The sequence below is a fragment of the Frondihabitans sp. Leaf304 genome (genome assembly GCF_001423105.1).
In the GTDB taxonomy this organism is placed as follows: Bacteria; Actinomycetota; Actinomycetes; order Actinomycetales; family Microbacteriaceae; genus Frondihabitans.
Window position 1 is genome coordinate 447,502 of sequence record NZ_LMNV01000003.1, and the last position, 115,343, is coordinate 562,844.

The 115,343-nt window shown below is 68.2% G+C and carries 106 protein-coding genes and 1 tRNA gene (1 of these 107 running past the window's edge); 50 read left to right on the top strand and 57 right to left on the bottom strand.

Features of this window, described 5'->3' with window-relative positions:
• Positions 1-406: hypothetical protein (locus ASF54_RS12405; protein ID WP_055963376.1), on the bottom strand; the 406-nt coding region annotated here is incomplete at its 3' end.
• Entirely contained in the window at positions 403-1,758 is a 1,356-nt protein-coding gene (locus ASF54_RS12410; RefSeq protein ID WP_055963379.1) for a molybdopterin-dependent oxidoreductase, read from the bottom strand. The genes ASF54_RS12405 and ASF54_RS12410, both read right to left, overlap by 4 nt.
• 119 nt (positions 1,759-1,877) lie before the next feature.
• Between ASF54_RS12410 and ASF54_RS12415 the strand changes: the two genes are divergently transcribed.
• Positions 1,878-3,335 (top strand): glycosyltransferase 87 family protein, encoded by a 1,458-nt coding sequence (locus ASF54_RS12415; RefSeq protein ID WP_055963382.1) that lies wholly within the window; start codon positions 1,878-1,880, stop codon positions 3,333-3,335.
• Between the two features lie 9 nt (positions 3,336-3,344).
• Positions 3,345-3,743, top strand: a complete 399-nt coding sequence (locus tag ASF54_RS12420) for a TOBE domain-containing protein (RefSeq protein WP_055963385.1) — start codon at positions 3,345-3,347, stop codon at positions 3,741-3,743.
• A gap of 208 nt (positions 3,744-3,951) precedes the next feature.
• Here the strand turns inward: ASF54_RS12420 and ASF54_RS12425 are convergent, their stop codons facing one another.
• Genes ASF54_RS12425 through ASF54_RS12440 form a run of 4 tightly spaced genes read right to left on the bottom strand, consistent with a single transcriptional unit; the run spans position 3,952 to position 7,458 of the window.
• Complete coding sequence (locus ASF54_RS12425) at positions 3,952-4,431, bottom strand: hypothetical protein (RefSeq protein ID WP_055963387.1); 480 nt, start codon at positions 4,429-4,431, stop codon at positions 3,952-3,954.
• A gap of 26 nt (positions 4,432-4,457) precedes the next feature.
• The gene (locus ASF54_RS12430) at positions 4,458-5,711 is read right to left on the bottom strand and encodes an ABC transporter permease (RefSeq protein WP_055963390.1); all 1,254 of its coding nucleotides are present in this window, start codon (positions 5,709-5,711) and stop codon (positions 4,458-4,460) included.
• Positions 5,708-6,400: an ABC transporter ATP-binding protein gene (locus ASF54_RS12435; protein ID WP_055963392.1), complete on the bottom strand. Its 693-nt coding sequence runs from the start codon at positions 6,398-6,400 to the stop codon at positions 5,708-5,710. Before ASF54_RS12435 ends, ASF54_RS12430 begins: the two co-directional genes overlap by 4 nt.
• Positions 6,397-7,458, bottom strand: a complete 1,062-nt coding sequence (locus tag ASF54_RS12440) for a peptidoglycan-binding domain-containing protein (RefSeq protein WP_055963395.1) — start codon at positions 7,456-7,458, stop codon at positions 6,397-6,399. The genes ASF54_RS12435 and ASF54_RS12440 overlap by 4 nt, the downstream gene beginning before the upstream one ends.
• A 210-nt stretch (positions 7,459-7,668) precedes the next feature.
• Between ASF54_RS12440 and ASF54_RS12445 the strand changes: the two genes are divergently transcribed.
• Genes ASF54_RS12445 through ASF54_RS12460 form a run of 4 tightly spaced genes read left to right on the top strand, consistent with a single transcriptional unit; the run spans position 7,669 to position 10,797 of the window.
• Positions 7,669-8,322, top strand: a complete 654-nt coding sequence (locus ASF54_RS12445; protein WP_055963398.1) for a response regulator transcription factor — start codon at positions 7,669-7,671, stop codon at positions 8,320-8,322.
• Positions 8,319-9,428 (top strand): sensor histidine kinase, encoded by a 1,110-nt coding sequence (locus ASF54_RS12450; protein WP_055963401.1) that lies wholly within the window; start codon positions 8,319-8,321, stop codon positions 9,426-9,428. The genes ASF54_RS12445 and ASF54_RS12450 overlap by 4 nt, the downstream gene beginning before the upstream one ends.
• A gap of 9 nt (positions 9,429-9,437) precedes the next feature.
• Positions 9,438-10,526, top strand: coding sequence for a GTP 3',8-cyclase MoaA (gene moaA, locus ASF54_RS12455; protein WP_084816245.1), 1,089 nt, complete (start codon positions 9,438-9,440; stop codon positions 10,524-10,526).
• A gap of 4 nt (positions 10,527-10,530) precedes the next feature.
• Positions 10,531-10,797 carry a MoaD/ThiS family protein gene (locus ASF54_RS12460; RefSeq protein WP_055964063.1) on the top strand — a complete coding sequence of 89 codons (267 nt, stop codon included), beginning with the start codon at positions 10,531-10,533 and terminating at the stop codon, positions 10,795-10,797.
• A gap of 142 nt (positions 10,798-10,939) precedes the next feature.
• Here ASF54_RS12460 and ASF54_RS12465 read toward each other — a convergent pair whose 3' ends face one another.
• The gene (locus ASF54_RS12465) at positions 10,940-12,232 is read right to left on the bottom strand and encodes a ThiF family adenylyltransferase (protein WP_084816246.1); all 1,293 of its coding nucleotides are present in this window, start codon (positions 12,230-12,232) and stop codon (positions 10,940-10,942) included.
• Here ASF54_RS12465 and ASF54_RS12470 point away from each other — a divergent pair.
• A complete protein-coding gene (locus tag ASF54_RS12470; RefSeq protein WP_055963407.1) occupies positions 12,231-13,817 on the top strand; it encodes a glycosyltransferase family 39 protein in 1,587 nt (528 codons plus the stop codon). The two genes, ASF54_RS12465 and ASF54_RS12470, sit on opposite strands and share 2 nt — an antisense overlap.
• 86 nt (positions 13,818-13,903) lie before the next feature.
• Here the strand turns inward: ASF54_RS12470 and ASF54_RS12475 are convergent, their stop codons facing one another.
• The 5 genes from ASF54_RS12475 to ASF54_RS16130 form a co-directional block, all read right to left on the bottom strand.
• Positions 13,904-14,848, bottom strand: a complete 945-nt coding sequence (locus ASF54_RS12475) for a 4-(cytidine 5'-diphospho)-2-C-methyl-D-erythritol kinase (RefSeq protein WP_055963411.1) — start codon at positions 14,846-14,848, stop codon at positions 13,904-13,906.
• Between the two features lie 9 nt (positions 14,849-14,857).
• Positions 14,858-15,916 (bottom strand): LLM class flavin-dependent oxidoreductase, encoded by a 1,059-nt coding sequence (locus tag ASF54_RS12480; RefSeq protein ID WP_055963413.1) that lies wholly within the window; start codon positions 15,914-15,916, stop codon positions 14,858-14,860.
• Positions 15,913-16,881 (bottom strand): ATP-grasp domain-containing protein, encoded by a 969-nt coding sequence (locus ASF54_RS12485; protein WP_055963416.1) that lies wholly within the window; start codon positions 16,879-16,881, stop codon positions 15,913-15,915. Before ASF54_RS12485 ends, ASF54_RS12480 begins: the two co-directional genes overlap by 4 nt.
• Positions 16,882-17,052: 171 nt before the next feature.
• Complete coding sequence (locus ASF54_RS12490; protein ID WP_055963418.1) at positions 17,053-17,451, bottom strand: hypothetical protein; 399 nt, start codon at positions 17,449-17,451, stop codon at positions 17,053-17,055.
• 17 nt (positions 17,452-17,468) lie between these two features.
• Positions 17,469-18,095, bottom strand: a complete 627-nt coding sequence (locus tag ASF54_RS16130; protein WP_084816247.1) for a nucleotidyltransferase family protein — start codon at positions 18,093-18,095, stop codon at positions 17,469-17,471.
• Between the two features lie 191 nt (positions 18,096-18,286).
• Between ASF54_RS16130 and ASF54_RS12500 the strand changes: the two genes are divergently transcribed.
• Positions 18,287-19,618, top strand: coding sequence for an LLM class flavin-dependent oxidoreductase (locus ASF54_RS12500; RefSeq protein ID WP_055963423.1), 1,332 nt, complete (start codon positions 18,287-18,289; stop codon positions 19,616-19,618).
• 183 nt (positions 19,619-19,801) lie between these two features.
• Entirely contained in the window at positions 19,802-22,156 is a 2,355-nt protein-coding gene (locus tag ASF54_RS12505) for a LamG-like jellyroll fold domain-containing protein (protein ID WP_055963426.1), read from the top strand.
• 64 nt (positions 22,157-22,220) lie between these two features.
• On the opposite strand, the gene ASF54_RS12510 is transcribed toward ASF54_RS12505, so the two are convergent.
• The 5 genes from ASF54_RS12510 to rsmI all read right to left on the bottom strand — a co-directional run bounded on the left by ASF54_RS12510 (position 22,221) and on the right by rsmI (position 27,137).
• Complete coding sequence (locus tag ASF54_RS12510; RefSeq protein WP_157510170.1) at positions 22,221-22,775, bottom strand: hypothetical protein; 555 nt, start codon at positions 22,773-22,775, stop codon at positions 22,221-22,223.
• Between the two features lie 68 nt (positions 22,776-22,843).
• Entirely contained in the window at positions 22,844-23,698 is an 855-nt protein-coding gene (rsmA, locus tag ASF54_RS12515; protein ID WP_055963432.1) for a 16S rRNA (adenine(1518)-N(6)/adenine(1519)-N(6))-dimethyltransferase RsmA, read from the bottom strand.
• 1 nt (position 23,699) lies between these two features.
• The gene (locus ASF54_RS12520; protein ID WP_442855786.1) at positions 23,700-24,680 is read right to left on the bottom strand and encodes a TatD family hydrolase; all 981 of its coding nucleotides are present in this window, start codon (positions 24,678-24,680) and stop codon (positions 23,700-23,702) included.
• The gene (gene metG / locus ASF54_RS12525) at positions 24,677-26,254 is read right to left on the bottom strand and encodes a methionine--tRNA ligase (RefSeq protein ID WP_055964069.1); all 1,578 of its coding nucleotides are present in this window, start codon (positions 26,252-26,254) and stop codon (positions 24,677-24,679) included. The genes ASF54_RS12520 and metG overlap by 4 nt, the downstream gene beginning before the upstream one ends.
• A gap of 67 nt (positions 26,255-26,321) precedes the next feature.
• Positions 26,322-27,137 (bottom strand): 16S rRNA (cytidine(1402)-2'-O)-methyltransferase, encoded by an 816-nt coding sequence (gene rsmI / locus ASF54_RS12530; RefSeq protein WP_055963435.1) that lies wholly within the window; start codon positions 27,135-27,137, stop codon positions 26,322-26,324.
• Positions 27,138-27,176: 39 nt separating this feature from the next.
• Between rsmI and ASF54_RS12535 the strand changes: the two genes are divergently transcribed.
• On the top strand, positions 27,177-28,877 hold the full coding sequence (locus ASF54_RS12535; protein ID WP_055963437.1) for a dolichyl-phosphate-mannose--protein mannosyltransferase: 1,701 nt from the start codon (positions 27,177-27,179) through the stop codon (positions 28,875-28,877).
• A 96-nt stretch (positions 28,878-28,973) separates the two neighbouring features.
• Here the strand turns inward: ASF54_RS12535 and ASF54_RS12540 are convergent, their stop codons facing one another.
• The 8 genes from ASF54_RS12540 to ASF54_RS12575 form a co-directional block, all read right to left on the bottom strand.
• Positions 28,974-30,869: a thioredoxin domain-containing protein gene (locus ASF54_RS12540; protein ID WP_055963440.1), complete on the bottom strand. Its 1,896-nt coding sequence runs from the start codon at positions 30,867-30,869 to the stop codon at positions 28,974-28,976.
• 131 nt (positions 30,870-31,000) lie between these two features.
• Positions 31,001-32,149: a bifunctional 2-methylcitrate synthase/citrate synthase gene (locus ASF54_RS12545; protein WP_055963445.1), complete on the bottom strand. Its 1,149-nt coding sequence runs from the start codon at positions 32,147-32,149 to the stop codon at positions 31,001-31,003.
• A gap of 3 nt (positions 32,150-32,152) precedes the next feature.
• Positions 32,153-33,055, bottom strand: coding sequence for a methylisocitrate lyase (gene prpB / locus ASF54_RS12550; protein WP_055963448.1), 903 nt, complete (start codon positions 33,053-33,055; stop codon positions 32,153-32,155).
• Positions 33,055-34,590 carry an MmgE/PrpD family protein gene (locus ASF54_RS12555; RefSeq protein ID WP_055963451.1) on the bottom strand — a complete coding sequence of 512 codons (1,536 nt, stop codon included), beginning with the start codon at positions 34,588-34,590 and terminating at the stop codon, positions 33,055-33,057. Before ASF54_RS12555 ends, prpB begins: the two co-directional genes overlap by 1 nt.
• A complete protein-coding gene (locus ASF54_RS12560) occupies positions 34,587-36,158 on the bottom strand; it encodes a long-chain-fatty-acid--CoA ligase (protein WP_055963454.1) in 1,572 nt (523 codons plus the stop codon). The genes ASF54_RS12555 and ASF54_RS12560 overlap by 4 nt, the downstream gene beginning before the upstream one ends.
• Before the next feature lie 143 nt (positions 36,159-36,301).
• The gene (locus ASF54_RS12565) at positions 36,302-36,961 is read right to left on the bottom strand and encodes a hypothetical protein (RefSeq protein WP_157510171.1); all 660 of its coding nucleotides are present in this window, start codon (positions 36,959-36,961) and stop codon (positions 36,302-36,304) included.
• Between the two features lie 44 nt (positions 36,962-37,005).
• Entirely contained in the window at positions 37,006-37,491 is a 486-nt protein-coding gene (locus ASF54_RS12570) for a hypothetical protein (protein WP_157510172.1), read from the bottom strand.
• Complete coding sequence (locus ASF54_RS12575; RefSeq protein WP_055963463.1) at positions 37,488-37,988, bottom strand: hypothetical protein; 501 nt, start codon at positions 37,986-37,988, stop codon at positions 37,488-37,490. Before ASF54_RS12575 ends, ASF54_RS12570 begins: the two co-directional genes overlap by 4 nt.
• Positions 37,989-38,084: 96 nt before the next feature.
• Between ASF54_RS12575 and hrpA the strand changes: the two genes are divergently transcribed.
• The 10 genes from hrpA (at position 38,085) to ASF54_RS16465 (ending at position 51,760) form a co-directional block, all read left to right on the top strand.
• Positions 38,085-41,903, top strand: coding sequence for an ATP-dependent RNA helicase HrpA (hrpA, locus tag ASF54_RS12580; protein WP_055963466.1), 3,819 nt, complete (start codon positions 38,085-38,087; stop codon positions 41,901-41,903).
• Between the two features lie 132 nt (positions 41,904-42,035).
• Positions 42,036-43,043 (top strand): LacI family DNA-binding transcriptional regulator, encoded by a 1,008-nt coding sequence (locus tag ASF54_RS12585; RefSeq protein ID WP_055963469.1) that lies wholly within the window; start codon positions 42,036-42,038, stop codon positions 43,041-43,043.
• Between the two features lie 202 nt (positions 43,044-43,245).
• Complete coding sequence (locus tag ASF54_RS12590; protein ID WP_055963472.1) at positions 43,246-44,592, top strand: extracellular solute-binding protein; 1,347 nt, start codon at positions 43,246-43,248, stop codon at positions 44,590-44,592.
• Between the two features lie 34 nt (positions 44,593-44,626).
• On the top strand, positions 44,627-45,580 hold the full coding sequence (locus ASF54_RS12595; RefSeq protein WP_055963475.1) for a carbohydrate ABC transporter permease: 954 nt from the start codon (positions 44,627-44,629) through the stop codon (positions 45,578-45,580).
• A 2-nt stretch (positions 45,581-45,582) separates the two neighbouring features.
• Positions 45,583-46,497: a carbohydrate ABC transporter permease gene (locus ASF54_RS12600; protein WP_055963478.1), complete on the top strand. Its 915-nt coding sequence runs from the start codon at positions 45,583-45,585 to the stop codon at positions 46,495-46,497.
• A gap of 101 nt (positions 46,498-46,598) precedes the next feature.
• A complete protein-coding gene (gene arfA / locus ASF54_RS12605; RefSeq protein ID WP_055963481.1) occupies positions 46,599-48,134 on the top strand; it encodes an arabinosylfuranosidase ArfA in 1,536 nt (511 codons plus the stop codon).
• 251 nt (positions 48,135-48,385) lie between these two features.
• Positions 48,386-49,456 (top strand): hypothetical protein, encoded by a 1,071-nt coding sequence (locus ASF54_RS12610; protein ID WP_055963484.1) that lies wholly within the window; start codon positions 48,386-48,388, stop codon positions 49,454-49,456.
• The gene (locus ASF54_RS12615) at positions 49,453-50,706 is read left to right on the top strand and encodes a kynureninase (protein WP_055963487.1); all 1,254 of its coding nucleotides are present in this window, start codon (positions 49,453-49,455) and stop codon (positions 50,704-50,706) included. Before ASF54_RS12610 ends, ASF54_RS12615 begins: the two co-directional genes overlap by 4 nt.
• A gap of 94 nt (positions 50,707-50,800) precedes the next feature.
• The gene (locus ASF54_RS12620; protein ID WP_055963492.1) at positions 50,801-51,565 is read left to right on the top strand and encodes a class I SAM-dependent methyltransferase; all 765 of its coding nucleotides are present in this window, start codon (positions 50,801-50,803) and stop codon (positions 51,563-51,565) included.
• Positions 51,566-51,592: 27 nt separating this feature from the next.
• Positions 51,593-51,760 carry a hypothetical protein gene (locus ASF54_RS16465; RefSeq protein ID WP_157510173.1) on the top strand — a complete coding sequence of 56 codons (168 nt, stop codon included), beginning with the start codon at positions 51,593-51,595 and terminating at the stop codon, positions 51,758-51,760.
• A gap of 27 nt (positions 51,761-51,787) precedes the next feature.
• On the opposite strand, the gene ASF54_RS12625 is transcribed toward ASF54_RS16465, so the two are convergent.
• Complete coding sequence (locus tag ASF54_RS12625) at positions 51,788-52,447, bottom strand: response regulator (protein WP_055963493.1); 660 nt, start codon at positions 52,445-52,447, stop codon at positions 51,788-51,790.
• Complete coding sequence (locus ASF54_RS12630) at positions 52,444-54,162, bottom strand: sensor histidine kinase (RefSeq protein ID WP_235481061.1); 1,719 nt, start codon at positions 54,160-54,162, stop codon at positions 52,444-52,446. Before ASF54_RS12630 ends, ASF54_RS12625 begins: the two co-directional genes overlap by 4 nt.
• 155 nt (positions 54,163-54,317) lie before the next feature.
• Between ASF54_RS12630 and ASF54_RS12635 the strand changes: the two genes are divergently transcribed.
• Positions 54,318-55,820, top strand: a complete 1,503-nt coding sequence (locus ASF54_RS12635; protein WP_055963496.1) for a CitMHS family transporter — start codon at positions 54,318-54,320, stop codon at positions 55,818-55,820.
• A 118-nt stretch (positions 55,821-55,938) separates the two neighbouring features.
• Here the strand turns inward: ASF54_RS12635 and nrdF are convergent, their stop codons facing one another.
• The 4 genes from nrdF to nrdH form a co-directional block, all read right to left on the bottom strand.
• A complete protein-coding gene (gene nrdF / locus ASF54_RS12640; RefSeq protein ID WP_370275181.1) occupies positions 55,939-56,940 on the bottom strand; it encodes a class 1b ribonucleoside-diphosphate reductase subunit beta in 1,002 nt (333 codons plus the stop codon).
• Between the two features lie 118 nt (positions 56,941-57,058).
• The gene (nrdE, locus tag ASF54_RS12645) at positions 57,059-59,164 is read right to left on the bottom strand and encodes a class 1b ribonucleoside-diphosphate reductase subunit alpha (RefSeq protein ID WP_055963499.1); all 2,106 of its coding nucleotides are present in this window, start codon (positions 59,162-59,164) and stop codon (positions 57,059-57,061) included.
• 20 nt (positions 59,165-59,184) lie between these two features.
• Positions 59,185-59,619: a class Ib ribonucleoside-diphosphate reductase assembly flavoprotein NrdI gene (gene nrdI, locus ASF54_RS12650; RefSeq protein ID WP_123943099.1), complete on the bottom strand. Its 435-nt coding sequence runs from the start codon at positions 59,617-59,619 to the stop codon at positions 59,185-59,187.
• A gap of 39 nt (positions 59,620-59,658) precedes the next feature.
• Positions 59,659-59,892 (bottom strand): glutaredoxin-like protein NrdH, encoded by a 234-nt coding sequence (nrdH, locus tag ASF54_RS12655; protein WP_055963503.1) that lies wholly within the window; start codon positions 59,890-59,892, stop codon positions 59,659-59,661.
• Positions 59,893-60,289: 397 nt separating this feature from the next.
• Between nrdH and ASF54_RS12660 the strand changes: the two genes are divergently transcribed.
• The 3 genes from ASF54_RS12660 to ASF54_RS12670 all read left to right on the top strand — a co-directional run bounded on the left by ASF54_RS12660 (position 60,290) and on the right by ASF54_RS12670 (position 63,333).
• Positions 60,290-61,501: an MFS transporter gene (locus tag ASF54_RS12660; protein ID WP_055963506.1), complete on the top strand. Its 1,212-nt coding sequence runs from the start codon at positions 60,290-60,292 to the stop codon at positions 61,499-61,501.
• Positions 61,502-61,663: 162 nt separating this feature from the next.
• Entirely contained in the window at positions 61,664-62,494 is an 831-nt protein-coding gene (locus ASF54_RS12665; protein ID WP_055963509.1) for an aldo/keto reductase, read from the top strand.
• 311 nt (positions 62,495-62,805) lie between these two features.
• Positions 62,806-63,333: a ribonuclease H family protein gene (locus ASF54_RS12670; protein WP_055963512.1), complete on the top strand. Its 528-nt coding sequence runs from the start codon at positions 62,806-62,808 to the stop codon at positions 63,331-63,333.
• Positions 63,334-63,425: 92 nt separating this feature from the next.
• On the opposite strand, the gene ASF54_RS12675 is transcribed toward ASF54_RS12670, so the two are convergent.
• Together ASF54_RS12675 and ASF54_RS12680 are read right to left on the bottom strand one after the other, a co-directional pair.
• Entirely contained in the window at positions 63,426-65,999 is a 2,574-nt protein-coding gene (locus ASF54_RS12675; RefSeq protein WP_084816249.1) for a DEAD/DEAH box helicase, read from the bottom strand.
• A 568-nt stretch (positions 66,000-66,567) separates the two neighbouring features.
• The gene (locus tag ASF54_RS12680; RefSeq protein WP_055963515.1) at positions 66,568-67,062 is read right to left on the bottom strand and encodes a hypothetical protein; all 495 of its coding nucleotides are present in this window, start codon (positions 67,060-67,062) and stop codon (positions 66,568-66,570) included.
• Between the two features lie 157 nt (positions 67,063-67,219).
• Between ASF54_RS12680 and ASF54_RS12685 the strand changes: the two genes are divergently transcribed.
• Complete coding sequence (locus ASF54_RS12685) at positions 67,220-68,110, top strand: NAD-dependent epimerase/dehydratase family protein (RefSeq protein WP_055963518.1); 891 nt, start codon at positions 67,220-67,222, stop codon at positions 68,108-68,110.
• Positions 68,111-68,196: 86 nt separating this feature from the next.
• On the opposite strand, the gene ASF54_RS12690 is transcribed toward ASF54_RS12685, so the two are convergent.
• The 6 genes from ASF54_RS12690 to galU all read right to left on the bottom strand — a co-directional run bounded on the left by ASF54_RS12690 (position 68,197) and on the right by galU (position 73,399).
• Entirely contained in the window at positions 68,197-69,762 is a 1,566-nt protein-coding gene (locus tag ASF54_RS12690; RefSeq protein WP_157510174.1) for a DUF7059 domain-containing protein, read from the bottom strand.
• A 103-nt stretch (positions 69,763-69,865) separates the two neighbouring features.
• On the bottom strand, positions 69,866-70,144 hold the full coding sequence (locus tag ASF54_RS12695) for a hypothetical protein (RefSeq protein ID WP_055963523.1): 279 nt from the start codon (positions 70,142-70,144) through the stop codon (positions 69,866-69,868).
• 107 nt (positions 70,145-70,251) lie between these two features.
• Positions 70,252-70,324 (bottom strand) — tRNA-Ala (locus ASF54_RS12700).
• Between the two features lie 210 nt (positions 70,325-70,534).
• Positions 70,535-71,704 (bottom strand): hypothetical protein, encoded by a 1,170-nt coding sequence (locus ASF54_RS12705; RefSeq protein ID WP_157510175.1) that lies wholly within the window; start codon positions 71,702-71,704, stop codon positions 70,535-70,537.
• Positions 71,705-71,776: 72 nt separating this feature from the next.
• Complete coding sequence (locus ASF54_RS12710) at positions 71,777-72,418, bottom strand: GNAT family N-acetyltransferase (RefSeq protein WP_055963528.1); 642 nt, start codon at positions 72,416-72,418, stop codon at positions 71,777-71,779.
• 81 nt (positions 72,419-72,499) lie between these two features.
• A complete protein-coding gene (gene galU, locus ASF54_RS12715) occupies positions 72,500-73,399 on the bottom strand; it encodes a UTP--glucose-1-phosphate uridylyltransferase GalU (RefSeq protein WP_055963530.1) in 900 nt (299 codons plus the stop codon).
• Positions 73,400-73,485: 86 nt separating this feature from the next.
• Between galU and ASF54_RS12720 the strand changes: the two genes are divergently transcribed.
• The 3 genes from ASF54_RS12720 to mscL all read left to right on the top strand — a co-directional run bounded on the left by ASF54_RS12720 (position 73,486) and on the right by mscL (position 75,054).
• Positions 73,486-74,067 carry a 5-formyltetrahydrofolate cyclo-ligase gene (locus ASF54_RS12720; protein ID WP_055963533.1) on the top strand — a complete coding sequence of 194 codons (582 nt, stop codon included), beginning with the start codon at positions 73,486-73,488 and terminating at the stop codon, positions 74,065-74,067.
• Positions 74,068-74,109: 42 nt separating this feature from the next.
• Positions 74,110-74,478, top strand: a complete 369-nt coding sequence (locus ASF54_RS12725; RefSeq protein WP_055963535.1) for an FmdB family zinc ribbon protein — start codon at positions 74,110-74,112, stop codon at positions 74,476-74,478.
• Positions 74,479-74,547: 69 nt separating this feature from the next.
• Entirely contained in the window at positions 74,548-75,054 is a 507-nt protein-coding gene (gene mscL / locus ASF54_RS12730) for a large conductance mechanosensitive channel protein MscL (protein ID WP_055963538.1), read from the top strand.
• 8 nt (positions 75,055-75,062) lie between these two features.
• Here the strand turns inward: mscL and ASF54_RS12735 are convergent, their stop codons facing one another.
• From ASF54_RS12735 to ASF54_RS12750, 4 genes are all read right to left on the bottom strand, one after another.
• The gene (locus ASF54_RS12735; RefSeq protein ID WP_235481064.1) at positions 75,063-76,274 is read right to left on the bottom strand and encodes an ABC transporter permease; all 1,212 of its coding nucleotides are present in this window, start codon (positions 76,272-76,274) and stop codon (positions 75,063-75,065) included.
• Entirely contained in the window at positions 76,271-76,987 is a 717-nt protein-coding gene (locus ASF54_RS12740) for an ABC transporter ATP-binding protein (protein WP_055963541.1), read from the bottom strand. Before ASF54_RS12740 ends, ASF54_RS12735 begins: the two co-directional genes overlap by 4 nt.
• Positions 76,984-78,039, bottom strand: a complete 1,056-nt coding sequence (locus ASF54_RS12745) for a peptidoglycan-binding protein (protein WP_084816250.1) — start codon at positions 78,037-78,039, stop codon at positions 76,984-76,986. The genes ASF54_RS12740 and ASF54_RS12745 overlap by 4 nt, the downstream gene beginning before the upstream one ends.
• Positions 78,040-78,157: 118 nt before the next feature.
• Positions 78,158-78,643 carry a hypothetical protein gene (locus ASF54_RS12750; RefSeq protein ID WP_055963547.1) on the bottom strand — a complete coding sequence of 162 codons (486 nt, stop codon included), beginning with the start codon at positions 78,641-78,643 and terminating at the stop codon, positions 78,158-78,160.
• A gap of 172 nt (positions 78,644-78,815) precedes the next feature.
• Here ASF54_RS12750 and ASF54_RS12755 point away from each other — a divergent pair, with 172 nt between their 5' ends.
• Both ASF54_RS12755 and ASF54_RS12760 read left to right on the top strand, forming a co-directional pair.
• Positions 78,816-79,490: a response regulator transcription factor gene (locus tag ASF54_RS12755; protein WP_055963550.1), complete on the top strand. Its 675-nt coding sequence runs from the start codon at positions 78,816-78,818 to the stop codon at positions 79,488-79,490.
• Positions 79,487-80,650 carry a sensor histidine kinase gene (locus ASF54_RS12760; protein WP_055963553.1) on the top strand — a complete coding sequence of 388 codons (1,164 nt, stop codon included), beginning with the start codon at positions 79,487-79,489 and terminating at the stop codon, positions 80,648-80,650. The genes ASF54_RS12755 and ASF54_RS12760 overlap by 4 nt, the downstream gene beginning before the upstream one ends.
• Positions 80,651-80,703: 53 nt before the next feature.
• Here ASF54_RS12760 and ASF54_RS12765 read toward each other — a convergent pair whose 3' ends face one another.
• Positions 80,704-80,901 (bottom strand): hypothetical protein, encoded by a 198-nt coding sequence (locus tag ASF54_RS12765; protein ID WP_055963556.1) that lies wholly within the window; start codon positions 80,899-80,901, stop codon positions 80,704-80,706.
• 3 nt (positions 80,902-80,904) lie between these two features.
• A complete protein-coding gene (locus tag ASF54_RS12770) occupies positions 80,905-84,765 on the bottom strand; it encodes an AAA family ATPase (RefSeq protein WP_055963560.1) in 3,861 nt (1,286 codons plus the stop codon).
• Positions 84,766-85,026: 261 nt separating this feature from the next.
• Between ASF54_RS12770 and ASF54_RS12775 the strand changes: the two genes are divergently transcribed.
• The 4 genes from ASF54_RS12775 to ASF54_RS12790 all read left to right on the top strand — a co-directional run bounded on the left by ASF54_RS12775 (position 85,027) and on the right by ASF54_RS12790 (position 87,323).
• Positions 85,027-85,425, top strand: a complete 399-nt coding sequence (locus ASF54_RS12775) for a hypothetical protein (RefSeq protein WP_055963563.1) — start codon at positions 85,027-85,029, stop codon at positions 85,423-85,425.
• A 32-nt stretch (positions 85,426-85,457) separates the two neighbouring features.
• The gene (locus ASF54_RS12780; RefSeq protein ID WP_055963565.1) at positions 85,458-85,655 is read left to right on the top strand and encodes a YegP family protein; all 198 of its coding nucleotides are present in this window, start codon (positions 85,458-85,460) and stop codon (positions 85,653-85,655) included.
• 70 nt (positions 85,656-85,725) lie between these two features.
• Entirely contained in the window at positions 85,726-86,358 is a 633-nt protein-coding gene (locus ASF54_RS12785) for a DUF4166 domain-containing protein (RefSeq protein ID WP_084816251.1), read from the top strand.
• The gene (locus tag ASF54_RS12790; RefSeq protein ID WP_055963567.1) at positions 86,355-87,323 is read left to right on the top strand and encodes an epimerase; all 969 of its coding nucleotides are present in this window, start codon (positions 86,355-86,357) and stop codon (positions 87,321-87,323) included. The genes ASF54_RS12785 and ASF54_RS12790 overlap by 4 nt, the downstream gene beginning before the upstream one ends.
• A 99-nt stretch (positions 87,324-87,422) precedes the next feature.
• Here the strand turns inward: ASF54_RS12790 and glpK are convergent, their stop codons facing one another.
• Both glpK and ASF54_RS12800 read right to left on the bottom strand, forming a co-directional pair.
• Positions 87,423-88,937, bottom strand: coding sequence for a glycerol kinase GlpK (glpK, locus tag ASF54_RS12795; protein WP_055963569.1), 1,515 nt, complete (start codon positions 88,935-88,937; stop codon positions 87,423-87,425).
• Positions 88,938-89,286: 349 nt separating this feature from the next.
• A complete protein-coding gene (locus ASF54_RS12800; RefSeq protein ID WP_055963571.1) occupies positions 89,287-89,766 on the bottom strand; it encodes a hypothetical protein in 480 nt (159 codons plus the stop codon).
• Positions 89,767-89,920: 154 nt separating this feature from the next.
• On the opposite strand from ASF54_RS12800, the gene ASF54_RS12805 reads away from it, so the two are divergent.
• From ASF54_RS12805 to ASF54_RS12875, 15 genes are all read left to right on the top strand, one after another.
• The gene (locus ASF54_RS12805) at positions 89,921-91,021 is read left to right on the top strand and encodes a permease (protein ID WP_235481066.1); all 1,101 of its coding nucleotides are present in this window, start codon (positions 89,921-89,923) and stop codon (positions 91,019-91,021) included.
• Positions 91,014-91,817, top strand: coding sequence for a TIGR03943 family putative permease subunit (locus ASF54_RS12810; protein WP_055963574.1), 804 nt, complete (start codon positions 91,014-91,016; stop codon positions 91,815-91,817). The genes ASF54_RS12805 and ASF54_RS12810 overlap by 8 nt, the downstream gene beginning before the upstream one ends.
• Positions 91,798-93,063, top strand: a complete 1,266-nt coding sequence (locus ASF54_RS12815; RefSeq protein ID WP_055963577.1) for a hypothetical protein — start codon at positions 91,798-91,800, stop codon at positions 93,061-93,063. The genes ASF54_RS12810 and ASF54_RS12815 overlap by 20 nt, the downstream gene beginning before the upstream one ends.
• Positions 93,064-93,503: 440 nt before the next feature.
• Complete coding sequence (locus ASF54_RS12820) at positions 93,504-94,577, top strand: LacI family DNA-binding transcriptional regulator (protein WP_055963580.1); 1,074 nt, start codon at positions 93,504-93,506, stop codon at positions 94,575-94,577.
• A 49-nt stretch (positions 94,578-94,626) separates the two neighbouring features.
• A complete protein-coding gene (locus tag ASF54_RS12825) occupies positions 94,627-95,964 on the top strand; it encodes an ABC transporter substrate-binding protein (protein ID WP_055963582.1) in 1,338 nt (445 codons plus the stop codon).
• A gap of 11 nt (positions 95,965-95,975) precedes the next feature.
• Positions 95,976-96,917: a carbohydrate ABC transporter permease gene (locus tag ASF54_RS12830; protein ID WP_084816252.1), complete on the top strand. Its 942-nt coding sequence runs from the start codon at positions 95,976-95,978 to the stop codon at positions 96,915-96,917.
• On the top strand, positions 96,914-97,837 hold the full coding sequence (locus ASF54_RS12835; RefSeq protein WP_084816253.1) for a carbohydrate ABC transporter permease: 924 nt from the start codon (positions 96,914-96,916) through the stop codon (positions 97,835-97,837). Before ASF54_RS12830 ends, ASF54_RS12835 begins: the two co-directional genes overlap by 4 nt.
• A 63-nt stretch (positions 97,838-97,900) precedes the next feature.
• Positions 97,901-100,015 carry a beta-galactosidase gene (locus ASF54_RS12840; RefSeq protein WP_055963585.1) on the top strand — a complete coding sequence of 705 codons (2,115 nt, stop codon included), beginning with the start codon at positions 97,901-97,903 and terminating at the stop codon, positions 100,013-100,015.
• Between the two features lie 126 nt (positions 100,016-100,141).
• Complete coding sequence (locus ASF54_RS12845) at positions 100,142-100,591, top strand: MarR family winged helix-turn-helix transcriptional regulator (protein ID WP_055963588.1); 450 nt, start codon at positions 100,142-100,144, stop codon at positions 100,589-100,591.
• 5 nt (positions 100,592-100,596) lie between these two features.
• Complete coding sequence (locus ASF54_RS12850) at positions 100,597-101,889, top strand: MFS transporter (RefSeq protein ID WP_084816254.1); 1,293 nt, start codon at positions 100,597-100,599, stop codon at positions 101,887-101,889.
• Positions 101,890-102,164: 275 nt separating this feature from the next.
• Complete coding sequence (locus ASF54_RS12855; protein ID WP_370544314.1) at positions 102,165-102,815, top strand: ABC transporter permease; 651 nt, start codon at positions 102,165-102,167, stop codon at positions 102,813-102,815.
• The gene (locus ASF54_RS12860) at positions 102,802-104,112 is read left to right on the top strand and encodes an ATP-binding cassette domain-containing protein (protein ID WP_055963591.1); all 1,311 of its coding nucleotides are present in this window, start codon (positions 102,802-102,804) and stop codon (positions 104,110-104,112) included. Before ASF54_RS12855 ends, ASF54_RS12860 begins: the two co-directional genes overlap by 14 nt.
• Entirely contained in the window at positions 104,109-104,870 is a 762-nt protein-coding gene (locus ASF54_RS12865; RefSeq protein ID WP_055963594.1) for an ABC transporter permease, read from the top strand. The genes ASF54_RS12860 and ASF54_RS12865 overlap by 4 nt, the downstream gene beginning before the upstream one ends.
• Positions 104,867-105,985, top strand: coding sequence for a glycine betaine ABC transporter substrate-binding protein (locus ASF54_RS12870; protein WP_084816255.1), 1,119 nt, complete (start codon positions 104,867-104,869; stop codon positions 105,983-105,985). Before ASF54_RS12865 ends, ASF54_RS12870 begins: the two co-directional genes overlap by 4 nt.
• Before the next feature lie 184 nt (positions 105,986-106,169).
• Complete coding sequence (locus ASF54_RS12875) at positions 106,170-107,042, top strand: PhzF family phenazine biosynthesis protein (RefSeq protein WP_055963596.1); 873 nt, start codon at positions 106,170-106,172, stop codon at positions 107,040-107,042.
• 226 nt (positions 107,043-107,268) lie between these two features.
• On the opposite strand, the gene ASF54_RS16680 is transcribed toward ASF54_RS12875, so the two are convergent.
• Genes ASF54_RS16680 through ASF54_RS12900 form a run of 5 tightly spaced genes read right to left on the bottom strand, consistent with a single transcriptional unit; the run spans position 107,269 to position 110,520 of the window.
• Positions 107,269-107,811 (bottom strand): T6SS immunity protein Tdi1 domain-containing protein, encoded by a 543-nt coding sequence (locus ASF54_RS16680; RefSeq protein ID WP_055963599.1) that lies wholly within the window; start codon positions 107,809-107,811, stop codon positions 107,269-107,271.
• Between the two features lie 13 nt (positions 107,812-107,824).
• Positions 107,825-108,292 carry a hypothetical protein gene (locus tag ASF54_RS16685; RefSeq protein WP_055963602.1) on the bottom strand — a complete coding sequence of 156 codons (468 nt, stop codon included), beginning with the start codon at positions 108,290-108,292 and terminating at the stop codon, positions 107,825-107,827.
• Position 108,293: 1 nt separating this feature from the next.
• The gene (locus ASF54_RS12890) at positions 108,294-109,874 is read right to left on the bottom strand and encodes a WXG100-like domain-containing protein (protein ID WP_442855788.1); all 1,581 of its coding nucleotides are present in this window, start codon (positions 109,872-109,874) and stop codon (positions 108,294-108,296) included.
• Positions 109,875-109,876: 2 nt separating this feature from the next.
• Positions 109,877-110,164, bottom strand: coding sequence for a WXG100 family type VII secretion target (locus ASF54_RS12895; RefSeq protein WP_055963608.1), 288 nt, complete (start codon positions 110,162-110,164; stop codon positions 109,877-109,879).
• Complete coding sequence (locus ASF54_RS12900; RefSeq protein ID WP_055963612.1) at positions 110,161-110,520, bottom strand: WXG100 family type VII secretion target; 360 nt, start codon at positions 110,518-110,520, stop codon at positions 110,161-110,163. Before ASF54_RS12900 ends, ASF54_RS12895 begins: the two co-directional genes overlap by 4 nt.
• Positions 110,521-110,743: 223 nt before the next feature.
• Between ASF54_RS12900 and ASF54_RS12905 the strand changes: the two genes are divergently transcribed.
• A complete protein-coding gene (locus ASF54_RS12905; RefSeq protein WP_055963615.1) occupies positions 110,744-111,331 on the top strand; it encodes a hypothetical protein in 588 nt (195 codons plus the stop codon).
• Between the two features lie 98 nt (positions 111,332-111,429).
• Here ASF54_RS12905 and ASF54_RS12910 read toward each other — a convergent pair whose 3' ends face one another.
• The 5 genes from ASF54_RS12910 to ASF54_RS12930 all read right to left on the bottom strand — a co-directional run.
• Complete coding sequence (locus tag ASF54_RS12910) at positions 111,430-112,218, bottom strand: COG4705 family protein (protein WP_055963618.1); 789 nt, start codon at positions 112,216-112,218, stop codon at positions 111,430-111,432.
• Positions 112,219-112,290: 72 nt separating this feature from the next.
• Complete coding sequence (locus tag ASF54_RS12915; RefSeq protein ID WP_055963623.1) at positions 112,291-113,307, bottom strand: sensor histidine kinase; 1,017 nt, start codon at positions 113,305-113,307, stop codon at positions 112,291-112,293.
• Positions 113,304-113,975, bottom strand: a complete 672-nt coding sequence (locus ASF54_RS12920; protein WP_055963626.1) for a response regulator transcription factor — start codon at positions 113,973-113,975, stop codon at positions 113,304-113,306. Before ASF54_RS12920 ends, ASF54_RS12915 begins: the two co-directional genes overlap by 4 nt.
• Positions 113,976-113,984: 9 nt before the next feature.
• Positions 113,985-114,608, bottom strand: coding sequence for a DedA family protein (locus ASF54_RS12925; RefSeq protein WP_055963628.1), 624 nt, complete (start codon positions 114,606-114,608; stop codon positions 113,985-113,987).
• Positions 114,605-115,343, bottom strand: the 3' portion of a protein-coding gene (locus tag ASF54_RS12930; protein ID WP_123943206.1) for a phosphatase PAP2 family protein. The gene runs 59 nt beyond the window's last position; only the last 739 of its 798 coding nucleotides appear in the window; the start codon falls outside the window, past its right edge; the stop codon is at positions 114,605-114,607. The genes ASF54_RS12925 and ASF54_RS12930 overlap by 4 nt, the downstream gene beginning before the upstream one ends.

Genomic DNA, 115,343 nt, shown 5'->3' on the forward strand with positions numbered 1-115,343 from the left:
CCCGCAGGTAGACCACGATGGCGAGCGCAGCCAGCACGGCGATAACCGCCCACAGGATCGCCAGCCGGTCGGCATAGTCGAACGGCAGCACCGTGACGTTCTTCGGGCCCTTGGCCTTGCGGATGATCTCCGGCACGACGACGAGGGTGAAGATCGAGCCGACGACGATGGCGCCCTGGATGATGCCGATGACGGCGGGCCGGACCCTGCGACCGCGTTTGCGCATCGCGAGGCTGATGGCGACGACAGCCGGCGAGATGATGCCGTCGTGGATGATCACGGCGCCGATCAGCCAGGTCACCAGACCCCAGATGTTTTTGGGCTTGACGGTATCGACCATGACGTAGGCGCCGAACAGGATCGCCGCCGCACCGAGGCCGAGAAGGATTCCGCGAGCGATCTTCACGACAGCACCTCCAGTCGGCTCAACCATTTGGTTTGAAGCACACCGGGGCGGCCGGGAGCGATCATGCGCGCCGGATACCCGTGCTCGATGTCGAGCCGGGCGCCGTTGAGGTGGAGGGCGACCAGAGTGTTCTCGTCGCGCACGTATTCGGCTCCCATGAGGGTCACCCGGTAGCCGCCCTTCTTCTCGAGGCTCGTGACCCGCAGGCTGTCGGAGTCGCTCGCGCCGACCAGCGCGACGATGTCGCGCAGTCGCGGGCCCCTCCAGTCGGCCATCTGACTCCACCCCTCGACGCAGGCGATCGGCAGCGCGGCGTCGTGCTGGGGCAGCGCCTGGAGGTCGGCGAGCGAGAACGTACGAGACGAGGATCCGCGAACCACCGTGAGCTCCCACCCCGGGTCGGTGGCGGTCTCGAGCACCTGGGCGGCCGCCGCGGTGCGGTTGATCGGCAGATCGTTCGGGCCGAGGCCGTTCTTGCGCGGCGCGAAGGCGTTGATCGGTGAGAGCGGGGTGGCCGACTGGCCCGCGGTCAGAGCGACGAGGCCGGCCGTGGTGATGCCGACGGCGCCGAAGAAGGCACGGCGAGAGGTCTTCGGGTCGATGGTGGGAGTGCGGTCGATCCACTCGAAGACGCGGCCGATGAGACCGGACGGGGCGCGAGCGGCGACGACCTCGCGGGTGACGTCTTTGGGCAGGACGATCCGCGGATCCTTGAGGTCGTCGGGGTCGACGCCCATCGTCGCGAGCTTCTCGCGCGCCACCCGCTGGGTCGTGGGCGGGACCTCGTCGACTCCGACGCTCTCGTCGACGATGAAGCGGCCCTCAGCGTCGTAGCTGTCGCGCCCCCGCCAGTAGCGAGCGATGATCGGCAGTTTGACGCCGATGTGCACCGCCAGCGAACCGATGATCACGTACGAGAGCGCGTAGTGAACCTGTTTGAAGGGGAACGGCCACGGGTAGTACTGGAAGGTGTTCAGCAGGCCGGTGAAGATCTGGACGAGCGACGCCGCGACGAAGAGCGCGATCGAGGCGCGCTCGAGGATCTGCACGGGAGACGAGATCGGCGGGTACTTGAACAGCTGCGGGAACACCGCGTAGAGCTTGCCGAACAGCAGCGGGAAGCAGGCGATGCCGGCGGTGATGTGGATGCCCTGAGTCCAGCGGTAGAGCGACACGGGCCTCGTCGGGAACGACATCCAGGCCGCGGGCTCTTGGAGGAAGTGGCTGTAGAGGCCGGTGCCGAGGCAGATGACGAAGGCCAGACCGAGGAGCCGGCCCATCACCACTGCCGTCCGCGCGTTGCGGTTCGGCGAGGTCATCGACCGTCGGAGCCCGTAGAGCAGTTCTCGCATACTGAATCTCACCATGATCGGGAGGAGCGGCGGCCCGTTTCAAGCGGATCGGCTCGAGATGTCACAGTCGCGTAAGGGGTTCGGACCGGAACGCCCTTCGGTTCGGGCAGAGTAGAAGCGTGCGCACCTTTCTCGCCCTGCTCGGCTCGGCCGTCGTCGCCGCGACCATCGCCTGGGGCGTCGTGACGCTCGGCTTCTACAAGCCGGGAGTGGGGCATTCGTTTCAGATCTGGACCATCGTCTGCTGGTTGCTGTTCGTCGGCGCGGTCGTGCTTCTGCGACGGGTTCCCGCGCGCTCCGCCACGGTCGTCGTGCTCATCGGATCGGCACTCATCGGCGGCGCCGCCATCGCGGGGCCGCCGAACACGAGCACCGACTCGGCCCGATACGCGTGGGATGGCATCGTGCAGAACGCCGGCGTCTCGCCCTACGCCCATGCGCCCAACTCGGCTGCGACGGCCCGGCTGAAGCCGGAATGGCTGTTCCCGACGCCGACGACCGCGTCCGACGGCACCCAGCAGTGCACTGGCACCCGCATCATGACCACGCACGAGAAGGGGTCAGGAGACCTCCTGTGCACGGCGATCAACCGACCCCGGGTCTTCACCATCTACCCGGCGGCGGCGGAGCTCTACTTCGCCGCCGTGCGCGCGGTCGTGCCGGTCGAGGCCGAGTATTGGCCACTGCAGGTATCGGGGCTGCTCATCAGCCTGGCGATCACCGCGGGGCTCCTCGTGCTGCTGCGACGCCGCGGCCTCGATCCGCGCTGGGCCGCGCTCTGGGGGTGGTGCCCGCTCGTCGCCTCCGAAGCCGTCACGAACTCGCACGTCGACCTGCTCGCCGCGGGGTTCGGTCTGCTCGCGACAGCCCTGGTGGCGACCGAGAGCGTCTCCCGGCTCCGGCGATGGGGTGGCGGGGCGGCGCTCGGAGCGGCCATCGCCGTCAAGCTGATCCCCGTCGTCGCGGCTCCGGCCCTTCTCCGCCGCAAACCCCTGCCGGTGATCGCCGGTTCGATCGCGGCGTTCGTGCTCCTGTACGTGCCCTACATCATCTCGACCGGGCCGAAGGTGCTCGGCTATCTGCCGGGCTACCTGCAGGAGGAGGGGGTCAACGACGGCTCGCGGTTCGCACTCGTCTATCTCCTTGTGCACGGCACGGCGACGACCGTTCTGGCGCTCCTCATCCTTGCGGCGGTCGCCGTCATCGTGTGGCGGACCTCCGACGTCGACACCGTCTGGCTCGGGCAGCTGGTGATGATCGGGGCGTTCCTCTTCGTGCTGAGCCCCCGCTACCCCTGGTACGCCCTGCTGCTGATCCCGTTCGTCGCCATGACCGGACGCATCGAGTGGCTAGCGCTGGCGCTGGCCATCTCGATCCGGCAGTTCTGGCCCTACAACTACGTGCGCGCCTCGACCCTCGGCGTCGCCCTCGTGCTCATCATCGTGGTCAGCATCCGGCGATCCGGGCCGGGCTGGCGGGGCAGGATCCGCGACCGCGCCGCGAGTGAATGGCGCCTCCTGGCGCGCCGCCCGCCGCTCGCCGCGATCGGCCGCACGCCCGGAGAGAACACCCCGTAGGCTCCGCTCATGCCCCAGCTCAGAATCAGCGAAGCGTCTCGCTACCTCGGCGTCTCGGACGACACCCTGCGGCGATGGATCGACAACGGCACGCTCGAGGCATCGAAGAACGAGTCGGGCCGCACCGTGGTCGACGGCCTCGCCCTGGCCCAGTTGGCGAAGAAGAACGCCCTTCTACCGGACGATCCGTCGGGCGTCGGCCGGTCGGCGCGCAACCGGTTCATGGGGCTCGTCACCGACATCAAGCTCGACACGGTCATGGCCCAGGTCGAGCTGCAGTGCGGGCCGTTCCGCGTGGTCTCGCTGATGAGCTCCGAGGCGGTTCGCGAGCTGGGTCTCGAACTCGGTTCGGTCGCGATCGCCGTGGTCAAGGCCACCACCGTGCTCGTCGAGACGCCGTCGCGCTGACACTCTCGAAAGAAATTCTCACCAAAGCCCAAACCGATGCGGCGAGGACTGCGAACCCCCCTGCAGCGCCGTCCCTACAACGGCGCTCGCTCTCTGCCAGGCGAGAGACCCGCAGCCTGGCATCAGCACACCGGATCGGTGAAACGCCCGGGGTCCCGCAGCGAACAACTCGCGTTGCGGTCTCCCGGGCGTTTGTTCTGCCGGGGGCCTAGAGGCCGCCCCAGTCGCTGAGGTGTTTCTTCTTGCACGCGGGGTCGGCCGCCTTGAAGGCCGGCGTCTCTTGGTCGATCCCCTCCCACGAGATGGTCCCCTGTGCCGCCTGGCTCTCGTCGAACCCGGTGATGCCGGCCTCCGCCATGCAGGCGATGTAGCCCTGCGTCTGCTTGGTCCAGGTGTCTTTCTGCGCGGTGCTGGCGCCCTTGGGCCCGCCGCAGCCGGCGGAGGCCCTCTGGAAGGCGTCTTCGTCGATGCCCTCGGGAATCCGGAGCCCGCCACTCGCCAACTCGGCGTCGGAGGGGTCTTCGATCGAGATACCGGCATCACGCATACAGGAGCCCCATTTGGCCGCGGCTCCGTCGGCGGACGGTGTCGGAGAGTCGGACGCCGGCGACGAGCAGCCGACGAGGCTCGCGACGAGGGCGGCTCCAAGAGCGAGCGCGATGACTTTCGGGCGGATGGTCGATGACATGGGATTGCCTTTCGTAGTGGGGTGGGTCAGGCCGCGGCGAGAGCCGAGGTCGGGGGAACGGAGGCGGCTCGGCTCGCGGGGTAGATTCCCGACAGCCCGCCGATGACCACGGTCGAGCCGAGACCGCCGGCGACGGCCCAGACGGGAACGGTCGGCGGCCAGCCCTGGGCGACGGCGAAGATCACGGTCACAACCGCGCCGAGCACGACGCCGCAGGCCCCACCGAGGAGGGCCAGGAGGAGCGACTCGATCAAGAACTGGTCGCGGATGTTTCGTCGGCGGGCTCCGAGGGCACGACGCACCCCGATCTCGGCACGCCGCTCGAGCACCGTGATGACCATGGTGTTCGCCACGCCGATGCCGCCGACGAGCAGTGCGACGAGTCCGAGGCCGAGGAGCAGCCCTGTGAACGAGGCCTCGGATGCCCGCTGCGCCTCGAGAGCGTCGGAGGGACGCGACACCGTGGCTCCGGCCTCGACCGCGGGGTTGGCGGCTCTCGGAAGGAGCGTGCGGACGCCGTCGAGCCGCTCGGGGTCGGCGCGGGCGGAGATCTGCGTGGGAGCCCCGTCGAACCCGAGGCGCGAGGTCGCCGCCGCGACCGGGACGAAGGCCGAGGAGTCGAGATCCGGCGCCAGGGTCAGCGGCTCGAGGATTCCGACGACGCTCCACCAGCTGCCCCCGATCCAGACGCGTTCCGCTCCGGTCACGCGGTCGATGCCGAGCGCCGTGGCAGCGCCGTGACCGAGGACGACCTCGGAGGGCGACCCGAAGGATCCTGCCGTCGCCGCTTCGCTCGGCCCCGGCTCTCGCAGCCAGCCCCCGGAGACGAACCTCGCCCGGAGCACGCCCGGGAGGTCGCCGAAGGCGGCACGGACGTCGAGCCCCTTCGTTTGGAGCGTCGGGATCTTGTCGGTGCGATAGACGTGGGCGCCGACGACGAGACCCGTTCCCGCACTCTCGAGGACGCCGGGCACCCGTCCGACCTGGCCGACCGCCGTTGCGGGCAGCGGGATCGTGTCGCCCGTCAGCGATTTGCCGGGCGAGACCGCGAGCACGTTCGTTCCGAGGCGGTCGAGGACTCCCGTGAGCTGCGCCCGGCTCGACGAGCCCAGGCCGACGACGGCCACCATCGCTGCGATGCCGATCGCGATGCCGAGTGCTGACAGGAGGACGCGAGTGGGGCGGGTGCGCAGACCGAACAGTCCCAACCGGAGGAGGTCGCCGAAGCGGACGCCGGTGCGTGGGCCGGTTGCGATCCGGTTGACTTTTGCCGCGGTCATCGCGGGAGTCCGGTGGGCTCGAGCGGAGCGGGCGAGAGGTGCCCGTCGAGCATGCGAACACTCCGCGGGAGCGCTCCGGCGAGGTCGCGATCATGCGTGATCACGACCACGGTCGTCCCGTCGGCATTGAGCTCGCGGAGGACGGCGAGTACGTTCGCGCCCGACGCGCTGTCGAGGGCGCCGGTCGGTTCGTCGGCCAGAAGCACGCTCGGATTGCGGACGATCGCTCGGGCGATCGCCACCCGCTGTTTCTCGCCGCCCGAGAGCATCGGCGGCCGGTGCGTGAGACGGTGCGAGAGGCCCACGCGCTCGAGGGCTTCTGCAGCGCGGCGCCGCCGCTCGGCGCGCTCGACGCCGCTGTAGAGAAGGCCGTCTGCGACGTTCTCCACCGCCGTCGCTCCGGCGGCGAGGTGGAAGTGCTGGAAGACGAAGCCGATATGGAGGGCGCGGAGCTCGGCGAGCCCATCGTCGGAGAGGTGGTCGACGCTGTGCCCGGCCACCGAGAGGCTGCCGGAGGTGGGGCGGTCGAGCGTGCCCATGATGTTGAGCATCGTCGACTTGCCGGAGCCGCTCGGGCCGACGATCGCGAGCATCTCCCCTGCGGTGACCGTGAGATCGATCGAGTGGAGCACCCGGGTGTCGCCGTACGACTTCGAGATCTGTCGGAGGTCGAGGACGGGGCCGTTCACGCGGGCACCACGACCTTCATTCCCTTGACGATCCCCTTTCCGCTGACCTCGACCCGGCCCTGCGCGAACAGGCCGACTTTCACCCGAAGGTGGGTGCGTCCGGAAGAAGACCGGGTCTCGACCTCGTAGCCGCCTTTCGGGTCGACGACCAGGGCCGCGACGGGCACCGACAGGACGTCCTTCTTTGCCGCGCCCGGTACGAGCACGTCGACGGCCTGCTCGCCCGTTTCGGCGTTCTCGAGAGCCGAGCCCACCTTCATCGTGACGTCGACGGTCGAGTCGGTCGACGACCCTCCCGTTGAGGGTTCCGGCTCGGAACGCGAACTCTGCGCCGAGACCTTGGCCGCGACCTTCGTGCCGTCGGGCAGACCCACCTCGACACGACGGCCGATCGCGAAGGCGGATGCCTGCCGCGCGGTGACCGTGCTGGTGACGACGCGCGTGGTCAACGTGTACTCGAGGATGGGGCCGGAGGCGCTCGACCCCGCGGGCGCGGTGACGCCGGCGATCTTCACGTCGCCCGGCACGAAGGCGATCTGGTCGGCCCCGATCACGCCGGTCGCGGCGTAGCCGTGTGCCCGCTGCCAAGCGCTGACAGCCCGTGCCGTCTCGCGTGTGAACTCGTTCGAGGCGGGAACGGCGGTGTCTCCGAGCGCACGGAGGCTGGCGTTCAGCTGCTGCACGTCGCCGCCCGTCATGCCCCACGACATGGCCCGGTAGACGGGTAGGCGCCCATGGAGAGCGACGACGGGGCGCTCATCGACCGTGTAGAGGGTCTCGCCGAGCTTCACGACCGAGCCGAAGGCGGCGACCGACGTGATGGTGCCGGAGGCCGCGGCGACCAGCGTCTCGGCCGCCCCGTAGCCGAGCGTTCCGGGATACAGCGTGCTGTCGACGAGGTCGCCCCGCAGCACCGGCGCGGTAGCGGTCGCAACGCTCGACCCCGCCGAACCCGCTGACGCCGGAGACTCGGTCGCCATCGCGACGACCCCGATGCAGGAGCCCCCGACGACGAGGGCGGTCGCGGCTGCCGTGATGACGAGTGTGCGCCGCCGCATCACAGCACCCGCCCTTCGAGTCGGGGAGCGGACGAGGGGGTGGTCGTGAGCATGCACGGGCCTTTCGTGTCGGGGCCGCGTCGGTCGACGCGTCGAGACCAGAAGACCAGGGCGCCTGTTTCGTCAGCGTCTCCCGACCGGAGAGGTCTGCGAAACACGCAGCGTCGTAGTGTGCTGAGAGACGTGCGTCCGCCGGAGAGAGAGGAACCCATGCGACTGCTCATCGTCGAAGACGAGGTCACTCTGGCCGATCTGGTGGCTCGGGGGCTCCGGGCCGAGAACGTCGCCGTCGACGTGGCCTATCGCGGCGACGAGGCCGACGAGCTGCTGACCGTGAACGACTACGACGTGGTCGTGCTCGACCGCGACCTCCCCGGGCTGCACGGCGATCAGGTGGCGCGACGGATCTCGGAACGGGGCGACAGCACCAGGATCCTGATGCTCACCGCTTCAGGAACCCTCGCCGACAGGGTGGCCGGTCTCGACCTCGGGGCCGACGACTATCTGGCCAAGCCGTTCGAGTTTCCCGAACTCGTCGCCCGGGTGCGGGCGCTGGCACGACGGTCTGCACCGGCGTTGCCCACGATGCTGACCTCGGGAGACATCGCGCTCGACCCCGCCCGGCACCGGGCGACGCGCGCGGGTCGGCCCCTCGACCTGACGCCGAAAGAGCTGATGCTGCTGCAGGTGCTCCTCGAGGCGCAGGGAGCCGTCGTCAGCGCCGAGGTGCTCTTGGAGAAGTGCTGGGATCACAACGTCGATCCCTTCACCGGGGCAGTCCGGGTCGCCCTGAGCAAGCTCCGCGGCAAGCTGGGCGAACCCGTGGTGATCACCACCGTCCAGGGGCGGGGGTACTGCCTGTGAGGCGGAGGTCGTCGCCGGCCCGACTCGGGTTGCGGGGCCGAACAGCCCTCGTCTTCGCGGTGGCGTTCCTCGTTCTCTCGGGTGGCGTCCTGGCCGGGATCAACGTGTTGACCGCCCTCGGTGTCAGCGCCCGATCGGGCGCCTCGATCACCGCCGATGTCTCCGGCACCGCGACCGGAGCTGGCATGGGCGTGGCCACAGTGGGCGTCGATGAGATCGCGCGCCAGCAGCTCCTGCTCTGGTCGCTCATCGGGCTCCTGGCCGCCACCGTGCTCGCAGCCGCCGTCGGCTGGGTCGTCGCCGGCCGCATGCTGCGTCCGGTGCGGATGGTCACCGGGGCCGCGGGCCGCATCTCGGCCGAAGACCTGCACGAGCGCCTCGACCACGCGGGCCCCGACGACGAGCTGAAACGACTCGCCGACACGTTCGACGCCCTCCTCGCCCGACTCGAGGTCGCGTTCGACAGCCAGCGACGCTTCATCGCGAACGCGTCGCACGAGCTCCGCACGCCCCTCGCGATCCAGCGGACGGCCATTCAGGTGGGTCTCGCCGACCCCGCGCCCGAGAACGTCGCCGCGACCGCAGAACAGCTGCTGGCTGCCAACCGTCGAACGGAGCGACTACTCTCCGGGCTCCTCGCCCTAGCCACCGGTCAGCGCGGTCTCGAGCGGACCGACGCGGTCGATCTCGACGCGGTCGTCACCGACCAGGTGGAGGTCCGTCGAGCCCGGGCTGCGCAGGAGCACACCGAGCTGCGGGTGCGAGTCGACCCCTCGGTGGTCTCGGGAGACGCGGTGCTTCTCGGGCAGCTCATGGGCAACCTGCTCGACAACGCCCTCGAATACAGCACGAAGCCCGGAGTCGTCGAGGTCGACCTCGACCCCCGCCGCCTCCGCATCGGCAACACGGGCGCCGTGATCGACCCGGATGCCATTTCGAGGCTGTTCGAGCCGTTCGTCCGCCTCGACGGCGACCGGCACAGTGCCGATGCACACGCGGGCCTCGGGTTGTCGATCGTCCGGTCCATCGCCCACGCGCACGGATTCACGGTGAAGGCGCAGGCACCGGCCACGGGTGGCCTCGTCGTAGAGCTCGCACTGACATAGGGTCGAGGAATGAGCATTTCGCTGGGCATGCCCACCCTGCCGGGTCAGCAGGATCCTGCGCGCCCGGGTGCCGTCTCCCGCCCCGCGGGCGTGCCGGGCCTCCTCGATCGTTTTAACCGGGTCGCGACCGACCTGCGGGTGTCGTTGACCGACCGCTGCAACCTCCGCTGCACCTACTGCATGCCGGCCGAAGGCCTGCCCTGGCTCGATCGCGAGCAGGCCCTCTCCGCCGACGAGATCGTGCGGCTCGTGGGGATCGCCGTTCGCGACCTCGGAGTGCGCCAGGTGCGCTTCACCGGGGGCGAGCCGCTGCTGCGCGCCGACCTGATCGACATCGTCAGCCGCTGCGCTGCACTGGAGCCTCGACCCGAGATCTCGCTCACGACGAATGCAATCGGCCTCGCCTCCCGAGCTCAGGGCCTCGCCGACGCCGGGCTCGACCGGATCAACGTCTCGCTCGACTCCCTCCACGCCGAGACGTTCGCCGCACTGACCCGGCGCCCCTTCCTGCGGCAGGTGATCGCCGGAGTCGACGCGGCCGCCGCAGCCGGGCTCGGGCCCATCAAGATCAACGCCGTTCTGCTGCCGGGCGTCAACGACCACGAGGCTCCCGGGCTGCTGCGCTGGGCTCTCGAGCGCGGCCACGAACTCCGGTTCATCGAGCAGATGCCCCTCGACGCCGACCACACCTGGAGTCGCGACAGCATGGTCACCGCAGCCGACATGCGTCGGCTGGTGGACGCCGAGTTCACCCTCACCGTGGCCAGGGAGCCGCGCGACGGGGCGCCCGCCGAACGCTTCATCGCGACGGCGCGCGACGGCTCCGGGCTCACCGGAACCGTCGGCATCATCGCCAGCGTGACCGAGGCGTTCTGCGAAGACTGCCGTCGCACCCGGCTCACCGCCGAGGGCAGCGTGATGAGCTGCCTGTTCTCACACGAGGAGACCGACCTGCGAGCCTCCCTTCGCACCGGTGGCTCGGACGACGACATCGCCGACCTCTGGCGAGGCGCGATGTGGGCCAAGCCGAAGGGCCACGGCATCGACGACCCCTCGTTCGTGCAGTCCGACCGTTCGATGAGCGCGATCGGTGGGTGACGCGATGTCGACCACCGTCACCCTCCGCTTTTTCGCCGCCGCTCGGGCTGCCACCGGCCTCGACGAGCTTGCCTGCGTGTCGGCGGGCGAGCCGACCATCGGCGAGCTCGTCGACGGTGTGCTTCCGGCCAAGGGCAAGGATCCCGGCGAGCTCGCCCGAGTGCTCGGCCGGTGCGCCTTTCTCGTCGATGGCGTCTCGACGCAGGATCGGTCGCGGGTTGTGCCGGCCGGTGCGGTCGTGGATGTCATGCCGCCCTTTGCCGGAGGCTGAAGGCTGGCACGGTGGGCCCTCCTGCGAATTTGAAGGAAAAACGCGGCGGGCCGAGCGTAGACATCACGATCGGCGGGGGTCGACGCGAGGTTTCTCCTTCAAATTCGGAGCGGAGCCGGGCGGCGAGACGGGGCGGAGCAGCCTACGAGTGCAGGTTCGGCCGGAAGCCGTCGGGGTCGATGTCGCCGAGCGGCAGCGGCACCCGTCCGGTCGCACCAGCACCAGCACCAGCACCAGCGGCGAGCGCGCCCGGCCGCAGATTCCAACCGAGCATGCCTCGGGTGAGCACCGTGACGTCGTACCCCTCCGCCACCAGCAGCTCGGCGGCCTGACGCGACCGCGGCTCGCGAGCGCAGTAGACGACGACGGGCACGGCCGGGTCGAGCGGCGGGTGGTCGGCGCTGGTCGACCCGAATCCTGCAGCGAGGATCGACCCGGGGATCGCCTCGACGTCGTGCTCCTGCCGTTCGCGCACATCGACGAGCGCGAAGTCAGCGCTACCGTCGGCGCGAGCGGCGAGGCGCTCCTCGAGGGCGTCGGCGGTCAGGGCCGGAACGGTGACAGGCGGGCGGGCGGCGGCTACCGGGCGGTGCGCCGGATCCTGCCGTCGTTCTTCGGCCCGTTCGGGCGATCGCCGCAGTCGCGATTCGCGCCAGCCGCCGCCGAGCGCGTCGATCGTGACGACCCGGCCCAGCAGAGACTCGCCGGCGCCGGTCAGCAGCTTGATCGCCTCGGTGGCCATGACCGAGCCGACGAGGCCGCACAGGGGTCCGAGCACGCCGACATCGGCGCACGATTCGTCCCAGCCGTCGGCGGGGGCCTGCGGGTGGAGGTCGCGGTAGTCGACGGCGAGCCCGTCGGGAGCGGCATCCCAGAAGACGCTGACCTGGCCGTCGAAGCGGGCGACGCTGCCCCAGACGACGGCGAGCCCTCGGGCGGCCGCCGCGTCGGCGACCAGGTAACAGGTGTCGAACGAATCGCTTCCGTCGACGACGAGGTCGTAGTCGTCGAGGATCCGAACGGTCGCCTCATCGAGACGGAACGCGTGAACGCGCACGGTCACCTCGGCATTGGCCTGCCGCACCCAGTCGGCGGCTGCGCGTGCCTTCGGCAGCCCCACCTGATCGGCGCGGTAGAGCACCTGCCTCTGCAGGTTGGAGAGATCCACAGCATCGTCGTCGACGATTCCCAGGGTGCCGATGCCGCTCTGCGCGAGATACTGGATGATCGGGCTTCCGAGCCCACCCGCTCCAATGACGAGCACTCTCGCGTTATGCAACCGAGACTGACCGCTCAGGCCTATCTCAGGCAACCGGATAGAGCGTTGGTAGCGTGCGAGGTCGGGTGCTTTCGCGCCCTCTTCGCTGTGTCGGGGGAAAGCACCCCCGCTCGAGCCTTTTTGTCCGTCACCCACCAGAGGAGGAAGCGCCACCATGACCAACCTCCTCTCGTCGTCGACTGCTGCGATTCCTACTGTACGGCCCTCTCAGACGGGCCCGATCGGTCTGCTTCGGCGCCTACGGGCACACCCGGGCGGCGACCCCGCGATCGCTGGTCTCTTCGGCTTTCTCGTCAGCGTGGCGTTTTCGTGGGTGCCCTCGGTCTGGTTCGACGAGTCGGCCACCGTCGTCTCGGCGACCCGCTCGTGGAAGCAGCTCTTCGCCGAGGTGCAGAACGTCGATGCCGTCCACGCGACGTATTACGCGCTCATGCACGGCTGGTTCGACCTCGTCGGCTACACGCCCTTCACCCTGCGGCTGCCGAGCGCTCTCGCGGTGGGAGTGGCCGCCGGTCTTCTCGTCGTCCTCGCCCGAGAGCTCACCACGCGGCGAACTGCCCTCGTCGCCGGCCTTCTCTTCGTGGTACTGCCACGGGTCACGTTCATGGCCACGGAAGGGCGTTCGTACGCCACGGCGACGGCCCTTGTGGTCGCCCTCACGCTCGTGTTCGTGCACGCCTCGAAGCAGACCCTGAAGAATCCTTCCCGCTTCGTTCGGTGGTGGCTCCTCTACGGAGTCGTGGCCTTGGCCTCCGGCGCGGTCTTCCTCTACACGGTGCTCATCGTCGTGGCCCACGGCGTCACCCTCGCGCTCTGGAGCCTGCGCGGGCGCCGCGCCCGCCGGGCTCAGGCCTGGCGTTCGCCCATCGGCGGCTGGTTGGTCTCCTCGGCGATCGTGGGCGCCTGCCTGGTACCGCTGGCCCTCCTGTCGAGCAGCCAGTCGAAACAGATCAGCTGGATCTCGAAGCCCGACTTCTCCACGCTCGTCAGCATCTTCACCTGGCCGTGGTTCATGCAGAACCTCCCGATGGCGGTGTTCGGCTGGGCGCTCGTCGCGGTCGGCATCATCGCGGTCGTGCGGCGGCGATCGCGTTATGACGCTCCCAACGTCGTGCAGATCGCGGTGCCGTGGATCCTCGTCCCCGTCGTCGGCCTGATCGTCGCCTCGACCGTTCTCAGCCCGCTCTATTCGCCGCGGTACGTCGCCTTTGCGGCCCCCGCTGTCGCGCTGCTGATGGCGGCGGGCCTGACGTCGCTGAAGTTCCGAGCTGTGATCGGCGCGGGCCTCATCGCCGTGATCGCCCTCACGGCCCCGAGCTATGTCGAGCAGCGTCAGACCGAGGCCAAAGACAGCTCGTCGTGGTCGGAGGTGGCCGCCCTCATCGCGAAGGAGCGCGCCCTCGAGCCGAGCGGAGCCACCGACGCGATCATCTACGGTCCCATCCGTCGGCACCCGGCTGCATCGGCGCGCAACATCGCCTACTCGTACCCCGACGCATTCGAGGGCATGACCGACGTGACGCTCAAGACGCCCGCCGCCGAGACCGGGTCGCTGTGGGAGACCCGCTACCCGCTCTCGGAGACGATCGACCGCGTCGACGGGCACCGGTACGTCTATCTCGTCACGAGCAACAGGCAAGACCTCCGCCCGAGCGTGACCTCGGCCCTCAAGGCCGAAGGGTACGACGTCGATCAGGAGTGGAGCCTGACCTGGGTGAACGTCGTCCGGTACGAGCGCTAATACCTCTCTGGCAGAACGAAGTCGGCACCGCGGATTCGGCACCGGGTAGTCGGCGCAGGTCGCTCTCGATCAGCCCGAATGGGGCGTCAGTCGGCGATGAGGCGGGCGCCGTGAACGGGCCCAGTTGCCCGCACGACTTCGAGCTTGGCCGCGCCGAGGGCGAGTTGCAGTTCGAGCGCCGCATCGAGATCGGGGGCGAGGAACGCGACGGTCGGGCCGGATCCTGACACCATGCCCGCGAGGGCGCCGTTCTGCTCGCCCAGCTCGAGAACCGCGGCGAGCCCCGGCTCGAGGTGCAGCGCGGGGGCCTGCAGGTCGTTGTACATCACGTCGGCGAGGCGGGCGGGATCGCCTGCGCGAAGAGCCTGCAAGACCGCGGAGTCGACGCGGGGTGAGCGCACGACGGGGCTGATGTCGGCCTGGTGCCGCAGCCGGTGCTGGTCGAGTTCGCTGTAGACGGCGGGGGTCGACAGGCCGAAGTCGGCCAGGGCGAGCACCCACTGGAAGGTGCCCTGGGCCAGCGCCGGGCTCAACTCGTCGCCGCGGCCGGTGCCGATGGCTGTGCCGCCCATGAGGGCGAACGGCACGTCGGCGCCGAGCTGGGCCCCGAGTCGCTGCAGTTCGTCGCGTGACAGACCCGTGTTCCAGAGGGTGTCGCAGGCGAGGAGGGTCGCCGCCGCGTCGGCCGAGCCACCGCCCATTCCACCGGCGACGGGCACGTTCTTGTCGATCGTGAGTTCGACTCCCCCGCGGTAGCCGGCCGCCTTCGCGAGAAGTTTCGCGGCACGGATGGCCAGGTTGGTGTCGTTGACGGGCACGCCGGAGAGATCGATGCCCGCGGTGGTCGAGGTGAAGCGCACCGTGAACTCGTCGGAGTCTCGGGCCCGGACGTCTTCGTAGAGCGAGACAGCCTGGTAGGCGGTGGCCAGCTCGTGGTAGCCGTCGTCTTGCAGGTCTCCGACGGCCAGGAAGACGTTGATCTTGCCCGGGGCGCGGGTGTGCACCACGGTCGAGGGCGCCACAGACGTCATACGACCAACCTACCTGGGTGCGACGGCCTCTCGTACCGACGTCGATTCGGCCCGTACGAGGGGAATGACGTCACGGGCGAACCGCTCCATCTCTTCGACCTGCGGCGAGAACTGGAGCAGCAGGGTGTCGACGCCCACCGCTTCGAACTCGAGGATCCGGTCGGCCACCTGCCGCGGGGTGCCGACGAATCCGGGCCGGAGCCCCCGGTTCGACACCGAATAGTCGCGAAGGTCGGGCTGGTGCTCGAGATGCGACTGCTTGATGAAGTCCTGGTACGACTCGTAGGCGGCCCCCGAGCTCACGTCGGTGATGCGGGCGAGCTCCTGCTCGGCCTCGGCCTCGGTGTCGCGCACGATCGCGTAGGCGGCCATTCCGAACGCCTCGAACGGCGTGGCACCCGCTGCCTCGCGCTTGACTCGCATGTCGTCGATCTTGACCCGGAGCTCGTCGACGGTACCGCCGTGCGTCAGATAGGCGTCGGCGAACCCGACGATCGCAGCTTTGCCGGCCGGGCTCTCGCCGCCGGCGTAGATGCGCGGCTGCACCCGCGGCTTCGGCTCGAGGTGGGAGCGGGTGAGGTCGTAGTAGTCGCCGTGGAAGTCGTACGGCGTCTCGTTCCACAGCCCCTTGAGGATGCTGACGAACTCGCTGGTGCGCGCGTACCGGTCGTCGTGCTCCGAGAAGATGCCGCCGTACTGCCGCGACTCCTCCTCCCACCAGGCGCTGACCACGTTGAGAGTGAAGCGACCGCCCGAGACCTCGTCGATCGTCGCGGCCTGCTTGGCCGTGACTGCGGGCAGGTGGTAGCCGGGGCGAACCGCCGCCATCAACTCGAGCTTGTCGGTCACTGCAGCGATCGCGGCTGTGAGCGACCACGCCTCGAGTGAGGGCGCCGCGACGCCCTTGATGTCGTTGAGGTTGAGCTCGGGGATCAGCGTCAGGTCGAAGCCGACGCGCTCGGCCGTCTGCACCACCTTCTTCACGTAGTCGAAGGTGACGGGCATCTGCTCGTCGTCGATGTTGCGGAGCCATCCGCCGAAAATCGGTGTCCAGAAGCCGAACCTCATGCGAGGGCCTCGACCTTCGACGACTCCGGGTACCGTGCTTCGAGCAGGCCCCCGAGGAACTTCGCGATCTCGCGCGGCCCCGACTTCGGAGCCGCGGCCTCGACGTCGGGGTTGTAGTTCGTGTTGGTGTTGACGTCGTAGACGACCGTGCGGCCGTCGGTCGTCTCGATGAACTCGATGCCGGCGATCTCGATCTCGTTAGCCGCCAAGAACTCGGGAAGCCGCTTGATCAGAGGGTGCTCCGCGATCGGGTCGCCGTTCGCCGTCCGCTCGCGCAGGGCGAAGAGCGGGGCCTGGCCGGGAAGCGCGCACGCGTCGGCCGGGCAGAATTCGAAGGATCCGCCCGACGTATCGACGCGCACCGCATACACGAATTCTCCGCCGACGAACTCGGCCCGCGTCACGAATGACTCGGCGCCGACGAGCAGTTCCTGGATGAGCGTGATGCCATCCGGCGACGATTCGAAGTCCGGGCCATCGACCCAGGCCCGGAACTCATCGATCGAATCCCAGCGGCGGACGCCGAGGCCCTTGCCGCCCTGGTTGTGCTTCGAGATGAACGGAGCGCCGAACGCCTCCGCGGTCGCGACCAGATCAGTCGTGCCGAACACGGCCTTCGTGCGGGGCACGTCGAAGCCGAGCGCCTGCAGAGCAACGTGCTGCTGCACCTTGCTGACCTCGAGGTCGATGACCGTGCGGCCACCGACAGTGCGGCGACCCGCGGCCTCGAGCCACGACAGGGTCGCGCGCGTGAACTCCTTCGAGAACTCGTTGCCGCGCGTGTGGGCACTCGCCGACATGCGCGACCAGTAGACGCCCTCGGCGGGTTCGGCCGTGAGGTCGATGGCGCCGTCGGTGAGCAGGAGCTCCTCGACGGGAACGCCTTCGGCCTCGAATGCGGCGCGGAGCGGGGGGAACCACTCGGGGTTCTCGTGGATCACGTAGACGGTGGGCTGATCGGTCACCGCCTCAGCCTAGGCACTCGCCTGGGTGTGCGCGGAAGTGTTGCGCCCCGCTACGCGTCCGCAGCTCATGGGCCGCTCACCAGGGCAAGGCGACGCGGATCGGCCGAACTGACGTGCCGCGGCGCGTCACATTGGCCGATTCGCGTCGCTTCTTGCCCGAAAGGCACCGCGTCAGGCGGCATCGAGCTCAGCGCGCATTCCCTCCACGAGTCGCGACGCAGCGATGAGAAGCTCTCGAGCCTTCACCTCGCCGAGGACGTCTGCGCTGTAGTGCGAATTGGTCTTGGCGGCGAGGAGCCGCCGCAGATGGGCGGCGTGGCCACGACAGCGCGGATGAGCCGAAGCCAGCAGCCGAACGGCTTCGCCGTGATCATCGGACGACGACCTCGCAGCGAGAAAGTAACCGCAGAGGGCATCGGCGGCAGCAATGCCAGCGAGAACGGCCAGCGACCCGACGATGTTGCTCGTCGGGCTGATCTCGGCATCGGCGCCGAGTTCATCGACCAGTCGAGCGGCCGCCAGAAATGCGCCGGCGTGCCCCGCTCGAGCTGCTACGTCGGTACGGGACATCTCGCTTACCCGGGACATCAGGCGACCGAGTCGTGCCGTCGGAGTAGCGCGGGCAGCGGCCCAGCAAGCAGAACCGCTTCGAGTTGCCAGGATCGGAGCAGAGGATCGCCGTGCTCAGCCATGCGCTCAAGATCGGCCCGCTCGACATCGACGATCTGCAGCTTATTTCCGAACAAGGGCTCGAGTCGGTCATGAAGCTCGTCGATCGCAGCCCACCGCGCTTCGGTCACGAGGTCAGAGGGAAAGATAAGAAGGACGTCGATATCGCTGGCAACGTCGGAGTCACCCCGAGCTACAGACCCGAACAGGAGAGCCGAGGTCGCGGGCCCACATTTCTCCCCCACCACGTCGACGATGATGCCGTCCAGTCGCGCCCTGGGGGAAGCGACGAGGGCCTCTAACGCCGGCCAGAGGACATGACGGCGATTCGCCTCGTAGTCAATGGTTGCCGATGTCGGGGTGGCGGTGACGACTCCCGTCTGTACGAGTCGACGAAGAGCCCGTTGCGCCCCGGCGTGTGATGTGATGCCGGCAAGGCGCTCAAGATACCGACCGGAAGCCCGACCCTGCAGGCGACCCAAAGCGGCCAAAAGCGCGGATTCGTGCGCTCCAAGGAGGTCGGCACCGGGTGTGGAGAGATCCATGATGCGAGTATAGACATATTGGCTCAAAAATGATCCACATGGACCGAATCTGAGCTACCGTCGAAGATCGGGCCCAAGGCGCCCTGTGCAGTTCGGTGAGGCGACGCGAATCGGCCAATGTGACGCGCCGCGGCACGTCACATTGGCCGATCTGCGTCGCACGGCAGCAGCGACACAGGCACACTGGAGCAATGGCACGGATGCAGCACTTCGGATGGTTCTTCGGCCGAGGCTTCGGCCCGCAGGGGTGGCTCCGGCCCGACTGGCACTGGAACCTCCGCTGGGATCGCCCCGACCTCTACCAGCAGTCGGCGCGCGAACTGGAGCGCGCCGGCCTCGACCTGCTGATCATCGAAGACAGCCTCTCCCCCGGCCCCCGCGAGCAGCTCGACCTGCGCGTGCGCGGCGCGCTCGGCGCTCCAAAGCTCGACCCGCTCCAGCTCACGCCGTACCTCTTCGCCGCGACCGAGCACCTCGGCGTCGCCCCGACGATCAACGCCGGCGTCTTCCCGCCCTACCTCGCCGCGCGCCAGTTCGCGACTCTGCAGCACCTCAGCGACTACCGCGTCGGCCTCAACGTGGTGACCGACGTCAAGGGCAGCCGCCACTTCGGAATCCCCGAGCTGGCGCACGATCAGTCCTACGACCGCGCCGAGGAGTGGATGCACGTGGTCCGCCAGCTCTGGCACAGCTGGGCTGACGGGGCGATCGTCGAAGACACCGACACCTGGCGCTACGCCGACGGCTCGAAGCTCGACGCGTTCGAGCACCGCGGCGAGTACTTCTCGCTCGACGGCCCGCTCAACGCTCCCCCGTTTGACCCGGCGGCCGGCGGCGGAGACGGCGACCCGGTCATCGTCTCCCCGGGCGGCTCGGGCCGCGGCCTGGAGTTCGCCGGGCGCAACAGCGACGTGCAGCTCGCACTCGCGAAGCTCGACGTCGAGACCGTCCGGGCATACCGGCAGAAGATCCACCGAGCGGCCGAGGCCGAGGGGCGGAAGGCGACCGACATTCGGATCCTTTTCGTTCTGACCCCCGAGATCGTCGCGAGCGAGGAGGAGGTCGACCGGATCGTGGCCGCCTCGGCCCACCCGAGCGACGCCGATCTGCACGAGGTCATCGAACGGCAGTCGATCATCACCGAGACCGACCTCACCGGGCTCGACCTCGACAGGCCGCTCGACCCGGCCGTCTTCGGTCAGCACGTGTCGACGGGCAGCATCGGCGGACTCGTGGGCGGCGCCGACCCGGCCACTCCCTTGCGCGAGCTCTTCGTGGCGAAATACCGCAAGGGCCGGATCAGCGACGGATCCGGGTTCGTCGGCACGGCCCCGCAGGTCGCCGACTTCATCGAACGGCTCGGCGACGACGCCGACAACGACGGCTTCATCTTCAACGGCGACCTGCACCCGGTCACGGTGCACCGCGTGCTCGACCGGCTCGTGCCCGAGCTGCGGAAGCGCAGGATCCTGCGCTCCTCGTTCGGTACCTCCGGTCTGCGCGGCAACCTCACCGATTTCTGACCGGCCCCGAAACTGACCATCGCGTTTCTCGACAATTCGAAGTAATCTCGGGAGTGTCGTTGCTACGGCCCGACACGGCTACCCGAGCCACCTCCGCGTCAACCGCTACCCGACCGGTTCGCCCTCCCCCAGGCGAACTGGTGCCAAGACGCTGATCCAGTACCACGCACTGAAAGCACCCCTTTGTTCCTGTCCCGAAACAGGAGACTCGCCGCCGCATCGGCAACCGTTCTCGCGCTCGTCGCGGGAAGCCTGGTCGCCGCCGATGCCGCGCTCGCGGACTCCGCACCCACCGCCCCGACCAACCCGAAGACTCCGGCCACCGTCTCGGCGGTGTCTCTTCCGACGCCTCAGATCAACGGCGTCGTCTGGACCCAGACCGTCGTCGGCAACACCGTCTTCGTCGGCGGCAAGTTCTCGACCGCGCGACCCGACGGCGCTCTGCCCGGCCGGTCGACGGTCAAGCGCTCGTCGATCCTGGCGTATGACATCCGGACGGGCGCTCTGATCGCGAAGTTCGCGCCCGTGCTGAACGGCCAGGTCAAGACGATCGTGCCGTCCGCCGACAAGAAGCGTCTCTACATCGGCGGTGACTTCACGACGGTCAACGGCACGACGAGGAACCGGATCGCCGCGATCTCCCCCGCTTCGGGCAACGTCGTGTCGTCATTCCGCGCTTCCGCGAACAAGCAGGTCAGTGCCATCGGCGTCTACGGGTCGACGGTCTATGCCGGCGGAGCCTTCACGACGATGGACGGCCGGTCTCGAGTGAAGGTCGCCGCCGTATCGTCGAGCACGGGCGCTCTCACCTCGTGGGCCCCCACGCTCAAGGGTGGCGACGTGACGTCGATCGCAATCGCGCCGCGCGGAACACGGGTCGTGCTCGGCGGAGCCTTCACGTCGGTGAACGGCTCGTCGATCTACGGCTATGGCCTCGCCTCGCTCGTCCGCACCACCGGTAAGACCACGCGCTGGGCGGTCGACCGCGTCGTGCGCAACGCCGGGGCGAACTCGGCCATCACGAGCCTGACGGCCACGTCGACCGGTGTCATCGGCACCGCGTTCCGCTTCGGCACCAGTGGAAACTTCGAGGGGGCGTTCCGAGCCGACTGGTCGACCGGGGCCGTCCGATGGCTCGAGACCTGCCGGGGAGACGTGTACTCCGCAGCCGTCTCGGGCTCGGTCGTGTACACCGCCGGACACGCGCACAACTGCGACTCCGTGGGCGGATTCCGCGAGACCAAGCCGGTGACCCACCGCCGCGCTCTCGCGTTCACGCTCGCAGCGACCCAGAAGCTCAATGACCGAGGATCCGGGCCGAACGCCGCTTTCACCGGCCGCCCTTCGCCGAGCCTGCTCAACTGGTACCCCGAGCTCACCCCTGGGACCTTCACCGGCAAGCAGCAGGCGGCCTGGAGCGTGGCCGCGACGTCGAAGTACGTGCTGTACGGCGGAGAGTTCACGGCCGTCAACGGACGCCCCCAGCAGGGTCTCGCGCGGTTCGCCGCACCGGCCACCGCAGCTCAGTCGACCGGCCCCGTGTCGAACGGCGCCGGGTTCTTGCCCACCGTCACGTCGACGGTTCCGGGAATGGCCACGGTGAGCTGGAAGTCGAACGCCGACCCCGACAACTCGACGCTGACCTACCAGCTCTACCGCGACAGCCTCAATGACGCTCCCCTTTACCAGGTCAAAGCGGACTCGAGCGTCTGGTACCGACCGCGGTTGTCGTTCACCGACACGGGACTCACCCCCGGTGCCACCTATTCGTACCGAATCCGGGCCATCGACCCGTACGGCAACGCCGCCCTCGGCGACCGCGTCTCGGTGACCATTGCCTCCTCTGCGCCACCGGCGTACGCCGCGTCGGTCCTCGCCGACAAACCCACGTCGTTCTGGCGGTTCGGGCAGGCGAGTGGAAGCACCGTCCGCGACGAGACGGGACTCGCTCCGCTGACCGTCTTCGGAAAGCCCGTCCCCCGGGCCGCGGGCTCCAGTGCCGACCGCACCACCGCGACCCAGTTCACCGGTGCGACGTCGACGTACGCCGGCACCGCGGAGCCGTCGACCACGACAGCGGGAGCGCAGACCATCGAAGCGTGGGTCAAGGTACCCAAGGGCAAGGGCGGCACCGTGGTCGTCTTCGGAGACTCGATCGGCCGGACCTCGGGAGCGACCGACCGGATGCTCTACGTGAGCTCGAAGGGCCTTCCGGGCTTCGACCTTCGATCGTCGACCACCGGCGACCTGCTCGGCAAGAGAAGCATCGCCGACGGCAAGTGGCACCAGTTGGCGCTGACTGCCACGACGAAGTCGGCACAGCTGTTCGTCGACGGCAAGGTCGTCGCCTCGAGGACGGCGGCCATCTCGCTTCCGTCGCGCTGGGGCTACTGGCGAGTTGCCGGCGATCGATCGACGATCGCGAAGCCGTACCTCACCGGCACCGTCGACGACGTGTCGCTCTACCCGCGCGCGCTGTCGAGCAGCCGCATCGCGGCGCACTTCACGGCGTCGAAGAAGGCACCGGCCTCGAAGTAACAAGGATCGGCCATATCGACCCGGTTCGCCGCGTCGGTATGGCCGATTCGCGTCGGTTCGCCTCTCAGGCGGGAGGCCGAGCGGCGACGCGCTCGATGGCATGCTCGAGGCGACGACGAAGCTCGGGCACGCGTTCGGGCAGCCGGATCCTTGATTCTTCGATCGTGACCGCGCACCGCCCCTCGCGAGACGTACCCACGCGAGCCTCGAGCCGGTCGCCGCTCTCGAGCAGCCACACGGCGACGCAGCGCTCGGGTTGGCGATGCACCTCAGCTGGCGCGGCACCGCCGATCGTCGCGGCCTCGGCGATCGCGCCGTCGAGGAGGTCGGTCTGGGCACCCCGGATGCTGCGGCTCGCCGCCACCGCGAAGGTCCCGTCGGGCTGCTGACCCGGTAGCGCGATGCCGTGCGCCTGCTGATACCGGACGGCCACTGACTCGGCACCCCAGTCAGGCGCCTCGTACACCTCGACGAGCAGGTCGACGATCTGCGCGTGCGAGAGACGCGTGGCGTCTTCGGCGTCGAGGATCTCGAACCACTCGGCCACGCCTCGTCCTGACCGCGCGGCGAGCTTGGCATCCGTGGGGCCGGCCGCCGCTCGTCGCGTCGCCGGGCTCATGGCTGCACTCGACCCGCTCGGTGCGCTCCCCACACCCTCGGGCTGTCGCCTCCGCTTCGGAGACACGACTACTCGGCCCGGTCGGCCAACCGCACTCGGGCGATGGCCAGGAAGTCGTCGACCGTGAGCTCTTCGCCGCGACCCGTCGCCGCCAGGCCCGCGCGCTCGATCGCGTCGGATGCCTCCGCCGACGACCCGAACACGACCGACAGCGACTGCCGGAGCATCTTGCGACGCTGCTGGAACGCAGCGTCGACGAGCTCGAACGTGGCGGCACGCTCCGCCTCGGTGCCCTTCGGTTCGCGCTGGTCGTAGGCGACCAGAATGCTGTCGACGTTCGGCACCGGCCAGAAGACCTGGCGGCTGACCTGACCCGCCGTCGACCAGATGCCGTACCAGGCCGCCTTGATGCTCGGCGAGCCGTAGACCTTCGACCCGGGCGAGGCCGCGAGACGGAGCCCCACCTCGGCCTGGACCATGACGAGCCCTCGCGTCAGCGACGGGAAGTGCTCGAGGAAGTGCAAGAGCACCGGAACGGAGATGTTGTAGGGCAGGTTGGCGACGAGGTGCGTCGGCTCGGACGGCAGCTCGGTGACCTTCATCGCGTCGGCCACGACCACGGTCAGGTCGGCGTCGGGCTGCAGCAGACGCACGGTCTCGGGCAGCTGTTCGGCCAGCCGCTTATCGATCTCGACCGCGGTGACCGAGGCGCCGGCTTCGAGCAGACCGAGAGTCAAGGATCCGAGACCCGGCCCGATCTCGACCACACGAGTCTCGCGTGCGACCTTGGCAGCCCCCACGATCCGCCGCACGGTGTTGCCGTCGTGGACGAAGTTCTGGCCGAGCTTCTTCGTCGGCTGGATACCGAGGAGGTCGGCGAGGTCGCGGATCTCGGCGGGCCCGAGAAGCGTGCTGGATGCCACGTCAGGCCTCGATCCGGATGGGGTCGGACTCCCACGTGCCGTAGACCAGCTCGGTCGTCGACGTGATCTGCGCGGCGAGCATGCCGACGTCGGTGCCGAGGGTCTCGGCCATCGAACGCAGGGTGTGCGGGATCAGGTACGGCGAGTTCGGTCGGCCGCGGAACGGGCTCGGCGTGAGGAAGGGCGCGTCGGTCTCGACCATGATCAGACTGCGCGGGGCCTGGATGAGAGCGTCGCGGAGGGCCTGCGCGTTCTTGAACGTGACGGTGCCGGCGAACGACATGTACCAGCCGTTCTCGGCGCAGACGGTGGCCAACTCGGGGCCGCCCGAGAAGCAGTGGAAGACCGTGCGCTCGGGGGCGCCGACGCGCTTGAGCGTTGCGACGACGTCGTCGTGGGCATCGCGGTCGTGGATCTGCAGGGCGAGATTGTGCTTCTTGGCGATCTCGATGTGCGCCTCGAACGACTCGAGCTGCGCGGCGCGGGCGGCGTCGCGAGTCTCGTCGTCGGGAAGCCGGAACCAGTCGAGGCCGGTCTCGCCGACGGCACGCACGCGGGGCCTGGCGGCAAGCTCGTCGATCACGGCCAGCGCCTCGTGGAGTTCTCCGGCGGCGGCGAGCTTCGGCGCCTCGTTGGGGTGCAGAGCGACCGCCGCCAGCACGCGCGGTTCACGGCTCGCGATCTCGGCCGACCAGCGCGATGTGGCCACGTCGTTGCCGACCTGCACCACACCGCGGATGCCGACGCTCGACGCCCGGTCGAGGTGCTCGCGGTAGTCGAGGCCCTCTTCGCCGTCTTCAATCTCGAGGTGGGTGTGGTTGTCGTAGACCGGAACCGTGAGGGGCTGCGGCAGTGGCGGGTAGCTCAGATCGCGCTTCTGGCCGCCCGATTCGTCGCTGCGCTTGCGGATGTGGGTCGCGCCGGCGTTTTGGTCGTGAGACGGGGGCATCGTCGCTCCGTCGCCGGATTCTGCGTCAGTCACGCTGTGGCCGGCTCCGGCTGCTCGATGCGCGGGAACAGCGTCGACGGAAGCGGCTGAACGTTCGGTGCCGACGACCACTCGGGAGCGCGGTCGACGTTCTGGCTCGTCAGCTCACCCTGGCCGATCGACGCCCACAGCTTGCGCGTGGCATCCGGGATGAAGGGGCTGAGCAGCACGGTCAGCGTGCCGAGACCCCGAAGCGCCGTGTTCAGCACCGTCGCGAGACGATCGCGCTTGGCTTCGTCTTTCGCGAGAGCCCAGGGCTCTTGCTCGGTGATGTAGCCGTTGAGGGCATCGACGAGCTCCCAGATGGAACCGAGGGCCTCGTGGATCGCGAACCGCTCGATCGCCGCGTCCGCGGCGGCGGTCACGCGCACCTCGGTCTCGCGGATGGCGAGGTCGGCCGCGTCGAGGTCGCCGGCGACGGGCACGGTGCCGTCGAAGTAGCGGGTGATCATGGCGATGATGCGAGACGCGAGGTTGCCGAATCCGTTGGCGAGCTCGGCCTGGTAGCGCGCCGAGATGTCTTCCCACGAGAAGTTGCCGTCGTTGCCGAACGTGATGGCGCGCATGAAGTAGTAGCGGAACGCGTCGACGCCGAAGGTCTCCGTGATCTGTTGCGGCGCGATACCCGTCAGCTTCGACTTCGACATCTTCTCGCCACCGACGAGCAGCCAGCCGTGGCCGAAGACATGCTTCGGCACGGGCAGACCAGCGGCCATCAGCATGGCGGGCCAGATGACGGCGTGGAAACGCGCGATGTCTTTGCCGACGATGTGCGTGGCGGGCCAGCGGCGGTCGAACTCGGCCTGCTGATCGGGCACGCCGTAGCCGACGGCGGTGACGTAGTTGAGTAGGGCGTCGAACCAGACGTAGACGACGTGCTTGTCGTCCCACGGCACCTTGATGCCCCAGTCGAACGAGGCCCGCGAGATCGAGAGGTCGCGCAGACCCTGCTTGACGAACTGGACGATCTCGTTGCGGACGCTCTCGGGCTGAATGAAGTCGGCCTGCGACTCGTACAGATCGAGCAGCGGCTTCTCGAAGTCGCTCATGCGGAAGAAGTAGTTGCTCTCCTTCAGCAGCTCGACGGGCTTCGAGTGGATGGCGCAGACCTGCTGGCCCTCGAACGGACCGGTGCCGTCGACCAGGTCGGACGCCTGCTTGTACTCCTCGCAGCCGACGCAGTAGAAGCCCTCGAACTCGCCCTGGTAGATGAAGCCGTCGTCGTAGAGCTTCTGCAGGAAGGTCTGCACACCGGTCTCGTGCCGCTGGTCGGTGGTTCGGATGAAGTCGTCGTTGGCGATGTTGACCGTCTCGAGGAGCGGGATCCAGGCCTCTTCTACGAGCTTGTCGGCCCACTCTTTGGGCGAGACGTCGTGGCTCGTCGCCGTGCGCAGAATCTTCTGGCCGTGCTCGTCGGTGCCGGTGAGCAGCCAGGCGTCGTCACCGCGCTGGCGGTGCCACCGAGCGAGCACGTCGGTCGCGACCTCGGTGTAGGCGTGCCCGATGTGGGGCACGTCGTTGACGTAGAAGATGGGCGTGGTGATGAAGAAGGCGTCGCCGGCGGGCATGTCGTCCATCCTAAAGCCGCGCGGCGGTGCGTTTCGGCGTGTGGGAGGGGTTGGCGGGTGTTCACACCTAACGAGCGGCGAGCGCCCCCTGGTACAGGTCGCGCTTCGAGAGACCCGTCGCGGCCGACACCTCGGCGGCGGCCTCCTTCAGGCGGTCACCGGCAGCAACGGCCGCGAGCACGAGAGCGACGCCGGCCGAGAGGTCGACGTGACGGGCCGCGGATCCTTCGATCACGATGCAGATCTCACCCCGAACCCCCTCGGCAGCCCAGGCGACGAGCTCGGCCGCGGTGCCCCGCTTGACCTCTTCGTGCAGCTTCGTCAGCTCGCGGCAGACGACCACGCGCCGCGACTCGCCGAGCGCTGACGCCACGTCGACGAGCGAGTCGGCCAGGCGGTGCGGAGACTCGAAGAAGACCATCGTGCGGCGCTCGCCCTCAAGTTCGCCGAGCACCCGCAGACGATCGCCCTGCTTGCGCGGCAGAAACCCCTCGAAGGTGAAGCGGTCGGTCGGCAGCCCTGAGACGGCGAGCGCCGTCAGCACGGCCGACGGGCCGGGAAGAGAGGTGACGGTCACTCCCGCGGCGGCGGCCGCTTCGACGAGCGGGAACCCAGGATCCGAGATGGCCGGCATCCCGGCATCGGTCAAGACGAGCACGTCGGCATTCCGCGCCAGCTCTACGACCTCGGAGGCTTTCTCGCGCTCGTTGTGCTCGTGCAGCGCGATGAGCCGCGGACGGTTCTCGACGCCGAGGGCGCGCATCAGGTGGATGGCCGTGCGGGTGTCTTCCGCCGCGATCACCTCGGTGTTCGAGAGGGCCTCGATCAGGCGCCGGGAGGCGTCGCCGAGGTTGCCGATAGGAGTTGCCGCGAGAACGATCACCCGCCCATTCTCCTTCGTCGGGCCATCTACGATGGCCGAATGACATTTCGGCCGAGCGGCGACTTCGACCAGCTGGTCGGAAGCGCGCCCGTCGAAGGCCCCGGCGGCGAATCCTCCCACGGTGACGAGCCCGACCGGGTCGAGCGACCGCGGAAGCCGGTCGCGCATCGCTGGGGGCTCACGCCGATCGACGCCTGGTGGGGTCGCGTACTCTCTACCCCCGCCCGCCAGCGCGCCTGGCGCTGGGGCGGCCCGGCACTCGTCACCCTGATCGCCGCGCTGCTGCGCCTCTGGCACCTCGGCCACCCGAACACCCTGGTGTTCGACGAGACCTATTACGTCAAAGACGCCTGGACTCTGCACAACCTCGGCTACGAGGGCACCTGGCCGGGCGACGTCGACGCGAAGTTCGCGGCCGGTCAGACAGATCTCTTCACGAGTTCCGCCGAATTCATCGCCCACCCGCCCCTCGGCAAGTGGCTGATCTCGCTCGGCATGGCCGTGATGGGGCCGGCGAATCCGGCCGGGTGGCGGTTGAGCACGGCGGTGGCCGGGATCCTTGCTGTCCTTCTTGTCACGCTGATCACGCGGTACCTGCTCAAGTCCGACGTGCTCGGAGTGCTGGCGGGGTTCTTCTTCGCCATCGACGGTCAGGCGATCGTGATGTCGCGGGTGTCGCTGCTCGACAACTTCGTGATGCTCTTCGCGTTGCTCGCATTCGGGGCGGTTCTGCTCGATCGCGCGCACAGCAAACGACGTCTGGATACTTGGGTTCGACGGAGGAATGCGCGCGGGCGCGACCTTGCCTGGGGGCCGACGCTGTGGAACAGGCCGTGGCTGATCGCGGCCGGAATTATGCTCGGTGCCGCCTCGGGCGTGAAGTGGAACGGCATCTACTTTCTCGCCATCTTCGCGCTCTACACGGTGGCCGTCGACATGATGGCGAGGCGTCGTGTCGGAGTCGAGCTGTGGGGCACGGGAACGCTCATCACGCAGGGTCCGGCGACGTTCCTGCTGATGGTGCCCGCGGCGGCAGTCACCTACATCGCCACCTGGACGGGCTGGTTCGTCACCCGGGGCGGCTGGAACCGCACCTGGCTCGAAGACGGCAACGGGGCCACGCCCTGGAAGGGCCTGCTCGCCTGGGTGCCCGACGTCGCGCAGAACTTCTGGCACTACCAGGCGAGCATCTACGCGTTCAACGTCGGGCTGTCGACGGCGCACCCCTACCAGGCGAACCCGCTGCTCTGGCTGCTGATGCAGAGACCGACGAGCATGTTCTACCTTGGCCTGTCAGAGGGTCAGAACGGCTGCACGGTCGACCGCTGCGGCCAGGCCATCAGCGGCATCGCGAACCCGCTGATCTGGTACGCCGCCGTGCTCGCCTGCCTCTACCTCTGCTACCGGCTGGCGCGCTACCGCGAGTGGCAGTCGGGGGCCATCTTGATCGGCGTCGCCGCCGGCTACCTGCCCTGGATGATGTACCTCAACCGGACGGTCTTCCAGTTCTACACGATCGCGTTCGAGCCCTATCTCGTGATGGGGCTGGTGGCCGCTCTCGGCATCATCCTCGGCAAGCGCACCGACGATCCGCTCCGCCGCCTGAGCGGGATCCGCGTCGTGGGGGTGATCGTGATCGTGGCAGTCGTGCTGACGATCTTCTACTACCCGATGTGGACGGCGACCCAAGCGCCGTGGACCTTCATCAACCTGCACTACTGGGTGCCGAGCTGGAAGTAGCCCGCTGGCCCCTGGTCCGCGTGCAAATTTGAAGGAAAAACACGCCGCGGCGACCGGAAACATGCCGATCCGGGGCCTCCAGCGCGAGTTTCTCCTTCAAATTCGGGCAACGGCGGCGAGCTGCTCCTCGAACTCGGGCACCGAGCCGACCGGCAGCCGACACACGAAGTCGCGGCAGACGTAGGCCGTCGCGGCAGCTCCAGCACCGGCGCCGAGCACCCGTCCCTCGAACAGCTCGAACCCGGCGGCCGACCACTCTGCCACCTGAGCTTCTGGCACGACGGCCACGACGGCGCCGGGCCGTCGCACTCGTCGGGCGGAGTCGGCGAGCGGGCCGTCGGATCCTTCGCTCCCGTCGGTCACGACGACGACCTGAACCGCAGGATCCGACAGCGCGACACCGACCGACAGGATCGCCCCGAAGGCGGTCGGGTTGTCGAGCGCCAGGTCGTGCACCGAGCGGACGGCGCGCGCGGCGGCCTCCCGGTAGCGGGCGTCGGCCGTGAGCTGTGACAGGGTCAGGGCCGCCGAGGCCATGGCCGACAGGCCCGACGGGTAGGCGCCCTCCGATGGGTCGCTCGCGAGCTGGAGCCCCTGCGCGGCGAGTACCGGGTCGCCGCCGCCGGGAGCCGCGAACACGCGGGCATCGCCGGATGCTGGGAGGCACTGCTCGACGAGGTCGCGCGCAGCCGTGGCATACAACACCTCGCCGGTCGCGGTTGCGAGCCGCAACAGCCCGTCGGCGAGCATGCCGAAGTCTTCGAGGGTCGCGACCGCGTCGGAGGCACCCCGCTCGGACGTCGCCCGCAGCAAGACGCCGTCGGTCGACACCGAAGACCCGAGGATCCGATCCGCCGCCGCTCGTGCCGCCACGATCCAGTCGGCTCTCCCCTGCCGCACCCCGGCCTCTGCCAGCGCGCCGATTGCGAGGCCGTTCCACCCCGTCAGTACCTTCTCGTCGACCTTCGGCGGTGTCGCCGCGGCCCGCCCGTCGGCGTCAAGCGCGTAGTAGCCGCCCTCGCCGAGGTCGCTCTCGCTGTCTTGGGCCGACCCGAAACCACCGCCAGGCCGCTGCAGCGTCGTCAGCAGGAACTCGGCGATGCCCGCGGCCACGTCGAACGATCCGACGCGGGAGTAGGCGTCGAGCAGCACGGCATTGTCGTAGAGCATGCGCTCGTAGTGCGGCTCGTGCCAGTCGCGCCGGACGGAGTAGCGGAAGAAGCCGCCCTCCACCGAGTCGCGGAGAGGCGACGCGGCCATGGCGTCGAGGGTGCGTCCGACCAGCGCTCGCGCGGCCGGTGCGGCCGGCGACGAACTCGTCGCCACGTCGACGAGCAGGCGCTGCACCGGCGCGATCGGGAACTTGGGGGCGCGACCGAAGCCACCGAACTCGTCGTCTTCGAACGACGCGAGCCGAGTGACGATCGCCTGGATCTCGTCTGCCGTGACGTCGGATCCTGCGTTGTCGCCCGTGCCTGCGCCTGTGGTCGTCGACGCTGCGGCGAGCGCGGCGGCGATCTCACCGGCGTTCTGCTCCACCTCGTCGCGGCGGTCGGTCCAGGCCTCGGTGACGGCATCGAGCACCTGACGGAACGACGGCGTGCCCTGCACCGGAACCGGTGGATAGTAGGTGCCCGCGAAGAACGCGCGGCCCTCGGGCGTGACGAAGACGGTCAGCGGCCAGCCGAGGTTGCCGGTGAAGGCGCCCGCCGCCGCGAGATAGCTGGCGTCGACATCGGGGTGTTCCTCGCGGTCGACCTTGATGGCGACGAAGCGCTCGTTGAGGTGCGCGGCCAACTCGGGGTCGGAGAAGCTCTCGCGGGCCATGACGTGGCACCAGTGGCAGGTCGAATAGCCGATCGACACCATCACGGGAAGCCCGCGGCGGGCGGCCTCCTCGAACGGGGCGGCTCCCCACGTGTGCCACGCGACGGGGTTGTCGGCGTGGCTGCGGAGGTACGGGCTGATGGCGTCGCGGAGCTCGTTGGGCACGGGGCCACGCTACGCCGCCGGCCTGGCACCGGCTTTGGCCTTACCTCGGCCGAGGGGTTGCGACACCACCTTTCGGCCTCACCACCGCCGATGGGCGGCGCCCTGCCCGAAACCCGGCGCCGCGCCCTGCCTCACGACAAGGGAACGTCGCGATACCCCTCCCCCACATACTCACTCAGCGGCCGGATGAGCGCGTTCGCGCCGCGTTGCTCGACGACGTGTGCCGTCCAGCCGGCGACCCGCGCCGCGACGAACAGCGGCGTGAACACCTCGGCGTCGAACCCGAGCAGGTGGTAGGCGACGCCCGACGGGTAGTCGACATTCGGCTTGAGGCCCTTCCGGTCGAGCACGCCCTGCTGAAGGGTGTCGTAGAGGTCGCGCAGCCGCTCGTTCTCCTGCCCGGGGCGCTCGTCGAGGAGCCGCCCGAGAGCGACCTCCATCGTCGGCACGCGACTGTCGCCGTTCTTGTAGACGCGGTGCCCGAAACCCATCAGGGTGCGCTTCTCGGCGAGGGCCGCATCGAGCCAGGCGTCGACCCGTTCGGGGTCGTGGATCTCTTCGAGCAGAGCCAGTGCCGCCTCGTTCGCACCGCCGTGGAGCGGGCCCCGAAGCGCGCCGATCGCGCCGACGAGGGCCGAGTGCAGGTCGGAGAGAGTCGAGGCGATCACGCGAGCCGTGAACGTCGACGCGTTGAACGAGTGCTCCGCGTAGAGGGTCATCGACACGTCGAACGCCTCGACGTCGCGCTTGTCGGGCTCTTCGCCGAAGACGAGCCAGAGGAAGTTCGCCGAATACCCGAGGTCGTCGCGGGAGTCCAAAGGATCCTGCCCTCGTCGTCGACGCTGGTCGTACGCGATCAAGGCCGGGATCTGCGCGAAGACACGAAGGGCACGTTCGTAGGTCTCGTCGGGCGACGGCTTCGCCGGTTCAGGATCCAGGGTGCCGAGTGCGCTCACGGCCGTCCGCAAGACATCCATCGGGTGCGTGGACTTCGGCAGCGAATCGATCAGCGAGCGGAGGGTCGGGTCGAGCGCCCGGGCACCGCGCTCGGCAGAGCGGAACGCCTCCTTCTCGGAAGCGGTCGGAAGCTCACCGCGCCAGAGCAGCCACACGACGTCTTCGAACGGCACGGCGCCGGCGAGCTGCTGTACCGGATACCCGCGATAGAGGAGGGAGTTCGAGGCGGCGTCGACTTTGGAGACGCGGGTCTCGTCGACGACGACGCCGTTCAGGCCCTTGTGAATTTCAGGTGCGGTGTCGGTCGCTGCGGATGTCGTCATCGGTCACTCCTTCGTAAGGTCGAACGTGTAGATCGAGTCGTCGAACTGCGAGTAGCCCTCGTAGTCGATCAGGTCGTACAGGTCTCGGCGGTGCTGCATCCGGTCCAGGAGCGCCGCCTGCGTGCCGGCGGCGGCGATCTCGTCGAGACCGCGCTCGGCCTCGCCCATGGCCAGGCGCAGCAGCGTGACCGGGTAGATCACGATCTTCACCCCGGCGCTCGCGAGCTCGTCGGCCGTGTGCAGCTCGCCCTTGCCGAACTCGGTCATGTTGGCGAGGATCGGCACGTCGAGAGCATCGGCCATCGCCTCGAACTCGCGGAGCCCCTCGAGCGCTTCGGGGAACACCGCGTCGGCGCCCGCGTCGACGAGGGCCTTCGCCCGATCCACGGCCGCCGCGAGACCGTCGACGGCGCGCACATCGGTTCGGGCCATCACCAGGAAGTTCGGGTCGCGACGACCGTCGACCGCGGCGCGGATCCGCTTGACCGCCGTCTCGGCGTCGACGACGCTTTTTCCGTCGAGATGCCCGCAGCGCTTCGGATTCACCTGATCTTCGATGTGCAGGCCGGCCAGCCCGGCGTCTTCGAGCGTCTGGACTGTGCGCGCGACGTTCATCGGCTCGCCGAAGCCGGTGTCGGCGTCGACGATCGACGGCAGGTCGGTCATGCGGGCGATCTGCCCGGCCCGGGTGGCGACCTCGGTCAGGGTCGTCAGGCCGATGTCGGGCAGGCCGAGGTCGGCACTGATCACGGCACCCGAGATGTAGACGCCCTCGAAGCCCTTGCGTTCGATCAGCCGTGCGCTCAGCGGGTTGAAGGCACCCGGCAGCCGCACCAGACCCGGGCCGTCGAGTGCCCGCCGCAGGGCGACGCGTTTGTCGGCAGCCGAAACCGAGGAGTACAGCACTACAGCAGCCCCTCGCGCACGGTGAGCCCCTCGAAGTACGCCGAATCGGGCATCACGGTCAGCCCGCCGAGCTCGTCGGCGGTCAGCTCAGGAAGACGCTCGGCGAGGTCGATGAAGGCGTCGATCGACGACGAATCGAGGATCCCACTGGCCAGGGTCCGGAACTTCGTCACGTAGTCCGCTCGCTGGAACGGCCGTGCTCCCAGGGGATGCGCATCGGCCACCGCGATCTCGTCCACGAGAGTGCCTCCGTCGGTGAACGTGACCTCGATGCGTCCGCCGAATGCCTGCTCGGCCGGGTCGAGCGAGTGGTAGCGGCGAGTCCAGTCAGGGTCTTCGACCGTCGTGATGGACCGCCAGAGAGCGACCGTGTCGGCGCGGGCGGCCCGCTCCGGGGCGTAGGAGCGCTCGTGGTGCCATTCGCCGTCCTGCAGCGCCACGGCGACGATGTAGGGGATGGAGTGGTCGAGGGTCTCGCGGCTAGCGGTGGGGTCGTACTTCTGCGGGTCGTTCGCACCGGAACCGATGACGCGGTGGGTGTGGTGGCTCGTGTGCAGCACGATGCTCGCCACGCGCGCGGGATCGCGGAGCTCCGGGTGCTCGCGGCCGAGTCGGCGGGCCAGGTCGATCCAGGCCTGCGCCTGATACTCGGCCGAGTGCTCTTTCGTGAAGGTGTCGAGGATGGCGCGCTTCTGCTCGCCCGCGGCCGGCAACGGCACCGAGTAACCCGCCTCGACGCCGTCGAGGAGGGTCGCGATCACGCCGTCTTCGCCCTCGTAGATCGGTGACGGGCTCGTCTGGCCGCGCATCGCGCGGTCGATCGCCTCGATCGCCTGCTTCCCGGCGAAGGCCGGCGCATAGGCCTTCCAGGTAGAGATGAGGCCCTTGCGCGACTGCCGCGTCGCGGTGGTCGTATGGAGGGCCTGGCCGATCGCCTGGTAGATCGTCTCGGCGTCGAGGCCGAGGAGCGTGCCGAGGCCCGCTGCAGCGCTCGGGCCGAGGTGCGCGACGTGGTCGATCGTGTGGCGGTGCAGGCTGATCGCCCGAGCGAGGTCGACCTGGATCTCGTACGCGGTCGCGATGCCACGCACCACGTCGGATCCTGAACGGCCCGCGTGCTGCGCGACAGCCAGCAGCGGCGGGATGTTGTCGCCGGGGTGGGAGTATTCGGCGCTGAGGAAGGTGTCGTGGAAGTCGAGCTCGCGGACGGCGACGCCGTTGGCCCAGGCGGCCCATTCCGGGGCGAAGCGGAGAGTCGGGTCGGTGCCGAATACGGTCGCTCCCCGGCGCCTGGGGCCTGTCGCGGGGCTGATCGGATGTGCCTCGGCCTGGGCGCGCGCCGCAACCACCGACGCGCGACGGAGCGACGCGGTCGCCACCGCCGCGTTATCGATGACGCGGTTGATGATCATCTCGGTGACGTCGTCGGCGACGGGCACCGGGTCGACGGCCAGCTCGGCGAGCTGCCACCCGAGCTCCTGCTCTTTCGGGAACCCCTCGTCGCTTCGGTGGACGCGGACCTCGACGTCTCTCACGCGTGAGCCGGGGCGAATCGCTGGACGAGCTCGCGCTTGAGCACCTTGCCGCTCGGACCGAGGGGCAGGGCGTCGAGCACGTGCACGACGCGAGGGTACTTGTAGGCCGCGATCTCTTCGGCGACGAAGGCAATGAGGTCGTCCGGGCTCGTCGTGCTTTCGGGCGCTAGGACGACGGCCGCCTCGATCTCTTGACCGTGGGTCTCGTGGGGCACACCGAACACGGCGGCCATGCGCACGTCGGGGTGGCTGGCGAGGACTTCTTCTACCTGCCGGGGATACACGTTGTAACCGTTGCGGATGATCATGTCTTTCGTTCGGTCGACGATGGTGAAGTAGCCGTCGTCGTCTTTGGTGGCGAGGTCGCCCGTGCGGAACCAGCCGTCGACGATCGCCTTCTCGGTGTCGTCAGGGCGGTTGAGGTAGCCGTTCATGATGTTGTGGCCGCGCACGACGATCTCGCCGATCGAGCCGTTCGGCATGAGCACGATGCTGTCGGAGACGCTGGGGTCGGCGACCTCGACGTCGACTCCCCAGATGGCCGTGCCGATCGTTCCGGGACGCGGCGTGCGGCCGACGTGGTTGAAGGTCGCGACGGGCGACGTCTCGGTGAGGCCGTAGCCCTCGTGGATCTCGGCCCCGAAGGTTTCGCGGAACCGGTCGATGATCGCGACGGGAAGCGCGGCACCCCCGGAGATCGCGTATTTGAGACTCGGCCGCGACTCGGTGCGGGTCGCCGCGTCGAGCAGAGCCATGTACATCGTGGGGACGCCCATAAAGATGTCGCAGTGCTGCTCGACCATCACCCGGAGGGCCGTGTCGCCGTCGAACTTCGGCACCATCACCATGGTGGCGCCCGCCCGGAAGGCGACGTTCATGGTGCAGGTCTGGCCGAACGTGTGGAACAGCGGAAGCGCACCGAGAAGGCGATCGCCGGCCTCGATCTTGAACGTGGAGAGAAGCAAGGCGTTGGTCTGCTCGAGCAGGCTGAAGTGCGACCCCTCGGCGCCCTTGGGCTGCCCCGTGGTGCCGCTCGTGTACAGGATCGTCGCGGTGTCGAACGGGTCGCGGGGCACGTAGGTGTCGATGGGTTCGGCCGCCTCGGCGAGCGCCTCGAGGCGATCGAAGCCGGTGACGAGATCGGGCGGTGCCAGCACGGTGACCACGTCGACGCCGGCCAGACCGGCGCCGGGCGCCCCTTCGCCGAGGAGTGGTGCGGCGCAGACCAACATGGCCGATCCGCTGTCGTGGAGGACGTATTCGATCTCGTGCTGCTTGAGCAGAGCATGGATCGGAACGGCCACGGCCCCGAGCGAGAGAATCGCGTAGTAGACGCGGGGGAAGTCGGTCACGTTCGGCACGAGCATGGCGACGCGGCTGCCCTCGGTGACGCCCTTGGCACGGAGAGCGCCGGCGTAGGCGCGGGTCTCGGCCCACAGCTCGGAGTAGGTCGTCTCGGTCGGACCGACGACGACGGCGACCGCATCGGCGTGACGGTCGGCCGACTCTTTGAGGATGGAAGCGACCGACGCGGTGGCACGAGAGGGGGAGGTGCGGGAACTACTCATTGGAGCTCCAATTTCGTCTTCGTTGACGACTCGGGTTCGAGCGGTGATCACAGCATACGGATCGCTCCTGATCGTCGCGAGCGCCTCATTCGAAATCCCAGATCGCCTCCTGCCAGTCGCTCCATTCCAATCGACAGCACTGCTCAGGGGGTCGAGTCGACGTAGCGACGGTGGGCCCGCGCCACAGCAGACACAGCGGCGTCGACCCGAGGCTGAAGCCACGGCCAGGCGAACCAGACGCCCACGGCACAGGTCAGGAGCGCGAAGAGCCGCGAGACCCAGAACAGACCGTCGGCCGCGATCTGCACGTCTCTCGGGGCGAGAGCGGCGAGGACGAGGTACGGAAGCACGGAGGAGACGACCGCCACGAGAGTGAGCGCGACCAGGCCGTTGCGAGCGCGGGCAGACGCGTCGGGAGCGCGACCAACCAGGATTGCACCAGCGACGAGAAGAACCAGGGCCGCAAGCTCGACCACCAGGAAGGCCCATGAAAACACCTGAACGGCCGGCGACTCGAACCTCTCGGAGGGCACGCTGCCGAAGCTCGATGCGATGCCTGTCGCGAGCGAGAGCGAAGCCGCTCCCACCAGTAGCAGCCGCACCGCCCTGCCCGAGCCCAAGGCACCCGCCCTCCCGGGGAGCCCCAGGGCGAGCACCGCAAGCCCCACCGACCACGCCAGCGCCCCGAGAAGGAAGGCACCTGAGACTCGGCCTGCCCCCAACGAAGCGACGCCTGCCAGGAACACCGCCCCGCCGCCGACGAGGGCCACGACCGGATCCGCTTTCAGCTCCACTGCCTCCATGCGCGCCAGCCTGGCATGAATATCGCGTATCGGCGACCCCCGGCCTACCCCGCCCTCTTCCGCAACCGCAGGAGCGCGAAGGGCTCCCCCAGCATCTGACTCTGCATCAGGTCGTCTAGACGACGGCCGTCTTCCGACCGGATGAACCGCCTCGCGCTCTTCTTGCGCACCGGGTCGGCACTCCGGGCATCCCATGCGCTGTCGAGAGCGCGCTCCAGCAGGTCGGCCTGGGCATGGTCGCCCGCCAGGCGCAGCCCGACCAGATGCCGACGAGCGGCGGCGAGTTCGTCTCGGAAGCGAGCCTCGTCGAGACCTCGGTAGCCGCCCGAGCGTTCGCGCGTGACGAAGTCGTTGCGCACGAGATTCTCGAGCACCTCCCGTGCGTGCGAGGTCGGGATGCCGAGCCGGCCGGCCGTCCGCTGCGTGAGGTCTTTCTCGCTGGTCACGCCGGTGAGGAGCAGGTCGAGCAGGTGCAAGACGGCGGGGCTGAGCAGGAGGATCAGGGCCCGTCGGTCGGGCGACATCATCACGCGCGCGCCCCCTCGGCTACTCCGACCGCCGAGACGTGCCCGAGACTCCGGGCCTCGAGCCTCGCGGCGTGCCGACGACCCGCCGCCGACGCGCGAAACTGCGCCGCGCTGAGCCGTTTCGCCGGATCGGCGCTGCGGGTGTTCCAGGCGGCGTCCAAGGCCACGAGGATGTCGTCGACCTGGCGCCCCTCCCCCTTCGATCGCAGCCATTCCAGCTGATCCATCGCCTTCTCGAAATGCGCGGCGAAGTCGTCGAGCCCGAGATCGGCGATCTCGGTGAGACCGGCCCGCCCGATGTACCCGACGCCGATCAGCCCGTCGAGCACCGCGGCGGCGTGCTCGACCGTGACGCCGATGCGCTCGGCGGCACGAGCGGCTATCTCGGCCTCGGAGGTGAGGCCCTCGTGCACGAGGTCGAGACAGTAGACGCAGACGGGATCGGTGAAGACGATGAGGGCTTGAACGCCCTCCGAGCTGAAGTCGAACGAAGAAGTCATGCGACGAGGATGGCAACCCGGGCGACTCCCCCGCTGGCCCCGGCCACCACCCTGTGGATAACTCCTCGCCGACCCGCGCGGTAAGCTGGAGGGCTCATGATTCCTGCCATCACCTTCCCCCCGGAGCTGCCGATCTCGCAGCGACGCGACGACATCGCGGCTGCCATTCGCGACAATCAGGTCGTCATCGTGGCGGGTGCGACAGGCTCGGGCAAGACCACGCAGCTGCCCAAGATCTGCCTCGACCTCGGTCGCGAGATGATCGGCCACACTCAGCCGCGCCGTATCGCCGCCCGCACGGTCGCGGAGCGCATCGCCGACGAGCTCGGCAGCGAGATGGGCGACCTCGTCGGCTACCAGGTCCGGTTCACCGACCATGTCAGCGACGCGACCCGCATCAAGCTGATGACCGACGGGATCCTTCTCAACGAGATCCACTTCGACCGTGACCTCACCAAATACGACACGATCATCATCGACGAGGCGCACGAGCGCAGCCTCACGATCGACTTCCTGATCGGCTATCTCAAGCAGCTCCTGCCCCGCCGCCCCGATCTCAAGCTGATCATCACGAGCGCGACGATCGACCCGGAGTCGTTCTCGAAGCACTTCGACGGCGCCCCCATCATCGAGGTCTCGGGCCGCACCTATCCGGTCGAGGTGCGCTACCGCCCGTTGGTCGCCGATGAGGTCAGTGCTGACGGCGAAACCGAAGGATCCAGCACCGACCCCGATGACCTCGACGCCCGGGGCGACCGACCGGCCCGAGCCGACGACCGCGACTACCTTCAGGGCATCAACGACGGCCTCGACGAGCTGGCCCGCGAGAGCTCCGGCGACGTGCTCGTCTTCCTCTCGGGCGAGAACGAGATCCGCGACGCCGAGGAGTCGATCCGCGGCCGCAACCTGCCCTTCACCGAGGTGCTTCCCCTCTACGGCCGGCTGAGCGCGGCCGACCAGCACCGCGTCTTCGAGACGAGTCGCACACCGGGAACACGTCGGCGCATCGTCCTCGCCACCAACGTCGCCGAGACGAGCCTCACCGTGCCCGGCATCCGCTACGTCATCGACGCCGGCACCGCGCGCATCAGCCGGTACTCGACCCGGGCAAAGGTGCAGCGCCTGCCCATCGAGGCGATCTCGCAGGCGAGCGCCAACCAGCGATCCGGCCGCTCCGGCCGCACGAGCGACGGCATCGCGATCCGTCTTTACTCCGAGCAGGATTTCGAGAAGCGACCGGAGTTCACCGAGCCCGAGATCCTGCGCACCAACCTGGCTGCGGTCATCCTCCAGATGATCTCGCTCGGCCTCGGCGCGATCGAGAAGTTCCCCTTCTTGCAGCCGCCCGACTCGCGCGGCATCAAAGACGGCGTCGACCTGCTGCGCGAACTGCGCGCCGTCGAGTCGCGGGGTGCGACCGACGAGCCGCGGATCACCCGGCTCGGCCACCAGATCACGCGCCTGCCGATCGACCCCCGTCTCGCGCGCATGGTGCTCGAGTCGAAGCAGCACGGCACCACCCGCGAGGTCATGGCCATCGTCGCAGGGCTCAGCATCCAAGATCCGCGCGAGCGTCCGCTCGAACGCCGCGCCCAGGCCGACCAGCAGCACGCTCGGTTCACCGATCCGTCGGGTGACTTTCTCAGCCTGCTCAACCTTTGGAACTACCTCGAGGAGCAACAGAAAGATCTCGGCTCAAGTGCGTTCCGCCGCCTGTGCAAGGCCGAATACCTCAACTACCTCCGCATCCGCGAGTGGCAAGACGTCTACCGGCAGCTCGTGCGCGCTTCGAAGAACCTCGGGCTCCACGTCGGCGAGCCGAGCGCCAACCCCGACGGCGTGCACAAGTCGCTCCTGGCTGGGCTCCTCAGCCAGATCGGCCTGAAAGACCTGCAGAAGAAGGACTACGTCGGTGCGCGCCAGTCGCGCTTCGTCATCTTCCCCGGATCGGCTCTCGCAAAGAAGCAGCCGAACGCGATCATGGCCGCCGAGCTCGTCGAGACCTCACGCCTGTTCGCCCGCGTGGCCGGCTCGATCGATCCCGCGTGGGCCGCCCCGATCGCGGGCGACCTGGTCAAGCGGAGCCACTCCGAACCGCACTGGGAGAAGAAGCAGGGCGCGGTCGTCGCCTTCGAGCGGGTCACGCTCTACGGGGTGCCGATCATCCCGCGCCAGCGTGTCCAGTTCAGCCGCATCGACCCCGTCTACGCCCGTGAGCTCTTCATCCGGCACGCCCTCGTCGAGGGCGACTGGGAGTCGCACCAGAACTTCCAAGACGCCAACGACCGCCTGATCGACGAGCTGACCGAGCTGGAGGAGCGCACCCGCCGCCGCGACATCCTGGTCGACGGCGACGCCGCGTTCGAGTTCTACCACCGCCGCATCCCCGCCGATGTCGTCTCGACCCGCTCGTTCGAGGGCTGGTGGCGTAAGGCCCGTGCCGAGACCCCCGACCTCCTGACCATGCGCGCCGACGACCTCCTCGGCGACGACGAGCCCGAGGTCGACGAAAAGGCCTACCCGACCACGTGGCGGCAGGGCGACCAGGCCCTGACCCTCCGCTATCGCTTCGAGCCGGGCTCGCACGACGACGGCGTGACCGTGCTCGTGCCGCTACCCCTGCTGGCATCGCTCAAACCGGTCGGCTTCGACTGGCAGGTGCCGGCGTTCCGCGACGAGCTCGTGACCGCGCTCATCAAGTCGCTGCCGAAGCAGCTGCGCAAGAGCGTGGTTCCTGCAGGCGACTGGGCTGCGAAGATCACCGCAGAATTGCCTGACGAACCGCAGGATCCTTCGGTCCCGTTCACAGCCACCGTCGCGGGCGTCATCAAGCGGCTCACCTACGCACCCGTAGCTGAGACCGACTTCGATGTGTCGCGCGTGCCCGCTCACCTGCGCATGACGTTCGCGGTGGTCGACGAGAAGGGGCGAGTCGTCGGGATCGACAAAGAGCTCGGCGCGCTGCAGCGCTCCCTCGCCGCCGACACGCGCCGCAGTGTGGCCCGGGCGACCGAGACCGCTCCCGCCTCTCGGGTGACGATCCAGCGCGACGGCATCACGAAGTGGGACTTCGACGACCTGCCCGCCTTCGTCGACACCAAGCACGGCGACACGACGATCCGCGCCTACCCGGCGCTCGTCGACGATGGCGCGTCGGTGTCGATCCAGCTCATGGCGACGGCGGCCGACCAGGCTCTCGCCACCCCGCGCGGAGTCCGGCGTCTGCTCATGCTCGGCACCCCGTCTCCTATTGCCTACGTGCAGCAGCACCTGACGAGCGCCGAGAAGCTCATCCTCGCGACGAGCCCGTACCAGAACACCGCCGCGCTTTTCGCGGACTGCCTCACGGCGGTCGTCGACGACGTACTGTACCGGGTGAAGCCCGACGGCATCGTCTTCACGAAGAAGGAGTTCGAGACCGTGCGCGACCGGGTGTCGGGAGCCGTGATGGATCAGATGTTCCAGACCGTGTCGCTCGTCGCCCGCACGCTGACGGCCGCTCGCGACGCCGACAAGGCGCTGAAGCAGGCCACGAACATGGCCCTGCTGCCGGCGCTGACCGACGCGCGCGAGCAGCGGTCGCGCCTGCTCTACCCCGGCTTCGTGTCGGCCACCGGTATCGCGCAGCTGCAGCGGGTGCCGGTCTACCTCGTCGGCATCCAGCGCCGCGTGACGAAACTGCTCGAGAACCCCGCACGCGACCGCGCCTGGATGGTCGAGGTGCAGCAGGCGCAGCAGCGGTACGTGGATGCGGGTGGGGCGTTCCCGCCCGCGGCCTCTGCTCCGGCGCCGCTCGTGCGGGCGCGCTGGATGATCGAGGAGTTCCGGCTGTCGCTCTTCGCGCAAGACCTTCGGCCGGCCGAGTCGGTGTCGTTGCAGCGGATCCAGAAGGTGCTCGCGACGGCTTCGGCCTGACCCCGCGCTGCCGAATTCGAAGGAGATCCGGCCCCGGCGAGACCGATTCATGCCGATCGGCGGGGTGCCAGCCCGGGTTTCTCCTTCGAATTCGGAACGCGCCGGCCCGCGCCGCCCCGCTAGCCTGGCCGAATGCGCGCAACCGTTCGAGACGTGGCGACCCGGGCCGGGGTAAGCCCGAAGACCGTCTCCAACGTGGTCAACGGCGTCGTGTTCGTCCGGCCCGAGACGCGCGAGCGGGTTGAGGCCGCCGTCAAAGAGCTCCAGTACGTGCCGAACCTCAGCGCCCGCGGCCTCCGCAACGGGCGCACCGGCGCGATCGCACTCGCGTTCCCCGACCTCGGCACCATGTACACCGCCGAGATGCTGCACTGGTTCGTCGAGGTAGCCCACGAGTTGGGCTGGGCCGTGCAGCTCGAAGAGACCGGTCGGCGCCCCGAGCGCGAGCGCGAGCTGCTGTCGCGGGGCCGGGAGCACCTCGTCGACGGCCTCGTGCTCAACCCGGTCACCCTGGAGGCCAGCGCCATCGTGGGTGCCGACTCGCTCCCGCCGGTGGTGGTGATCGGCGAGGTCGAACAGACCCTCGTCGACCAGGTGTCGGTCGACTCGATCTCCGCCGCGCGTGACATGACCGCGTACCTGCTGAGCCTGGGGCACCGCCGCATCGCTGCGGTGGGAGCCGTGGGGCCGGCGTTCAACAGCGCCTCTAATCGACAGCGAACCGAGGGATACCGGCAGGCGATCGCAGCAGCCGGGCTTCCGACGGATCCTTCGCTCGAGCTCTCGGGCGAGTGGTCGCCCGAGTCGGGCCGTCACATGGTGCTCGAGGCGCTCGACCGCGGGCTCGACGTCGACGCCTTCTTCTGCTTCACCGACTCGATGGCCCTCGGGGCGCTGTCGGCACTGGCCTCCCGTGGCATCAGCGTGCCGGGCGACGTCTCGGTGGCGGGCTTTGACGACATCGCCGACTCGCGGTTCTCGACGCCGCCGCTGACCACCGTCACCTTCGACAAGCGGGCCTTCGCCGATCAGACGCTAAGCCTGCTCGCCGCTCGGGTGTCCGACCGGACCCTGGCGCCGCGATACGTCGCGATCCCGCACGACATCGTGTCGCGGGCGTCGACCCGCACGCGGCACTGAAACCGCCCGCCGGCCGTTCTCAGGCTGCATGAGAACCGCCCGCGGGCCGTTCTCATGCAGCCCGCGAGCGACGATTCGCGCAGGGCACTTGACGCAGGGTTACAACGATGTAATAGTCGTCACCAGCGCAGCGCGGCGCAGTCGACACTCCCCCCGACGGCGGCACCGCAGACTCACGTTGCCCACCGACAAGGAGGTCGAAATGGCACCCCGTCCATCGTCCACGTTCACCCGGCGCAGTCTGCTCACCGCGGGTCTCGCAACGGCCGGAGCGGTGGCCCTCGCCGGCTGCTCCAGCACCCCGCTCGGCGCGGGCCTCTTCGGCTCGCCACTCAACCCCGAGCAGCTCATCTTCTGGAACCTGTTCGGCGGCGGAGACGGCAGCCGCATGCAGACCATGGAGGCCGGCTACCGCAAGGCCAACGGCGGCACCAAGTCGCTGCAGGCCACGGTCTTCGCCTGGGGCAACCCGTACTACTCGAAACTGACCCTCGCCACGGTCGGCAACAAGCCGCCGGATGTCGCGGTCGCCCACCTCACCCGCGCGAAGCCGCTCTACGACGGCGACATCCTCGAGCCCATCACCGACGCCGACCTCGCCTCCGTCGGGCTCTCGGCCGACTCGTTCAACGCCAAGTCGTGGGACGCCCAGAAGACCGACGGCAAGAACATCGCGATCCCCCTCGACACCCACCCGCTGGTGATGTTCTACAACAGCGACGTGATGAAGAAGGCGGGCCTCCTCGACAGCGACGGCAAGCTGAAAGACCTCACCGGGCTCGACACCTTCGAGGCAGCTCTCGCGGCCATCAGCAAGGTGACCGGTGGCACGGCGATCACGGTCGCCAACGTCAGCGAGACCGCGACGCCGTGGCGCGTGTTCCAGACGCTGTACTGGCAGATCACCGGGGCCACCCCCTTCCTCTCCGACAACGGCTCCAAGATCACGGTCAACGACGACGCCTACGCGAAGGTCATGGAGCGGATCGCTTCCTGGGTCAAGAAGGGGTGGCTCAACAAGGGCCTCGACTACGCCGGTGCCCAGACTGCGATGTTCACGGGCAAGTCCGGTTTCTTCCTCCAGGGAGAGTGGGAGATCACCACGGCCCAGTCGATCAAGGGCCTGAAGTTCGGCATGGTTCCCGTGCCGACCCTGTTCGACAAGCCGGCCGCGCAGGCCGACTCGCACACGTTCGTGCTCCCCCGCAAAGACCGCACCCCGGCGCAGCGCAAGCAGGCGATGGTCTTCATCAAGTCGATGCTCGACCAGAGCCAGACCTGGGCGATGGGCGGTCACGTTCCGGCCTACCTGCCGACCCTCGACAGTTCGGCGTACAAGACCCTCGAACCCCAGGCCGACTACTCGAAGGCGGCCGAAGACGCGGTCTACGACGACCCCGCCTGGTACGGAGGATCCGGCTCGACGTTCGAAGTGACAGTCGGTGCTCAGCTAGCTCTCGTCCAGCAGCTCTCGAGCTCGCCGCAGGCCGCGCTGTCGGCCATCAAGGGCCAGCTCAAGGTCTACACCAACACCCCCAGCCCGCTGTGATTCCCCGCACCCCGACCCCAGGAGGTACAACGTCGTGACCGCCGCTCCCGCTCTCACCCGCCGCGCAGCGGCCGCCCCAGAAGCCCGACCGAAGAGGCACTCCGTGCTCTCGCGCGGCGACGGCCGCGGCGCGTGGCTGTTCCTCGCCCCGTTCGGTCTCTTCTACCTGGCGTTCCTGCTCGGGCCGACCGTCTGGATGTTCGTCACCAGCTTCTTCAACACGTCGACGGTCCGCACCGGGCTCGGGTCGTTCGCGGGTCTCGCGAACTACGCCGAGATGCTCGGTCGCGCGGATTTCTGGAGCTCGATGTGGCACACGCTGCAGTTCACGCTCTACACGACGCCGCCGCTGGTGGTCCTGGCGTTCTTCCTGGCCATTCTCACCAACCGGGTGCGCCGCGGGCAGTGGTTCTTCCGCCTCGCGTTCTTCCTCCCGTACATCCTTCCGTCGGCGACCATCTCGCTCATCTGGGTGTTCATCTTCACGCCGGGGTCGGGCCTCTGGGCGAGCGCGCAGAGCATCTTCGGCATCACTCCGGGAGCCGGCGTGCTGGCCAGCCCGAACACGGCCATGATCGGCATCGCGATCGCCACGATCTGGTGGACGCTCGGCTTCAACTTCGTGCTGTACCTGGCCGGTCTGCAAGAGATTCCGCGCGAGCTGTACGAAGCCGCCGCGGTCGACGGAGCGACGACCTGGGAACAGATCCGCTACATCACGCTCCCGCTGCTCAGCCGCACCACGACGCTCGTACTGCTGCTGCAGATCGTCGCCAGCCTCAAGATCTTCGACCAGGTCTACCTGATGACATCCGGCGGTCCCGGTATCTCGACGTCGGTCGCCCTGACGCTCGTCACGGGCACGGGCTTCACCGATAACCGTCTCGGAGCTGCCTCGGCCGCGTCGGTCCTCCTCCTCATCGTCATCATCGCGATCGCCATCATCCGACAGCTCGTCGACCGCGCGGCAGTTCGAAAGGCGGCCTGATCATGGCTCTCACCACAGCTCCCGAACGCCGCACCAAATCGCCGCTGTCTGCGGCAGCCCCGGCGGCCCGCCCCACCGGCGCCCGCATGGGCACGAGCGGTCGCACGTTCAGCATCGTGTCGGCCATCGTGCTGACCGTCTTCGCGATCGTCTGGTTGATTCCGAGCGTCTTCGCACTGAAGACGTCGCTCTCCGATAACGGCGTCGCTGCTCTCGGCGCAACCGACATCCTGAAGACCTGGAACCCGACGCTCCACTCGTACGCCGCGCTGTTCCAGGCCGGCGACATCTGGAACTGGTACCTCGCGAGCGGAGTCACGAGCGTGGTGACCGCGGCCCTGACCGTGCTCTTCGCGTCGATGGCCGCGTTCGCTCTGTCGCGATTGAAATTCCGCGGCCAGAACGTCGTCTTCCTGCTGATCATCCTGGGCATCATGATCCCCAGCCAGGTGCTCATCGTGCCGATCTTCCAGGAGCTCGGCGCCGTCAACCTGCTCAACACCTACTGGTCGGTCATCTTCCCGCAGGTGCCGGCCGTCATCGCGGTGTTCATCTTCAAGCAGTTCTTCGATGGCATCCCGAAGGAGCTGGAGGAGGCGGCCCGCATCGACGGCGCCGGCCTCTGGAAGGTCTACTGGTCGGTCATCATGCCGCTGTCGCGCCCCGTGATCGCGGCCGTGATCATCCTCACCTTCGTCGGCGTCTGGAACAACCTGCTCCTGCCGCTGTTCGTCCTCTCCAACCCGAACCTGATGACCATCCCGGTCGGTCTCGCCACCGTGCAGGGCAGTTTCGGTCAGCGCTACGCCGACATCCAGGCCGGCGCTCTCCTCGCGGCTCTGCCGCTGGTCATCCTCTACCTGGCGTTCCAGCGTCAGATCGTCGAGGGGATCACGGGGTCCGGCCTCAAGGGCTGACCCCGAGTTCGATACGCGACGGGCACAGGATCCGCAGCACCGGGATCCTGCGCTCTCGTTTCTTCTGCACCACACCACCCACCACCCACGTAAGGATCCCTATGCCCTCCGCGCGCATTGTCATCGACCGCGACTTCACGATCGGACCGGTGCCCCGCCGCCTGTTCGGCTCGTTCGTCGAGCACATGGGACGCTGCGTCTACACCGGCATCTACGAGCCGGGTCACCCCGAGGCCGACGAGCGCGGCTTCCGCCAGGACGTGCTGAAGCTGGTCAAGGAGCTCGGCCCCACGGTCGTCCGCTATCCCGGCGGCAACTTCGTCTCGGGTTACAACTGGGAAGACGGCGTCGGCCCGGTCGAGGAGCGCCCGCGCCGCCTCGACGGCGCGTGGCACACCGTCGAGACCAACGCCTTCGGCCTGCACGAGTTCGTCGAGTGGTCGAAAGACGCCGACGTCGAGGTGATGGAGGCGATCAACCTCGGCACGCGCGGCGTCGACGCGGCCCGTGAGATCGTCGAGTACGCGAACCACCCCGGTGGCACCGCGCTCTCCGACAGGCGCATCGCGAACGGTTCGAAGGATCCCTTCGACATCAAGCTCTGGTGTCTCGGCAATGAGCTCGACGGCCCCTGGCAGATCGGCCACAAAACCGCCGAGGAGTACGGCCGCCTCGCGCAGGAGGCCGGTAAGGCCATGCGCTTCGTCGACCCGTCGATCGAGCTCGTCGCGGTCGGCTCGTCGAACTCGGGCATGCCGACGTTCGGTTCGTGGGAGCACACGGTGCTGTCGCACGCCTACGACGAGGTCGACTACATGTCGATGCACGCGTACTACCAGGAGCACGACGGCGACGCCTCGTCGTTCCTGGCGTCGGCCGTCGACATGGACTACTTCATCGAGTCGGTCGTCGCGACGTGCGATGCGGTCCGGGCGAAGCGCAAGGCCAAGAAGTACATCAACCTCTCTTTCGACGAGTGGAACGTCTGGTACCAGACCGGGCTCGAGACCGACGACCAGCCCGGCGCCGTGTCACAGTCGTGGCGTGAGCACCCCCGCCTCATCGAAGACACCTACAACGTGACCGACGCCGTCGTAGTGGGCACGCTGCTCAACTCGCTGCTGAGGCACGGCGACCGCGTGTCGATCGCGAACCAGGCGCAGCTCGTCAACGTGATCGCCCCGATCCGCTCCGAAGAGAACGGTCCGGCCTGGAAGCAGACCATCTTCTGGCCGTTCGCCCGCATGGCGGCTCTGGCGCGCGGCGAGATCCTCCGCACCGCGACCACGAGCGACAAGGTGTCGTCGAAGCAGTTCGGCGACGCCGACCAGGTCGACGTGAGTGCGACCTTCGACGAGCAGAACGGACGCGTCGCGCTGTTCCTGGCCAACCGCGGACTCGACGAGGCGGCCGACGTGACCGTCGCGCTGAACGGGTTCGTCGGCGGACGGGTGCTTCGCGCCGAGCTGCTCGAGATCCCGTCGGGTGGCACGCGCCTGACCGCCAACACGCTGGACGCTCAAGACGCGGTCGGCCTCGTGCCGCTCGACGGAGTCGTCGTTGACGGCTCGACCGCGACGCTGCGCCTGCCGGCTCTCTCGTGGGCGGTCGTCGAGATCGAGGTGTCGAAGGGCTAGAAGCGCAGGTGCATGACGTGCAGGCCGACGGCTGCGGATCAGCATGCGCCGAGCGTAGTGCCCGGGTTCGGCCAGTGCCGCGCTGCTCACCGGCCGCCGGTACGCCTGAGTGGCCATCGAGTGCCGCCTAATGCCGTCTGCGGCCTGGCCTCCCCGGCATTTGGCGTCACTCCGGGCGCCGACAGCGACGCCGATCGGCGGACGAGCGGCCTGTCGCGGACGATGTCGGCGGAGCACGGCAGGATGGAGTCATGCTCCTCACCTGCGACGACGCCTGGTTCGGCGGCTGGCGCGGGCCCAGCGCGCTGACCATCGAGGCCGGGCGGCTGCGATACGCCGGGCCGGCCCACGCGCTCGCCAGCGACCCGGGCAGCGACTCCGACAGCGACCCCAGGAGAACAGAACCCGACGGCCACCTCCGGGGCGTCGTGCTCGCCCCCTTCACCGACTCGCACGTGCACCTCGGTCTAATCGATGCCGGCGCTCTGGTCGCCGGTGGCATCGGCCGCGTGGTCGATCTGGGGTGGGATCCCGCACAGGCAAAGAGCTGGCCGAACCTCGGCGCCGACCCCGAGAGCGGCTGGCCCGAGGTGTCGATGGCGGGCCCGCTGCTCGGAGCACCTGGCGGCTACCCCAGCCGGTCGGCGTGGGCTCCGGCAGCGGCGGCCGTCGCCGTCGCAACCAGCGACGACGCGAAGCACGCGATCGACGACGTGAGAGCCGTCGGCGCGAGCATCGTCAAGATCACCCTCAACTCCGACGCCGGCCCCGTCTGGAGCGACGAGACTCTCGACGCCGTCGTCGGTGTCGCCCACGACGCCGGCCTCCCGGTCGTCGCCCACGCGCAGGGCCTCGGCCAGACCCGCCGCGCGGCCCGAGCCCGCGTCGACGCCCTGGCCCACACGCCGTTCTCGGAGCGCCTCGACGACGACCTCCTCAACGACCTCGCCCGCTCGATGACCTGGATCTCGACGCTCGCGATCCACGCCCGCCCCTCCGGCGCCAACGGCCAGGGCGGCGACGCCTACGACATCGCCGTCGACAACCTCGCCCGCTTCCACGCCCGCGGCGGCTCCGTGCTCTACGGCACCGACCTCGGCAATGGCGAGCTACCGCTGGGCCTCAACGGCATCGAGCTCGCGGGGCTGAGCGCCGCCGGGCTGACGCCCGACGCCGTGCTGGGTTCGCTGACACCCGGCAGCGGTGAGCCCGGCTACGACACGCGCCTCGTGACGTGGATGCCCGATCGACCCGCGACGATCGCCGATCTGGCGACCAGTCGGATCCTGACTTTGCCCGCCCTCGTGAGAGAAGCCGAATGACGCACCCGACCATCGCCCCCGAAAGCAGCCGCTCCGATGAGAGCCACCTGGACGCCGCACCGCTCGACGCAGCCGACCCGCTCGCGCACTTCGCCGAGCGCTTCGTGCCAGCCGAGGGCGTCGTCGCCTACCTCGACGGAAATTCGCTCGGCCGGCCACTCAAGGCCACCGGCGAACGCATCGCGTCGTTCCTCGCCCACGACTGGGGCACCCGCCTGATCCGCTCCTGGGACGACCAGTGGATGGACGCACCGACGTCGCTCGGTGACCGTCTCGGATCCTTGGTGCTCGGCGCAGCCGCCGGTCAGACCGTGATCGGCGACTCGACGACCGTGCTGCTCTACAAGCTACTTCGCGCCGCTCTCGACCACGGGCAGGAGTCGGGCCGCGACGAGATCGTCATCGACGACGACCAGTTTCCGACCGACCGGTTCGTCGTCGAGGGCATCGCGCGCGAGCGGGGCGGCTCGATCCGCTGGGTGAGCGTCGACCCGACTCTCGGCGTGACTCCCGAGCTGGTGGCCGAAGCGGTCTCCGAGCGCACGGCCGTCGTGCTCGTCAACCACGTGTCGTACCGGTCGGGCTACCTGGCCGATCTCACCGAGATCACTCGAATCGCGCACGACGCCGGGGCACTCGTCGTCTGGGATCTCTGCCACTCGGCGGGAGTCGTGCCGATGTCGCTCGACGACTCGGGCGTCGACCTCGCCGTCGGCTGCAGCTACAAGTTCTTGAACGGTGGCCCCGGCGCTCCCGCGTTCGCCTACGTGCGCCGAGAGCTGCAGGAGGTGCTCGAGCAGCCGATCCAGGGCTGGATGGGCGCCGCCGACGTCTTCGCGATGGCCGCGTCGTACGAGCCCGCGCCGAGCGTCCGCCGCTTCATCAGCGGCACTCCCCCGATCGTCGGCATGCTCCCGCTCCGCGACATGCTCGATCAGATCGAGGAGGCCGGAATCGAGGCGATCCGCACCAAGTCGCTCGCTCTCACCGACTACGCCTTCGCTCTGGTCGACGAGTGGCTCGTGCCGCTCGGGGTCCGTGTGGCGACCCCCAGAGACACCAGGATCCGAGGCAGCCACGTTACGGTCACACATCCGGCGTTCCGCGAGATTCTGCCGTCGCTCTGGCAGGCCGGGGTGATCCCCGACTTCCGCAATCCCGACGCCCTTCGCCTCGGTCTCTCGCCGCTCTCCACCACCTTCGCCGAGGTGCGCGCTGGCGTCGCTGCGATCCGCTCCGCCCTCGCGTAGGTCGCCCGTGAGACCTCAAATTCGACCGTCGAGCGGCGACAGGATCGGTTGTTTCTGAGGTCTCACGACCAGGCTCGAGTGGCACAGTGGAGGCATGAACTCCGGCGACGCCTTCGAACCCGACCAGCGACATGCAGCCAACGCCACCTCCTTCGGCTCGGCCGCCGACGTCTACGAGCGAGGGCGCCCGTCGTACCCGGCCGAGGCCGTCGAGTGGCTCCTACCCGAGGGCGCCCAGCACGTCGTCGACCTCGGGGCCGGCACCGGCAAGCTCACCCGGCTGCTGGTCCAGCGGGTGCCGCGTGTCACCGCGGTCGAGCCGTCCGAGAAGATGCGCGAGACGCTCATCCGTGCCGTGCCCGGGGCGCAGGCGCTTCCGGGATCGGCCGAGCGCATGCCGGTCGACGGTGAGAGCGCCGATGCAATCTTCGCCGCCCAGGCCTGGCACTGGGTCGATCCCGAGCGCGCCGTCCCCGAGGCAGCGCGTGTGCTGAAGCCCGGCGGAGTCCTCGCCCTGCTGTGGAACATCCGCGACACGAGCACCCCGTGGTCCAGAGCGCTCGACGAGATCATCGACGCGGCGTCCGAGAGCGAACTCGAATCAGAGGAGCCGCGCGTGGGCCCGCCCTTCCTCCCCGTCGAGCGGCGCGACTTCGCCTGGGTCAACCCGATGACGCACGACGAGGTCGTCGCCATGGTGGCCTCGCGCAGCTACGTCATCACGTTGCCCGAGGCCGAGCGGGAGGCGCAGCTCGCCCGGGTGCGCGAGCTGCTCGAGACGCACCCCGACACCGCAGGCCGCGCGACGGTCGACCTGCCGTACGTGACGCGCTGCTCGCGGGCCGTGCTCCCCGCCTGACCGCTTCAAGCCCAGTAAGGTCGCTCCGTGCCCGCTCGCCGAACTCTCGCCATCATCGGCATCGTCGTCGTGCTGGCCCTGTTCGTGAGCATCGGCATCGGGGCGATCCTCGTGGCCGGTCGCGAGTTCTCGAAGACCGACCCCCAGCGCACCATCTCCCCCTCCCCCACTCCGACGTCGACGATGGCACCCTGAGACCAGCGGCACCCTGAAGCCGGCCGGTCAGACGCCCGAGTAGCGGTGCTCGGGCCGCCCGGTGGTGCCGTAGTGCAGCCGCATCCGGGCCAGCCCCTCGGCCGACAGGGTGGCGAGGTAGCGCTGTGCCGTCGCTCGGCTCACCCCGACGCGCTCCGCGACCTCCGCCGCCGACAGCTCGACGCCCGGGGAGAGCACGTCGAGCACACTCCGCTCGGTCGCCGCGCGCGACGGTGAGCCCGCTTTCGAATCGCCGGAGTGCAGGATCCTCAGGCCCCGCTCGACCGCCTCTTGATCGAGGGTTCCGCGGTCGTCGAGCACGTTGCGGAACCGCAGGTACGCGCGGAGCCGCTCGGCCAGCAGGTCGGCCGAGAAGGGTTTGATCAGGTAGGCGAGAGCTCCGCGGCGAAGGGCCGACCGGACGGTCGCGGGATCGGAGGCGGCGCTCACCACGAACACGTCGGTGTCGAGGGTGCGGAGCAGGTCGAGCCCGGAGCCGTCGGGCAGGTAGACATCGAGCAGCACGAGGTCGACCGCCGATTCCGCGACGACGCGCCTCGCCTCGGCCGCCGTACCCACGGGGGCGAGTGCCCGGAATCCGGCCAGCTCGTCGACCTGCCGACGATGCAGGTCGGCCACGTAGAAGTCGTCGTCGACAACGAGGACGACGAGATCGGGGTCGTTCACGAGAGACCTCCCGGGGTCATGACGGCGACGAGGCGGGCGCAGAAGATCGCGCCGTGATCGTCGCCACCGGCGGATGCGAGCCACACGTCGCCGCCGCTGCGACGAGCCAGCTCGCGCGATAGGGGCAGACCGAAGCCGAGGCCGTGCGCCGGATCCTTCGCCCCCGGTTGCGGAGGCGTGTCGGTAGGGCCCGGCCGCCGCTCGAACGGATCCGCGGAGGCAGCACTCGGCCTGAAACCGCGGCCGGAGTCCATCACCGAGAGGTGCAGATCGGAGCCGTCGTCGAGCACTTCGATCTCGACCCACGCCGGGCTGACGTCGCCCGCCACCGCCGCGGCGACCGCGTTGTCGATGAGATTGCCGAGCACGGTCGTGACGTCGCCCGGCTCGGCGACGACGCCTGCGACGAGCGTCTCGGCACCGAGCTGCAGCAGCACGCCGCGCTCGGCTGCCTCGACGCCCTTCGCCCCGAGGAATGCCTGCAGATATGGCTCGGTCAACCGGTCGGCGTGCTTCACGGGATAGCGGAGCGGCCCTCGCTCGAGGACGTCGGCGAGGTAGCCGCGCGCCTGCTCGACCTGACCGATCTCGAGCAGCCCCGACACCGCGTGCAGGCGGTTGGCGAACTCGTGCCGCTGAGCCCGCAAAGCCGTCGTCATCGCGCCGACCGCGTCGAGCCGGCGCGAGAGCGCCTCGACGTCGGTCCGGTCGCGGACGACGGCCACGACCCCGAGGTCATGGCCGTCGCGCGCAACGCGGCGCACATCGACGAGCAGCACGTGGGCGCCGACCACGAGCGTGCTATCGCCCTCGGACGACGGCGAGCCCAGGATCCGACGGAACTCACCCGGAAGCGAGGCCTCCTCGATCGGTCGACCCGTCGGATCCTGAATTCCGAGTAGCGCGGCCGCCCTCTCGTTGCAGACCGTGACCACGCCCGTCGGTGACACCGCAAACACCCCCTCCCCGAACCCGCCGAGCACCGCCTGCTGGTTCTGCACGAGTGACACCAGGTCTTCGGGCTGGAGGCCGAGCGTGAGGCGAACTAGGCGTCGGCGGATAAGAATCGACGCGACGATGCCGATCAGAAGCGCGAGCAGGCCTACTCCGAAGACAGGAATCGCGTCGCGCATCAGCGAGTCGTACACGCGGGCTCGGGCGAAGCCGACGCTGACCTCGCCGACGGGCTTCGAGTCTGCTCCCGCGCCGGACGCGTAGATCGGTACCTTCGCGCGGGCCGACTCGCCCAGGGTGCCACGATCCCACGACACGGTCTCTTCGCCGCGGAGGGCCGCTGCCGCACTCGTGCTGACGAGCTCGCCGATCCGGTCGACGTCGGGGTGGGCGAGACGGATTCCGTTGTCGTCGGTGACGACGACGAACAGCGCGCCCGTGCGGCGGGCCGTGTCGAGAGCGCCCGCCTGGACGGGGCCGTCGGCCAACGCCGCGCGATCGAGGTCGGTGCCGTCGACGCTCAGTCGAGCGACCTCGCTTCGCAGGTCGGTATCGCTGGCGACGCTCTGTGCAATTGCCAGCGCTGTCGATTCGGCACCGGTCTCGAGGCGGTGCACTGCGATGCGGAAGAAGACGGCGCTGGTGAGACCGACCACGACGATCACGACGACGAGCTGGAGCACCAGCAGCTGCGTCGCAAAGCGCGCACCGCGGCGGGCGGGTCGTGCCGTCTCCGGCCTCGTCGTGTCAGCGTCGATCACGCGACCCAGCCTAGGCACTCTCGCCCCACCCTCGTGAGCAGAATGCGCAGAATGCGGCCAACGCGCTGTACTCGACCAATGCGCAAAAGCACGACGCAGCCACGCGACCCCCCTAGCGTGCTGGGAGCACACCACCGGACAAAGGAGTCCTCGCAATGCTCGTCCTCCTCGGCTACGGCATGGTCATCGCCTTCATGGTGCTGATCATGACCAAGCGCCTCTCGCCCATGCTCGCCCTCATCATCGTGCCGACGATCTTCGGCCTCTTCACCGGGGCCGGTCTCGGGCTCGGCGACATGATCCTCGAGGCCATCGGCACGCTCGCGCCGACGGCGGCCCTGCTCATGTTTGCCATCATGTTCTTCGGGCTCATGATCGACGTCGGGCTCTTCGACCCGCTCGTGCGCTTCATCCTGCGGGTCACCGGCAACGACCCCGCCAAGATCGTGCTCGGCACGGCCCTGCTCGCCGGCGCCGTGTCGCTCGACGGCGACGGATCGACGACCTTCATCGTCGTGACGGCCGCGATGCTGCCGATCTACCTGCGCCTCGGCATGAGCCCCGTCGTGCTCACCTGCGTCGCCGGTCTCACCAACGGCACACTCAACATCGTCCCGTGGGGCGGCCCGACGGCACGCGCCGCAGCGGCACTCAAGGTCGACGCGGCTGACATCTTCGTGCCGCTCGTACCGTCGCTCGTCGTGGGCCTGATCCTCGCGTTCGGCTTCGCCTGGATCCTCGGCCTCCGCGAACGCAAGCGCCTCGGGCTGGTCGAGCTCGGTGAATCGAAGGTGCTCTCCGCCGGTCGCGCAGCCGGCCGTGTCGGGAAGTCGCGCGCTCTCGCCCTGGCCGGGGGCGACGGATCCTCGATGTTCACGAGCTCGACAGTTGCCCTCGGGCTCCGCGGCGGAGTGGCCGATGGGCGTCGCGCGGGGGCCGACGGCACCGACGAGGTGGGCGACGGCGAAGGATCCGGCCCACGGGGTGAGGCTTCAGGAACCCTGGCCGACACGATGCTCGATCCCGACCGCCCCACGCTCCGCCCGAAGCTGATCTGGTTCAACCTCGCGCTCACAGTCGCCGTGATGGTCGTGCTCGTGCTCGACGTCGTGCCGCTCGCCTACGTCTTCATGGTCGCGACCGCCATCGCCCTTTTGGTCAACTTTCCGCAGGTGAAGAGCCAGTCGGCCGAGATCGTGGCCCATGCGCCGAGCATCGTCGGCGTCGTGTCGATGGTCTTCGCCGCGGGCGTGCTCATCGGGGTGCTCGACGGCACCGGCATGGTCGATGCGATGGCCGACTGGCTGGTGCGGGTGATCCCCGACTCGATGGGCCCGTATCTCGCCGTGATCACCGGCGTTTTGAGCCTGCCGCTGACCTTTTTCATGAGCAACGACGCCTTCTACTTCGGTATCTTGCCCGTGCTGTCGCAGAGTGCTGCCGCGTTCGGCATCACCCCGGTCGAGATGGCCCGCGCGTCGGTGGTCGGGCAGCCGGTGCACCTGCAGAGCCCGCTCGTGCCGGCCATTCTGCTGCTGGTGTCACTCGCGAACGTCAACCTCGGCGACCACCACCGGAAGGTGCTGTGGCGTGCGGCCGTCGTGGCGTTGGCGATGCTCGCGGTCGGCGTCATCGTGGGGTGCATTCCGTTCGGCTGAGCTTGCTCGGGGTCAGGGTTCCGACGCACTGCGCTACCCGACGCCAAACGGCCAAAACCACCTGCCGCGGCAGGTGGTTTTGGCCGTTTCGAGACTTCTAGCGAAGAGAGCCGACTTGTTAGAAGTCCCAGTCCTCGTCTTCGGTGGTCTCGGCCTTGCCGATCACGTACGACGAGCCGGAGCCCGAGAAGAAGTCGTGGTTCTCGTCGGCGTTCGGCGAAAGGGCCGACAGGATTGCCGGGTTCACGTCGGTGACGTCTTTCGGGAACATCGGCTCGTAGCCCAGGTTCATCAGCGCCTTGTTGGCGTTGTAGTGCAGGAACTTCTTGACGTCTTCGGTCAGCCCGACCGAGTCGTAGAGGTCTTGGGTGTACTGCACCTCGTTGTCGTAGAGCTCGAAGAGGAGATTGAACGTGTAGTCCTTGATCTCTTGCTTGCGCTCGTCGGAGGCGCCTTCGAGCCCCTTCTGGAACTTGTAGCCGATGTAGTACCCGTGCACGGCCTCGTCGCGGATGATGAGGCGGATCATGTCGGCGGTGTTGGTCAGCTTGGCGCGCGACGACCAGTACATGGGCAGGTAGAAGCCCGAGTAGAAGAGGAACGACTCGAGCAGTGTCGAGGCGACCTTCCGCTTCAGGGGGTCGTCGCCGGTGTAGTAGTCGAGAACGATCTGGGCCTTCTTCTGAAGGTTGACGTTCTCCTCCGACCAGCGGAACGCGTCGTCGATTTCGGGGGTCGACGCGAGGGTCGAGAAGATCGACGAGTAGCTCTTGGCGTGAACCGACTCCATGAACGCGATGTTCGTGTAGACCGACTCTTCGTGCGGCGTGATCGCGTCAGGGATCAGGCTGATCGCGCCAACGGTGCCCTGAATCGTGTCGAGCAGGGTCAGCCCGGTGAACACCCGCATGGTGAGCTGCTGCTCTTCGGGGGTCAGCGTGTTCCACGACTGCACGTCGTTCGACAGCGGGATCTTCTCGGGCAGCCAGAAGTTGTTGACCAGCCGGTTCCAGACCTCGACGTCTTTGTCGTCGTGGATGCGGTTCCAGTTGATCGCGCTCACGGCACGCACGAGCGGGATGCTCTTGCCGATGGCGTGGGCCGGGTCTGTAACAGTCATTTCAGGATCCTGTAGTCGTTATGCGATCAAAACGGGGGAAGACAACCGCGGGTGCGCCACACTCGGCGCCGCACCCGCGGCCGTCAGAGCACACCGAGCTTGTCAGCGTGCCGGGGCTTTACAGCATGCAGCTGACGCAGCCGTCGACCTCGGTGCCCTCGAGTGCGAGCTGGCGAAGACGGATGTAGTAGATCGTCTTGATGCCCTTGCGCCATGCGTAGATCTGCGCCTTGTTGATGTCGCGAGTGGTCGCGGTGTCTTTGAAGAACAGCGTGAGCGAGAGACCCTGGTCGACGTGCTGCGTTGCCGCGGCGTACGTGTCGATGATCTTCTCCGGCCCGATCTCGTACGCGTCGGTGTAGTAGTCGAGGTTGTCGTTGGTCATGAAGGGCGCGGGGTAGTAGACGCGGCCCAGCTTGCCCTCCTTGCGAATCTCGATCTTCGAGGCGATCGGGTGGATCGACGAGGTCGAGTGGTTGATGTACGAGATCGACCCGGTCGGCGGCACAGCCTGGAGGTTCTGGTTGTAGATGCCGTGCTCCATGACGCTCTGCTTGAGTGCGCGCCAGTCGTCTTGCGTCGGGATCGTCACGTCGGCGTCGGCGAACAGCGCGGCGGCGCGGGCCGTTGAGGGCACCCACTCCTGCTCGGTGTACTTGTCGAAGAAGGATCCGTCGGCGTACTTCGAATCTTCGAAGCCCCCGAAGGTGACTTTGCGCTCGATGGCAATCCGGTTGGATGCGCGGAGGGCGTGGAACAGCACCGTGTAGAAGTAGATGTTCGTGAAGTCGATCGCCTCTTCGCTGCCGTAGTGCACGCGCTCGCGTGCCAGGTAGCCGTGGAGGTTCATCTGGCCGAGGCCGATGGCGTGCGACGAGTCGTTGCCGACCTCGATCGAGCGGACGGAAGCGATGTGGCTCATGTCGCTGACCGCGCTGAGGCCGCGGATCGCGGTCTCGACGGTGCGGCCGAAGTTGTCGCTGTCCATCGACAGGGCGATGTTCATCGACCCGAGGTTGCACGAGATGTCTTTGCCGATCTCGTTGTACGAGAGGTCTTCGTTGAAGGTGGTCGGCGTGTTGACCTGGAGGATCTCAGAGCACAGGTTCGACATGTTGATCCGGCCCTTGATCGGGTTGGCCTTGTTCACCGTGTCTTCGAACACGATGTAGGGGTAGCCCGACTCGAACTGGATCTCGGCGATGGTCTGGAAGAACTCGCGAGCGTTGATCTTGGTCTTCTTGATGCGGCTGTCGTCGACCATCTCGCGGTACTTGTCAGAGATGGAGATGTCGCCGAAGGGAACCCCGTAGACGCGCTCGACGTCGTACGGCGAGAAGAGGTACATGTCTTCGTCTTTTTTGGCGAGCTCGAAGGTGATGTCGGGCACGACCACGCCGAGGGACAGCGTCTTGATGCGGATCTTCTCGTCGGCGTTCTCGCGCTTGGTGTCGAGGAACCGCAGAATGTCGGGGTGGTGAGCGCTCAGGTAGACGGCGCCAGCGCCCTGGCGGGCTCCGAGCTGGTTGGCGTAGCTGAAGCTGTCTTCGAGGAGCTTCATGACGGGGATGATGCCCGACGACTGGTTTTCGATCTGCTTGATCGGGGCGCCGGCCTCACGGATGTTGGACAGCGACAGGGCCACGCCGCCACCGCGCTTGGAGAGCTGCAGCGACGAGTTGATGCCGCGCGAGATCGACTCCATGTTGTCTTCGATGCGCAACAGGAAGCAGCTGACGAGCTCGCCGCGCTGCGCCTTGGCCGTGTTGAGGAACGTCGGCGTCGCGGGCTGGAAGCGCCCGGCGATGATCTCTTCGACGAGGTCGACGGCGAGCTTCTCGTCACCCTGGGCGAGGCCGAGAGCCGTCATCACCACGCGGTCTTCGAAGCGCTCGAGGTAGCGCTTTCCGTCGAACGTCTTGAGCGTGTACGAGGTGTAGTACTTGAAGGCGCCGAGGAAGGTCTGGAAGCGGAACTTCTTGGAGTAGGCGAGCTCGTTGAGCTTCTCGATGAAGTCGAACGAGTACAGGTCGATCGTGGCCTGCTCGTAGTACTGGTTCTCGACCAGGTAATCGAGGCGCTCCTTCAGGTTGTGGAAGAAGACGGTGTTCTGGTTCACGTGCTGCAGGAAGTACTGCTTCGCTGCCTCGCGGTCTTTGTCGAACTGGATTTCACCGTTCGGGCCGTAGAGGTTGAGCATGGCGTTGAGCGAGTGGTAATCCATCCCGCTGTTCGGCCCGGCGATTACCTCGAGGTCGTCGACTGCTGTGTCCAAAATCGATCCAATCCTTCTTGCACTGCTTGTACGTCGTCTGGCGTGCCGAAGACCTCGACACGGTAGAGCAGGGGCACTTGGCACTTGGCGGCGATGATGTCGCCGGCGAGGCAGTACCCCTCTCCGAAGTTGGTGTTCCCGGCCGCGATGACTCCGCGGATTAGGTTTCGGTTGCCCTCGTCGTTGAGGAACCGGATGACCTGCTTGGGAACGGCACCTCGCCCTTCGCCGCCACCGTAGGTGGGGAGGACGAGGACGTAGGGGTCGCGCGCCTGAAGCGGCTCTTCACTGGGGAAGAGCGGAATGCGCTCAGCGGGGAGCCCGAGCTTCTCAACGAATCGGGCGGTATTGCCCGAGACGCTCGAGAAGTAGATGAGGTGAGTCGATGTCGTCGCGAGTTGCACGGCCGGACTCCTCTCGATCGGTGGGGAAAGAAACGCGCTTTACGCGATCGCGGCGGCGAGGCCGGCGATCTTGTCGGGGCGGAATCCGCTCCAGTGGTCTTCGTCGGTGACGACGACGGGCGCCTGGAGGTAGCCGAGGGCCTTGACGGTCTCGAGGGCCTTCTCGTCGACGGAGACATCGAAGATCTCGTACTCGATGCCCTTGTTGTCGAGGGCGCGGTAGGTAGCCGTGCACTGGACGCAGGACGGCTTGGTGTAGACGGTGATCGCCATGGTTCTCCCCTAGAAAAGAAGTGCGGTGGGTGGTGCCGAGTGGTGTTTGCTCGTGTGCTTCGATACTACATCTAGGGGCCGACATCGGGAGGCACAACTAGATGATGTGTTACACCGCTGTAATTACCCGAGGACGATTATCCACAGGGGTTCTCCACAGAAGCCCCGGCTTATCCCCGGAAAATCGGCGTTGTCCACACCTTCCTCCCCACCACCGACACTCGGATCTGTGGATAACCATTTGCGCTTGGGCGCCGTCCCCAGTTCGGGGCACGGCGTGTCGCGACCTGCGACGCAAGGCCGGCAGTGGAACGCGACCAGCGTCGGATCCTCGGCCGTTCTGGGGCGGGGAGGAGCGTGGCGGAATGTCGACGCGGATCCGTAGACTTGTCCCCTTGTGGGCGCCTATTCGAATCTTCTGAAGACGCCGGGAGTCGCACGGATCATCGCCGCACAGCTGACTGCCCGGTTCCCGTTCGGCATGCTGTCGCTGGCGTTCCTGTTGCACGTCGAGCACCAGACCGATTCCTACGGCGCGGCGGGCGTGGTCCTCGCCGCGACGAGCGTCGGCCAGGCCATCTCAGGCCCTCTCACCAGTCGCTGGATGGGCATCTGGCGCATGCGACCCGTGTTGCTGCTGACGCTCGTGGTCTGCCTGACGAGCCTCCTGGTATTCGCACTCGCTCCGCTGACTCTTCCCCTCTATATGGTCGTCGGCTTCTTCGCCGGGCTGAGCGTGCCGCCGATCCAGCCCGCCGTCCGCACCATCTACCCCAAGATGGTCAACTCGACGCAGCTCACTCCCCTCTTCTCGCTCGACGCCTCCGCCCAAGAGATCATCTGGGTCGCGGGCCCCGTCGTCACCACGTTCGTCGGCACGCAGATCGGCACCGTCTACGCGATTCTCGTGGCCGCGGCGTTCCTCATCGGGGGTGGAGCCTGGTTCATCGCTTCTCCCGAGGTGGGCCGCGTGCGCATTCCGCAGAGCAAGCGTGCCTTCGGCAAGGTGCTGCTACGCCCGACCGTGCTCCTCTCGACGATGACCGGCTTCCTCCTGATCGGCACGTGCGCCGCGGTCGAAGCCGGAGTCATCTCGGCGTTCGGCGACGGCAGCCCCAACTCCGGCTTCGTGCTCGCCATCTTCGCGATCGGGTCACTCGTCGGCGGTCTCCTCCTCGGCCACCTCGCCGTCGGGCCGTGGTCGCTGCCGATCCGGATGCTGATCGTGTTCGTCGGCATCATTCTGACGATCGTGATGCCGACGTCGTTCGTCTGGCTGTGCGTCACCCTCCTGATTGCCGGTGTCGGAATCGCGCCCGCTCTCGCCGTGATGTTCGCGATCATCTCGTCGAGCGTGCGTTTCAGCGACACCGCCGAGGCCTACGGCTGGTCGGGCACCGGGCAACTGATCGGCGCTGCGATCGGCTCGGCCATCGCCGGCGCCCTCATCGACTCGAAGGGGACGGTCGGCGGACTCTACGTCGCCGCCGCGTTCGCACTCGTCGGGGTGCTCGTGCCCGTCGTCTTCAAGCGCTGGCTGCCCGATCTGCGCGGCACCGATGCGAGCCCGCTGGCCGACACCGAGCCGGTGCCGATCCAGACGAGCTGACGCGGTCAGTAAACAGGCCCGCCTTCGAATTTGAAGGAGATCTGTGGTGGCGACCCCGACGGATCCTTGATTCTTCGTCGCACGGCAGGCGTTTCTCCTTCGAATTCGAGCCCGCCGTCGAACCCTGGCGGTGCGGCAACCCTGCGCGGCGATAATCGAGTCATGACTCTCGACGCGGTCCCCAGGATCCGGCTCAACGACGGCAACACCATCCCGCAGCTCGGCCTCGGGGTCTACAAGGTCGACGACGACGAGGCGGAGCGCAGCGTCGAGGCAGCCCTCCAAGCCGGCTACCGCCACATCGACACCGCCGAGTACTACGCCAATGAGGCGGGCGTCGGCCGTGCCCTCGCCTCATCCGGCATCGCGCGCGACGACGTCTACGTGACGACCAAGGTGTGGAACGACCAGCAGGGCTTCGACTCGACCCTCTCGTCGTTCGACCGCAGCATGACGAAGCTCGGCCTCGACGTCCTCGACCTCTACCTGATCCACTGGCCGGCACCCCGCCAAGACCTCTACGTCGACACCTATCGCGCTCTCGAGCGCCTCCGTGAGGAGGGGCGGGTCCGGTCGATCGGCGTCTCGAACTTCCAGGTGCACCACCTCGAGCGCCTGCTCGGCGAGACCGGCGTCGTGCCCGTGATCAACCAGATCGAAGTGCAGCCGTGGCTGCAGCAGCGCGAACTCCGCGACTTCGGCGACACCCGCCACATCGTCACCGAGGCGTGGTCGCCGCTGGCGCGGGGCAGGATCCTCGACGAACCCGTCCTCACCACGCTGGCGAGCGCCCACGGAGTGTCGGTCGCCCAGCTCGTGATCCGCTGGCACCTGCAGTCGGGGCTCGTCGTGATCCCGAAGTCGGTGACGCCCTCGCGGATCGCCGAGAACATCGACGTGTTCGGCTTCGAGCTCTCGGCCGACGAGATGGCGTCGATCGCCGCGCTCGATGCCGGCGAGCGCGTGGGGTCGCACCCGGACGAGGTCGGCTAGTTCCGCAACGCGCCGGCCCGTTAGCCCGCCGACCCCCGTTGCAAATTTGAAGGAGATTTGGGCACGCGACCCCGCCGGATCCTGATGTTTTCGTTCCCGGCCGCGCGTTTCTCCTTCAAATTTGCAGGAGCACGCTGGGCCCAGGCACCGAGCGCAGGATCCGACGGCGCAGCTCCCAGCGTCAGCCCCGGTACCGTTGCAGGGCACGCGCACAGCACACCGAAAGCAGCAGTGATGCCCGACGACCGAGGCTTGCCCGAGGTCCGGCACGCGGACGCTCTCGGAGAAGAAAAAGAGCACAAGGAGCACCCATGACGATCACCGCCGCAGCAGACGGTTCCGCCCTCGGCAACCCCGGGCCCGCCGGCTGGGCCTGGTACGTCGACGACTCGCGATGGGCGGCGGGCGGCTGGCCGCGCAACACGAACAACGTGGGTGAGCTGACGGCTGTGCTCGAGCTGCTCCGTGCGACCGCCGACGAAGACGACGACCTGCACATCCTCTGCGACAGTCAGTACACGATCAAGGCGTGCACCGAGTGGCTGCCGGGCTGGAAGCGCAAGGGCTGGCGCAAGGCCGACGGGAAGCCGGTGATGAACGTCGAGATCATCAAGGAGCTCGACGAGGCCCTCCAGGGTCGCCGCGTGAAGTTCGAGTGGGTCAAGGGGCACATCGGGCACCCGATGAACGAGGCGGCCGACATCCGGGCACGCACGGCGGCAGAGGCATTCCAACGCCGGAGCGAGGTGCCGCACGGCCCCGGGTGGCCGGGCCGGCCCGTGACGACGGTGTCGGATGCGGCTTCCGCGGATCCTGAGGCCCCGGCCACGCTCTTCTAAGACGTCGCCCGACGTCTCGCGGGCTCCCCGCGCTGCCGCGGCAGGTCGCCTAGTCCGCCCTACGTCGTGCGGACACGCGCCCCGGCCGCGAACTACCCGCCGACCGGACCCACAGCGGTCACCCGCACGACCGCCTCGCCCTGCTCGTTCGATTCGGCGAGGTCGACGGTCGCCGAGATGCCCCAGTCGTGGTCGCCCGCGGGATCCTCGAAGATCTGTCGCACCAGCCACTGGGTGGCGCCCTCCTCGACGACGAGCATCGCCGCGCTGCGGGCACTCGGCCCGGTGCCGATCGCGTCGTACTCGTCGTAGTACCGGTCGAGCGCGGAGCCCCAGGCGTCGACGTCGAATCCGGCCGCGGCATCGAGTGCGCCGAGAGCCTCCGCGTCATCGAGAGCCGCGAGCTGCACCCGGCGGAACATCTCGTTGCGGACCAGCACGGTGAAGGCCCGATGGTTCGCGGTGAGAGTGCGGAGGGTCGGCGGCACGATCGCCTCGTGCGACGTGACCTCGGTCGGGTTGACCATCTCTTCCCACTCGTCGAGCAGAGACGAGTCGACCTGCCGCACCAGCTCACCGAGCCACTCGATGAGGTCGAGCAGTTCGTCGGTCTTGGCCTCGTCGGGAATCGTCTGCCGCATGGCGCGGTAGGCGTCGGAGAGGTAGCGCAGCACGAGGCCCTCCGAGCGCGCGAGCCCGTAGAAGTTGACGTAGTCGCCGAACGTCATCGCCCGCTCGTAGAGGTCGCGGACGACCGCCTTCGGTGACAGCTCGAAGTCGCCGATCCACGGCTGAGACCCCTTGTAGGTCTCGAACAGCGCACCCAGCAACTCGTCGAGCGGCTTCGGCCAGGTGATCTCTTCGAGGCGCTCCATGCGCTCCTCGTATTCGATGCCCTCCCGTTTCATCTCGGCCACCGCCTCGCCGCGCGCCTTGAACTGCTGCTGCGAGAGGATCGGCCGCGGGTCGTCGAGGGTCGACTCGACCACCGACACCATGTCGAGCGCGTAGGTCGGCGACTCCGGATCGAGCACCTCGAACGTCGCGAGCGCGAACGGCGAGAGGGGCTGGTTGAGCGCGAAGTTCGGCTGCAGGTCGACGGTGAGCTGAATGGTCGGACGGGGCGAAGGATCCGCGGCACTCGCGACCCCGGGCACCTGCTCGACCACGCCGGACTCTCGCAATGCCCGGTAGATCGCGATCGCCTGCCGGGCGAGGGCGTATTTCTGCGCCTTCGTCGAGTGGTTCTCGAACACCAGCGACCGGACGTTGCCGAACACGTCGCCGCCGCGGGCGATCACGTTGAGCAGCATCGCGTGGGTGATCTGCATGCTCGACGTGAGCGCTTCGGGTTCGGCCTCGACGAGTTTGAAGAACGAAGGCTCGCCCCACGAGACGAACCCCTCGGGGGCCTTCTTGCGCACGATCTTGCGCTTCTTCTTGAGGTCGTCACCGGCCCGTTTGATCTGGGCGAGGTTCTCGATCTCGTGCTCGGGCGCCTGAAGGGTGACCGTGCCTGCGGTGTCGTAGCCCGCCCTCCCCGCCCGGCCGGCGACCTGGTGGAACTCACGAGCGCTCAGCTGCCGCATGCGCGTGCCGTCGAACTTCGTCAGCGCAGTGAGCAGCACCGTGCGGATCGGCACGTTGATGCCGACGCCGAGGGTGTCGGTGCCGCAGATGACGCGCAGCAGACCGCGCTGAGCCAGTTGCTCGACGAGGCGGCGGTACTTCGGCAGCATGCCGGCGTGGTGAACGCCGATGCCCGCGCGCACCAGCCGATTGAGGGTCTTGCCAAAGCCGGTCGAGAAGCGGAATCCGGCGATCAGCTCGGCGATCTCGTCGCGCTGCTCTCGCGTCGCGATCTTGATGCTCGACAGAGCCTGCGCTCGCTCGAGCGCGGCCGCCTGCGAGAAGTGCACCACGTAGATCGGAGCCTCGCCGGTGCTGAGGAGCTCCTCGACCGTCTCGTGCACGGGAGTCGTCGCATAGAAGTAGTGGAGCGGAACGGGACGCTCGACGCCGGTGACGAGGGCGACGGGCTTGCCGGTGCGACGCGCAATGTCGTCGCTGATCGTCTCGACATTGCCGAGCGTCGCGCTCATCAGGAGGAACTGCACGTCGGGCAGAAGCAGCAACGGCACCTGCCAGGCCCAGCCGCGCGAGGGGTCGGCGTAGAAGTGGAACTCGTCCATGACGACCTGCCCCACCTCGGCAGCCGGGCCGTGACGCAGGGCGAGGTTCGCCAGGATCTCGGCGGTGCAGCAGATGATCGGAGCATCGGAGTTGACCGACGAGTCACCGGTGACCATGCCGACGTTCTCGGGGCCGAACAACTCGACCAGCTGGAAGAACTTCTCGCTGACGAGAGCCTTGATCGGGGCCGTGTAGTAGCTGCGTTTGCCTGTCGCAAGCGCCGTGAAGTGGGCACCGGCAGCCACCAGCGACTTGCCGGTGCCGGTCGGTGTCGAGAGGATCACGCTGGCACCCGACACGAGCTCGATCATCGCCTCGTCTTGGGCGGGGTAGAGCGCCCTGCCCGACTCCTCGGCCCAGCCGGCGAAGTCGGTGTAGACCGTGTCGGCGTCGTAGCTGCCGTCGCCGTGCGTGTCGTTCGGCCCGTAGTACTCGGACAGGAGGGCTTTGAGGGGGTACTCGACAGTCGGCATGGTGTCTACGATCCTGCCGTACTCCCCTGCACGGTGCCGGATCGCGTGGGCCGGGCTTGTGGAGTGGGCGGGTGTTCCCCGCAAGTGGGCGGGTGTTCCCCGCGAGTGGGCGGGTGTTCCCCGCAAGTGGGCGGGTGTTGTTGAGGGTCGGCGGGTGCTGCAGCACCCGCCGACGCCTAAGAACACCCGCCCACTCGCGCGAGCCCGCCGCGGCGCAGCCGCCAGTAAATACGAGAATGCGCCCCCGTCAACGAGCCGCGAGGCTCGGACTGGGGGCGCATCGACACGTCCCTGGCGGGCGACCGAGCGGAATCGGATCAGGTGACTGCCGCGCGATCGAACCAGTTGATGGACGTGCTGCCTCGGTAACCAGCCGAAAGCTTTCCTAAGCTATATGCCAACGCATACGACCAACGGGTGATCATCGGGTGATAGATCGGGCGGGTGTGGGTACTTATGCCTACACGGGGCACAGAATTCAGCGTTTCGGGGCACAAGGTGGCTGGACGATCCGACAACCAAAGGATCCGGGGCGTGCCCACCCCCTCCAGGCGCCGAGTGGCCCGTCTCAGCTGGCGAGGATCGCCGCCCGAGCGGCCGCGTGCTCCGACTCGGTGATGATGCCGCGCGCCCGGAGGCCGTCGACCTCGCGAAGGCGCTCCTCGAGCGTCAACGTCGACGGCGGTGTCGGAGCATCCGCCGAGGCAGTTGCTCCGGAGGCGTCATCTGCGGAGGCAGCACCCGACCCGACCTTCTGCGCCTGCAGCGTGTCCAGGGCCGCCGCGCGGATGTCGTTGTCAAGCGTCAGCGGGTTCTTGCCCTGCTGGGCGAGCTTGACAGCCCGATAGATGGCAAGGCCGATTCCGATCACGATGATGATCACGATGATTGTGAAGAGCGCCGAGAACGCCTGTCCCGGCCCCGACTGCATCAACGGGTCGCTGCTGCCGCCAAACGGATCGGAGCCATCGACGAACGGATCGTCGGCCGAGCCGTCGCCGGTCGTCAGAGCCGGATCGAAGGCCGAGGCGAAGACCATCGCGTGCGTGAAGAGTTCCCCCATGCGCTGATTGAAGCGCGCGGAGCCCCGGCGGCGCAAGTCGCGCGCCGCGTGTCAGACCCCCACAACGGGCCGCCGGATCCTGGGCTCCCCCGTCTGCGATGCTGTAGAACGAAAAGATGCGGTTCTTGCCGCCCACCCCCACTCAGAAGGATCGACGATGTCGTCAGCCCCTACCCCCGTCCGCGTCGCTGTCACCGGCGGTTCCGGCAAGCTCGGCCGTGCGGTCGTGCGCGATCTCGCCGAGCACGGCTACGAGGTGGTGCTGCTCGATCGCGTGCCGTCGCCCGACCCCGTGCAGGGCGTCTCGTTTACCCGCGTCGACCTCTCCGACTACGGGCAGGTGCTCGAGGCGCTCACGCACATCGACGACCGCTACGACCACATCGACGCCGTCGTGCACCTCGGGGCCATCCCGGCGCCGGGGCTGGTGCCGAACGCGGCCCTCTTCACGAACAACGTCACGTCGAGCTACAACGTGTTCGCGGCCGCTCGCGCCGCCAAGATCCGCAACGTCGTCTGGGCCTCGAGCGAGACGCTCCTGGGTCTCCCGTTCGCCATCGACCCGCCGTACATCCCCGTCGACGAGAACTACCCGGTGCGCCCCGAGTCGTCGTACTCGCTGGGCAAGGCCGTCGACGAGGAGATGGCGCGGCACTTCACCCGCTGGGATCGCCAGCTCAAGCTCATCGGCCTGCGCTTCTCGAACGTGATGGACGACGCCGACTACGAGGCCTTCCCGTTCGACGACGACCCGGAGTCGCGCTCGTTCAACCTGTGGTCGTACATCGACCACCGCGACGGCGCTCTCGCGGTGCGTCTGGCGCTCGAGTCGGATCTCGTCGGATTCGAGGCGTTCATCATCGCCGCGTCCGACACGGTCATGAACACGCCGACGGCCGTTCTGGCCGATCAGTTCCTGCCCGACGTCGAGCGTCGTTCGGCCGTCGAGGGCACGATGCCGCTGCTCTCGAGCGACAAGGCCCGCGACCTGCTCGGCTTCGTGCCCGAGTACTCCTGGCGCGGCTGGGGCGATCGCTCCGGCAAGTAGCGCGAGTGCGTGACTGTCCCCGATCTGCTGATGTCAGGGATCTGCCATCAGCAGATCGTGGACGATCACCCGGTTGTGTGAACGGGTCAGTGATCAGCGGGTGAGAAACTCAGGATCCCGCCCACCACGAGGTCACGCACCTGCGGCAGCAGCTCGGCCCGCAGGTCGGCCTCCGGCGCCTCGAGCAGCTGCGCGAGAGCGCCCACGATCGCCCCGACGCTGAGCTCGCCGTCGCTGGCCCCGACGAGCGCCGTCAGGGCCGTGCCCGCGTCGACGGTCCGCCCGAAGCCTCCGCCCTGCCGCAGCGTGATCACCGTCGGGTCGTCGTTGCCCGGCCAGTAGTGCCGCTCCTCCGTGACGTCGCCGGCGACCTGCAATGTCGTCTGCGCGAGGTCGGCGTCCGACAGGGTGCGCAGCCGGTCCAGGGTGTCGAGCGTCGCACCGAGATGGGCGCCGAGCCCCACGTCGGAGCGGCCGAGGGAGCCTCGGAGACTCTCGATCCGTGTCTCGGGCCGCGCCGTGGGATCCTTCGGTCTTCTCAGCGTGACGTACCCGAAGCCGACCTCGACGACCCCGCGCGCATCGAAGTCATCGAGCCATGCCCCGTAGAGCCGCTCGAATTCGGGGCTGCCGGGTCTCGTGCCGCCATCGCGGATCCAGGTCTCGGCATACGACGCAGGATCCTGCGCCTCGCGCTCTACTACCCAGACGTCCACCGCAACACGACCGCGCTCGGCCCAGTCCCCCACGCTGAACGGACCCCGCTTGTCGCTCGTCGCAGCCCCCGTCTCCCAGTTGCCGAGCAGCTGGGCGATGCCGCCCGGCGCGAGGTGCTCCCCCGCCTGCTCGACCACCGTGGCGACGAGCGCATCGCCGACCATGCCACCGTCGCGATACTCGTAGGCGGGAACCCCGTCGACCCGCGGCGTGATGACGAACGGCGGGTTCGAGACGATGTGGTCGAACGTCTCGCCGGCGACCGGCTCGAACAGGCTGCCGAGACGGAACTCGATGCCGTCGATCAGGTTGAGCTCGGCGTTGAAGCGGGCGAAGTCGAGGGCGCGCTCCGAGATGTCGGTCGCCACGACGTGACGCGCGTGACGGGCGGCGTGCATCGCCTGGATACCGCAGCCGGTGCCGAGGTCGAGTGCCCGATCGACCGGTCGGGCGATCATGAGGCCGCTCAGAGTGGCGGAAGCGCCGCCGATGCCCAAGACATGGTCTTCGCGAAGTGCACCCTGCAGGGCGAGCTCACCGAGGTCGGAGGCGATCCACCAGTGTGCTTCGCCGGAGGCATCCGTGAACGAGTAGGGGCGCAGGTCGACCAGGGCGCTGACCATGCCGCTGTCGTCGCGTGCCACGAGCTCGAGTTCGATCGCGCCGTCGAGTCCGAGCGTCGGCAACGCGGCAGCAACGGCGTCGGCGGGCTGCGGGTAGCCGAGCACGAACAAGAGCGCCAGGGTGTCAGACGCGCGTTCTGCAGGCGTCTCCGGGATCCTCGACGCCAGCGCCCGTCGCGCCGCGATCCGCTCGCCCCGGAACAACGCAGCACCTCCCTGCGCGCCCCAGGCCCCGGCACCACTCAGATGCGACACGGTGAAGAGGGAGGTGGAGAGGTCGGAGCGGAGGCGGGAGATCAGGTCGGAGCGCACCGGTCCATCCTGCCGCACTCCCTTCGTCGGTCGGCGCGGGCTCTCCTAGTCGCGTATCGCAGGCTTAGTCGCGCTTTTTCGCGACTAACCCTGCGATTCGCGACTAAGTGCGAGCCAGTCGGCCCGGCAGGAACGGCAGCAGCGGCGCCCGGTAGCGGATCGTCTTGGTGCCCTGCTCGACCGTGAGCTCAGCGACCCCGAATCGCCACAGCCGATTGAAGAGGAACACGCCGATCGTGTCGCCCGGCTCGACCTGCCAGGTGCCGACGCCCCACTGCGCCGGCTGGCCGCGCCCGTCGATCACGACGGTCGGCTTCGGATACCACCCGATCGGCGGCTTGGCGAGGGCGAGTTCGATGCGAAGCGTCTGCGATTCGGGCACGCGTTCAGCCTAGGTGTCGATGGCTCCCGCCCCGCCTGTAGCGCCAACGAAGCGACCAGACCAGCACATGCAAATGGCCCTCCCGTAAGGAAGAGCCATTTGCAGGGTGGAGCTAAGGAGATTCGAACTCCTGACCTTCTCATTGCGAACGAGACGCGCTACCAACTGCGCCATAGCCCCAAACTGCTCCTCAACGATATCACCCCGTCGGCGGCGCTACCGACACAGTCAGCAGGCGCGATCCAGTCCGGCAGTGACTCGACCGAGGCGGGCCGGCCTATCGTCAGCGAAGGCGCCCACGACACCGGAATCCGATTAAGACACCGCCGAAGGGCGGCGTCGCTACCGAAACGCGGTGCCGCGACCGGAAAGCGGTGTCGGCGCGAAAGGTCAGACCGCGCGACGACGCTGCAGAACGTCGTCGAGGCTGAGCTGCTCGATCTCGCCCTCGTCGTAGAAGCCCATGCGCGCGAAACGGCTCGTGGCAGCGGGTGCTTCGGCAGCAGGCGCGACAGCAGGCTCAGGATCCGCGGCAACGGCCGCAACAACCGGCGCATCCCGGGCCGATCCGTCCGAGCCAGCCGACCCCACGGACCCAGCCGACCGCGCCGACCGCTGCGCCTGCAGCGCCGCTTCCGCCCGCGCCACCTCGCGCAGAGCTTCGCGCTGGGCGTCCTGGCTCGCGGCCTCCTGCTCCTGGCGCAGGGCTTGCTCCTGACGCAGCGCCTCCGCCGAGGCGGCCGCGGCCTCCTGCAGAGCGGCGGCGTCGGCCGCGTTCGTCGCACTGCCCGCGACCGCGGCCGAGCGAGCCAGCGCGCGCGCCGAGCCCCGTCGCAGATACAGGGGACGGGGCATGGCGACGGGAGTCCACTGTCGTGACGCGGTCTCGGAACGCGACCCCGCAGGATCCTGCGCTTCGGCCACGACCCCGTCCGCCGCCTGCGACGGGGCGAAGTCGTGGAACGCCTGCGCCACGGGAGTCGCCGAAGCGGTCACCGCGGGCGCGACTCGGGCTCGGCGTGCACGGGCGCGCGACACCGCCGACAACTGCCCGAGCATGACGACCGAGCCCGCTCCGGCGATGGTGCCGGCGACGAGGAGGAGCCACGCCGACGGAAGGCCGACGATGCCGGCCACGAAGGCGATGAGAGAGGCGACCAGCACGAGCGTCGACACGAGGCGGGTGCGACGGAGACGACGCGCGGCAAGAGCCGGTTCGGCGTCGGCGGCGCGGAGAACAGGAGCGGTCGCGGCGAGCTCTCGGGTGACCGCACGCTGGCGGGCTGCCTCCTGGGCGCGGCGGATGGCCTCGCGCTTCGACTCCTCGGAGCGAAGGATCTTCTGCGCCGTCGCGACCGACTTGGCGTTGGCTTCCACGCGGACCTCCCCGGGCAGCTCGGCGGTCTGCGCGAGAATGCGCAACGTCTGCTGCAGGCGCACCGCGTTGCGCTCGGTGGCGAGGTACTGCTGACGTTTCGCCCATGACGGGATCAGGTAGACCAGCCAGAGCACTGCGACCAGCCCGAGGACAATGCCTCCACCCCACGACCCGATTCCCATGCTGGCAAGGGTAGGAGGGCGGTGCGCGCCAACGCGGCTGATCGCGGGGTGTGTCGAGCCGCCACTGCCGAACTAGTAGCTGCGAGCGGCCTCGTCGAGAGCGTCGGGGGGCACGGATCCTTGGCCCGGAGGAATCCGGCCCTCGTGCCAGCGGCGCAGGACCCCCTCGGAAACCTCTTCGGCGACCAACCCGAAGCAGAAGTGGTCGCGCCACTCGCCGTTGATGTGGATGTAGCGGCGACGCAGGCCCTCGTAGCGGAAACCGAGCTTCTCGACCACGCGGAGGCTGGGGCCGTTCTCGGGTCGGATGCAGATCTCCATCCGGTGCAGGCCGAGGCGCTGGAAGCAGTAGTCGGTGGCCAGCGCGACGGCCGTGGGCGTGGCGTTGTGGCCGGCGGCCGACTGGGTGACCCAGTAGCCGATCGTCGCGGAGGCGAGCGAGCCGTAGGTGATCCCCGACACGTTGAGCTGACCGACGAAGCGCCCGTCGAGCTCGATGGCGAACGGCAGACCGAGGCCCGCGCGCGCATTGGTCTGCAACGAACGGATGCTCGACCGCACGTCGATCGTCGTGAAGCCGTGCGGGTTCGTGGCCTCCCACTGCCTGAGCCAGGAGCGGTTCTCCGCCAGCGCCCTGTCGAGGTCGCGTGCGTCCCGCAACCGCAGGGGTCGGATTCCGATGCGCCCCGACACCAGCGTGGGGATGGTCGTCACTTGGTTGCCAATGGTTCTCGGGAGGTGCGGCCCCTGTCAGGGCCGCACCCACGTGGTGTCCGGGTTGTCGTCAGGCCCGGGTCAGGCCTTTTCGAGGCCTGCCGTGAAATCGATCAGCCACGATTTGAGGTCGTCGCCGAGGTCGTCACGGTCGCTCGCAAGCTGCACGATGGCCTTGATGTAGTCGAGTTTGTCACCGGTGTCGTATCGGCGCCCGCGGAACACGACGCCGTAGACGCCGCCGGTCCACTCTTCGGCGGCAGCCATCTTCTCGAGAGCATCGGTGAGCTGGATCTCGCCGCCCTTGCCGGGCGCCTGCTTCTCGAGCACGTCGAAGACCTCGGGGCGCAGCACGTAGCGCCCGATGATCGCGAGGTTGGAGGGGGCTTCGCCCTGCGGGGGCTTCTCGACGAGACCGGTGATCTTCACGACGTCGTCTTCGTCGGTCTTCTCGACCGTGGCGACACCGTAGAGGTGGGTCATCGACTCGGGCACCTCGAGGAGGGCAACGACGCTGGCGTTCTTCTGACCCTGGACCTCGATCATGCGGCTGAGCAGCGGGTCGCGCGCATCGATGATGTCGTCACCGAGCAGGACGGCGAACGGTTCGCGGCCCACGTGCATGGAGGCGCGAAGGACGGCGTGACCGAGGCCGAGCGGGTCGCCCTGGCGCACGTAGTGCATGTCGGCGAGGTCGGTCGACTGGTTGACCTTCGCGAGTTTCTCGTGGTCGCCCTTCTTGCGAAGCGTCTCTTCGAGCTCTGACACGTGGTCGAAGTGGTTCTCGAGCGCGTTCTTGTTACGACCGGTGATCATGAGCACATCGGTGAGGCCGGCCGAGACGGCCTCCTCGACGACGTACTGGATCGCCGGCTTGTCGACGACGGGGAGCATCTCCTTTGGCATGGCTTTGGTTGCGGGAAGAAAGCGTGTGCCCAACCCTGCTGCTGGAATGACGGCTTTAGAAATCGTGAAACCCATGCCGCTCAGCGTATCTATTTCCTGCGTTACGGAGCGGTTAAGTTTGGTCTCCGGTCGTCTTCGACCGGGCGGTTACGATTGCGGGCATGACCGATCTGGTGTCCGATGCCAAACGAGCCCTCCGAAAAGAACTGCGCTCCCGGCGCCGCATGATGACCGACACGGAGGCCGACTCGTCGACCGAGGCGCTGACCGAGCACCTCATCGGCCTCGCCACCGAACTCGGGATCACCTCGATGTCGGCGTATCTCTCGGCCTCGTTCGAGCCCAACACGCGCCCATTCCTCAACTGGGCCCACGACCGCGGCATCCGGGTGCTCTACCCGATCACCCGCGAAGACGGGCTGCTCGACTGGGCGGTCTCGACCGACTTCGAATCCGAGACCGAGGGTCTCTTCGGCCTGCCCGAGCCGATCGGCGAGGTGCTGAGCCCGATGGCGATCAACGACGTCGACCTGATCATCGTTCCGGCGGCGCAGATCGACCACACCGGCATGCGCATGGGCTGGGGCAAGGGCTACTTCGACAAGACGCTCGGATCGATGGAGAAGCGCCCGCCGGTTTATGCTGTGGTGTTCGACTCCGAGTACGTCGAGTCTGTGCCGAGCGAGAGGCACGACCAGCCCGTCGACGGCGTCGTCACCCCTTCCGGCATCGTCCGGTTCTGATTCCGCTCCACCCTTCTCTTTCCCCCGAGGCTCCGAGGTCCTGTGCCCACCTACAGCTACCGCTGCACCGAGTGCGGCAACGCGTTCGACATCCAGCAGTCTTTCTCTGACGACTCGCTCACGGTGTGCCCCGTCTGCTCGGGCAAGCTCCGCAAGATCTTCTCGGCCGTCGGCGTGACCTTCAACGGGTCGGGCTTCTACCGCACCGACTCGCGCGCCAAGCCGTCCGAGGGATCGGGGTCGGGTTCGCCCAAGACGCCGAGCAAGAGCGCAGGATCCGACGGATCCTCGTCCGGCACGGCGTCCGGCACCGCGGCAGCGCCGTCCAAGCCCGCCTCCTCCGGTTCGGGCTCCGGGTCGGGCTCCTCGAGCTCGGGCTCCTCCGGTGGCGGTTCGTCGCCCTCGAAGTAACGCCGATACGCTCGGTCTGGTTGAGTCGACGGAGATTCACGTCTTTTCCGTCTACCTCGAGGAGCACCCGTGAAGGGCTTCAAAGAATTCATCCTGCGCGGCAACGTCATCGATCTGGCCGTCGCGGTCGTGATCGGTGCCGCGTTCACGGCGATCGTCACCTCGCTCGTGACCAACATCTTCAACCCGCTCATCGGGGCTCTCTTCAACGCGTCGATGCTCGACGAGGCACTGAAGGTCGATATTCCCACCGTGGGCGGCGGCAAGCCCGCAACGCTTCTCTTCGGTGCAGTAATCGGCTCCGCAATCAACTTCATCATCATCGCCGCGGTCGTGTACTTCTGCCTCGTACTTCCCGTCAACTCCCTGCTCAAGCGCTCGTTCGCCAAGCAGAAGGCGGACGAGGGCAAGCCGCAGGAGGTGCCGCCGACCGACGTCGAGATCCTCAGCGAGATCCGCGACCTGCTACGCGCGCAGAACACCTCACTCGGCGACACGCACGGGTCGCACGCGGCCCCCGTCGCTCCCCCGACGGCCACCGGCACCACGGGCGTCCCCGGGATGCCCTCGGCCTAAGCGGCCGTTCAGCTCTGCAGCGCCTCGGTGGGTGGGATTCGCGCGGCGCGCATGGCGGGATACAGCCCGGCAAGGGCTCCGATCACGAGCGTCGCGCCCAGACCGCCGGCCAACACCACTGGCGGAATTGAAATCGGCCAGCCGTTGCCCACGGCGAAGGCGGCCGTGACAGCCGCCCCGATCACGGTGCCCGCCACGCCGCCGAGAAGCGACAGGAAGAGTGCCTCGGCGAGGAACTGCCGCCGGATGTGTGGTCGTGCCGCCCCGAGCGAACGGCGGAGGCCGATCTCGCGGCGGCGTTCCAGCACCGAGATGACCATCGTGTTGGCGACGCCGATGCCGCCGACCAAGAGCGCCACCGACCCGAGGCCGACCAGCAGGCCGGTGAAGGCCTGATCGGAGGCCTGTTTCGCCGCCAACGCGTCGGAGGGACGACCCACGGTGACGTCGGAGGGAGACTGGGGCGCGACCGTGCCAGGAATCAACTGCCGCACGCTGTCGATGCGCTCCTCGTCGGCCCGGATGTAGACCGAGGTCGGATGCACCCGCTCTCCTGCGTTCGCCGATGTGCCCTGCCGTTCTCCGAGAAGCACCGAGGTGTCGATCTCGGGGGCGAGCTCGCCGCACTCGAGGATTCCCCCGACGGTGTAGACGTCGTCGCCGAGCAGGATTTGCTCGCCCGGCCTGGCCACTCCGAGCTTCTCGGCCGACTTCGCGCCGAGCACCACCACCGGATACCGGCTGGTGCCATCGGTGAGCCACGAGCCGGCAGCGATGTGCCCGCCGATCACCCGGAGCAGATCGGACGATGCCGTCATGACGCCGAGCCCGTTCGTGTCGGTCTTCAGCGTGGCTGCGCTCCGGTAGGCGTGGAGGTCGACGAGGAGACCGGTCGTGCCGACGGATTCGACGCCGTCGACGCGTTGCACGAGTCCGCCGACGCCGAACGGCAGGGGCTGCTCCTCGCCGAAGACGGAGGTTCCGGGCGCGACGGTCATCAGGTTGGTGCCCAGGCGGTCGAGGGTGGCGCTCAGCTGTGCCTGACTCGACGACGAGATGCCGACGACCGCGATCATGGCCGCGATGCCGATGGCGATGCCGAGAGCGGAGAGGATCGCGCGGGTGGGCCGGGCGATGAGGCCGGAGAAGCCGAGGCGGTAGACATCGGACGCGAGGAGGCGCGAGTGCATCGGCGTCTCGCGGACGGCCGAGACGCTCACGGTGTCGCTCCGGCGGTGACGACGACCCGCTCGGAGGTCGACGAGCTGTCGGCGGTGAGTCGACCGTCGCGGATCATGATCCGGCGGGGCAGCTTTTCGGCGAGCGCATTGTCGTGAGTGATGACGATGATCGAGGTGCCTTCGCCGTGCAGTTCGTGCAGGAGATCGACGATGCCGGCCCCCGACTTCGAATCGAGGTTGCCGGTGGGTTCGTCGGCCAGCAGCAGCGGAGGACGGTGGACCACGGCACGGGCGATGGCCACGCGCTGGCGTTCGCCTCCCGACATCTGGTTCGGTCGATGGCCGAGGCGGTGACCGAGGCCGACCTGGTGGAGCGCCTCGACCGCTCGGATCCTGCGCTCTCGAAGCGGGACGCCCGAGTACAGGAGCCCGTTCGCCACGTTGTCGGTCGACGTCACGCCCTCGCTGAGGTGAAACTGCTGGAACACGAAGCCGATCCGGTGGGCGCGGAGGCCCGCGAGCTGCGCGTCGGTCTGCGCGGCCACGTCGATACCGTCGATGAGCACCGTGCCGGCCGTCGGGCGGTCGAGGGTGCCCAGCACGTTCAGGAGGGTCGACTTGCCGGAGCCGGACGGGCCGACGACCGCGAGCATCTCGCCGCGCTCGACCGTGAGAGAGACGTCGTCGAGGGCTCGGGTGGGTGGTTTGCCGTACTCGCGGCTGACTCCGCGGAGCTCGATGACCGCGCTCATGCCGGCACCACGACCTTGTCGCCGGCTTTCAGCGCGCCGCCCGTGACTTCGACCCGATCGCCGGCGAACAGGCCGACGGTGACGGGAACCGACTTGGTGGCTCCGGCGGTGCCGATGACCTCGACGACGAATCCTCCGTCACTCGCGGCGCCGAGGGCCGTCACCGGAACGGACAGCACGTCTTTGCGGGTCTCCGAGACGAAATCGACCGTGACGTCGACTCGGTCGAGATCGCCGATCTTCGACGAATCCAAGGATCCGATGGTCACGGGGGTGGTCGTCGCGCCTTCCTCGTCGGTGACGGGGTCTCCGAGGGCTTCGACCTTGCCGGCCACCCGTGGCCCCGTCGGCAATACAACGGCGACCTTGCCGCCGATTCGCAGAAGCGGCGACCCCACGGGCAGATCGACGGTGACGACCTTCGTCGTGCCTTGGGTGTCGTACACCGGGGCGCCCGGGCTCACGGTGTTGCCGACGGACAGCTTGCGATCGGAGACGACCTGGTCACCCAGCCCGAACCAGATGCGCCCCTGCTCGATGGTGCCCGTGACCTTCTGCCCGGTGTCTTTCTGCCACTTCTCGATGGCGACACGGGTGTGCCAGTCAAAATGGCGGGTGGCCACCTCGTCGAGATAGCCCCAGGCGAAGAGGTTCTCTTCGAGCTGCTGGACGTCAGGGCCGTCGTCCATTCCCTGCTCGAAGGGGCGCCACTGCGGCAAGACACCGCTGCAGTAGACGACGGGTGTGTTGTCGACGCGGTAGAGGACATCGCGGGGCTTGATGACGTCGCCCACGCTCGGAATGCTCGTCAGGGTTCCCTCGGGCCCGCCCGGCACGGTCGCTCCCGGCGTTCCGTGGAGCTTGCCCTGCTTGGTGCTCGTTCCGCTGAGGTCACCGCGCTCGACGGTGGCGGAGTCTGTCATGATCGAGCGGCTGAGAGCGTCGGCGTCGGCGGGGTGGTCGACGCCCTGGGCGAGGAGGACTCCTCCTGTGCCGAGGACGGCGGCTCCGGCGATGCACGCCGTCACCACCAGGTTTCGTCGGCGGTTCATATCTGTGGTCCTGTCTGTTTGTGGCCGCGGGTCTGAGAAATCGCGAGACCGGCGTCGGTGTCTGTTCTTTCGACAAGGACCCGCCGGCGGTCAGCGCAGCGCGCTTCGTCGGTCGGTGTCAGCCTGCGGAGTTGAAGCCCTCCGGCGGTGGCGCGATGTCGCACTTCGTGAGAGTCGAGGCAGGGACGCCAGAGAGGTCGACCGCACCGGTCGTGGGAACATCGACGCCCTCCTTCCGGAGGCAGTCGTCTTGCGCCTCGCGGTCGCGCTTCGCCTGCTCGTCTTTCTCGGCGACGGGCCTTTTGCCGAGCTTCTTCTCGACGGTCTTCGTGCAGGTCGTGGAGTCCGCCATCAGCGAGTCCGCGGTCTCGCCCTCGCCCAGGCTGAAATTCTGCGTTCCGTCGGCCTTCGGATCGGCGTACTCGTGCCCGGCGTCGCGCATACACCGGGCGAATTCGAGCTGCCAGTCTTGGAACGTGGCGGTCTCCTTCTCGCCGGAAGCACCTCCCGACGAATCGGAATCGGCGCTCGAGCAGGCGGAGAGCCCGAGGAGAAGAGGGGCTGCGACGAGCACGAGGGCCAGAGGCGCGAGAGGGGTTCTCATGGTGACGACTTTCTGATCGAGACGGCGAAGCTGCTGCGGCGCCGGTCGCGGTAAGCGACGAGACCTAGTTCATCGAATCGATCGCTTCGAGACCGTCAAGAAAATTGTTTATTTCATTTTGACATGTCGGAATCTAGGCTGAGAGCGACCCGACCCAGACAGGGAGTAATCAGTGCGCGTGCTCATCGCCGAAGACGAGATCTATCTCGCCGAAGCCATCCAGACCGTTCTCGCGCGAGAAGGAATGGCCGTCGATGTCGTCCACGACGGCGATCAGGCTCTAGAGCGCCTCGCCGTCAACGACTACGACGCCGTCGTGCTCGACCGCGACCTACCCGGCACTCACGGCGACGACGTCTGCCGCGCCATCGTGGCGGCTGAATCCGGTTCGGCCGTTCTCATGCTCACCGCGTCCGGCCACCTCGACGAGAAGGTGGCGGGCTTCGAGCTGGGCGCCGACGATTACCTCACCAAGCCCTTCGCGTTCCCGGAGCTCATCGCTCGTCTCCGGTCGCTGGCTCGGCGCCCGCGAGAGGCGCGCCCGCCGGTCTTCGAAGCGTCGGGGGTCAAGCTCGATCCCTTTCGGCGGGAGGTCTACCGTGACGGCCGCTACGTCAAGATGACCCGCAAAGAATTTGCAGTCCTGGAGGTGCTGATGGCCGCCTCGGGAGGTGTCGTCAGCGCCGAGAGGCTGCTCGAAAAGGCCTGGGACGAAAACGCCGATCCGTTCACGAACTCCGTGCGGGTGACCATCTCCACTCTCCGGAGACGACTCGGCGAGCCGTGGGTGATCGAGACGATTTCGGGTTCCGGCTACCGCTTCACGAACACGTCGAGGGCTCTATGAGAACCGGCTCTCGGCTCCTCCGCCTCCTGGCGCCGAATGCCAGTGCTCGGCTCCGGCTCACGATCGCCTTCACGCTCTTGGTGACGACCGTGGGCGCCGCAATCGTCATCTCGATCTATCTCGTCATGACCTACGTGCCCACCTACCGCATCCGCAGCGCTGAGAGCGACGTCCCGGCGAGCGAGGAGCCGTTCGCCCGCACGGGGTTGGGCGAGGGCACGACGACCCGCACATCCACCGACTCGGTCACTTTCTTGAGCGTCTCCACCGAGACCGACATCCTCCGCACCCTGCTCACCACGTCGCTGATCGTCTTCGCGGCCGTACTCCTTATCGGGGTCTTCTGCAGCTGGATCGTCGCGGGCCGTGTGCTGCGACCGGTCGAGCAGATCACCGAAGCCGCCAGGCGGGCCTCCTCCGGCAGTCTCGACCACCGCATCGAACTCACCGGCCCGAACGATGAGTTCCGCCGCCTGGCCGAGACCTTCGACGACATGCTCGAACGACTCGACCGCTCGTTCGAGGCGCAGAAGCGGTTTGCCGCCAATGCCTCCCACGAGCTCCGCACTCCGCTCGCCACGACGCAGGCGATCCTTGATGTGGCCCTCCTCGACCCCTCGGAAGTCGAGGTCGAGAGCTTCTGTACCAAACTGCGAGAGACCAACTCCCGCAACATCGCCATGGTCGAGGCGCTGCTCGCATTGTCGGACGCCCGGGCAGGAACGACTGCAGGCGAGCGGGTCGAGCTCGACGACGTCGCGCGCGAGGTGATCGACACGGCCCGCGCCGATGCCGAAGCCAGGGGAATCGATGTGCACTCGGCCGTCCTCGGATCCTCGGTCACCTGCGATCCCGCCCTGATCCGCATGCTTGTAGGCAATCTCATCGCAAACGCGATCCGCTACAACGTGACCGGCGGCGACATCTGGATCACCGTCTCGGGCGGCCGAATCCGCGTCGAGAACACGGGGGTGCCGGTCGCCGACGACGACCTCGCCCGACTCAGCGAGCCGTTCTTCCGCTCCGCGGGCCGGATCGCAGGATCCCACGGGCTCGGCTTGGCACTCGTCGACGCGATCGCGACGGGGCACGGCGCGCACCTCGACGTCTCGGCGCGCGACACGGGCGGCCTCGTCGTCGAGGTCGAATTTCCTCGCTGACGCCGATCAGCGCGCTTGAGAATTAGGGCGGCCGGGCCAGCAGGCCGGAGGCGCTACCAGTGCGGAGGCTTGTCGGCCTTGAGTCGCGAGTCGTTGTCGCCCGAATCGCGGCGCCGGTCGACGGGGGCCGGGTTCGGGTCGGATCCGGGAGCGGGGTCGGTGGTCACACGGCGGCCGGAGCGACGCTGACCGCGCACCGGAGAGGTGGCCCGCGGGGGTGCCGCGGGATCCTGAAGGTCGTCTTCGGCCATGACTCAGGCGTGGTTGACGTGCGAGCGGGCCCCCACGACCGGTGCCTGCTGGATGGGTACCGGCTGCGTGTGGGTCGCGCCGATCCCGAGCACGTCGGCGATGCGAGTCGCGACGGCGTCGGGGTCGGTGAAGAGCTGGAAGGCGTGCACGCGCACGTAGTGCCAGCCGAGACGGCGAAGGATCTCGGGGCGCTCACGCAAGGACTCACGGAGGCTCGAGGTGACGAGCGTCGAGTCGGTCTCGATGGTGACGCAGACGCCGTCGTTCGCGCAGACAAGGCCGAGCTTGCCGCGGTGTCCGAGCGCCACGGGAATGCCCTTGGCCTCGAGGCGCCGAGCGAGGTCGACCAGCATCGGATCGGAATCATCGGGAACGTGCTCGGCCGTCGTGCGGACCTGCACCTCGCTCAGGATCTCGGAGAGCGCGACGGTGCCGTGCCCCATGCGGTCGGCGTCGATGTGCGACGGCTGGAAGCAGGTGACGATCACCATCGAGCGGCGGGCCCGGGTCATGGCCACGGCGAGGAGTCGCTCTCCGCCCGGCTGCCCGAGCGAACCGAAGTCGCTGAGTACGCGGCCGTGCGGTGTGCGGCCGTAGCCGATCGAGAAGATCACGTGATCGCGGCTCTGGGCGACGCTCTGCTCGAGGGTCGCGACGACGAAGGGCTCGCGGCGGTCGCCGATCACGAACTCGGTCAGGTCTTTGTGTCCGCTCACGGCGGTCAGAACGGCCTGCTGCACCCGGATGGCGTGCTTCGCGCTGGCGGTGATGACCATCAGCGACTCGGTGGGGCGCGAGCGGGCGTGCTCCAGGACGAGCGCGACGACCCGGTCGACCTCGGCGTCGACGCTTTCGACGGCACCGGACTCGGGGTCGGGCACAGCGGTGCCGCCCGACACGTAGTCGAGGGCGATGCTGCCGTGACCGAGGAAGCTCCCGGCCCACGGAAGCGACTCGATTCGACCTCCGTAGAAGCGACGGTTGACGAGCTCGGCGAGGTCTTCGCCGCCGGCGCGATAGCTGCGGGTCAGCGACAGCGTCGGCAGCAGGGTCGAGAGACGAGCGAGAGCCGACTCTTCGTGCAGCTGCTCGAGGCGCGACTCGGCGGTCGCGACGGCGTCGAAGTCGTCACCGGATTCAGGATCCGTCGGCCCGCGTTTCACGACTCGGGCCGGCGCCTCGTCGACGTACGGCGCGATCGCGATCGAGAAGTCGGACGGCGTCTCGGTCACGGGGTCACCGAAGGCCACGGTCTGCTTGCCGCGACGAATCGCGCCTACGTTCTCGGCAAGCGTGGTGGCCCCGGCGTCGACGAGGATCACCGTGTCGAAGGGCACGGTGTCGGCGATGCGGTGCACCTCGTAGGGCGAGGCGATCCAGACCGGTGCGACGGAGCGCGAGAGGTGCGGGGCGGCGTCTTGCAGCATGCGGCTGGAGACGTTCGGGTGCTGCAGCAGGCGCTTGAGCTGCGCGGCCTCTTCGGGCCAGTCGACGAGACCAAGCTTCCAGTTCTCGGCGAGCTGCCATCCGAGCGACTGGGCGCTTCCGGCGGCGTGCGCCTCGTCGACGAGACGGAAGTCTGCTTCGAGCCGGTCGAGCATGCCGGTGTTGGCGCCGAGCAGTGCCCGATCGGCCTCGAGGAGCGACTCGAGAGCGGAGCGCCACCAGGCGAGCTCGAGCTCGGCGGCGACCTGCGCTTCGGGCACGTGCCGGTTGGCGAGGTCGGTGATGAGCGGCGAGAGCTCGAGGTCGCGCAGGGTCGTCATGAGCTCGGTGCGCTCCTGCAGGTTGCCGAGCACGTCGCTGTCGGCGGCCAGCACCTCGAGCTTCTGCTGCAGCTCGTCGATGCCGATGGCTTCGAGGAGATCTTCGCCGGTGAGCCCGAGCGGCTTGTCGAGCTGCGCCAGGTCATCGGCGACGTGGCGATAGAGCGAGATGGTGTCGGTGACGCCGGTCGGCACCTCGGGCGGGGTGCCGGCAGCGACGTAGCGCTGCCAGAGGATGCGCTGCTGCTGCACGCGCTCGAGCGCCTCGTGGAGATCGGCTACGTGCATGCCCGGGCGCACATACTCGCGGGCGAGCTTCTTCAGACGGCGGCGATCTCCGCCGGACATCTGCCCATCGCGACGCCCCGAGGTCGCTTCGACGAGCTCGGCGACGCTGCGCTCGAAGACGACGGGGAGGAACTTGTCGAGGGTGTCGCGGACATCGGCGAGCAGGCGCAGGTAGATGCCGAGCTCGTGGATGCTGACGAAGGGACGCATGCGCGTCGCGCCCACGACCTCGTTCGCCCGCTCGAGCAGGTGCGGCACGTCGCGATGGAAGAGGTTCTTGGCCAGCTGGTGGGCCTGGCCGGCGGTGGGCCCGGATCCTGCACCGTCGTCGAACCGCGCGCCGTACCAGGGCGAGTCGCCCGGCCCGTAGAGGAACTCGCCGAGGTTGGCCGCGTTGACCATGGTCTCGGCGACCCGACCGCGGCCCTCGACCATGGACTCGACGCTCTTGCGGCTCAATCGGGCGGTGGTCGCCGGGGAGGCCGGGAGCAGCGCGAGACGCGCGAGTTCGGTCAGGCAGTCGAGAACCGAGACGCCGAGCACCGGGTCTTTGCGGCTAAGCGCACCGCGGTAGTCGACGAGCACCCGGCGCAGGCGCACGAGAGCGTCGTCGACCTCGGCCATGCCGGGCTGCTTGGCCTTCTCGTTCCGGCCGATGGCTCGGATCACATCGCGGCGCAGCGTGGTCGGAGAGACGGCGACACCGTTCAGACCGATCTCGGTGAGGCGCGACGAGATCGCCCCGAGCGTGGCTCGGCGGGCGCTGACGACGAGCACGCGCTTGTTCTGCGCCACCAGGGTGCCGATGGTGTTGACGATCGTCTGCGTGCCGCCGGTGCCGGGGAGCGTCTTGACCACGACCGAGTTGCCGGCGGTGATCTGCGCGACGACGTTCTCTTGCTCGGTGTCGGCGTCCAGGAGGAGCGTATCTGTTTCGGGGCTGCGCTCGTCCTGCGGCGTCGGCGAGACGGGGCGGTATGCCGAACGGATCTGCTGCTGAGCGCTGGGGTTGCCCGCCAGAGCGTCGAGAACGAGGTGCGAGAGGTCGCCGGCGTCTTCGACCATGGCGTCGGAGACCGCGGCGAAGGTCGAGACGACGAGTCGCGGCTGCACGGTGAAGCCGTCGAGGTGAGCGGTCAGTCCGCGCAGGCGGTCGATGACCGGGTTCGGGGTGAAGGATCCCTCGCGGTCGGCGAGCGCGACGAAGGCCGGCGCGTCGAGCGTGATGCCGAACTGGTCGTGCAGCGCATCGGCCAGCGCCGGGTTGAGGAACGGGGCACCCAGCAGCTTGACCTCGAAGTCGCGCCCGTGGCGGCGGATCGCCAGGGGGCGGAGCAGCAGGGGTGCACGGAAGGTCTCGCCGGCGTATGCCCACTGCGCGATGCCGATGGCGAGGTGAACGGCATCGATGCCGCGGACGGTAGCCAGCTCGAGTCCCTTGGCGGCGATCTCGCCCGCGGCGATCCGGGCCGTGCGGAGGGCGAGGTCGTCGCGAATCAGGCTGGAGAGGAGAGTCGTCTTGCCCGTGATGAACTGCGCGAGGCCACCGGGATGGGTCGTGCTCAGCTCGATGCGTGTGCGGGGCGCGTCACGGAAATGCAGAAGGGTGGATTCCCCACCGACCGCATCGAGGCGGGCCCGCCAGCCCTCCCACACCGGGTCGGCGACGTTCCCGACCGCGAGGGAGGGATCGCCGAGACTCAGGGTGTGCGGTTGAGTCTGGTTCGACCCCGGGGTCGAGTCGGAGAGGGGCGGCAGACCGGAGTCGATTCCGTCGCCGTCGCCGTCAGTACTGTCGAGACGCCACACATATCGACCTTAAGCGGTGCGACCCGGGAATGTGGGGAGGACGAGCTGTTTTTCGTCAGACGAGACTCCTTCGACGACGGCTTCTGCGAGGCGACGTAATAACTCGTCGATGCTGCGCACACAGAGTCGAGCATCTTTCGCATATTGCAAAAGCCTGTTACCGCAATGAAGATGCCGTTACATATCGATGTATGCCATGATATGCGCATATAGCCGGAGGGCCTCCGGCACATATCCGTCAGCACACGTCGAGAGTCAGTCATGCCATTCGAACAGAAGTACTCCCCCGACACGCGTGAGGCCTCGCTGGCCCGCGTGCTCGAGCGCCGCGAAGCCGAGCCGGGCAATCGCGCCATCATCCGCGAGACGGCCGACGAGTTCCAGGTCGGCGAGCAGTCGCTCCGCGGCTGGATCCGTGCACACGAGAAGGCGAACGCCCCCGACGAGCTCGCCTCCGAAGCACCCGAGGTCGTCGAGACCGCCGCGGCTCCGGTCGCAGCGGCCCCCGAGGCGCCGGCCGAGCCGTCGGTCCGGCGGGGTCGCCCGAGTGCCGCCGCGTCGGCAGACGCGCGAGTGGCCGAGCTCGAGACCGAGGTCGCCAAACTGCGCCGTGACCGTGAGACCCTCAAGAGCGCCCTCGCCGTCCTGCTCTCGGACTAGTCTTCATCCACCGTCATCGACAAGGGGTACTCATGCCTGGCAAGTTCGTCCTCACCAAGACCGAAGACGGAGCCTTCCGCTTCGCCCTCGTCTCCACCACCGGGCAAGTGATCGCCACGAGCGAGAACTACAGCACCAAAGGCGCAGCGCAGAACGGCATCGATTCCGTTCGCGATCACGCGACTGACGCGGTCGTCGACGACCAGACCGGGCGCGACCTCCTGCTCTAGCCACGACGTCACCCCTCGACATCGAGGGATTCTCGAACATCGCTGCCATGCCGACCGCTAGCGTCGAGCTATGGCCTCGCCGTACGAGTGCATCCTGGGGGACGAACTCGACAATCTGCACCCGCGTCTGCGGGCGTACTTCGGCGCGATCCCCGAGGGGTCGGTCGGCCGGGGGCAGGGCACGTTCGACGTGGTGGGCACCCCGCGCCGGTGGCTGTGGCCGGCGCTGCGGATCCTGAGTTTTCAGGGCATCGCCTTTCCGGTCTGGGCCGCCGACGTTCCCTTCGACGTCGAGAACCGCCCCGTGGTCGACGCAGCCGGACACACGGCAGTCGCCGCCGTACGGACCTTCCACTTCGGCGCACGCCACGGCGGTACGCGCACCATGGTCGATGCCATCACGGCTGAGCCCGCGGGCCTCGTCGATCACCTCGGCCCATCACGTCTGCTGGGCGCGGAGCTCTCGGCGACCGTGCGGGACGGGTCGTTGCGCCTGGATTCCCGCGGTCTCACCATTCGGGTCGGACGCCGCCGGATGGCACCCCCCCGTGCTCTCGCCCCGCGCGTCGCCCTCACCGAGCGCTTCGACGACGACGTCGACCGCCAGCACGTCACGGTGATCCTCTCGCTGCCACTCGTCGGCCGGGTCTACGAATACTCCGGCCACTTCGACTACGCCATCACTCTGGAAGAGGCACCATGACCGACCGCATCGTCATCGCCGGGGCTTCGGGCTTCATCGGCGACCACCTCGCCCACGTGTTCCGCGCCGAAGGCTCCGACGTGAAGCTGATCGGGCGCACCGGCCCCGATGCGCGCTGGGGAGAGACGACCAGGATCCGGCAACTCGTCGATGGAGCCGACCTCGTCATCAATATGGCCGGCAAGAGTGTCAACTGCCGCTACGACGAGGCGAATCGGCGGGAGATCCTCCGGTCGCGCATCGAGACGACACGCGAGCTGGGCGAGGCGATCGCTGCGAGCGACAACCCGCCGCCCCTCTGGCTCAACTCATCGACGGCGACCATCTACCGCCACGCCGAAGACCACCCGCAGACCGAGTCGACCGGCGAGATCGGCCGGGGCTTCTCGGTGTCGATCGCCACGACCTGGGAGGACGAGTTCTTCGCGCGCGACCTACCCGGCACCCGCCGTGTCGCCCTGCGCATGGCGATCGTGCTCGGCGACGGCAGCGCGCTCGTGCCCCTTATCAACCTCGCCCGCGCCGGCCTCGGCGGCCCTCAGCTCGACGGGCCGTGGCCGTCGACGGCAGCTCGACGCGAGGCCGGCACGTATCACGCGTTCGGTGCGGCGGGAGGGCGGCAGAAGTTCAGCTGGATCCACATCGACGACGTCGTCGGCAGCATCCGGTTTCTGCGCGAGCACGACGAGATCGAGGGCGTCGTCAACCTCGCCTCCCCGAACCCCAGCGACAACCGCACGATGATGCGCGATCTGCGCCATGCGCTCGGCGTCCCGTTCGGCCTGCCCGCGTTCCGGTGGATGCTCGAGCTCGGTACGGCGGCGATCCGCACCGAGGTCGAGCTCGTGCTCAAGAGCCGCTGGGTCGTGCCCGAGCGGCTGACCGCGGCCGGCTACGAGTTCGAGCACCCGTACCTCGACGAGACGCTCAAGTCGATCGTGGCGGAGCGGGCTGCGCGCGCCTGACGGTGAGGTGTAGCCGGCGCCTTAACGCGTATCGCGGACTCACAGACCTGCCGCGGCAGGCCTGCGAGTCCGCGATACGTGGTGCGGCGTCAGGGTTGGCTAGAGAACGTCTTCGTCGACCCAGTCGAAGGTCTTCGTGACGGCCTTCTTCCAGAGGCGCATCTGGCGCTCACGCTCGGCGACGTCCATCGACGGCTCCCAGCGCTTCGACTCCTGCCAGTTGGCGCGGAGTTCGCCGAGGTTGGCCCAGAAGCCGACGGCGAGACCCGCGGCGTACGCGGCGCCGAGGGCGGTGGTCTCGGCGACGACGGGACGCACGACGGGCACGTTGAGCAGGTCGGCCTGGAACTGCATGAGCGCGTCGTTGGCAGTCATGCCGCCATCGACCTTGAGCTCGGTGAGGTCGACACCCGAATCGGCGTTGACCGCGTCGAGCACCTCGCGGGTCTGGAATGCGGTCGACTCGAGAGCGGCACGAGCAATGTGGCCCTTGTTGACGTAGCGCGTGAGCCCCACGATCGCACCGCGGGCGTCGGAGCGCCAGTACGGCGCGAAAAGACCGGAGAACGCCGGCACGATGTAGACGCCACCGTTGTCGTCGACCGTCGTCGCGAGCGTCTCGACCTCGGGCGCCGACTTGATGATGCCGAGGTTGTCTCGAAGCCACTGGATGAGCGATCCGGTGACCGCGATGGATCCTTCGAGGGCATAGTGCGGTGCCGCATCTCCGAGCTTGTAGCCAAGCGTGGTGAGCAGGCCGTTCTCGGAGTGGACGATCTCTTCGCCCGTGTTGAAGATGAGGAAGTTACCGGTGCCGTAGGTGTTCTTGGACTCGCCCTGGTCAAAGGCAGCCTGACCGAAGGTCGCCGCCTGCTGGTCGCCCAGGATGCCGGCGATCGGCACCTCGCGGAGAAGCGACGAGTCGCTCGCCATTCCGTAGACCTCGGACGACGACTTGATCTCGGGGAGCATGGAAGCCGGGACGCCGAACACGTCGAGGATGTCTTGACGCCACTGGAGCGTCTCGAGGTCCATGAAGAGGGTGCGCGAAGCGTTGGTCACGTCGGTGACGTGGACGCCGCCCTTGGTGCCGCCGGTGAGGTTCCAGAGCACCCAGGTGTCGGTGGTGCCGAAGAGCAGGTCGCCGGCCTCGGCCTTCTCGCGGGCACCGTCGACGTTGTCGAGGATCCACACGATCTTCGTTCCGGCGAAGTAGGTCGCGAGCGGCAGGCCGACGATCGGCTTGAAGCGCTCGACGCCGCCGTCCTTGGCGAGGCGGTCGACGATCGACTGGGTGCGCGTGTCTTGCCACACGATGGCGTTGTAGACGGGCTCGCCGGTGTTCTTGTCCCACACCACAGCGGTCTCGCGCTGGTTCGTGATGCCGATCGCCTTGATGTCGTGGCGGGTGATGTTCGCCTTCGACAGCGCCTGGCCGATGACCTCGCGGGTGTTGTTCCAGATCTCTTTCGGGTCGTGCTCGACCCAGCCCGCACGCGGGAAGATCTGCTCGTGCTCGAGCTGACCCGTCGAGACGATCGACCCCGAGTGGTCGAAGATGATGGCCCTCGTCGAGGTGGTGCCCTGGTCGAGTGCGATGACGTATTCGCTCACTGCTAACTCCATTGTTGTGGGTGTGAGCCGCCGACTAGGCGACTGCGCGGGTCGGCGCACCTCTATCCAAGGTGAACCACCTTTGAAATTAGTGGAGCGTGCACGGTCGCTACCAGCATGTGCACGGATGTGCAGTGCCGAGCTGGTGGGAGCTGCCGGCGCGGAGCCGGAGCGCCGGTGACGTGAACATCCGTGCACCCGGGGCCACTGTCCGCGCGCCCGACTTCCGAATTCGAAGGAGATCTGTGGAGGTGACCCCGTCGGATCCTGATGTCTTCGTTGGCGCGAGGCGGTTTCTCCTTCGAATTCGGAGCAGGGCCGGAGTCGGAAGCAGGGCCGGGGCCGGGGGCTAGTCGGTCGGGTCGCCGCGCATCAGGCGTTCGGCGTCGACCGATGCAAGGGCCGCGATCTCGCGCAACTGCTCGGCGACGCGCTCGTACCTCTCGACAAGTGGCATGCCGAAGCCAGCATCGGGGCTCTCCGACAGTTCGCGATATCCGGCCTGGGTCTCGGCGACCACTCGGAGGGCATCAGCGAGAGATCGGAGTTCCACCGCCACTGCCTTGTCGTAGGCCCGGGGCAGCCAGGCCATGCCGAGAATGTAGTGATCGGCGATGTCTCGAGCCGCGCCGATCCGGTCGGTGCGCGGCAGTGCGTCAAGCCACGCGAGGAAGAATCGCTCGGAGGCCTCGGCATGAGCATCGACGAAGGCCTCGTCGAGTGCCGAGAGGACGCCCCCGATCGGCCTACGAACGGCTATGGCCACGGCTTCCGTCGGGTCCGCCAGGACGGCCTCGCGGAGGGTACGGCCTTGAGCAGATGGGTTCATATAAGTATTCAACATTGGAATAGGAGCAATCGGGCCGGCATTGCCCCCGAATTCGAAGGAGATCCGTGGAGGTGACCCCGTCGGATCCTGATGTCTTCGTTGGCGGGCGGCGGTTTCTCCTTCGAATTCGGACAGCGACGGCTACCGTCGACGCGTGACGACCACCCTGCCCGCGGCCCACGAGCACGGCGCGCCCCGCGACCCGGGCGCACCCCGCGACCCGGGCGGACCCCGCGACCCGGGCGCACAGCACGCACACGGGCCGCGCCGCGCATCCCGCCGCCTGCTGGTCGCGGGGCTCATCGTCGTCGCAGCTCTCGCGCTCGTCCGGATCACTACGGCGACCCTGCCGGCCGGGATCCTGCCCGACCATCTGCAAGATTTCGTCACTCTCACGCTGAGCGTCATCGTCGAGTCGATGCCGTTCGTGCTGCTCGGCATCGTGTTGTCGATCGTGGTGCAGGTGTGGCTGCCCGCCGGATTCTTCGCGGCCTGGCTGCCGCGCAACCCCACCGCGAGGCGGGCCGTCATCTCGCTGCTCGGCGTCTTCCTGCCGGTGTGCGAGTGCGGCAACGTGCCTCTCGCACGCGGACTCGTCGTGAAAGGCTTCTCGGTCTCCGACTCGATGACGTTCTTGATCGCCGCGCCCATCGTCAACCCGATCACGATCATCACGACCTATCAGGCGTTCGGGTGGAGCGATGGGATCCTCGTCTCGCGCGTTCTGGGCGGCTTCGTCGTCGCCAACCTGCTCGGCTGGCTCTACGCGAAGCAGCGCGACGAGCGGTCGCTGCTGACGAGGCAGTTCGATGCGGAGTGCAGGATCCCCGAGACCCCGCACGACCACCCGCACTCGCGACTGACGTCGTCTGCTGTGCTCTTCCGCCGCGAGATGTCGACCATGCTCCCCGCTCTCTTCGTCGGGGCCGCGATCGCCGGCGGTGTGCAGACGCTCGTGCCGAGATCGGTGCTGCTGACTCTGGGGTCGAACCCGCTCTGGTCGATCCTCGCGATGATGGCGCTCGCCTTCGTCATCTCGATCTGCTCGAACGTCGACGCGTTCTTCGTGCTGCCGTTCGCGTCGACGTTCTTGCCGGGATCGATCGTCGCGTTCCTCGTCTTCGGGCCGATCGTCGACATCAAGATGCTGACGCTGCTCCGCACCACGTATCGACCGGTCGTGCTGGTGCAGATCTCCCTCGTCGTGGCGCTGGTCGCCGCGGCGCTCGGGCTGGCGGTGAACGCCCTTGCCTAGGTTCTCGCTCGCTGCACTGAGTGCTCGGTGGCGCGGGGTCGCCCTCACGCTGATCATCGGGGTGACGACGCTGTGGCTCGCCGCGGCGGGTCAGCTCGTGCTCTACATCCACCCCAGATACGTCGTGTTCACGGTCGTGCTGACGGTGATCGGGATGGCGCTGGCGCTGCTCGCACTGGCACTGTCACCCGACGGCGATGACGAGCCGGGCCACGGCGGAGAGGACGCCCCGGCCGCCCAGCACGATGCAGCCGCGGGCGCGGAGGCACCCTCCCGCCGCAGCCGCATCCTCGGCACCGGCGGTCTCGTCGTCACGGCGGCCGTCGCGGCCAGCCTCGTCGTGCTGCCGCCCGCAACGCTCACCAGCGCCACCGCCGGCACTCGGGGTCTCGGTACGGCCGTCGTCACGACCTCGGGCGGCGATGCTCCCGCGACCGGCCCGACCTCGACGTACACGGTGCTCGACTGGGCGACGCGACTGCGCCAGTCGACCGACATCGGCACCTACGAGAACCAGTCGGTGGATGTGACCGGCTTCGTCAGCCCCTCCCCCGACGACCCCGACAACTCGTTCTTCGTCACGCGCTTCGTCGTCACCTGCTGCGCCGTCGATGCCCAACCGGTCGGCGTGCCCGTCTACGACCCGGGGTGGAGCAAAGACCTGAAGAAGAACCAGTGGGTCAGGATCCGCGGATCGTTTGCCACCAACCCCAGCACCGCGTCGTCGGCCCCGATCACCCTGGCACCCCGAACCCTCACGAAGATCGCCCAGCCCCGTGACCCGTACCTCTACTGACTTCGGAGCGGCCGGCCCGGATGCCGACGACACCCCCCGCCAGCCGTCGTTCGCCCGTGCGTTCACCGTCGTCGTGATCGTGCTGGCGCTCATCTGCACCGCCCTGGTCGTCGTGACTCAGAGCCGCGGACCCCGCCTCGACGAGACGCGCGTCGACGCCGCCGCGGTCACTCAGCGGACCGACCAGCAGGCCCGGCTGTTTCTCAACGAGTCGGTGTCGACGGTGCGCTCGAGCCAGGTGCGCGTCACGCCGACGACGCCGTTCACCGTGTCGACGGCCGGCACGGTGGTGACCGTCCAGTTCTCCCGGCGGCTGCACTCGGCGACGAGGTACTCCGTGGCCGTCGACGGGGTGACGAGCATCTTCGGGTCGCGCGACGCCGACGTCGAGACATCGTTCACCACAGCGAACGCCGAGGTGCTGACCCTCGACCGGTCGGCCACCGCCGGTGGCGTCGATCGCATCGTCGAGGCCTCGGTGAACACGGTCGGGCGCGACGTCGTCTACGAGGCCCGGGGTATTCAGGCCTTCGCCTCGATCGGTACCGACCTCGTCGTCGCGGCCGACGACGGGGGCGCGTCGACCCTGTCGATCGTCGCCCGTGACGGAACCCGCGAAGACCTGCTCCTGCCCGGCCCCGGGCTCGTACGGAGCCTGTCTCTGGACGCGCCCACCGGGATCCTCGTCTTCGGGTTCACGGCCACGGGAGCCTCGCCCGACTCCGCCGAGCGTCTCTACACGATCGACCTCGCCGGCGTGCACCGAGCCGAGCCGCTCAAGGGCGCGGACCGACGGGCTCTCGTGACTACCGCCTGGGGCATGACACCCGGGGCACCGGTCGTCGTGACGCGCGCCCCCGGCGGCACCATCACGCGCGCCGATCTCGGACTCGAGGGCACGACGACGACTGTCTCGGCTGACTCTCTGACGGTGGGCGAACGATCGCTGATCGAGTCGGCGGGCACCGTTCGCGCAGGATCCGACACGGCTCGCCTCGCGATCTCGGCCCGGTCGATCGTCGTCGGTTCGCGCGCGCTCTACACGGCGCCCTCCAGCTCGCGCCTGTCGTCGCTGGGCGTCTCGCCGAATGGCCAGTATCTGACGGTCGTGTCCGCTCCTGTCGGCGCTCGGTCGGATGGCGCGACGATCGCGCCGGCTCCCGTGGGGGCGACGACGCTCGTGCTCGACGCGGAGTCGGGCGCACTCGTCGCGAGCTTCGCGGGGGCGTCGCTGCACTGGAACTAGCTGGCTGGGAGACGCGTTGCGGACTAGCGGAGGCGCCGCGGACTAGCGGAGGCGCCGCGGCGCCTCGGGGAGTCCGCGCGGCGTTTGCCGACGGGCGCGGGGGCGGTGGCGGGCCTAAGGTCCTGAATCCAGGTGCACTCGGCGTCGCTCTGTGCCGAGGTCCCGAACTCAGGACCAGCTGACCTGAGTTCAGGCGCATCCTCTCGCTCGTGCGGCCGACTCAGGACAGCACGCCACGATTGGCCCCGAATTCAGGATCCGGGGCGCCGAGCACCTGAGCTCAGGAGCCCCCGGCCAAGGCGGCGTCGCACGAGTCACCGAATTCAGGCGCGCGAGGCGGCCGCCCTTGACTACGTAGACAATTGCGTGTTCACTAGCTGCAGTCCCTGAATTGACTACGCAGTCAGCCAATTAGACACACCCACGGCAAAGGAGCCGAGATGCCATCGACGCCCGCCGACGACAGCGCGAATCGCACCGCCCGCCCCGTGTCGATGATGGACGTCGCAGCAGCAGCCGGCGTCTCGCAGAAGACGGTCTCGCGGGTCGTCAACGATGAGCCGCACGTCTCCCCCGTCATCCGGGAGCGCGTCCTCGGCACGATCGCCGAGCTCGGTTTCCGCCCCAACTCCGCCGCCCGCGTGCTCAAGGGTCAGCGGTCTCGGCGCATCGGCGTCATCACGATCGCAACGACCCTGCACGGCCCGGCGTCCACCCTCGCCGCGATCGAGCGCGAGACCCGCACGCGCGGTTTCTCGCTCACGGTGGTCCGAACCGACGAGACGTCGCCCGAAGACCTGCAGCCCGCCGTCGACTCCCTCCTCGATCAGAACGTCGAGGCGATAGTGATCTCGGAACCGGTCGACCACCATCTGTCGACCCTCAGGATCCCTGCCGACGTCACCGTGCTCACCTTCGGACAGGGGCCCGACGAGATTCGCCCGGGCTCACTCGCCATCGCCATGGACGAGTCGGGCGGCGCTCGCGCGGCAACCGACCACTTGCTCGCTCTCGGCCACGAGACGGTCTGGCACATCTCCGGCCCGACCGACTGGATCCCGGCCAACCGCCGGGTCGCCGGCTGGGCCGCCTCGCTCGAAGACGCCGGAGCCGCCCGCCACGAACCGCTCGTCGGCGACTGGAGTCCGCGCAGCGGTTTCGAGGCGATGAGCAAGCTGCTGCAGCGCCCCGACGTCACGGCCGTGTTCGTCGCCAACGACCAGATGGCGATCGGCGCCATGTCGGCCATCCAGGCGAAGGGCCTTCGCGTGCCCGACGACATCAGCATCGTCGGCTTCGACGACAACCCGGTCGCCGAGTTTCTGGCCGTGCCCCTCACGACGATCCATCAGGACTTCGCCGAAGCAGCGCGCCAGGCGATGCACCGTCTCTTCCGCACCCTCGACGGCCACCCGCCGATCGAGAGCGCCCGGCTCTTCGCTCCGCAGCTGGTCACCCGCAGCAGCACGGCGAAGCCGTCCCCCGACCGCCGCCGGGTGCGCCCGGTCGACTGACACCCGCGACCTTCTCCCCTTCCCTCGACGACGACGTCAGGAGTCACCGATGACCCCCTCTCCCCCCACCCGCAGAGACCTGTTCCGCTGGGGCGCGGCAGCCGGAGGCACAGTCGCGCTCGGCGCGCTCCTGTCGGCCTGCTCGACCGGACCAGGATCCACGGCGGTCACCTCGGGTGCCGCCGACCTGTCGTTCTGGACTCACGACGACGGCTACGTGAAGTTCTTCACGGAGGCTCTCCCCACCGCGGACGCCGCCACGAAGTACCAATACGCACTCGACATCACGAAGATCGCCGCCGCCGACATTCCGACGAAGCTGATCGCGCAGGCGGTTGCCAACACGGGGACGCCCGACGTGGTCGGCCTCGAGATCGGCGCGTTCGCCCGCACCCTTCGCGGCGATATCGCGAAAGAGTTGCTGGTCGACCTCTCGCCCTCGATCGCCGACTACAAAGACGACCTCATCGGCGCACGGCTGACCCCGTTCTCGAAGGAGGGCAAGCTCTACGCCCTCGACTCCGACACCCCGCTCTGCGTCTACTACTACCGACCCGACCAGTTCAAGAAGCTCGGGATCCCCGACGACCTCGCGACGTGGGAGGAGTACGAGGCGGCGTTCGCGAAGCTGAACCCGTCGAAGGGCGTCTCGATGCACGCGGTGGCGACGAACGACCCGGGCGGGGCCGTCCAGAGCTACCAGATCATGCTGCTGCAGCGCGGCGGCGATCTCTGGGACGTCGACGGCAACCTGACGATCGAGACGCCCGAGGCCGAAGAGACGCTCGCGTTCATCGCGAAGGGCGTCCAGTCCGGAGCCATCGCGACCGTCGCCGACATGTACGGGCCCAGCCTGCAGTCCGGCCTCAAGAGCTCGTCCATCGTGGGCGTCGACATGCCGTCCTGGTACGCCAGCTACGGCATCAAGCCGAACGTGCCCGAGCAGAAGGGCACCTGGAAGGTGCGGAAGCTGCCGGTGTTCGCCGGAGGCGGCCGGACGACCAGCGTCGGAGGCGGAACCGGGTTCGCCGCGATTCGCAACAAGCCTCTCTCTCAGGCGGGTGTCGACCTCGTTCTCTCGACTTACCTGAATGCCGACCAGCAGGTGAAGCGCTACCGCGACCTCGGCTACCTGCCCACGCTCCGGTCGGTCTTCGACGATCCGCGGCTCTCGGCTATCAGCGACCCGTACTTCGACGGCCAGCGGCTGTTCGGCGTCTACAAAGACGTGATCGACGACGTCCCGTCGCAGCATCAGAGCGCCGACACGGCGATCCTCCAGACCGTGCTCAGCGGCTACCTCCTGCAGGCCTACAAGGGTCAGCTCACCGCCAAGCAGGCACTCAGCGCCGCGGCCGACGATTTCCGCGGCCAGGCCCGCGCCTAGAAGGGACGACCATGTCGACATCCACTGCGACCGGGGTCCCGGTCGCCGCGAGCCCCGAGTCGAAGACCCGCCGCCGCAAGCTCAACACGTCAGGCGGCCGGGCGCCGTACCTCTTCATCGCGCCGTTCTACGTGCTCTACGGGCTGTTCATGATCGTGCCGGTACTGGCAGCGGTCTACCTCAGCCTCACCGAGTGGGTCGGTCTCGGCTCGCCGAGGTTCATCGGGGTGACGAACTACGTCAACCTCGTGCAAGACACCAGCTTCGGCACCGCGCTCGTCAACTCGCTGATCTACACGCTCATCGCCGTCTTCATCGTGGTGCCGTGCTCGCTCCTCGTCGCCCAGGCTCTCAACGCCAAGGGGCTCAAGGCTCGCGACCTGTTTCGCGTCGCCTTCTTCATCCCGATGGTGCTGTCGCCGATCGTCATCGCGCTCATCTACAGCCTCATCTTCGACACCGACTACGGTCTGCTGAACTCGGCGCTGAAAGCGCTCTTCGGGCTGCCGAACACCGACTGGCTCGGCGACCCGACCCTCGCCAAGCTCGCCATCGGCTTCGTGCTCCTCTGGCGCACGGTCGGCTACCTGACGATCTTCTTCCTCGCCGCCCTCCAGGCGGTCTCGCCCGAGCAGTACGAGGCGGCCTCGCTCGACGGGGCCGGGCCGATCCGCAAGTTCTTCTCGGTCACGCTGCCCGAGATCCGCCCGGTGACGAGCTTCGTCGTCGTCACGAGCTTCATCAGCGCGGCGCAGTTGTTCGACGAGCCCTACCTGCTCACCAAGGGCGGGCCCGGCGAGGCGACGCTGTCAGTCGCCATGTTCATCTACCGAGCGGCCTTCGAGAGGCAGCAGTTCGGGTACGCGGCCGCCGCCGGCGTCGTGCTCTTCGTCATCGTGTTCGGGGTCAGTCAGATCCTCAACCGCGCACTCGCCATCGGGAGGACCTCATGAGCGCCAGCAGCACCACCACGAGAGCCGACGCGCGCCGCGTCCGTGCCGAGAGCGGCACCGGTTCGCCGCAGCAGAGACCGAAGAAACGCGCCAACGGCGGCTGGCTCGCCCGGCGAGGGCTGCTCTACGTCACCCTCAGCGTGCTTCTGCTCGTCTTCATCTTCCCGCTCGTCTGGGCGCTGTCCGGGTCGTTCAAGAACCGCGGCGACATCTTCGCCACCCCGCCGAGCCTGATCCCCGACCCGGCCACGATCGCCAACTACGTGAATCTGCTCACGACGCAGCCGTTCTGGAAGTGGTTCGGCATGAGCGTCGGCACCGCGGCCATCGCCACAGTCATCTCGGTCTTCGTCTGCGCCCTCGCCGGCTATGGCTTCGCTAAGTTCCAGTTCCGCGGCAAGAAGGCCCTGTTCACGATCATGTTCTCGTCGCTGTCAGTGCCGTTCGCGGTGATCCTGGTGCCGCTGTTCATCCTGGTGGTGAAGTCAGGGCTCTCGACGCCGTGGTTCGCTCTGGTGGTTCCCTGGGTGGCACCGGCCTTCGGCATCTTCATGATGCAGCAGTTCATCGTCCAGTCGATCCCCGACGAGATCATCGAGGCCGCCCGGATCGACGGCAATTCCGAGTTCGGCACCTTCTGGCGCGTCGTGCTGCCCCTGCTCCGCCCCTCGCTCGGAGCCCTCGCGGTCTGGGGCTTCCTGCAGAGCTACAACTCGTTCCTCTGGCCGCTCGTGCTGCTCTCCGACTCGAACCAGTACACGCTGCCGCTCGGCCTGAACGTGCTGTTCGCCGCCGAGAACCGCTCGTACGACCTCGTTCTGGCCGGCTCCGTGCTGGCCTCGGTGCCCACGATCCTCGTCTTCTTCCTGCTGCGGAAGCAGCTGCTCGACGGGCTCACGGCAGGCGCCGTGAAGGGCTAGAAAACCGGCGACAAGGATCCTGAACCACCGCATCTCGCATCACCGTCATTGAAAGGCACACCCATGCAGCACCTGACCGACCGCGTCCTCTTCGGCGCCGCGTACTACCACGAGTACCACGCCACCCCCCGGCTCGACGACGACATGCGCCTCATGAAGGAGGCCGGGTTCAGCGTGATCCGGGTGGGCGAATCGGTGTGGTCGACCTGGGAGCCAGAGAACGGCGTGTTCGAGCTGGAGTGGCTCGCGCCGATCCTCGACGCCGCGGAGGCGAACGGCATCAAGGTGATCCTCGGCACGCCGACCTATGCGATTCCGATGTGGCTGGCTCGCCAGTTCCCCGAGATCAACGTCGAGCGGAAGGCCGGCCACGCGATGGGCTGGGGCGCCCGGCAAGAGATCGACTACGCGCACCCGGCTTTCCTCTTCCATGCCGAGCGCGTCATCCGCAAGATCGTCGCCCGCTACGCCGAGCACCCCGCGGTAATCGGCTACCAGGTCGACAACGAGCCCGGCAACGAGATCATCGCCAACCGCGAGGTGTTCCAGAAGTTCGCCGACCACCTGCGGCACACCTACGGCACCGTCGAGAAGCTCAACGAGGAGTGGGGCCTCACCTACTGGTCGCACCGACTGTCGACCTGGGCCGACCTCTGGACCCCCGACGGAAACGTGCAGCCGCAGTACGACCTCGCCTGGCGCAAGTTCCAGGCGTCGATCACCACCGACTTCATCGCCTGGCAGTCGGGCATCGTTCGCGACTACTCGCGGGCCGACCAGTTCGTCACCACGTGCAACTCGTACGAGCGCCCCACCCTCGAGGACGATGCCGAGACCGTCGCCCTCGACATCACGGCCGGCAACCCGTACTACGGCATGCAAGACTCCCTCGCCCTGCCCTCCACCGAGAAGACGAGCCAGTACTGGACCTCGTCGGGCACCTGGTCGCTCTTCTCGAGCGGCGACCGCATGTACGGCTCGAAGCAGGCACCGTTCCTCGTGACCGAGACGAACGCCCAGGCGATCGGCTTCTCCTGGTCGAACAAGCCGGCGTGGGACGGCCAGTGGCGACAGGCTGCGTGGGCACTGGTGTCGCGTGGGGCGACGATGATCGAGTACTGGCACTGGCACACGACGCAGGCCGGGGTCGAGACGTACTGGGGTGGGATCCTGCCGCACTCGCTCCAGCCGGGCCGGGTCTACCGCGAGATCGCCACGATCGGGGCCGACTTCGCCGCTGCGGGCGACCGCGTGACCGAGCTGACGCCGCACGCCGACGTGGCGCTGCTGTTCTCGAACGCGTCGAAGTGGGCGCTCAACGAGCACCCGGCGCTCAGCCTGGAGGGCACTGGTCACGGGCCGGAGGCCGACCGCCGCTCCTTCCAGACGGTGTTCGACTCGTTCGCCCGCGGCGTCTTCGAGGCCGGACTGCAGGCGAACACGGTGCACCCGTCGCAGATCTTCTCGCTCGACCCGGCCGCATTCGCCGCCGACCACCCCGTGCTCGTCGCCGCCGCGTTCACCATCGCCTCCGACGCCGAGCTGCAGTGGCTCGTGTCGTACGCCGAAGCCGGAGGGCACCTCGTCGTCGGCATCCGCACCGGCTACGAAGACCACGAGCAGCGCGCCCGCCTCGAGCGGAAGCCGGCGTTCCTCGATGAGGCCGCGGGGGTCTGGTACGACGAGTTCTCGAACCTCGCCGACCCGGTGCCTCTGACGTCGTCGCGATCCGACGCGCTCGGCTTCGTCCTCCCCGCCGGCGCCACGGGAACGCTCTGGGCCGACGGCCTCCACAGCGAAGGATCCGAGGTGCTCGCCTCCTACGACCACCCCCACTTCTCGAAGTTCGCGGCCGTCACGACCAAGGCACACGGCGCCGGACGCGTCACGTACGTCGGCACCGTCCCCGACCTCGTGCTGGCGCGCGCGGTCATCGACTGGGCGGTCGCGGTCGGTGCCGGAACGCCGAACTGGCGTCCGCAGACCGATTCGCAGACGGTGTCGTCGTCGGTGAACCGCCACGGCGAGACGATCCACGTCGTGCACAACTGGTCGTGGGAGCCCTCGACGTTCGAGTTGCCCGGTGCGGCGGCGGACGTGCTCGCGGGCACGGCGTTCGAGGCGGGTGCCGAGATCGAGCTCGGCGCCTGGGATGTGCGGGTGTTCGCGGCCCGGTAGACCTCCCGCCCGTCGCCGAGTGGCGGCAAATGCCTCCCAGCCCCTGGCTGGCGCGGCATTTGCCGCCACTCGGCAGTTGGGGCAGGGCGGCTGGCCATATGCATAAGCCAGTTATATAGTTGAGCTATGTCACCCGCCGAGAACGCGCCGTCCACGACCGACGTGGCGCACGCGCTCGAGGCCGTCGTCACCTGGCTGCGCGATTCGCGCGAGCCCGTCGGAATCTCAAAGAGCTCCCTCAGCACGCTGGCGCGCCTCGACGTCGTCGGCCCGCTGCGCATCACCGACCTCGCCGAGCGCGAGGGCCTGACGCAACCCGGTATGACCACGCTCGTCAACCGACTCGTGCAGACCGGCCTCGCTGAGCGCCGCGCCGATCCGGGCGACGGGCGAGCCGTGCTCGTCGCACTCACGAGCGACGGCCTGGCCCGGTTGACCGAGTACCGCGTCTCGAGAACCGAGCTGATCTCCGCTCGGCTCGAGCAGTTGGATCCTGAGTCGCGAAGCGCCCTGGCCAAAGCCGTGCCGGCGCTCCATCGTTTCGTCGACGACTCCCACGTCACCGAGGAGAAATAGCAGCTATGTCGCACCACACCAGCACCGGCGCCACCCCCGGCGAGAAGCCACCGAGCCCGTTCACGCAGCCACGCGCCGTCTGGGCCGTCGCCTTCGCCTGCGTCGTCTCGTTCATGGGCATCGGGTTGGTCGACCCGATCCTCAAGTCGCTCGCGGGTCAGCTGAGCGCGACGCCGTCGCAGGTCGAGCTGCTCTTCACGAGCTACCTCGTCGTCACGGCGGTCTGCATGCTCGGCACCGGCTGGATCTCGAGCCGCATCGGCCCGAAGCGCACGCTGATCGCCGGGCTCACCATCATCGTCGTGTTCGCGGCCCTCGCCGGGTCGAGCGGATCGATCGGCGAGATCGTCGGGTTCCGCGCCGGCTGGGGTCTCGGCAACGCGCTGTTCATCGCCACCTCGCTCTCGGTGATCGTCGGCTCGGCCTCGGGCGGGTTCGCCGGGGCCATCGTGCTCTACGAGAGCGCCCTCGGGGTCGGAATCGCGCTCGGGCCGTTGATCGGCGGCCTCCTCGGCAACATCTCGTGGCGTGGCCCGTTCTTCGGCGTTTCGGGCCTCATGTTCATCGCTCTGCTGGCGACCATTTTCCTGCTGCCGAAGCTGCCCACCCCGGCCCGCAAACAGAAGCTGTCCGAGCCCCTGACCGCCCTGAAGCACAAGTCGCTCCGCACGACGAGCATCGTGGGTTTCCTCTACAACTGGGGATTCTTCACGGTGCTCGGCTACTCGCCCTTCTTGATGGGCATCGACAGCCCCATTCAGCTCGGCCTCGTCTTCTGCGGTTGGGGCGTGCTCGTTGCCCTCTTCGCCGTCTGGGGTGCTCCGTGGCTACAGCGCCGCTTCGGCACCCCGCGCACCCTCTACGTGAACTTCGTGCTGATGGCGATCGACCTCGCCGTGATCGGCATCTTCCCCTACAGCCACGTCACCGTGATCGTCTGCGTGATCGTCGCCGGCGCCTTCATCGGTATCAACAACACGCTGGTCACGACGGCCGTGATGAGCATCGCTCCCGTCGAGCGGCCCGTCGCGAGCGCCACCTACGGCTTCGTGCGGTTCATCGGCGGCGGCATGGCGCCGTTCGTCGCCGGCCTGCTGGTGACGGCGTTCAACGAGCACGTGCCGTTCCTGCTCGGAGCCGCGACACTCGTCGCCGCAGCGATCGTGCTCAGCACGGCCCACAAAGCGCTCACTGCGGCCGACCGCGGCGAGGTGGCGCAGCCCGAGATCGACGAGCTCGATCGGGTCGAGAATCGCGACGTGTTCCCGGCGGCCGAGGCGATCGGTAACGCCGACTAGGCCCGTCACCCCCTCGCCGGCACCCCCTCACCTTCCTCCGTCCGAATTCGAAGGAGAAACGTCGATCCGGTAACGAAAACATCAGGATCCGGCCCCGCCGTTGCACGCTTTTCCTTCGAATTCGGAAGCGCTCCCCTGCCATAACGCTCTGCGGCAATTCGATCCGAACTCATATATTCGCTAGGCTGACCAGCATTTGCTTGCGACCGATCTATTCGGAACAAGCGAAAAGCGTGACGAATGTGCTGATGACGATGTGAATGGGTAGACGACAGATGTTGTGGAATTTCGTAGTGGAGCGGTGGGACCAAATCTGGTTCGCCTCCTGGCAGCATCTGTCACTGGTGATCCAGTGCCTGGTGCTCGCCGTCATCCTGGCTCTGGTGATCGCGGCGCTCGTCTACCGCAGCCGCACCTGGAGCGCTGTCGCCAACGGCGTCTCGGCGGTCGGTCTGACCATTCCGTCGTTCGCGCTGATCGGCCTCCTGATCGCGCCGCTCGGCTTCGGCGTCGTGCCCTCGGTCGTCGTCGTGACCTTCTTCGCCGCGCTCCCCGTTCTCCGCAACGCCGTGGTCGGCCTCAACGAGGTCGACCCCAGCATCGTCGAGTCGGCGCGCGGCATCGGCATGAGCAAGTTCCGCACCTTCCTCACCGTCGAGTTGCCGCTCGCCTGGCCGATCATTCTCACCGGGGTGCGCATCTCCGCGCAGATGGTGATGGGCGTCGCCGCCGTCACCGCCTACGCACTCGGCCCGGGTCTCGGCGGCTTCGTCTTCTCGGGGCTCTCCCGGCTCGGTGGCGCCAACTCCCTGCAATCAGTCGTCGTCGGGGTGGTGGGCGTCGTCGTCCTCGCCCTCGTCCTCGACCTCCTTCTCCTCGGCCTCGGCCGCCTGACCATCTCGCGAGGTATCCGTGTCGCACGCTGACTCCAAGAACGCTGACCCCACCACCACCATCGACAAGACCGCCGACTCCGGCCGCAGCATCCTGCTCGACCAGGTCACCAAGCGCTACCCGGGCCAGGCGAAGCCCGCCGTCGACGGCATCACGCTCGAGATCCCGGCCGGCCAGATCGTCATGCTCGTCGGCCCCTCGGGCTGCGGCAAGACGACGACGCTCAAGATGATCAACCGCCTGATCGAGCCGACCGAGGGCCGCATCGTCCTCGGCGACGACGACGTGACCGGTATCGACGGCGACGAGCTCCGCCGCCAGATCGGCTACGTGATCCAGGCCGGTGGCCTGTTCCCGCACATGACCGTGAGCCAGAACATCGCGGTCGTGCCGAAGATGCTGGGGTGGTCGAAGGAGCGCATCAGCGCCCGCGTCGACGAGCTGCTCGAATTGGTGTCGCTGGATCCTGCGGTCTACCGCGATCGGTTCCCGAAGGAGCTGTCGGGCGGACAGCAGCAGCGCATCGGCGTCGCCCGCGCACTCGCCGCCGACCCGCCCGTGCTGCTGATGGACGAGCCGTTCGGCGCCGTCGACCCGATCACGCGTCAGCGCCTGCAAGACGAGCTGATCAACATCCAGCACGAGCTGAAGAAGACCATCGTGATCGTCACGCACGACTTCGACGAGGCCGTGAAGCTCGGCGACTGGATCGTCGTCTTCTCGGAGGGCGCGCACATCGTGCAGTACGACACTCCGGAGCGGATTCTGGCCGAGCCCGCCAACGAGTTCGTCGAGAACTTCATCGGCGCCGGTGCCGGCCTCAAGCAGCTCACGCTGAACCGCGTGCGCGACGTCGAACTGGCCGAGGCGATCGTCGCCCACCCGGGCGACACCGCGTCGTCGGTGCTGGGCCGCGTGGAAGAGGCGGGCCACGGCCACGCAGTCATCGTCGACTCGCGCGAACGTCCGATCCGGTGGCCGTCGCGCCGTCAGCTCGGCCGCCTCGACACGATCCCCGCCGACGTCGACCCAGCGCTCCCCGTCGTCAGCCAGGGGTCGACCCTGAACGACGCGCTCGACACCATGCTCGTCTCGAGCGCGGGTGCCGCTCTCGTCACGGGTCAGCGCGACCGCTTCATCGGGGTCATCACGGTCGAGGTCGTCATGGAGGCGATCACGCGCTCGCGCCGTCTCGCCGCCGACGAGGCCTACAAGCCGGTCGGCACGAACACGGGAACGCTCGACGCGATTCCCGCGGTGACGCAGGCCGACGACTCCGAGCCGACCGAGGCTTCAGGATCCGCGTCCACCGTCGAGGCACCCCAGTGACCGACGTCGTAGCGGTCGAGAGGTCCAGCGGTACGACGAGCTGGCGCGGACTGCTGATTCAGCCCGCTGCCATCGCCCTCGTCTTCGTCGGCTTCGTCGTCTGGTTGATGACCGCCGACCTCACGCCGAGTGAACGCTCGACGCTCAACCCGTCCGACCTCGTCGACTACGCCGGTCAGCACCTCGCGCTGACCTTCGTGTCGGCGCTGATCGTGCTCGTGATCGCGATCCCTCTCGGGATCCTGCTCACCCGTCGCCCGTTCAACAAGGCCAGCGGCATCATCCTCGCGATCAGCAACTTCGGGCAGGCCGCACCGGCCATCGGCCTCGTCGTGCTCCTCGCTTTCTGGCTCGGCTTCAACTTCCGCTCGGCCGTCGTCGCGCTGGTGCTCTACGCGATCCTGCCGGTGCTGCGCAACACCATGATCGGCGTGCAGAGCGTCGATGCCCGCACGGTCGAGGCCGGGCGCGGCATGGGAATGTCGTCGTTCGCCGTCCTGATGAAGGTGGAGCTGCCGCTCGCCGTCCCGGTGATGCTCTCGGGCATCCGCACCGCGCTCGTGCTGCTGGTCGGCTCGGCCGCCCTCGCGACGTTCATCGGCGCGGGTGGACTCGGCCTGCTGATCACGACCGGCGTCACGCTCTACCTGCCCCGCGTGCTCATCTCGGGCGCCCTGCTCATCGCGCTCCTCGCGCTGCTCATCGACTGGCTCGGCCGTCTCGTCGAGCATTTCGCCACTCCGAAGGGACTCCGATGACCCGCACTCCTTCTGCCTCCGCTGCTGCCCGAATTCGAAGGAAAAACCGCCTCGGCGCAACGGAAACATCGCGATCGCAGGCCATCCAGCCGAGCTCTTCCTTCAAATTCGGACGCAAGCGACCCCGCGCCCTGCGCGCCTCGCTCGTCGGCGGCCTCGCCGTCGCCGCGCTCGCCCTCACCGGCTGCGGCCTCCAGCCCGCTACCGCGTTCGTTCCCGCCGTCGCGCCGGGCTCGATCAAGCACATCGACGGCCTCCCCGCCGACGCGAAGCTGACCGTCACCAGCAAGAACTTCACCGAGCAGCTGATCCTCGGCAAAATCGCCGTGCTCGCCGCGAGCGCCGCCGGCTTCGACGTCACGGATATGACCAACGTGCCCGGCTCGGTCCCGGTGCGGCAACTCATGCTGACGGGCGGCGCCGACGTGACGTACGAATACACCGGGACCGCGTGGCTGTCGTTCCTCGGCAACGCCGAGGGCATTCCCGACAAGGCCAAGCAGTACGCGGCAGTACGCGATGCTGACGCGAAGAATGGCCTCGACTGGCTCCAGCCGGCCCCACTGAACAACACCTACGCCATGGCCATTCGCTCGGAGGCCGCTAAGAAGCTCGGCGTCACCAAGGTGTCGGACATCGCGAAGCTCCCCGTCGCCGATCGCACCTTCTGCGTCGAGTCGGAGTTCAACTCGCGGGCCGACGGCTTCAAGCCGATGCTGAAGCACTACGGCCTCGAGCTCGGTGGATCGGGGAAGAACGGCGTGCCGTCCGGCAACGTCAGCATCCTCGACACGGGCGCGGTCTACACGGCCACCGACCAGGGCAAGTGCAACTTCGGCGAGGTCTACACGACCGACGGCCGCATCAACTCGCTCGGCCTGACTGTGCTCGACGACGACGAGAAGTTCTTCCCCGCCTACAACGTCGCGCCGGTGTTCCGCGCAGCAACGCTCGACAAGTACCCCCAGCTGAAAGAGGTGTTCGACCAGATCTCGCCGAAGATCACCGACACGCAGCTGCGCAAGTTAAACCTCCGCGTCGATGTCGGCGGCGAAGAGCCGGCCGACGTCGCCTTCGACTGGATGAAGAGCGAAGGGTTCGTCACCGCCGGCTGACCGGCCGGCATCTTCGCCCAGAGTGCGCATTTGGGGCTTCCGACTCGTCGTCGGGGCCCCATTTGCGTCCTCTCGGGAACCAGACGGGAGTCCAGGATCCGGGGATTGGCCCTTTCGACCGAACCGCGGGGCCCTCTACCGTGACCCTGTGCCTACCCCCGATTCCTTCCACGCCCCCGCTCGTATGAGACCGTTCGCTCAGGTCGACGTCTTCGCGTCGGATCCTTATCTCGGTAACCCGGTCGCCGTCGTGCTCGACGCCGACGGAATGACCGACGAGGCCATGGCGTCGTTCGCCCGCTGGACGAACCTCTCCGAGACCACGTTCGTGCTGCCGCCCACCTCGCCCGACGCCGACTACCGTTTGCGGATCTTCACGCCGAGTGAAGAGCTGCCGTTCGCGGGGCACCCGACGCTCGGGTCGGCGCACGCGTGGCTGGAGGCGGGCGGGCTGCCTCGGGCCGGCGGTGCTGACGGCTCCGGCTCCGGCTCCGGCTCCGGCTCCGGCGTGATCGTGCAGGAGTGCGCGGCCGGTCTCGTTACTCTTCGTCGCACCGACGGTCGTCTCGCCTTCGGCGCTCCCCCGACCATCCGCTCCGGCCCGGTCGACGAAGCCGACCTCGCTCGTGTGGCCACCGCACTCGGTGTCTCGCGCGCCGACATCGTCAGCCACCAGTGGATCGTCAACGGGCCGGAGTGGATGGGCATCGAGCTCGCCTCCGCCGACGCCGTGCTCGCCGTCGAGCCCGATTTCAGCGGCGTCCTCGATCTCGCGATCGGCGTCTTCGGCGCCTACCCCGAGGGCTCCCGACACGCCTTCGAGGTGCGCGGCTTCGTGCCGAACGTCGGAGTGGGCGAAGACCCCGTCACGGGCAGCCTCAACGCCGCCCTCGCGCAGTGGCTCCAGCGCGAGGGCCGGGCGCCGGCGTCGTACACGAACGGCCAGGGCACCCGGCTGCGGCGCGACGGCGTCGTGTCGATCGACGTTGATGCGGCGGGAGACGTGTGGGTCGGCGGGGCGACCACGACGATGATCCGCGGGAGCGTTCTGCTGTAGGTGCGTGGGGCGCGGATCCTGCGCTCTGTGTCTGTGCTCGCTTCTTTCTCTGCGCCGCTCTCGACGGCGCCGAGACTCCACAAATGGCCCATCCTGCCGCTGACGATGGGCCATTTGTGGAGTCTCGCCGCAGGAGCGCCGCTCGCCCGGGCGGCGAGACTCCACTCGTTGCGGGTGGCTGGGCGGCAGACCCGCAAGTGGTGGAGTCTCGCCGTAGGAGCGGCGCTCAGCCGGCGTCGAAGGCGAGAGGTCCGGCGAGCTGCGAGATCAGGAGGACGTGCTCGCGCATCTTCAGGCGCTGGAGGTTTTCGACGCGCTCCGGGCCACCGAGCGCAAGTAGCGGCACGTAGCCGAAGCACTCGTCGAATTCCGGCATACCCAACCGCTCGACGGCCGGGGCATACGAGCGCGCATCCAGCTCCGTGTCGAGGAACTCCTGGTCGTCGATCACCAGGAACAGCACCTCTAGATCAGCCACGAGCACAGTAACCACGCCGCGGCGGAATCGGAGGATGTTCAGGTAGCCGCGCTCCCACACGACCACGTCGGCGAAGGCGGTTGCGAAGACAGCCACCGCGTCGTCGTGACCGGGGTAGGTCTCGGCCAGAATCGGTGCCCACTCGGCCGGGTCGACAAGTCGGAGGTATCCACCCGCACCGGTAGCGAGGCCGGCCTCCCGCCACAGGGCCGAGATCTCGTGAGGAACACGAGCCGAGTGTTCCCGGATCGACGTCTCAGGCATCGCGGCGACAGAAGCAAACGGAGGCATTGAGTTCAGCTTTCTAGAGACCGAGGTCAAGCTCGCGCAGCGCGAGCCCCTCGGGAATCTCACCCGTCTCGTAGTAGGCGAGGTAGATGGCGGCGGCCTCTTCGGCGGCGAAGACCTCGGTCGGCTGTACCTCGAGAGTGTGCTGCCCGAAGGGAATGCTGACCCACGGGACGTTTGTCGGGCTCGACGACGAGGATCCGACGGCGAACTGGCTGGCGACTCCATCAACCGTGCGCCGCAACTCGATAGACATCGCGGTGGCTGATCCCGCCGACTGCAGGTAGTTCTCATCGGCTGCTCGAGTGGCTGATGCATCACCGAGAGCGGCCCCCGCCGGAAGCTTCCAGAGCGCAAGAGAGAACAGGCTCGTCCCGTTCAATCGGCCGAGCATCCCCGCGAGGGTGTTTGAGACGGGGCCTTCCGAGTCGTCGAGGGGGATCTTGGTAAATCCGTTGACGGTCGTGACATGCGTTGCGATCAATTTATGGAACCTCAATTACTTTGACGGACGTTATCGTTATCCGTTTACCGTGCAGGATCGCAGTTGCGGGGTGATCCAGACTCACCGATTCATCAAAAAGTCGTTGGGGATTTGTCGCTGACCTGTACTTCGACATGGCGTTGCCGCTCTTCACTTCGACTCCCGTGTAGCTGAGGTCTGCGTTTTGGACTAGCCCGTCATATCGACGGCCCTGAACGAAGTTCTCACTCTTTGCTAGAACCTGGTCGGAGATCGGCGTCTTTCCATAGATCTCCGCGTACTGCTGCAATCCAAACGCTTCTTTGTTCTTGCTGAGCGTGTCGGCTCCCGTGTAATGCCCGAAAACGTCTCGGCCATCCCCGCGGTCGATACCACGAAGGGCTTCTTTCTCCTCTGCGGTCAACGTCCTCGAGGCCGCGGCAGAACCTCGACTCGAAACGACCGCGCTCTCCACCACCACCTTCTCGCCGACACGACGCGTGCCGGCGGCGACCGCACCGCCGCCCGGCAGGAGCATGCCCCACAGCAGGTCTTCGCCGATGTTGGCCTCGGAGCCGTAGACGGCACCGTCGACGACGGCTCCCGAAGTGCTGGCGACGACTCCCTGGAGCACGTAGCCGGCGGCCATCGGCGCGATGCGCACGGCGAGCGCCTCGATGGCCACGCTGAGACCGCCGACGCCGGTGACGGTCTCGGCGACGACGCCCGCGGCGGTGATGGTCGACTCGACGGCCTCGGTCAGCCAGACGACGATGCGTCCCACGCTCGTGGCGGTCTCGGCGGTCACCGCGCCGGCGCCGACGGCGTCCGAGATGCCGAGGGTGAGCGGGGTCAGCAGTGCGCTGGCCGCGACGGTCCCGGCGATCATGGCGGCGAGCTTGGCCAGTTCCGCAGTGGTGTCGTTGCGCGCCTTCTCGATGGCGTCGGCGCGCGCCCGGCAGCCCGTGGCGATAGCCCGGGCCTGGCTGGCGAGGCCGTCGACGACGGTTCGCACCGACTGCATCTTCTGCTCGATCGACGGGATCTCGGGCGAGGTGAAGCCCGACACGTGCGACAGCGGCCCGGTGGTGTCGATGCCGTCGAGCGCACCGGCGTAGGTCTCCCAGGCGCTCCCCGCAGACCGGAGCTTGCCGGTGTCGCCGTCGGGCCAGGCCATGCCGATGAGGTCGGCGACGTAATCGAAACCCCAGGGGAAGTCGCGGTTGCCACCGTGGGACGACGGCGGAGAACCGATGCTGATGGTCGAGGGGGTGGCGGGAGCGGCCACGTCGGATCCTGCTCTCCCGTTCGAGGCGTGAGCCTCGGCGAGCGCGTGGTTGTACCCGGTGACGTGCAGCCCGACGGCGAGGGAGTCGATCGCGGTGAGGAGGGAGCCGGTGTCGGTCGTCACGCTCCGGGCGGCCTCGTCGTAGCTGGTGGCCCAGGTCTGACCGGCGTCGTCGGATCCGGCCATGCCTCCGCTCCCGCCGAGCGACGAGAGCAGTGCAGAAGAAGACGAGCTCAGGATCCGAATGAGGTCACGGGTCGCGACCCCCGCATCCACGTATCCGGTCGGGTCGACGTCGATCAGGTAATCGCCCATGCTCACGACCACCCCGCCCGGTTGTGCGCGGCGACGGCGTCGTAGGCCGTTCCCGCGGCGGCTGCGATCTTCGCGATGTCGGCCATGGCCTCGGCCATGGTCGCGGCTCCGGCAGACCACTCCTGGTGGAGAGCAGCGAACTGGGCTTGCGCGTCTCCTGACCAGTCGCCCGAGACGCGCCCCGCGGTCCCCTCGACGTGATCGCGGAGGGCGTGGCAGTACTCGGTCATGCGGCCGAGTTCGACGACGAGTTCGTTCAGCGAAGCGCCGACGGCTTTGTGGCGGGTCATCGGGCCTGCCCCGGGGTGCCGATGCGACCGCTGGGTGTTGCAGCCGGGGTCGTTGTCACCTCAGAACTCGCTGAGGCGGAGGCGACGTGGGTCTCAGTGTCGGCGTAGGTCGACGCGGATTCGGCGAGGAGCCGGGAGATGCCGGCGAGGGCGTCTTGCACCGTCGCTGCCCCCTGCAGCCACTCCGTCCAGTCGCTCGCGAAGGCGTCGGCCGCGCCTCCCGCCCAGTCGGCTCCGATCAGCCCCGAGACGAGTGACTGGCAGGCGGCGACCCGACCCTCGAACTCGACGAGGTGCTCGGCGACGTCGGCACTCGCAGCCTCGACCGCCTCCGATGACACGCGGAATTCCGCCATGCTCTCCCCCTTCACCCGCTTTCGACGCTAAACGAGGTGATGCGCAGGCCGCAAGCCTGCAGGGGGTGCACTTATGCCCCCGAAATCCTTATGCCCCCGAAATCGAGACTCCAGTAGATGCGGGTGCTGACGACGCCTACCCGCATCTACTGGAGTCTCGCGACATCGCCGCGCAGCAGCGCGCGAGCGAAGCGGGGCAGCGCGCGAACGGTAGCGTGGAACCATGACCGAACTCGACGAGGCCATCGAACGATTCGTCCGGCCCCGGCGCGGAATCGAGGCGCTCCCCGTCGAATCGGAGGAGGTCGCCGGGTCGTGGGCCCTCCAGTCTCTGCTGGCCGAGACCGCGATCGCACTCCGCCGACGCGGGATCGAGCCCGTCACGACCGTCATGCTCGGTCGGGCCGCGAACGGTGCGCCGATCTACAAGAGCGTTGCGCCGTGCTGGCCGCTTGAGATCTTCGCACTCACGGCCCGCGGGGTCGCGCTGCCGTATTCGATGCTGACGCAGGATGTTCCGGGGATGGATCCGCCACCGCGCATCGACGCTCCCGTCGTCTGCGTGCGCCCCACTCCGATCGCGGTCGGCCCCGGGCCGGGCGGCGTCGAGGTGAATCGGCGCGGGCAGCTGCTGTGGCGGTGGGCCGCGACGGGGTCAGCGAATCCTTCGGCTCTGCCGTGGACGACCGGGTTCCGCGAGCGCTTCGACGCCAACTGGTCGGAGCACCGCTCGGGCCCGCTCGTCGAGCCGGTCGCGTTCGCCGTGGTGGATCACCTGGCGGGCCGGATCGAGCGCGGCGTCATCCACTGAGCCCCGCGCGGGCGGCGCACGGTGTCGACGCACCCCCTGATGGCCAGATAACCCCCGATTGCCAGGCTGATTGAGGCCAACCGGGGGTGCGTCGCGAGCTACCCGCCCACGCGCAGCGACGACCGAGCTGAGTGACGGGCCGCCGGATCCTTTGGTCGTCGAATCGACAGCGCGAGCACTAGCGACGCGATCACCACCAGGAGCGCGAGCGTGACCTCTCCGGTTCCCCAGCCGAGCCCGCTGCGGGCGGGCGAGACGCCCATCCAGTCGGCGAACGAGGCGCCAATCGGTCGGGTCACGATGTAGGCGAACCAGAACGCCAGGATCGGGCCGAAAAGCCCCGACGCGTACCCGGCTGCGGGAACAGCGATGACGACCGCGAACAGAATGCCCGAGGCCAGATAGCCGAGGTGCAGAGTCGAGGCGGTGAGGTCACCGGTCGCCGTTCCGAGGGCGAACGTCGCGAGCACGGTCGCCCAGTAGAACGTCTCGCGGCGCCGGGTCGTGACGCTGTGGATCGACAGGGTGCCCTCGCTGCGACGCCAGGCGACCAGCACGACCGCGAGCGTCACCGCGAAGACCGGTGCCGACACCAGGTAGGGCACGTCGAGCCCGACGTGGATCACATCGGCGCACATCGTGCCGAAGACGCTCACCATCACGACCGCGAACCAGTACAGCGCGGGAATGTAGCGGGCCGACCGGAACTGCAGCACCATCGCGGCCACGAAGAGCACGAAGCCGATGCCGACACCCAGCACGGGGTTCAGGTGGGTGACGAGAAAATCCGAGCCCGTCTCGCCGGCGCCCGTTGTCACGACCTTCACGATCCAGAACAGGGCGGTCACCTCGGGAACCTTGCTGAGGGCAATGCGGGAGCTCGTCATGCCCGAAGCCTGCGACCGCCCCTCTCAGAATCGACGAAGAATCGGCGAGGAATCGAAACCAGGATCCGCACCTCACTCGTCGATCGGCAGCTCAAGGGCCATGGCCGTACCTGCGGCCGACGTGTGTTCGACTCGAACCGTGCCGCCCTGACGCGTCGCGATCTCCCGCACGAGCGCGAGCCCGATTCCGAAGCTCTGGCGCCCACCCTCGACGCCGTCGCCGCCGGAGTGGGCGAACCGATCGAAGACCCGCTCCGGGGCGATGCCCTGGATTCCGGCGCCCTCGTCGGCCACGACCAGCCGAAGCGACCCGCCTGCCCGGTCGAGCGCGACCGACACCGTTGATCCGGTCGGCGAGTGCGCGAGGGCGTTGTCGACGAGCGCGACCACGCAGCGCCGAAGGGCCGCCACCGAGATGCGGACGCGGGCGAGATCGTCGACGTCGACGCTAAGCCGCACCCCCCGTTCGGCGGCGAGGATCCGCAGCGAGTCGACGGCCTCGACGATCACCGGCCCGGCGACGAGCGGGTCGGGGCGAGCCTGACCCCCGCCCGCCGCCAGCAGCAGGTCGGTGACGATGTCGACGAGCGCGCGCGAGTCGGCTCGGAGCTCGGCGACCGTCGCGGCCGCGTCGCCGGTGCTCGGCGGGTTGGCACTGGCGAGTCGGCGCTCGAACACCTGGATGCGCGCGTCGAGCACCGACAGCGGAGTGCGCAGCTCGTGGCTCGCGTCGGCGACGAACTCCCGCTGCAACCGCAGGGCGTCACCGAGCGGCCGGACGGCCCGACGGGCGATGAACCAGCTCACGAGGCCCGCGAAGAGCACCGCGCCGATGCCGATCACGACGAGACCCTGATAGACGTCCGACGTGTCGACGTAGACCCGGGCGACGCCGGACGCGTCACGGTCGATCTGCTCGCGCGGCAGCGACTGATGGAGGATGAAGACGATGGCCACCACGACGATGCCCAGCACGAGGATCGCCGAGGCCAGCATGATCTGCAGGCCGATCGAGAGCGAGGCGCGGCGGGTCGCACGCGAGTCGGCATCGGGGGTGGCCGCGGATCCTCGTCGTCGTGACCGACTCACAGTGCCCCCAGTCGGTAGCCGCGATTGCGGACGGTGAGCACGACGTCGCGCTCGGTCTTCTTGCGGAGGTAGTGCACGTAGGTGTCGACCGTGCCGAGCTGCTCGCCGTCGGGGAACACGGTGCGCAGCAGGTGCTCTCGAGAAAAGGTGCGCTCCGGCTCGCGGGCCAGGACGCGCAGCAGCTCCGACTCGCGATCGGTCAAAACGACCCGGCTCCCATAGGGCGACGACATCACCCGGTCGTCGGGAGAGAACGACCACTCGCCGATCGGGAGCATCGACGCCCCACCCGAGAACGACCGAGTCAGTGCCCGCAGTCGAGCGAGCAACTCGTCGAACTCGAACGGTTTGACCAGGTAGTCGTTCGCCCCGCTGTCGAGGCCATCCACCCGATCGCCGACCGTGCCGAGGGCGGTCAGCATCAACACCGGCGAAGTCATGCGCCCTTTGCGCAGGGCCTCGACGATCTGGAGCCCGTCGAGCGAGGGCAGGCGACGGTCGACGACCATCACGTCGAAGTCGCCGTCCAGGCCCGCAATGAGCCCCGCCCGGCCATCGACGTGTCTCACCACGTCGTAGACCTCGGCCAGCACCTCCTCGATGAGCGGCCCGAGCGCGGGGTCGTCCTCGATGAGCAGCAACCTCTGCCGAGCGGACGATGGCGTCATGACTGCAGGCTAGCTGGCCGTACCGGCGGCGCGCCGGCCGCGGACGTAGCGCAGGATCCCACTGATCACGATGGGCAGGACGGAGACGATCACGACGAGGATCGCGAGCACATCGATGTGAGTCCGCACGAACGGGATCTGCCCGAGCACGACGCCGAGCACACTGACGACGAGGGTCCAGGCGAAGGCGCCGGTCAGGTTCCAAAGCAGGAATTGGCGGTAGGGGTAGAGACTCGTCCCCGCCGCGAGCGGCACGTAGGTGCGGACGACGGGCACGAAGCGGCCGAGGATCAGGGCGGGGCCGCCGTACTTCGCGAAGAACGTCTCGGCCTCCCCGAGATACCGGGTCTTGAGCACTCGGGCGTCGGGCTGGAAGAGCCGTCGCCCGAAGCGGTGGCCGAGCCAGTAGCCGACCTGGTCGCCGAGAGACGCTGCGGCGAAGGCGACCAGGATCACCGACCAGACCGGCACGTGGATGACGCCGCTCGAGGCGAGAAGCCCCGCCGTGAAGAGCAGCGAGTCGCCCGGAAGGAACGGGAAGAGGAGCCCCGACTCGACGAAGACCATCAGGCCGAGGCCGACGAGGACGGCCGGGCCCATCGAGGTGAGGAACGACTGCGGGTCGAAGATCATGCGTTCTCCCGGTGGGCTGCTGTGCGGTCGGTGGGGTGGGCGGCGCGACGGGTCGCGGATCGATAGGTCAGCGGCAGGAGGAATCGATTCGACGCGGCCACGACGCCGGGCGCCACGGCGAGCGACCACGCGATCGAGGCGATGACGTCGCTCGGGTAGTGGACGCCGTCCGACACGAGGCTGAGCGCGACCACCGCGACGGCCACCATGCCGACCGCCGCGACGGCCGGCCGATAGCTCTTGCCCGCAGCCAGCAAGTAGAAGGTCAGGGCGAGGGTGGCGATGAACGCCATGTGCCCGCTCGGATACGACGGGTCGACCTCGGCGACGCCCAGGTGGTTCGCGAAGGCCCACGCGTCGGGCCGCGGGCGCTGCACGATCAGCTTCACGACGTCGCTCGAGATCCAGGTGACGGCGACCGTGAGGGCGAAGGTGCCCGCGAGACGGAGGTCTCTGGTCGCCAGGGCGATCACGCCGACGATCACGACGGTGATGCTCACCGCCTCGATCGGGCTGAACGCGGCGTACACCCCCGAGCCGACCGCCCCGACGAAGCCGATGTGCAGCGTGTTGAGCGCCTGCACGCCGGCCAGGTCGAGTCGAGTCATCGGCCCCGTCTTGGCGACGAGCAGGCCGAATGCCACGACGATGACGATGGCGGCGACGCTGAATGCGTTCCGGTTGCCGAGACCCGGCCGACACCGGAGGAGGGCAGGTCCGCCGGACGCGCCGAGT

Bases quoted from the DNA above. Each gene is read 5' to 3' on its own strand.
- ASF54_RS12410 (WP_055963379.1), bottom strand. From the start codon at position 1,758: ATGCGAGAACTGCTCTACGGGCTCCGACGGTCGATGACCTCGCCGAAC.
- ASF54_RS12420 (WP_055963385.1), top strand. From the start codon at position 3,345: ATGCCCCAGCTCAGAATCAGCGAAGCGTCTCGCTACCTCGGCGTCTCG.
- ASF54_RS12425 (WP_055963387.1), bottom strand. From the start codon at position 4,431: ATGTCATCGACCATCCGCCCGAAAGTCATCGCGCTCGCTCTTGGAGCC.
- ASF54_RS12430 (WP_055963390.1), bottom strand. From the start codon at position 5,711: ATGACCGCGGCAAAAGTCAACCGGATCGCAACCGGCCCACGCACCGGC.
- ASF54_RS12440 (WP_055963395.1), bottom strand. From the start codon at position 7,458: ATGCGGCGGCGCACACTCGTCATCACGGCAGCCGCGACCGCCCTCGTC.
- ASF54_RS12445 (WP_055963398.1), top strand. From the start codon at position 7,669: ATGCGACTGCTCATCGTCGAAGACGAGGTCACTCTGGCCGATCTGGTG.
- moaA (WP_084816245.1), top strand. From the start codon at position 9,438: ATGAGCATTTCGCTGGGCATGCCCACCCTGCCGGGTCAGCAGGATCCT.
- ASF54_RS12460 (WP_055964063.1), top strand. From the start codon at position 10,531: ATGTCGACCACCGTCACCCTCCGCTTTTTCGCCGCCGCTCGGGCTGCC.
- ASF54_RS12470 (WP_055963407.1), top strand. From the start codon at position 12,231: ATGACCAACCTCCTCTCGTCGTCGACTGCTGCGATTCCTACTGTACGG.
- ASF54_RS12465 (WP_084816246.1), bottom strand. From the start codon at position 12,232: ATGGTGGCGCTTCCTCCTCTGGTGGGTGACGGACAAAAAGGCTCGAGC.
- ASF54_RS12475 (WP_055963411.1), bottom strand. From the start codon at position 14,848: ATGACGTCTGTGGCGCCCTCGACCGTGGTGCACACCCGCGCCCCGGGC.
- ASF54_RS12480 (WP_055963413.1), bottom strand. From the start codon at position 15,916: ATGAGGTTCGGCTTCTGGACACCGATTTTCGGCGGATGGCTCCGCAAC.
- ASF54_RS12490 (WP_055963418.1), bottom strand. From the start codon at position 17,451: ATGTCCCGTACCGACGTAGCAGCTCGAGCGGGGCACGCCGGCGCATTT.
- ASF54_RS16130 (WP_084816247.1), bottom strand. From the start codon at position 18,095: ATGGATCTCTCCACACCCGGTGCCGACCTCCTTGGAGCGCACGAATCC.
- ASF54_RS12500 (WP_055963423.1), top strand. From the start codon at position 18,287: ATGGCACGGATGCAGCACTTCGGATGGTTCTTCGGCCGAGGCTTCGGC.
- ASF54_RS12510 (WP_157510170.1), bottom strand. From the start codon at position 22,775: ATGAGCCCGGCGACGCGACGAGCGGCGGCCGGCCCCACGGATGCCAAG.
- metG (WP_055964069.1), bottom strand. From the start codon at position 26,254: ATGCCCGCCGGCGACGCCTTCTTCATCACCACGCCCATCTTCTACGTC.
- ASF54_RS12535 (WP_055963437.1), top strand. From the start codon at position 27,177: ATGACATTTCGGCCGAGCGGCGACTTCGACCAGCTGGTCGGAAGCGCG.
- ASF54_RS12545 (WP_055963445.1), bottom strand. From the start codon at position 32,149: ATGACGACATCCGCAGCGACCGACACCGCACCTGAAATTCACAAGGGC.
- ASF54_RS12560 (WP_055963454.1), bottom strand. From the start codon at position 36,158: ATGAGTAGTTCCCGCACCTCCCCCTCTCGTGCCACCGCGTCGGTCGCT.
- ASF54_RS12565 (WP_157510171.1), bottom strand. From the start codon at position 36,961: ATGGAGGCAGTGGAGCTGAAAGCGGATCCGGTCGTGGCCCTCGTCGGC.
- ASF54_RS12575 (WP_055963463.1), bottom strand. From the start codon at position 37,988: ATGACTTCTTCGTTCGACTTCAGCTCGGAGGGCGTTCAAGCCCTCATC.
- hrpA (WP_055963466.1), top strand. From the start codon at position 38,085: ATGATTCCTGCCATCACCTTCCCCCCGGAGCTGCCGATCTCGCAGCGA.
- ASF54_RS12585 (WP_055963469.1), top strand. From the start codon at position 42,036: ATGCGCGCAACCGTTCGAGACGTGGCGACCCGGGCCGGGGTAAGCCCG.
- ASF54_RS12590 (WP_055963472.1), top strand. From the start codon at position 43,246: ATGGCACCCCGTCCATCGTCCACGTTCACCCGGCGCAGTCTGCTCACC.
- ASF54_RS12600 (WP_055963478.1), top strand. From the start codon at position 45,583: ATGGCTCTCACCACAGCTCCCGAACGCCGCACCAAATCGCCGCTGTCT.
- arfA (WP_055963481.1), top strand. From the start codon at position 46,599: ATGCCCTCCGCGCGCATTGTCATCGACCGCGACTTCACGATCGGACCG.
- ASF54_RS12610 (WP_055963484.1), top strand. From the start codon at position 48,386: ATGCTCCTCACCTGCGACGACGCCTGGTTCGGCGGCTGGCGCGGGCCC.
- ASF54_RS12615 (WP_055963487.1), top strand. From the start codon at position 49,453: ATGACGCACCCGACCATCGCCCCCGAAAGCAGCCGCTCCGATGAGAGC.
- ASF54_RS12620 (WP_055963492.1), top strand. From the start codon at position 50,801: ATGAACTCCGGCGACGCCTTCGAACCCGACCAGCGACATGCAGCCAAC.
- ASF54_RS12635 (WP_055963496.1), top strand. From the start codon at position 54,318: ATGCTCGTCCTCCTCGGCTACGGCATGGTCATCGCCTTCATGGTGCTG.
- nrdF (WP_370275181.1), bottom strand. From the start codon at position 56,940: ATGACTGTTACAGACCCGGCCCACGCCATCGGCAAGAGCATCCCGCTC.
- nrdE (WP_055963499.1), bottom strand. From the start codon at position 59,164: ATGGATTACCACTCGCTCAACGCCATGCTCAACCTCTACGGCCCGAAC.
- nrdH (WP_055963503.1), bottom strand. From the start codon at position 59,892: ATGGCGATCACCGTCTACACCAAGCCGTCCTGCGTCCAGTGCACGGCT.
- ASF54_RS12665 (WP_055963509.1), top strand. From the start codon at position 61,664: ATGACTCTCGACGCGGTCCCCAGGATCCGGCTCAACGACGGCAACACC.
- ASF54_RS12670 (WP_055963512.1), top strand. From the start codon at position 62,806: ATGACGATCACCGCCGCAGCAGACGGTTCCGCCCTCGGCAACCCCGGG.
- ASF54_RS12675 (WP_084816249.1), bottom strand. From the start codon at position 65,999: ATGCCGACTGTCGAGTACCCCCTCAAAGCCCTCCTGTCCGAGTACTAC.
- ASF54_RS12680 (WP_055963515.1), bottom strand. From the start codon at position 67,062: ATGGGGGAACTCTTCACGCACGCGATGGTCTTCGCCTCGGCCTTCGAT.
- ASF54_RS12685 (WP_055963518.1), top strand. From the start codon at position 67,220: ATGTCGTCAGCCCCTACCCCCGTCCGCGTCGCTGTCACCGGCGGTTCC.
- ASF54_RS12705 (WP_157510175.1), bottom strand. From the start codon at position 71,704: ATGGGAATCGGGTCGTGGGGTGGAGGCATTGTCCTCGGGCTGGTCGCA.
- galU (WP_055963530.1), bottom strand. From the start codon at position 73,399: ATGGGTTTCACGATTTCTAAAGCCGTCATTCCAGCAGCAGGGTTGGGC.
- ASF54_RS12720 (WP_055963533.1), top strand. From the start codon at position 73,486: ATGACCGATCTGGTGTCCGATGCCAAACGAGCCCTCCGAAAAGAACTG.
- ASF54_RS12740 (WP_055963541.1), bottom strand. From the start codon at position 76,987: ATGAGCGCGGTCATCGAGCTCCGCGGAGTCAGCCGCGAGTACGGCAAA.
- ASF54_RS12745 (WP_084816250.1), bottom strand. From the start codon at position 78,039: ATGAACCGCCGACGAAACCTGGTGGTGACGGCGTGCATCGCCGGAGCC.
- ASF54_RS12750 (WP_055963547.1), bottom strand. From the start codon at position 78,643: ATGAGAACCCCTCTCGCGCCTCTGGCCCTCGTGCTCGTCGCAGCCCCT.
- ASF54_RS12760 (WP_055963553.1), top strand. From the start codon at position 79,487: ATGAGAACCGGCTCTCGGCTCCTCCGCCTCCTGGCGCCGAATGCCAGT.
- ASF54_RS12765 (WP_055963556.1), bottom strand. From the start codon at position 80,901: ATGGCCGAAGACGACCTTCAGGATCCCGCGGCACCCCCGCGGGCCACC.
- ASF54_RS12775 (WP_055963563.1), top strand. From the start codon at position 85,027: ATGCCATTCGAACAGAAGTACTCCCCCGACACGCGTGAGGCCTCGCTG.
- ASF54_RS12780 (WP_055963565.1), top strand. From the start codon at position 85,458: ATGCCTGGCAAGTTCGTCCTCACCAAGACCGAAGACGGAGCCTTCCGC.
- ASF54_RS12785 (WP_084816251.1), top strand. From the start codon at position 85,726: ATGGCCTCGCCGTACGAGTGCATCCTGGGGGACGAACTCGACAATCTG.
- ASF54_RS12790 (WP_055963567.1), top strand. From the start codon at position 86,355: ATGACCGACCGCATCGTCATCGCCGGGGCTTCGGGCTTCATCGGCGAC.
- ASF54_RS12800 (WP_055963571.1), bottom strand. From the start codon at position 89,766: ATGAACCCATCTGCTCAAGGCCGTACCCTCCGCGAGGCCGTCCTGGCG.
- ASF54_RS12820 (WP_055963580.1), top strand. From the start codon at position 93,504: ATGCCATCGACGCCCGCCGACGACAGCGCGAATCGCACCGCCCGCCCC.
- ASF54_RS12825 (WP_055963582.1), top strand. From the start codon at position 94,627: ATGACCCCCTCTCCCCCCACCCGCAGAGACCTGTTCCGCTGGGGCGCG.
- ASF54_RS12830 (WP_084816252.1), top strand. From the start codon at position 95,976: ATGTCGACATCCACTGCGACCGGGGTCCCGGTCGCCGCGAGCCCCGAG.
- ASF54_RS12835 (WP_084816253.1), top strand. From the start codon at position 96,914: ATGAGCGCCAGCAGCACCACCACGAGAGCCGACGCGCGCCGCGTCCGT.
- ASF54_RS12840 (WP_055963585.1), top strand. From the start codon at position 97,901: ATGCAGCACCTGACCGACCGCGTCCTCTTCGGCGCCGCGTACTACCAC.
- ASF54_RS12845 (WP_055963588.1), top strand. From the start codon at position 100,142: ATGTCACCCGCCGAGAACGCGCCGTCCACGACCGACGTGGCGCACGCG.
- ASF54_RS12850 (WP_084816254.1), top strand. From the start codon at position 100,597: ATGTCGCACCACACCAGCACCGGCGCCACCCCCGGCGAGAAGCCACCG.
- ASF54_RS12855 (WP_370544314.1), top strand. From the start codon at position 102,165: ATGTTGTGGAATTTCGTAGTGGAGCGGTGGGACCAAATCTGGTTCGCC.
- ASF54_RS12870 (WP_084816255.1), top strand. From the start codon at position 104,867: ATGACCCGCACTCCTTCTGCCTCCGCTGCTGCCCGAATTCGAAGGAAA.
- ASF54_RS12875 (WP_055963596.1), top strand. From the start codon at position 106,170: ATGAGACCGTTCGCTCAGGTCGACGTCTTCGCGTCGGATCCTTATCTC.
- ASF54_RS16680 (WP_055963599.1), bottom strand. From the start codon at position 107,811: ATGCCTCCGTTTGCTTCTGTCGCCGCGATGCCTGAGACGTCGATCCGG.
- ASF54_RS12890 (WP_442855788.1), bottom strand. From the start codon at position 109,874: ATGGGCGATTACCTGATCGACGTCGACCCGACCGGATACGTGGATGCG.
- ASF54_RS12895 (WP_055963608.1), bottom strand. From the start codon at position 110,164: ATGACCCGCCACAAAGCCGTCGGCGCTTCGCTGAACGAACTCGTCGTC.
- ASF54_RS12900 (WP_055963612.1), bottom strand. From the start codon at position 110,520: ATGGCGGAATTCCGCGTGTCATCGGAGGCGGTCGAGGCTGCGAGTGCC.
- ASF54_RS12905 (WP_055963615.1), top strand. From the start codon at position 110,744: ATGACCGAACTCGACGAGGCCATCGAACGATTCGTCCGGCCCCGGCGC.
- ASF54_RS12910 (WP_055963618.1), bottom strand. From the start codon at position 112,218: ATGACGAGCTCCCGCATTGCCCTCAGCAAGGTTCCCGAGGTGACCGCC.
- ASF54_RS12920 (WP_055963626.1), bottom strand. From the start codon at position 113,975: ATGACGCCATCGTCCGCTCGGCAGAGGTTGCTGCTCATCGAGGACGAC.
- ASF54_RS12925 (WP_055963628.1), bottom strand. From the start codon at position 114,608: ATGATCTTCGACCCGCAGTCGTTCCTCACCTCGATGGGCCCGGCCGTC.